This window comes from Enterobacter cloacae complex sp. 342H5 (assembly GCF_050030905.1).
Lineage (GTDB): Bacteria > Pseudomonadota > Gammaproteobacteria > Enterobacterales > Enterobacteriaceae > Enterobacter > Enterobacter intestinihominis.
In genome coordinates this window covers 2,919,338-3,034,680 of record NZ_JBLGVB010000001.1, presented here as the reverse complement: position 1 = coordinate 3,034,680, position 115,343 = coordinate 2,919,338, and the positions used below count along the sequence as shown (strand labels likewise).

The following is a 115,343-nucleotide window of genomic DNA, read 5'->3' as shown; positions in this document are numbered from 1 at the left end:
GTAGGAACGCATTTTGCGACCTGGATTATTGGTCTCTTCCTGCTGGATATAGCTGGTGGTATTGAAGTCGTCGTAATAACCACTGTGGGTTAACGAGTAGGTCGTGTGCTCATAGCGCGAGTCGCTTTTGGTATTTGGCGTACAGGTTGTTCCCCGGCAGGTTTCAGCTGCTTTCGACATCCCCGGGGTGCTGTTTCTGTCCTGAAGCTCGCGAGCAAAGTCGAGATCGAAATCGTTCTTCTCGTCCGGCGTGAAGTTCAGCGTAATGCCACCGTTACGCATTTTCTGCTCGTTATAGCCGTTCACGATTTTATCTTCTGCGCGGCGTGACAACAGCCCCGTCACTTTTGCACCCAGCAGCCCGTCAATCAGGGGACCAGAGGCGTAGGCGTTGGTCTGGAAGATATCGCCGGAGTCATGATTTTCCTGGAAGGTGGCGTCGCCATGCAACGAACCGGTCCAGGCTTTGGTGTTCGAGACTTTTTTGGTAATGACGTTAATGACGCCACCCATAGCATCGGAGCCGTAAAGCGAGGACATCGGGCCGCGGATGACCTCGATGCGCTCAATGGACTCCAGCGGCGGCAGCCAGCCTTGTTCAATACCCGAGTTGTCGCTGTTTGGGCGGGTGCTTCGCGTACTGACGCGTTTGCCGTTCACCAGGAACAGGGTGTACTGAGAGGCCATGCCGCGAATACTGATATCACTGCTACTTCCACCGCCGGTGACGACGACGCCCGGGACATCTCTCAGGGCATCGGTAACATCACGGTAGGCTTTATCTTCAATCTGCTGTTTTGAAATCACAGAGATGGAGGCGGGGGCATTCTGGATCTTTTGTTCAAAACCCGTCGCGGTAACGACAACGGTATCCTGATCGGCTGCGTGAACGAAGGGGGAACATGTGGCAGCGCCAATGGCGACGGCCAGGAGCTTAATGCGTGGTATTGTCATTTGTACATTCCGTATAAAAATGAAAAAAACTCCATCGGGATAACCCTGAGAACTGTATGTTTTTGTCTTGTAAGAACTCTTTGAGATGGAGAAGAGCCTGGAATTGTACAAAAGAATGTAGAATTGTAAACACAAATGATAATTGAAATCATTTGTGTTTGAGTGAGGGCGACGGAAAACAGGCTGGATTCAAGCGGATAGGATTATGTAAATGAGGGGAAAGGCCCGACAGGCGAGAGGCTATCGGGCAAACAGCTGTATTTACGCGAACAAATGTGTCGCATGGAAGCGAAGATGATCTTCAATAAAGGACGCCATAAAGTAATAGCTGTGATCGTATCCCGGCTGTATGCGCAGAGTCAGCGGCCAGTCCTTCTGGCGCGCGGCTTCCGCCAGCACCGCAGGCTGTAACTGCCCGGCGAGGAACTGATCGGCATCACCCTGATCCACCAGCATCGGGATAGCGTCTTCTGGCTGGCTTGCCAGCAACAGCGCACAGCTGTCCCATTCCTGCCATTTCTCTGCATCCTCACCCAGATAGTGCGTGAAGGCTTTTTGCCCCCACGGCACCTGCGTTGGGTTCACAATCGGCGCAAATGCGGACACGCTGGTGTATTTCCCCGGATTTTTCAGCGCCATTATCAGCGCCCCGTGGCCACCCATCGAATGTCCGCTTATCGCGCAGCGCTCGCTGACCGCGAACTGAGAGTGCACCAGGGCAGGGAGTTCATCGCGAATGTAGTCATACATGCGGTAATGGCTCGCCCAGGGTTGTTCCGTGGCGTTGAGATAGAACCCGGCGCCTTTACCCAAATCGTATCCGGCATCGTCGGCCACGTCATCGCCACGCGGGCTGGTATCTGGCATCACCAGCGCAATGCCCAGTTCGGCGGCAATACGCTGGGCGCCCGCTTTGGTGGTGAAATTTTCGTCGTTGCAGGTCAGGCCTGAAAGCCAGTACAGCACCGGTGGATTGTCCGCAGGGGGCAGGAAAATGCTGAACGTCATAGCACAGTTCAGCGTGGTGGAGTCGTGCCGCCAGCGCTGCTGTCGACCTTCAAAACAACGATGCTCTTCGAGCAGTTCCATGCAGGGCTCCTTATCCGAAAGACTATTCATAAAACGCATAATACAGAGTTTTCATTGACCTGTGAGCAACTTTCACTTTCGCAGGACGGCGAGATGTTGCATCATAAATTTACTTTTCTTTAACAATTGGAGCGATCATGGCGCTGCGTATCGCGCTCAGCGGATTTGTGGTTCTGGTCGTGGCGATGGGGATAGGGCGCTTCGCCTTCACGCCTCAGGTGCCGCTGATGATTGCCGCCGGGCAACTCACGCTCACCAGCGCGGGGCTGGTGGCGGCAATGAACTACCTGGGCTATCTGGTGGGGGCATGGGATGCTATGCGCGCTCATCGCTTCGTTGAAACGCGTCTCTGGCTTGGCATCACTGGCGCGGTGGCGCTGACGCTGCTCTCTGCGGCGGCAGATAATGCTGTCGTTCACGGTCTGCTGCGCTTTGTGATCGGCTGCATGAGCGGCTGGTCGATGGTGCTGATTGCCGCCTGGACCAACGAGCGGCTGGGGCAGCTGGGCAAGCCGGGGCTTAGTGCAGCCGTCTTTGCCGGACCCGGGGCCGGCATCGCCCTGAGTGGCCTGCTGGCGGTCTATATTCAGGCGAGATCCCTGTCTGCCGGCGCGGCATGGCAAATCTACGGCGTACTGGCGCTGGTGCTGATTGCGCTGGTGGCGCGCTATCTGCCGCGCGCGGGCCAGCTTCATCGCCCCGGTACCGCGCCTGAGCCGTTGCTGCTGACTACGGATCTCAGGCGTCTGGTCTGGAGCTACAGTCTGGCAGGGTTCGGCTATATCCTCCCCGCGACCTTTTTATCTCAAATGGCGGCGGTGCGTTTTCCCGGCAGCCTGTTTGCCCAGTTTGTCTGGCCAATATTTGGCGCCGCCTCGGTGGTGGGGATTGCGATCAGTATTGCCCTGCGGCATACATCAAGCGCTAACCGCAGGCTGGCGATTGTTCTCTGGTTACAGGGGATAGGCGTGCTGGCGGCCTGGCTGCTGCCGGGCATTGGCGGCTTGCTGACGGGTGGGCTGCTGGTGGGCGGCGGGTTCCTCTGCGCCGTGCAGCTCTCTCTTCTGTACGGTCGCGAGCTGGCGCCAGATCATACGCGTTATATGGCGGGACTGCTCACCACCGGGTATGCCATTGGTCAGCTGATTGGTCCGGTCACGTCGGCACTCTCGACCTGGCTCACGCACCGGCTGGAACCTGCGCTGGGGCTGGCGGGGATCGCGCTGTTCGCTGGCGGAGCGTTAGTCTGGAACCGTCAGGCTGAAAGGCAACAGCAATTGCAATAATTATCGACGTGAATACTGGATTATGTGCGTCGCCTCACGCACAATGAGCGCACACTTTTGCCACAACGAGGGCAAAAGACGCCACACCTGCAGGAGAAAAGAATGTCATCACTCAGTAAAGAAGCAGCCCTTGTCCATGAAGCGCTGGTTGCGCGCGGTCTTGAAACGCCACTGCGCCCGCCCGTGCAGGAGCTGGACAATGTTACCCGCAAGAGTCTGATCGCCGGCCATATGACGGAGATCATGCAACTGCTGAATCTCGATCTGAGCGACGACAGCCTGATGGAGACGCCGCACCGCATCGCGAAAATGTACGTCGACGAAATTTTCTCCGGCCTGGATTACGCGAACTTCCCGAAAATCACCGTCATTGAAAACAAGATGAAGGTCGATGAGATGGTGACGGTACGCGATATCACGCTGACCAGCACCTGCGAGCATCACTTTGTGACCATCGATGGTAAAGCGACGGTGGCCTATATTCCAAAAGATACGGTCATTGGCCTGTCCAAGATCAACCGCATCGTGCAGTTCTTTGCCCAGCGTCCTCAGGTGCAGGAGCGTCTGACGCAGCAGATCCTGACCGCACTGCAAACCCTGTTGGGGACTAACAACGTGGCGGTGTCTATCGACGCGGTTCACTACTGCGTGAAAGCGCGTGGCGTGCGTGATGCAACCAGCGCGACTACCACCACCTCGCTGGGCGGCCTGTTCAAATCGAGCCAGAACACCCGCCAGGAGTTTCTGCGCGCCGTGCGCCACCACAACTAATCAGACAGGGCAGGGACCATGGAGCGAAACGTCACGCTCGATTTTGTTCGCGGCGTCGCCATTCTCGGTATCCTGCTGCTGAATATCAGCGCCTTCGGTCTGCCGAAGGCCGCCTATCTGAACCCTGCATGGTATGGCGACATCACGCGCAGCGACGCCTGGACGTGGGCAATCCTTGATCTCTTCGCACAGGTTAAATTTCTGACCCTCTTTGCGCTTCTGTTTGGCGCGGGACTTCAGCTTCTCCTCAAACGCGGTACGCGCTGGATCCAGTCGCGTTTAACGCTGCTGGTTATCCTCGGTTTTATTCACGGGCTGCTTTTCTGGGACGGCGATATTCTGCTCGCGTATGGTCTGGTGGGCCTGATTTGCTGGCGGCTGATCCGCGACGCGCCCGGTGTAAAAAGCCTCTTTAACACTGGCGTGATGCTCTATGTCATGGGACTGACCGTGTTATTGCTGCTTGGCATGATCGCTGATGCTTCCACCAGTCGTTCGTGGATCCCGGATGCGGCCAATCTGCAATATGAGCAGTTCTGGAAGCTGAAAGGCGGCATGGAAGCGATCGGCAACCGGGCCGATATGCTCGGCGATAACCTGCTGGCGCTGGGGGCGCAATACGGCTGGCAGCTGGCGGGGATGATGCTGATGGGCGCAGCCCTGATGCGCACCGGCTGGCTGAAAGGAGAATTTAGCCTGCGACACTATCGTCTCACAGGCGCTGGCCTGGTACTGCTCGGCGTGATGATTAACCTTCCGGCGGTGATCGTACAGTGGCATCTTCAGTGGGATTATCGCTGGTGCGCCTTCCTGTTGCAGGTGCCGCGCGAACTGAGCGCGCCGTTCCAGACCATTGGCTATGCGGCGCTGATCTATGGCTTCTGGCCCCGGCTTTCTCGCCTGTGGATCGTCAGTGCGGTGGTCTGCGTTGGACGGATGGCGTTAAGCAATTACATCCTGCAAACGCTGATATGTACCACGCTTTTCTACCGATTCGGCCTGTTTATGAAATTCGACCGCCTGACGCTGCTGGCGTTTGTTATTCCGGTCTGGATTGTTAACGTGGTGTTTTCAGTTATCTGGCTGCGTTTTTTCCGCCAGGGCCCGCTGGAGTGGGTATGGCGACGGTTAACCGCCCTTGCGTCGGGCGTGTCATTGCGTAATACATCCAGATAACGATCTGGATCACAATCATTAACAAAACGGATGTAAGCGTTTTCATCTGTGTGAGCTTCTTCACGTAGTCTCTTCTCTCTCGCTGCCAGAATAGCCACCTTGCTAAACACAGGGGGTGTCTGTGAGTTGCTGCAATCCTTTTAAGGGTGGTGAATATGATCACCATTCGTGACGTCGCCCGCCAGGCGGGTGTTTCTGTTGCTACTGTCTCCCGCGTGCTGAACAACAGTGCGCTGGTCAGCCCTGAAACGCGTGAAACCGTAATGAAAGCCGTGACCCAGCTGGGGTACCGGCCAAACGCCAATGCTCAGGCGCTGGCGACGCAGGTCAGCGATACCATTGGCGTCGTGGTGATGGACGTGTCGGACGCCTTCTTCGGCGCGCTGGTCAAAGCGGTGGACGTCGTTGCTCAGCAGCACCAGAAATATGTGCTGATTGGCAACAGCTATCACGAGGCTGAAAAAGAGCGTTATGCCATTGAGGTACTGATCCGCCAGCGCTGTAACGCCCTGATTGTGCACTCAAAAGCCCTGAGCGATGAAGAGCTGGCCGGGTTTATGGAGCAGATCCCCGGTATGGTGCTGATCAACCGTATCGTCCCCGGTTATGCGCACCGCTGTGTCGGTCTGGATAACATCAGCGGCGCGATGATGGCGACGCGGATGCTCATCAGTAACGGCCATCAGCGCATTGGTTATCTGGCTTCCAGCCACGGTATTGAAGACGACATGATGCGCCGTGAGGGCTGGCAAAACGCCCTGAAAGAACAGGGCATTGCGCCGCTGGAGAGCTGGGTTGGTACCGGTTCGCCGGACATGCAGGGCGGTGAAGCGGCAATGGTGGAACTGCTGGGGCGTAATCTTCAGCTGACGGCCGTGTTTGCCTATAACGACAGCATGGCGGCAGGTGCGCTTACCGCGCTGAAAGATAATGGCATTGCGGTGCCGCAGCATTTATCGCTGATCGGTTTTGATGATATCCCGATTGCCCGTTACACCGATCCGCAGCTGACAACGGTGCGTTACCCTATTGCGTCGATGGCGAAACTGGCGACAGAGCTGGCGTTACAGGGGGCGGCAGGACTGTTAGATCCTGACGCAACGCATTGTTTTATGCCGACTTTAGTACGCCGCCATTCGGTCGCTATCCGACAAACTGTGGCTCCGATCACTAACTGATAACATCACGTGATGTAACCGTTTTCAATCTGTGAGTAAATTCACAGTATCTTAACAAGCCGCTGTCTATGATGTCAGCGTTTTAGGGGCTGAAACACAATGTAACGGTGATTATTCACTTTTACCGTTACCAGAATGCCTCAAACAACGAATAAAACGCATTTCTGGAGCGTTACCGAACACGGAAGCTGGACATTTTATAAGTGAACTTCGGCGATCAGTAACGTTTTATTAACATCTGCCCGCCGACCGTTTTTCACAAGAACTACCCTGCATAAAAAAAACCGGAGATACCATGAATAAGAAGGTGTTGACTCTGTCTGCTGTCATGGCAAGCATGCTTTTTGGCGCAGCAGCACACGCAGCGGATACCCGTATTGGCGTGACTATCTATAAATACGACGACAACTTCATGTCCGTTGTGCGTAAAGCAATTGAAAAAGATGCTAAATCAGCGCCAGACGTGCAGCTGCTGATGAATGACTCCCAGAATGACCAGTCCAAACAGAACGATCAGATTGACGTTCTTCTGGCAAAAGGCGTGAAAGCGCTGGCTATTAACCTGGTTGACCCGGCTGCGGCAGGTACGGTGATCGAGAAAGCACGCGGCCAGAACGTGCCGATTGTCTTCTTCAACAAAGAGCCTTCCCGTAAAGCGCTGGACAGCTACGATAAAGCGTATTACGTGGGTACTGACTCCAAAGAGTCCGGGATTATCCAGGGCGATCTGATTGCGAAACACTGGGCGGCGAACCCAAACTGGGATATGAACAAAGATGGTCAGATTCAGTTCGTTCTGCTGAAAGGCGAACCGGGCCATCCGGATGCTGAAGCACGTACCACCTACGTTATTAAAGAGCTGAACGACAAGGGCCTGAAAACCCAGCAGCTGGCGTTAGACACCGCAATGTGGGACACCGCTCAGGCGAAAGATAAGATGGATGCGTGGCTCTCTGGCCCGAACGCCAACAAAATTGAAGTGGTCATCGCCAACAACGATGCAATGGCAATGGGTGCAGTTGAAGCGCTGAAAGCACACAACAAATCCGCCATTCCTGTATTCGGTGTGGATGCCCTGCCAGAAGCGCTGGCGCTGGTGAAATCTGGCGCAATGGCCGGTACCGTGCTGAACGATGCTAACAACCAGGCGAAAGCCACCTTCGATCTGGCGAAAAACCTCGCTGATGGTAAAGGCGCTGCTGACGGCACCAGCTGGAAAATTGAAAACAAAATCGTTCGCGTTCCTTACGTGGGCGTAGACCAGTCCAACCTGGCTGAGTTTATCGGTAAATAAGTTATCTGAATTGTCTTCACTGGGCGCAATTCGTTGCGCCCTTTTATAACGCGATATGCGAGGCCAACAAGGTATAATTATGGTCAGCACAACTACTCAGTCGTCCGGTGAATACTTGTTGGAAATGACCGGTGTTAACAAGTCATTCCCCGGTGTTAAGGCGCTCGATAATGTTAATTTAAAAGTTCGTCCTCACTCTATTCATGCGTTAATGGGTGAAAACGGTGCGGGTAAATCAACATTATTAAAATGCCTTTTTGGGATCTATCAAAAAGATTCTGGCAGCATTCTTTTTCAGGGAAAAGAGATCGACTTCCATTCAGCGAAAGAAGCGCTGGAGAACGGTATCTCGATGGTACACCAGGAATTAAACCTGGTTCTGCAACGTTCAGTTATGGATAATATGTGGTTGGGCCGCTATCCAACCAAAGGTGTCTTTGTTGATCAGGATAAAATGTATCGCGACACCAAAGCCATTTTCGATGAGCTGGATATTGATATTGACCCGCGCGCACGCGTCGGGACATTATCCGTTTCCCAGATGCAGATGATCGAAATTGCCAAAGCGTTCTCCTATGATGCGAAAATCGTGATCATGGATGAACCGACATCGTCATTGACGGAAAAAGAGGTTAACCACCTTTTTACCATCATCCGTAAGCTGAAAGATCGCGGCTGCGGCATTGTCTATATCTCACATAAAATGGAAGAGATCTTCCAGCTGTGCGATGAAATTACCATCCTGCGCGATGGCCAGTGGATTGCCACCCAGCCGCTGGAAGGGCTGGACATGGACAAGATCATCGCCATGATGGTTGGCCGTTCATTGAACCAGCGCTTCCCGGATAAAGAAAACAAGCCGGGCGAAGTGATTCTGGAGGTGCGTAACCTGACCTCACTGCGTCAGCCGTCCATCCGCGATGTCTCTTTCGATTTGCACAAGGGCGAGATCCTTGGTATCGCAGGGCTGGTGGGCGCTAAGCGCACCGATATCGTGGAAACCCTGTTTGGTATCCGTGAGAAAGCCGAGGGCACCATTACCCTGCACGGTAAGAAAATCAACAACCACAACGCCAATGAAGCCATTAATAATGGTTTTGCGCTGGTGACGGAAGAGCGGCGTTCCACCGGTATTTACGCTTATCTTGATATTAACTTTAACTCGTTAATTTCTAATATTCGCAATTACAAAAACAAGGTCGGGTTGCTGGATAATTCCCGCATGAAGAGCGATACCCAATGGGTGATTGACTCCATGCGCGTGAAAACGCCGGGCCACCGCACGCAAATTGGCTCACTCTCGGGAGGGAACCAGCAGAAAGTCATTATTGGTCGCTGGCTGTTAACCCAGCCTGAAATACTGATGCTGGATGAACCTACGCGCGGTATCGACGTGGGTGCAAAATTCGAGATTTACCAGCTGATCGCAGAGCTGGCGAAAAAAGATAAAGGGATCATTATTATTTCTTCCGAAATGCCGGAATTGTTAGGGATCACAGACCGTATTCTGGTTATGAGCAATGGTCTCGTTGCCGGTATTGTTGAAACCAAAACGACAACGCAAAACGAAATTTTGCGTCTTGCGTCTTTGCACCTTTAAGATCAGGGGCTCCTCATGAGTGCGTTAAATAAAAAAAGTTTTCTCACTTATCTGAAAGAAGGCGGTATTTACGTTGTTCTTTTAGTCTTGCTGGCGATAATTATTTTCCAGGACCCAACGTTCTTAAGTCTGCTGAACTTAAGTAATATTCTGACCCAGTCTTCCGTACGTATTATCATCGCACTGGGCGTGGCAGGGCTCATCGTTACCCAGGGGACAGACCTTTCGGCAGGGCGCCAGGTGGGTCTGGCGGCGGTTATTGCGGCAACCCTGTTGCAGTCGATGGAAAACGCCAACAAGGTGTTCCCGGAGATGGCGACCATGCCGATTTTCGTGGTGATCCTGATCGTATGCGCCATCGGCGCGGTAATTGGCCTGATTAACGGCATCATAATTGCTTACCTGAACGTGACGCCATTCATCACCACGCTTGGCACGATGATCATCGTTTATGGTATCAACTCCCTGTACTACGATTTCGTCGGCGCGTCTCCAATCTCTGGCTTCGAAAGCGGCTTCTCGACCTTCACGCAGGGGTTTGTTGCGCTGGGTAGCTTCCGTCTCTCCTATATCACCTTCTATGCGCTGATTGCGGTGGCGTTCGTCTGGATCCTGTGGAACAAAACCCGCTTCGGTAAAAACATCTTTGCTATCGGCGGCAACCCGGAAGCGGCGAAAGTCTCCGGCGTCAACGTGGCTCTGAATCTGCTGATGATTTATGCCCTGTCCGGTGTGTTCTACGCCTTCGGCGGGATGCTGGAAGCAGGCCGTATCGGCTCTGCCACCAACAACCTCGGCTTTATGTACGAACTGGATGCGATTGCGGCCTGCGTTGTCGGCGGCGTCTCCTTCAGCGGCGGCGTGGGTACCGTGCTGGGCGTGGTGACCGGTGTGATCATCTTCACCGTGATCAACTACGGCCTGACCTACATCGGCGTGAACCCGTACTGGCAGTACATCATCAAGGGCGCGATCATTATCTTCGCGGTTGCCCTGGATTCACTGAAGTACGCGCGTAAGAAATAAGTTCTTCAGAATGGAAAGGCCCGCTCACGTAGCGGGCCTTTTTTTGCCCGGTGGCGCGACGCTTACCGGGCCTACAAAATCGCGATCGTAGGTCGGGTAAGGCGAAGCCGCCACCTGACATCAGTTATTACTTCTTCTGCATTTCCAGCAGCTGCTCCGGCGTCACCGCCGGATAACCTTGCGCATTTTCAGGCACTTCGTGCATCGTTGGGATCGGCACCAGCGGGCCTAAAAAGCGCGGTTCACGCTTGAACAGGTACAGGTCAGCCAGCGCGCCAAAACGGGCGCCAAACTCGCGTACGCGCACGCTCAACATATCCTTTGGCGACGGCACGGCGTAGCACTGGGCCTGGATCCCCATATGCAGGGCGATAAACAACGCCCGCTCGCAGTGGAAACGCTGGGTGATGATGATGAAATCATTGGTGTCGAACACCTTGCGGGTGCGCACGATGGAATCAAGGGTGCGGAATCCGGCGTAGTCGAGCACGATATCGGCCGGGTCGACGCCTGCGGCAATCAAATCTTTGCGCATCGTCACCGGCTCGTTATAGCTTTGCAGGGCGTTATCGCCGCTTAACAGCAGATAGTTCACCTTGCCGCTGTTATAGGCGTTCAGTGCGCCCTGAATACGATACCGGTAATACTGATTGATGACGCCGGTGCGGTAATACTTGGCGGTGCCAAGCACCACGCCAACCTGGCGGTAGGGGAGGTCCTGTAGGTCATCAAAAATGTAGGGAGCTGTTTTCCAGCTCATCCAGCGGTCGAGACCCAGCACGATCAACAGCAGTATGCCGACCAGGACAGACAGGCTGTAAAACACGCGCTTTAACATGCAGATGGCTCGTACCGATGATGAAATTTCCCTCAGGCTACTGTACCCGCCTGGTTAGCGCAAGAAACAGCGATTCAACTGAGGGGTTTTTCATCAGACTGGCGGGCAAATTTGCCCGCCGAACAGATTATGCCAGCAGCACGCGGTCGATGGTTGAACAGCCCAGCGCTTTCAGCGTGGCTGCGGTCGCGTCCCACTGGATCAGCGGTGCATCGGCCTTTTCAGCGAGGATCGCGCGCTGAATATCCGGGTAGTCATACCCGTTCAGGCTGAGCAGGTTCAGGGCGCCCTGGAGCGGAGGCAGCGTCGGGTTAAACGCGGCGTTCTCTGCATAGCTGCCGGTGAAGATGCGGCCGTCGCGGCACTGAAGGGCGACGCCGCTTGGTGATTTGCTGTATGGCGTGTGGCTTTTATTGGCGGCGGCAATGGCCGCTTCGCTGAGCGCATCCCCTGAGAGCGCGTAACCGTGGTCCTGCTCATCCATCAGCAGGGTTTTGATCTCAAGATCTTTAGGGCCAAAAGCATCCGGCAGGTAATCACCCAGCGTATGCGGCGCGCGTCCCGGCAGGTTGATACGCAGTTCAAGACCGCTGTTCAGCTCATTCATAAACTGGCGGCAGTGGCCGCAAGGGGTATAGTTGACGGTGATGGCGCGCAGGGCCTTTTCGCCGCGCAGCCAGGCGTGACTGATGGCACTCTGCTCCGCATGAACGGTTTGCTGCATGGTCGCACCGAGAAACTCCATGTTCCCGCCGAAGTACCAGGTCCCGCTCACGCCGCGCGCAATTGCGCCTACGTTAAAATGGGAAAGGTCAGCGCGAGCGCAAGCAGCCGCCAGCGGCAGCAGGGCGAAAGCCAGCGCGTCTTCGTCCAGCCCCGTTGCCTGTTTAAGCGTCGTGACCTGATCTGCCGTCAGCAGGGCGGGGAAATGCGCATCCGCCAGAACCGGAGCCAGGGCTGATTGCAAATTCTCTGCAAGCTGAGAGAAAGCAGCTTGAAAACGTGGATGCATGACGTTGCCTCATCAAGGTTAATGGATCGGTAGTGTACGGAGCCGTACGGCCTTTATATGTGATCCAAATCTCATTATGTATGCAACTTATGAAATGAAAATGAAATTTGCGCGACGCATCGCAAATTTTAGCCCATTACTGCCAGAATAATTGGGAAGATAAACGGCGCGACCAGGGAGGTTATAATCCCGCAGATCACCAGCGCCAGGGAGCTGAATGCCCCTTCCTGATAATCCAGCTCCGCGCAGCGTGCGGTGCCCAGCGCGTGCGAGGCGGTACCCATCGCCAGACCGCGCGCCGCTTTGGTACGAATTTTCATGATATTCAGCAGCGTATGACCAAACACCGCGCCCAGGATACCGACGAAAATCACGCACACGGCGCTGATGGCCGGAATGCCGCCGATACTGCCGCCCACGGCCATGGCAATCGGCGTAGTAACGGATTTAGGCAGGATAGAGGCGGCGATCTGCGGCGATGCGCCCATCAATAAGGCCACCGAGGTACCGGTGATCATCGCAACAAGGCTACCCACAAAGCAGATGGTAATGATGGATTTCCAGCGCGCGCGGATCTGATGCAGTTGCTCATATAAAGGAAACGCCAGCGCCACCACGGCAGGCTGCAACAAATCGTTGAGGATCTTGCTCCCGGCGAAGTAACGTTCATAAGAAATGCCGGTGAGCAGCAGAAAAGGAATAATCACCACCATGGCGACCAGCAGCGGGTTGAGCAACGGCATTTTGAAACGAACCGCAAGCTTACGCGCAGCAAAGAACACCACCAGGGTTAACGGCAGGGACCACCAGATATTCGCCATCATTTTTTTGTTTTCTCCCCGATGACCTTACGTTCGCCATGCACAATATGTGAGCTCCAGCTGACGACCAGGAAAACCACCAGCGTACTGATGGCGCAGGAGACCACTATCGGGCCGAACTGCGCCTTAAGCACATCGTAATACTGCATAACCCCAACGCCGATAGGCACAAAAAGCAGGGCCATATAGCGAATGAGAACGAAGCACCCCGGGTTGACCCATTTCGCGGGCAGCACCTGTAATGCCAGCAGCACAAACAGGATCAACATGCCGATAATGCTGCCGGGGATGGTAATAGGCAGCAGCGACGCGATAAAAATGCCGGCGTACAGGCAGGCATAAATCAGGACGAAGGCGCGAAGGTATTGCCAGATAGTATTCAGTGATTTGCTCATGGTGAAAGTCCTTGCTGAGACGTATTCATCATACAATTAAACCTGAAAATGTGCCACGGATCACATCATGAATTTTGGGCATACCAGACATTCCAGAATGGAACGCCGGGCTTTCAACATACATGGAGAGCAGCTACTATAGCGCGTCTTTTTTCACAGGTACTCAGAATGCGTGTTTTACTGGCCCCGATGGAAGGCGTGCTCGACTCTCTCGTGCGCGAGCTGCTTACCGAGGTGAACGATTACGATCTCTGCGTGACGGAGTTTTTGCGCGTGGTCGATATGTTGCTGCCAGAAAAATCATTTTATCGTCTCTGTCCGGAACTGCATCGTCAGAGCCGCACCCCCTCCGGTACGCTGGTGCGCGTCCAGCTGCTCGGCCAGTATCCTGAGTGGCTGGCGGAAAACGCCGCCCGCGCGGTAGCGCTTGGCTCGTACGGTGTCGATCTTAACTGCGGCTGTCCGTCAAAGCTGGTCAACGGCAGCGGCGGCGGGGCGACGTTACTCAAAGATCCGGAATTGATTTATCGCGGCGCAAAGGCCATGCGTGAGGCGGTGCCATCGCATCTGCCGGTGACGGTCAAAGTGCGTCTGGGATGGGACAGCGGCGACAAGCAGTTTGAAATTGCCGACGCGGTGCAGCAGGCGGGCGCCACCGAGCTGGTGGTGCACGGGCGAACCAAAGAGGATGGTTATAAAGCCGAGCGCATTAACTGGCAGGCGATTGGCGAGATCCGCAAACGGCTTACTATTCCGGTGATTGCTAACGGCGAAATCTGGGATTATGAGAGCGCGCAGGCCTGCCTCAAAGAGACCGGCTGTAATGCCGTGATGATTGGCCGCGGTGCGCTGAACGTGCCGAACCTCAGCCGGGTGGTGAAATACAATGAGCCGCGGATGCCGTGGGCGGACGTGGTGAAACTCCTGCAAAAATACACGCGGCTGGAAAAGCAGGGCGATACCGGGTTGTATCATGTCGCGCGCATTAAGCAGTGGCTGAGTTATTTACGGAAAGAGTACGACGACGCGCTGGGATTATTTCAGGAGATCCGTACGCTACAGACGTCGGCGGATATTGCCCGTGTGATCCAGTCGAAGCACTGAGTGAAGTGTGAATACGTTTGCCCGGCGCGGAGCCGGGCAAACGTATCAGAAAATCATTTTGAATACGCCGGTTACCACCAGCAGCCCTATCAGAAATATAATCAAAATAGCCCACAATAATATTTTCATTCGCCTCTCCTGCGTATGTCTGTCGTCAGTAAGTGTAGCAGTCAATTCATAATTGGTATGAATAGGTGAAATTAAATCATTCGCTTGAGGAATAAATTTCCGGATATGAAAATGTATAACAATATGCGGATTGCCACGCGTTACTAAAAAACGGAACGTCAGTAAGCGTAAGTTGCGCCTTTATTTTTTTGAGTTTATGGCGTAATGAAACGTTCTCTTACTTTATCTCTGAGTGCTCCCCTTATTTTTATGCTGTCCGCCTGCGCGCCGGAACATGCCACGGTGTCTCCAGTGAAAACGCAAGCCGCCGCCGCTGCTGTAAATACCCAACTAAGTCATGCCGACTGGCCAAAAAACGAATGGTGGAAAGATTTTAATGACCCTCAGCTTAACGCGCTGATTGCTAAAGCGCTGGCGGATGCACCGGATATGCAAATTGCCCGGCAGCGCATCACCCTGGCAGAAGCACAGGCGAAAGCCGCTGTCGCTGCTGATGGTCCACAAATGGATTTTTCCGCAGATGTGGAACGGCAAAAGATGTCGGCAGAGGGGCTGATGGGGCCATTCGCCCTGACTGACCCGGCGGCGGGGACAACCGGACCCTGGTACACCAACGGCACCTTTGGTCTGACGGCCGGATGGGATCTGGATTTATGGGGTAAAAACCGCGCCCAAATTGAGGCCCGCATCGGTAAGGTGAATGCGCAAAAAGCGGAGCTGGAGCAGACCCGACAGCTGCTCGCCAGCAGCGTCGCGCGGCTGTACTGGGACTGGCAGACCGAGGCCGCGGTGGGTGACGTGCTCGCGCAGATCAAACGGGAGCAGGAAAATATCATCGGTGCCGATCGTGAGCTTTATCAGCACGGCATTACCTCCTCGGTGGAAGGCGTTGAAACAGATATCAATGCCAGCAAAACCGATGAACAGCTCGCTGACGTGCACGGCAAAATGAAGGCCATTGAGGCGCGTCTGAATGCATTGACCAATACCCCTTCAGTCACGCTCGCCCGGCATGCCTTACCTGACGCAGAGGCGTCGCTGCCGTCAACGCTCGGTTATGAGCTGCTGGCTCGCCGCCCGGATTTGCAGGAGGCGCACTGGTATATCGAAGCGTCCATGAGCGAAGTGGATGCCGCCAGAGCCGCGTTCTACCCTGACATCAATTTGATGGCGTTCTTGCAGCAGGATGCATTGCACCTTAGCGACCTGTTCCGCTCATCTGCTCAGCAAATGGGCGTAACCGCGGGTCTGACGCTGCCAATTTTTGACAGTGGTCGGTTGAATGCGAACCTGGATATCGCCCAGGCGCAAAACAACCTCTCCGTGGCGAACTACAACAAGGCCGTAATGGACGCCGTAAACCAGGTTGCCCGGACGGCCAGCGAAGTGGAAACCCTGACCGCCAAAAATCAGCACCAGCAGCAGATCGAAAAAGATGCGGCGCGCGTCGTTGCGCTGGCACAGGCGCGCTTCAGCGCGGGGATCATTGCCGGCTCGCGGGTGAGTGAAGCAAAAATTCCGGCGCTCAAAGAGCGTATTGCCGGGTTGATGCTGAAAGGTCAGTACGTGGATGCTACGCTCCAGCTCACCTCCGCGCTGGGTGGCGGATATCATCACAGCTAAAATCGCGCATTATCTATACTTACCTCTTTGCAGATTTTCAGGAGGTGAGTATGACGCGAGTCGCAATTGTTACCGCATCGGATTCAGGAATTGGCAAAACGACGGCCCTGATGCTGGCCGAACGCGGGTTTGATATCGGGGTGACCTGGCATTCAGATGAGGAAGGGGCGCTGGCAACCTGCCGTGAAATTGAAGCGCGCGGGCAGCGTGCCGAGGCCATCCAGCTCGACTTAAGCAATTTGCCGGAAGGCGCAAAGGCCATTGAAACCCTGATTACGCGTTTCGGGCGGCTGGATGTGCTGGTTAACAATGCCGGGGCGATGAACAAAGCGCCATTTCTGGACCTGTCGTTTGACGACTGGCGGCACATATTCACCGTTGACGTGGACGGCGCGTTTCTCTGCTCGCAAATCGCGGCGCGTCAGATGGTGAAGCAGGGAGAAGGGGGGCGGATCGTGAACATCACCTCGGTGCATGAACATACACCATTGCCGGACGCCAGCGCCTATACGGCGGCCAAACATGCGCTGGGCGGGTTAACAAAATCGATGGCGCTGGAGCTGGTTAAACATAAGATTCTGGTGAACGCCGTTGCGCCTGGTGCGATCGCCACGCCGATGAATGATATGGACGACAGCGAAGTGAAAGAAGGCTCAATGCCGGAAATCCCGCTGGCACGGCCAGGGCATACCAAAGAAATAGCCAGCCTGGTGGCGTGGCTGTGTGACAGCGACGCCAGCTACACCACCGGGCAGTCGTTTATCGTCGACGGCGGTTTTATGCTGGCGAATCCGCAGTTTAAGCCAGCAGAATAAACATTCCCCTCACCCCAGCCCTCTCCCCAAAGGGGAGAGGGTGTATAGAGTTCCCTCTCCCCTTTGGGGAGAGAGGTAGGGTGAGGGGCAGCAGGCCGCACTCACTCTTCATCCCGCCGCTTTTCACGATGCTTGAGCCACAGCCGTACCCCAATCACCACCGCAACAACCAGGATCAACCAGGCCCAGTGTTTAAGATGCTGATCGAGATTATGCAGCCACGGGCCTATCACTTCGCCACCCACGTAGCCAAGCGTGGTAAAAATCAGCGCCCAGGCAATCGCCCCGATAATGTTCAGCGGCAGGAAAATTTTCGGCGGTAAGCGGCTCGCGCCAATCAGTATTGGCCCAATGATGCGAAAGCCATACATAAAGCGGGTGCCAATCACAAACATATAGGGATGCCGCTGGATAAGCCGCTGAGCACGACGAATTTTCTTTTGATGCTTAGCAAAACGTTGTAAAAGCGTCGGACCAAAGCGCAGACCCAGAAAGTAGAGCAGCTGGTCGCCAATCATACCGCCCAGTGCGACGGCGGCGACCACCAGCGGGAATTTCAGCAATCCCTGATGTGCGGCCACTCCGCCCAGCAGCGTGATGGTTTCACCCTCTGCCACGCTGCCGATGACCAGCGCGGCGTATCCATATTGTTCAATAAGACCGTTGATATCCATTAAGTAAATGTCGTCTCCCTTACTGTGCCTGCGTTAATCATATACCCCATCCATCAACCACGCGGCAATCAACGGAAATTTCCCACTGTACATAAAATAATCTAAAGCCTGCATTATACTTTAGCTATCGCTGACGGGCCGACAACAAGGGGGCGTTATGAACCATGTCTGGGGACTTTTCTCCCATCCCGATCGTGAAATGCAGGTCATCCGTAACGAGAACGAAACGGTCGCGCATCACTACACCCACCACGTCCTGCTGATGGCAGCGGTACCGGTGGTCTGCGCGTTTATTGGTACTACGCAAATAGGCTGGAACTTTGGTGACGGCACCGTGGTTCAGCTTTCCTGGTTTACCGGACTGTACCTGGCCATTCTGTTTTATGGCCTGATGCTGGCCGGGGTGGCGGTAATGGGGCGGGTCATCCACTGGATGGCGCGCAACTATCCGCAACGCCCGTCGCTGGCACACTGTATGGTCTTCGCCGGATACGTCGCGACCCCGCTGTTCTTAAGCGGTATTGTTGCGCTCTATCCACTGGTCTGGCTGTGCGCGCTGATCGGTACGGTTGCCCTCTTTTACACCGGTTATCTGCTGTATGTAGGAGTGCCAACCTTCCTCAACATCAATAAAGAAGAGGGCCTGAGCTTCTCCAGCTCTACGCTTGCCATCGGCGTGCTGGTCCTTGAGGCGCTACTGGCCCTGACAGTTATTCTTTGGGGTTATGGATACCGTCTCTTTTAAGTCCCCTGCATTGCTGGCGTAAATGCCAGCAATGCAGCATCTGGTTATGATTCTCCGCTGGCGACAACGCACGGTGACCGCTATGATGCCGAAGCCAGCCTGTGTTTATCCGTCGACACAGGCGGTGTACGTCATAACGTGCGTGAATCATTATCAGAAGTCTCATCATGCTGAAATTTCGAGTGTCACTCCTTAGTCTTGCGCTACTGTTGGGCGTCTCCTCTACCGCGCCAGCCATCGCCAAAACGCCCGCAGTTGCCACCGCTGCTGCGCAACCCCAGATTGCGTCCGGCAGCGCGATGATCGTTGACCTGAATACCAACAAGGTGATCTACGCCAGTCACCCGGATCTGGTGCGCCCGATCGCTTCCATAACCAAAGTCATGACCGCGATGGTGGTGCTTGATGCACGACTGCCGCTGGACGAAAAGCTAAAAGTGGATATCAGCCACACGCCAGAGATGAAAGGGATCTACTCTCGCGTGCGTCTGAACAGTGAAATCAGCCGTAAAAATATGCTGCTGTTGGCGCTGATGTCCTCAGAGAACCGCGCGGCGGCGAGCCTTGCCCACCATTATCCTGGCGGTTACGACGCGTTTATCCGCGCGATGAATGCCAAAGCCAAAGCGCTGGGGATGAAAAATACCCATTTCGTGGAGCCAACCGGTCTGTCGATCCATAACGTCTCGACGGCGCGTGATTTAACCAAGCTGCTGATCGCCAGTAAGCAATACCCGCTGATTGGTCAGCTCAGCACCACGCGTGAGGAGATGGCGACATTCTCGACCCCGGCGTATACGCTGCCGTTCCGCAACACTAACCATCTGGTGTATCGCGATAACTGGAATATTCAGTTAACCAAGACCGGATTCACCAATGCGGCAGGGCACTGCCTGGTGATGCGCACCGTGTTTAACGGTAAACCAGTGGCGCTAGTGGTGATGGATGCCTTCGGCAAATATACCCACTTTGCGGATGCCAGCCGCCTGCGCACCTGGATTGAAACCGGGAAAGTGCAGCCGGTGCCGGCTTCAGCGCTGGCGTATAAAAAGCAGAAAGCGGAACAGATGGCGACGGCGCAGAACGACTGAGTCGCCTGTCTGTGCCGGGGGGCGGCTTCGCCTTACCCGGCCTACGGCCCTAAAGCGGCCCCGATACGTAGGCCCGGTAAGCGGAGCGCCACCGGGCGAAAGCGCCTACTCCGGCAGCGTCCAGTCACCATCGTTGAGTGGACGCTGCATGATCAACGTATCCCGCCAGTCGCCCTTCTTATACCCTACGCTGCGCAGTTGACCGACAACCTCGAAGCCATGTTTTTTATGCAGCCGTAACGATCCCGCATTATTGTTTCCGTCACCGACCACAGCAATCATCTGCCGCCAGGGACCTTGCTCACACCGTGCAATCAGGGCATCCATCAGCGCCGTACCAAACCCGCGCCCGGTGGTGCTGGCATCCACATAGATGGATTCCTCAAGGGTGTACCGGTAGGCCTGGCGTGGACGATAAAACGTGGCGTAGCAATAGCCGACGACAATGCCGCGATACAGCGCAACCAGCCACGGTAAACCGCTGTCGGTCACACTCTTCATCCGCTGACGCATCTCATCGACGGTGGGGGGAACTTCCTCGAACGACGCACGGCCATGAAGCACATGCCAGGCGTATATCGCCGAGATGGCATGTGCATCGTCAGGAAGGGCGTCGCGCACCTCGATTTCAGTTTCGGGTAAAATCTCTACAGCCGACATGTTCTGCCCGCTCCTTGTTTGGAAAGCCAGAGAAACGTTTCTCTCGCAACAGGCAGATACTCTAGTACGATTGAGGAGAGCTTAACAATCTCTTAAATTTGGCTATAGGCGTTCATCAGAGGCTTGCGTATTTTGCTTCTCTGTTTCGGCACTCTCTTTCCAGTATTTCTTCCGCGTTGTCTTACCAATGCCGGGGTTCATACTGTTTGTAGGGTCATTTTTGCGATAAAACTGTTTAAGCGTCTCCGGCGCTTTGTACAGATGCCCCACGTTGTGCTCGGCAGGATATTGCGCGCCACGCTCGTGCAGCAACGCCAGCATCTGCTCTTTCAACGCATGCGCATCCACCCCTTTTTTGACGATGTAATCCTGGTGGAAGACATAGCACATGAAGTGGCCGTAATAGAGCTTGTGCACCAGCTTGCTGTCAATCTCCGGGGGCAGATGTTCAAACCACTCGGTATCGTTGCGACGCAGGGCAATATCCAGTGCCAGAATATCCTCTACCTCTTCGGAATGCACAGCCTGATAACGGATAGCCGCACCCGCCGCGGCGAAGCGGTGCAGGAAGGCTTTGCTGCCTTCTTCCGGCGTGCAGGCGAAGAAATCCCCGTCGGCAGTTTTGAAGAACTCGGTGAGCCAGCTCTGCGCTTCGGCAATTCCGTCCCCGGCCATTTTCAGCAGCAGGTGGTGCTCATACTTATCGCGCCAGGTCTTCATCCGCTCCGGTAAATGCGCCGGGAAGGCGTTGCCCAGTTTCTGCATAAAGCGGTCGGTGAAGTGCGGTTTGAACAGCGATACTTTCTCCAGCATCGCGTCGGTGCGACCCTTCATGGTGAAGAAGAACGGCATTTTGTCGGTGCCGAGCTTGTCGATCATCAGGAAGGTATCTTTGCCGTAGCGCTCAGCGATGTCATAAATGTCCCGGTGCATATACTCGCCCGCCACCGGCAGGTGAGTGAACTCGGCCAGAATATGACGGCGGATCTCCGTCAGCACCTCCGGCTGATTGGTGCCAATGTAAAACACCTGCTGCTTTTTCTCTGCCGGGAAGGTATCGAGGCGCACCGCAAAAACGGCCAGCTTGCCCGCGCAGCCGGAGGATTCAAACAGGCGATCCGGATCGGCGTTATAGCGCGCTGGCGTATCGGCATTGATATCGCGCACGCGGGTGATGTAATCGTGGTCATGCGCGTGACGGCCATCGTGCTGAACGTCTTCGTCCTTCACGCGGTCATCGTCAAGTTTGCTGAGGATCTGCTCTGGCGTTACACCCAGATCGATCCCCAGATGGTTAACCAGCGTCAGCTTGCCGTTTTCATCGATACGGGCAAACAGCGACATCTCCGTGTAGGCCGGGCCGCGCTGCACCAGCGAGCCGCCGGAGTTATTGCAGATCCCGCCGATCACCGAGGCACCAATGCACGAAGAGCCGATCACCGAGTGCGGTTCGCGACCCAGCGGCTTAAGCGCCTTTTCCAGCGAGTAGAGCGTGGTGCCGGGGAAGGCGAGTACCTGTTCGCCCTTGTCCAGCAGGTGCAGTTTGTCGAGGCGCAGGGTGCTGATAATCACGATGTCACGATCGTAATCGTTGCCGTTCGGCGTGGAGCCTTCAGTCAGGCCGGTGTTAGCAGCCTGCATTAAAATAATCTTGTCTGCCGCAACGCAGGCGCTGAGCACGCGCCACAGTTCGAGCAACGTACCGGGGAAGACCACCGCCAGCGCGTCGCCCTGGCCGGAGCGAAAGCCCTTACGGTAGCGGGCGGTTTTGGCCGGGTCGGTAAGCAGGTGAGAGTGACCAACCAGGCGCGACAGTTCGTTAATAAAAGTAGTGTTATCGTTAGTTCGAACAGAAGACATCTTCCACTCCTTGTGGTGGGGCAAATTTCTCGCTGTAAAGCATAGCGCGATTAGCCGTTGAGCGGTCGGGTATTCATGAGAAAAATCAGAGAATAACCCTGCAAGGTTTTCAGGCTTTGTGGCACACTGCGCTTTTCGCACGGTCTGGCCGGGTGCTTCCCGCGGTTATTGATGAGAGAGAATAACAACATGAAATGGCTATGTTATGTAGGTGTCGCCGTCAGCCTGGCGCTGCAACCTGCGCTGGCAGAGGATTTGTTTGGTAATCACCCGCTCACGCCTGAAGCCCGCGACGCCTTTGTCACGGATTTACTCAAAAAGATGACGGTCGATGAGAAAATCGGCCAGCTGCGCCTGATCAGCGTCGGCCCGGATAACCCGAAAGAAGCCATTCGCGAGATGATCAAAGACGGGCAGGTAGGAGCCATTTTTAACACCGTTACCCGCCAGGATATCCGCAAAATGCAGGATCAGGTGATGGAACTGAGCCGCCTGAAAATTCCGCTGTTCTTCGCCTACGACGTGGTGCACGGCCAGCGTACCGTCTTCCCGATTAGCCTCGGCTTAGCCTCCTCCTTTAACCTCGATGCGGTGAAAACCGTCGGGCGCGTATCGGCATATGAAGCCGCAGACGACGGCCTGAACATGACCTGGGCGCCGATGGTAGACGTCTCCCGCGATCCGCGCTGGGGCCGTGCTTCGGAGGGCTTTGGTGAAGATACCTGGTTAACCGCCACGATGGGCAAAACCATGGTGGAAGCGATGCAGGGCAAAAGTCCGGCAGATCGTTACTCGGTGATGACCAGCGTCAAGCACTTCGCCGCCTATGGCGCGGTGGAAGGCGGCAAAGAGTACAACACCGTGGACATGAGTCCGCAGCGCCTGTTTAACGACTATATGCCGCCGTACAAAGCGGGGCTGGACGCGGGCAGCGGCGCGGTGATGGTGGCATTGAACTCTCTCAACGGCACGCCTGCCACCTCCGATTCGTGGCTGCTGAAAGATGTGCTGCGCGACCAGTGGGGCTTCAAGGGCATCACCGTTTCGGATCACGGGGCGATTAAAGAGCTGATCAAGCACGGCACAGCGTCTGACCCGGAAGATGCGGTACGCGTGGCGCTCAAGTCCGGCATCAACATGAGCATGAGCGACGAATACTACAGCAAATACCTGCCGGGGCTGGTGAAGAGCGGCAAGGTGACGATGGCGGAGCTGGACGATGCCGCTCGCCACGTGCTGAACGTGAAATATGACATGGGGCTGTTTAACGATCCTTACAGCCATCTGGGGCCGAAGGAGTCTGACCCGGCAGACACCAATGCTGAAAGCCGCCTGCACCGCAAAGAAGCCCGCGAAGTGGCGCGCGAAAGCCTGGTGCTGCTGAAAAACCGTCTCGACACGCTGCCGCTGAAAAAATCCGGCACCATTGCCGTGGTCGGTCCGCTGGCCGACAGCAAGCGTGACGTCATGGGCAGCTGGTCCGCCGCAGGCGTGGCGGATCAGTCCGTTACCGTGCTGACAGGCATTAAGAGCGCTGTGGGTGATAATGCAAAAGTGGTTTACGCCAAAGGCGCAAACGTCACCGACGATAAAGACATCGTGACCTTCCTCAACCAGTATGAGGAAGCGGTGAAGGTGGATCCACGCACGCCGAAAGAGATGATCGACGAAGCGGTTAACGCCGCGAAGCAGTCCGACGTGGTGGTCGCCGTGGTGGGTGAAGCGCAGGGGATGGCGCACGAAGCCTCCAGCCGGACCGACATCACGATCCCGCAAAGCCAGCGTGACCTGATCGCGGCCCTGAAAGCCACCGGCAAGCCGCTGGTGCTGGTGCTGATGAACGGGCGTCCGCTGGCGCTGGTGAAAGAAGACCAGCAGGCTGACGCCATTCTGGAAACCTGGTTCGCCGGTACCGAAGGCGGTAACGCCATTGCCGACGTGCTGTTTGGCGATTACAACCCGTCCGGCAAGCTGCCGATGTCCTTCCCGCGCTCCGTCGGGCAGATCCCGGTTTACTACAGCCACCTGAACACCGGTCGTCCGTACAACGCCGACAAGCCGAACAAGTACACGTCCCGTTACTTCGACGAGGCTAACGGCCCGCTCTATCCGTTTGGCTATGGCCTGAGCTACACCACGTTTAAGGTCTCTGACGTGAAAATGTCGGCGCCGACCCTGAAGCGTGACGGCAAAGTGACCGCCAGCGTGGAAGTGACCAACAGCGGCAAACGCGAAGGCGCGACGGTGATCCAGATGTACGTTCAGGATGTCACGGCCTCCATGAGCCGTCCGGTGAAACAGCTGCGCGGCTTCGAAAAGGTCAACCTGAAACCGGGCGAAACCAAAACGGTCAGCTTCCCGATTGACGTAAATGCGCTGAAGTTCTGGAATCAGCAGATGAAATACGATGCCGAGCCTGGCAAATTCAACGTCTTCATCGGCGTGGATTCCGCCCGCGTGAACAAAGCCGAGTTCGAACTCCAATAATCTTACCTTCCTCCCCATCCCCCGCCTGGCGGGGGATGCCTCTCATCTGGTACGAAAAACGGTTAAATTCACTGTTTTAAGCTACGCTTTTCTCTCAAGCCTATGAAAAAGGCCACAAAATAATGAGGAAAGTAGAATGACGATTATTAAGGGGATAACAGGGTCGGCGGTGCTACTGGCGGCGCTGAGCCTGCCGTTACAGGCCGCAGAGCCGGTTAAGGTGGGTTCCAAAATTGATACCGAGGGCGCGTTGCTCGGCAATATCATTTTGCAGGTGCTCGAAAGCCACGGCGTGAAAACGGTCAATAAAGTGCAGCTTGGCACCACGCCTGTCGTGCGCGGTGCTATCACTTCCGGCGAGCTGGATATCTACCCGGAATACACCGGCAACGGGGCATTCTTCTTCAAGGATGAAAACGATTCGGCCTGGAAAAATGCCAAAGCCGGGTACGAAAAAGTCAAAAAGCTGGACGCGGAAAAAAATAAGCTGGTCTGGCTTACGCCGGCACCGGCCAACAACACCTGGACCATCGCGGTGCGCAAAGATATCGCCGAGAAAGGCAAGCTCACCTCGCTTGACGATCTCAGCCGCTACCTGAAAGAGAAGGGCGAGTTTAAGCTCGCGGCCTCGGCAGAGTTTATCGAGCGCGCTGATGCCCTGCCAGCGTTTGAAAAAGCTTATGATTTCAAGCTCGATCAGGCACAGCTACTTTCTCTGGCGGGCGGCGACACGGCGGTGACCATTAAGGCGGCGGCGCAGAAAACCTCCGGCGTCAACGCGGCGATGGCTTACGGCACTGACGGCCCGGTCGCGGCGCTTGGTCTGCAAACTCTGACCGACCCGAAAGGCGTTCAGCCAATTTACGCCCCAACCCCGGTCGTGCGCGAGGCGGTGCTGAAAGCCTACCCGGATATCGACGATTGGCTCAAACCGGTGTTTGAAAAACTGGATGCGAAAACGCTGCAACAGCTGAATGCCAGCATTGCCGTAGAGGGGCTGGATGCCAAAAAAGTGGCTGCCGACTTCCTGAAACAACAAGGGCTTGTGAAGTAACGGGATAAGGCTGTGCCAATAAAATGTCATAACCGCGTCCTGCTGCTGTTGGTCTGTATGGCCATCGTGGCGGTCGCGTTACCTTTTGTGAATGTCGCGCCAAACCGTCTGGTGTCGGGCGAACCGCGCGCGCTGTGGCAGATCTGGGCATTTACGCCGCTGCTGCTGGGCGCGGCGCTGGCGAGTACCGTAGTCTTAGCCTTCTGGCCGGGGCGAACCGCGCTGTGGCTGACGCTTCTGCTCAGCGAAGCGCTGTTTATCGTACTGTTCTGGAGCGCGGGACAGGCGGCGACGCAGATGGCCTCGGTTGAAAGCCCGCTGGCGCGCACGTCGATTGGCAGCGGCCTGTGGCTGTGGCTGGCACTCTGCCTGCTGGCCTGTAGCGATGCCATTCGCCGCCTGACGCCGATACCTGTGTGGCGCTGGCTGCTGAACGCGCAATTCTGGGTTATCCCCCTGCTGATCCTCTTCAGCGGCGATCTGAATCAACTCTCGCTGTTAAAAGAGTACGTCAACCGCCAGGAGGTGTTTGACAACGCGCTGGCGCAACATCTGACGATCCTGTTCGGGACGCTGGTCCCGGCGCTGCTGCTGGGCGTGCCGCTGGGCATGTGGTGCTACCGACATCCCAGCCGCCAGGGTGCCGTCTTTACCGTGCTCAACGTTATTCAGACCATCCCCTCCGTTGCCCTGTTTGGCCTGCTGATTGCCCCCCTCGCCGGTCTGGTTAAATCCTTCCCTGCGTTGGCCGCGGCAGGCATTGCCGGAACCGGGCTGACCCCGGCGTTGATTGCCCTTGTGCTGTATGCGCTGCTGCCACTGGTGCGCGGCGTGGTGGCGGGGTTAAGCCAGGTTCCGCCCGACGTGCTGGAAAGCGCCCATGCGATGGGGATGAGTGCGCGCCAGTGTTTCTGGAAAATACAGCTGCCGCTTGCGCTTCCGCTGCTGGTTCGCAGCCTGCGGGTGGTGACGGTGCAAACCGTTGGGATGGCGGTAATTGCCGCGCTGATCGGGGCGGGCGGCTTTGGGGCGCTGGTGTTCCAGGGGCTGCTCAGCAGCGCGCTGGATCTGGTGTTGCTGGGCGTTGTGCCCACGATTGCGCTGGCGGTCGTTCTGGATGCCCTGTTTGCCCTGTGGCTCGCGCTGCTCAGGAGAAGAGCCAATGATTGAATTTCATGATGTGAGTAAAACCTTTGCGGGCCGTCCGGCGGCAAGCCATCTCAATCTGCATTTTGCCGAGGGGGCGTTCTCGGTATTGATCGGGACGTCGGGGTCGGGAAAATCGACGACGCTGAAGATGATCAATCGGCTGGTGGAGCACGACAGCGGGACGATTCGCTTTGCCGGAGAGGAGATCCGCAGCCTGCCGGTGCTGGAGCTGCGGCGGCGTATGGGCTACGCCATTCAGTCCATCGGCCTGTTTCCCCACTGGACGGTGGCGCAGAACATTGCCACCGTGCCACAGCTGGAAAAATGGTCCCGGGGGAAGATCAATGAGCGTGTCGACGAGTTGATGGCGCTGCTGGGCCTGGACGCGTCGCTTCGCGACCGCTACCCGCACCAGCTTTCCGGCGGACAACAGCAGCGGGTCGGGGTGGCGCGCGCGCTGGCCGCTAACCCGCAGGTACTGCTGATGGATGAGCCCTTCGGCGCGCTGGATCCGGTCACCCGCGGCGCACTTCAGGCCGAGATGAGCCGCATCCACCGTATTCTCGGGCGCACCATCGTGCTGGTGACGCATGATATCGACGAAGCACTGCGGCTGGCCGATCGTCTGGTACTGATGGATCACGGCGAAGTCGTCCAGCAGGGTACGCCGCTTGAGCTGTTAACGTCGCCGGCAAACGATTTTGTGCGTGAGTTCTTTGGCCGCAGCGAGCTGGGTGTCAGGCTGCTCTCGCTGCGCACCGTCAGGGACTATCTGCGTCCGCAGGATGCGCAAATCGGTGGTGAACCGCTGCATGACGGGATGAGCCTGCGCGATGCCCTTTCGGCGTTTGTCGCCCGGCAGTGTGAGGTGTTACCCGTTGCGGACGGGCAGGGGACACCATGCGGGACGATCCATTTTCGCGATCTGCTGGCGGGGGAGGTGACGCGTGAAGTGGGTCCGTGATCCGTTACTCTGGCTGACAGGGCTGTTTATCGCCTTACTCTACCTGATGCCGCACAGCGCGGCGCTGTTTAATGCGCTTATTCCCGGGCTGCCGCGCCCGGTGTACCAGCAGGAGAGCTTTGTTAATCTCACCCTGGCGCACTTCTGGCTGGTAGCGGCGTCAAGCGTGATTGCCATCGTGCTGGGCACAGGTGCCGGTATTGCGGTGACGCGGCCTGCGGGCAGGGAGTTCCGTCCGCTGGTGGAGACCATCGCCGCAACGGGGCAGACCTTCCCGCCGGTGGCCGTGCTGGCGATTGCCGTGCCGGCGATCGGTTTTGGGCAGGAGCCTGCCATCATTGCGCTGATCTTGTACGGCGTGTTGCCCATTCTGCAAGGGACGCTGGCGGGCATTGCGGCGGTGCCTGCATCGGTGCTGAGCGTAGCGGAAGGGATGGGAATGAGCGCCTGGCAGCGGCTACTGAAGGTTGAACTGCCGCTGGCCGCACCGGTGATTATTGCCGGTGTGCGGACGTCCGTGATCATCAACATTGGTACGGCAACCATCGCATCGACGGTCGGGGTCAATACGCTGGGGACGCCGATCATTATCGGGTTAAGCGGGTTTAACACGGCCTATATTATTCAGGGGGCGGTTCTGGTTGCGCTGGCGGCGATTGTGGTGGATCGCCTGTTTGAACGCCTGGCCGGATACCTCAGCCAACACCGCCGCGAACAATAAACGAGTAACCTGCAAGCATAACGCCACCGATACCGCTGACGGCCATCAGTGCAAAAAGGGTAATTACGGCCAGTTTCGTTGCCTTCATCATGTGCTCCTGTTGTTAACGGAACAATTATACGGTGAAGCGCAGCTGTTAATGAACCATTAAATGCGTTACAACGCATTTGGCCCCAGCGAGTAAACGGGATAACCATGTTCGCGCCATTCCGTCAGGAGCTGCTGCTGGGAAGCGGAGGGGACTTCGCCACACCAGACCAGCAGCGTCTGCCCCTCAAACAGTTCCGGCCTGAGCTGTGCCAGGGAGTGTGCAAGCACGTCAACGCGCCAGCCCTGCTGGGTGGCAATCCAGGCTTCGAGCCACAGCCGGGTGGTATCGTGGACGTTCCAGCCGATCACCAGCGCATCTTTGCTGTTTTTATTCCGCGCTGAGGCAAGACAGACGGAAATATAGTTAATCAGCACGCCATCAAGCATGCTGAGCAGTGCCTGTAAGGTGGTTTGCTGACACTGAAGCCGACGCCGTAGGGGAATAAAAAGATGGGTGATCAGGGTTTGCGCGGGGTAGTCTCGACCCTGTTCTTTGATCCAGCCGCGCAGACGCTGCAAATTGCCGGTCTGCAACAGCCTCAGCAGCGTTTCCTGCTGCTCGCGCCAGAGATGCTGCGTATCAGGATCGTCCTGGCTCAGAAGCGACTTCACTTTGCCTACCTGTACGCCATTGTCGATCCAGCTTTTGATCTCGCGGATCCGGTCAATATCCGCATCGTTAAACAGGCGGTGCCCGCCGTCCGTTCTTTGCGGCTTAAGCAATCCATACCGTCGCTGCCACGCCCGTAGCGTAACGGGATTGATATCACACAGGAGTGCCACTTCACCTATCGTGTAAAGCGCCATTTTCGCCCCCAGGCTTGCGCGTCCCCAGCTTAACTGTAGACCCACTTTGCGGAACCAGGAAGATTTGATTCTTTTTTGTACAGATTATACGAAAGACAGGTTATCTCCGGCAAAAGGTGTGATGACGGACACGATTTATCGCTTTTTTGGCACGTTTCAAAGAAAGTTAACCGCCATCAGTGTATGTTACGCGTTTTTAGAATGTGCGGTTTGTGAGTATGTACGAGTTTAATCTGGTGCTGCTGTTGCTTCAGCAGATGTGCGTGTTTCTTGTCATCGCCTGGTTGATGAGCAAAACGCGCCTGTTCATTCCGCTGATGCAGGTCACCGTCCGTCTGCCGCACAAATTCCTCTGCTACGTCGTATTTTCCATATTCTGCATTATGGGGACCTGGTTTGGTCTCCATATTGAGGATTCCATCGCCAATACGCGCGCCATTGGCGCGGTAATGGGCGGGCTGCTCGGAGGCCCGGTCGTGGGCGGTCTGGTGGGGTTAACCGGCGGCCTGCACCGCTATTCGATGGGCGGTATGACGGCACTAAGCTGCATGATCTCCACCATTGTCGAAGGGCTGCTCGGTGGTCTCGTCCACAGCTATATGATTAAGCGCGGACGGCCGGATAAAGTGTTCAGTCCCCTTACCGCCGGGGCGATCACCTTCGTGGCGGAAATGGCGCAGATGGCGATCATCCTGCTGATCGCGCGCCCGTTTGACGATGCGTTACATCTGGTCAGCAGCATTGCCGCACCGATGATGGTCACCAATACCGTAGGTGCGGCGCTGTTTATGCGCATTCTGCTCGACAAACGCGCCATGTTCGAAAAATACACCTCGGCATTTTCTGCCACCGCATTAAAAGTTGCGGCGTCGACGGAAGGGATCCTGCGGCAGGGATTCAACGAGGAGAACAGCATGAAGGTGGCGCAGGTGCTGTATAAAGAGCTGGATATCGGGGCCGTGGCGATTACCGATCGCGAAAAGTTGCTGGCGTTTACCGGTACCGGGGACGACCACCATCTTCCAGGTAAGCCGATCTCCTCGGCCTACACTTTGCGCGCTATTGAAACGGGTGAAGTGGTGTATGCCGACGGGAATGAAGTGCCGTACCGCTGTTCCCTGCATCCGCAGTGCAAACTTGGCTCTACGCTGGTTATTCCCCTGCGGGGCGAAAACCAGCGCGTCATGGGCACCATTAAGCTTTACGAAGCCAAAAATCGCCTGTTCAGCTCCATCAACCGCACGCTGGGGGAGGGTATCGCCCAGCTGCTTTCGGCGCAAATCCTGGCGGGGCAGTATGAACGGCAAAAAGCGCTGCTGACGCAGTCAGAAATTAAGCTCCTGCACGCTCAGGTGAATCCGCATTTCCTGTTTAACGCGCTCAACACGCTGAAGGCGGTGATCCGCCGCGACAGCGATCAGGCCGCGCAGCTGGTGCAATTTCTGTCGACATTTTTCCGCAAAAACCTGAAGCGTCCCTCGGAGATCGTCACCCTCGCGGACGAGATTGAGCACGTAAACGCCTATCTGCAAATTGAAAAAGCGCGCTTCCAGTCACGTTTACAGGTGTCGTTATCCGTCCCGGATGAGCTGGCGTATCAGCATCTTCCGGCCTTTACCCTGCAACCGATTGTGGAGAACGCCATTAAGCATGGGACGTCGCAGCTGCTGGGAACCGGAGAAATCATGATTTCCGCTTCCCGTTTTAACCACCATCTGGTGCTGGATATTGAAGATAACGCGGGGCTGTATGAAGCCTCCGCGTCAGGCGGTCTGGGCATGAGCCTGGTGGATAAGCGCCTGCGCGCACATTTTGGTGATGACTGCGGTATCACCGTCGCCTGTGAGCCAGACCGCTATACCCGAATTACCTTACGATTGCCGCTGGAGGAGAACGCATGTTAAGAGTGCTGATTGTTGATGATGAGCCGTTAGCACGGGAAAACCTGCGTGTCCTGTTGCAGGAGCAGAGTGATATTGAGGTCGTGGGGGAATGCGCCAATGCCATTGAAGGCATCGGTGCTGTGCATAAACTGCGCCCGGACGTGCTGTTCCTCGATATTCAGATGCCGCGCATCAGCGGTCTGGAGATGGTCGGCATGCTCGACCCGGAGCACCGTCCCTATATCGTCTTTCTGACGGCTTTTGATGAGTACGCGGTAAAGGCGTTTGAAGAGCACGCGTTTGATTATCTGCTGAAACCGATTGAAGAGAAACGCCTTGAAAAGACCCTGACCCGTCTGCGCCAGGAGCGTACCGCGCAGGACGTGACGCTGCTGCCGGAGCATCAGCAGCCCCTGAAGTTTATCCCCTGTACCGGGCACAGCCGGATTTACCTCCTGCAAATGGACGACGTTGCCTTTGTCAGCAGTCGTCTGAGCGGGGTATACGTCACCAGCGCTGAAGGCAACGAAGGCTTTACCGAGCTTACGTTACGCACGCTGGAGAGCCGCACGCCGCTGATTCGCTGTCATCGACAGTATCTGGTGAACATGGCGCACCTGAAGGAGATCCGCCTGGAAGATAACGGCCAGGCCGAACTGGTGCTACGTGCAGGGCAAACCGTGCCCGTCAGTCGTCGCTATCTGAAAAGTTTGAAAGAGGCGATAGGGCTGTAAAACTGGTACACTGCGCGCCATTGCATCATCGACATTCGAAGGCTCTATGCTAAGTAACGATATTCTTCGTAGCCTGCGCTACACCCTGAAAGCGAACAATAATGACATGGTGCGCATTCTTGCGCTCTCCGACATGGAATCCACGTCCGCCGGGTTCGACACCTGGATGACTAAAGAAGATGAAGAGGGTTTTGTTCGCTGCCCGGACATCATTCTGTCGGGCTTCCTGAACGGCCTGATCTACGACAAGCGCGGCAAAGATGAATCTGCGCCTGAGCTGGCGCTTGAGCGTCGGGTGAATAACAACACGGTGCTGAAAAAGCTGCGTATTGCGTTCTCCCTGAAAACTGACGACATTCTGGCGATCATGACCGAGCAGAAATTTCGCGTGTCGATGCCGGAAATCACCGCCATGATGCGCGCGCCGGATCATAAAAATTACCGCGAGTGTGGGGATCAGTTTCTGCGTTATTTCCTGCGTGGGTTGACGCAGCGGGTGCATAACCAGAAGGGGTGATTTTTAGCCGGGTGGCGGCCTCGCCTTACCCGGCCTAAAAACTCGTTGACCCGTGCAAGCGTAGCGCCGCCGGGTAAAAAAAAGCCGGATTCTCATCCGGCTTTTTTATTACTTCACCTGCTGACCCGGCTTCGCGCCTTCGTCAGGGCTTAACAGGAAGATGTCTTTTCCGCCCGGGCCTGCGGCCATCACCATCCCTTCAGAGATGCCGAAGCGCATTTTACGCGGCGCCAGGTTTGCCACCATCACGGTCTGACGACCGATCAGCACCTGCGGATCAGTATACGCGGAACGAATGCCGGAGAAGACGTTACGTTTCTCGCCGCCCAGATCCAGCGTCAGACGCAGCAGTTTGTCAGAACCTTCCACGAACTCCGCGTTTTCGATCAGCGCCACGCGCAGGTCGACTTTGGCGAAATCATCAAAGGTGATGGTCTCCTGAATCGGATCGTCCGCCAGCGGGCCGGTCACCGGCGCGGCAGCCGCTTTCACCTCTTCTTTTGATGCTTCCACCAGCGCGTCAACCTGTTTCATCTCGATGCGGTTATACAGCGCCTTGAAGGTGTTCACCTTGTGGCCGAGCAGCGGCTGCTGGATGGCATCCCAGGTCAGTTCGGTGTTCAGGAATGCTTCCGCGCGGGCTGCCAGCTGCGGCAGAACCGGCTTCAGCCAGGTCATCAGCACGCGGAACATGTTCAGACCCATGGTGCAGATCGCCTGCAAGTCGGCGTCGCGGCCTTCCTGTTTCGCCACCACCCATGGTGCCTGCTCGTCGACATATCGGTTGGCCACGTCTGCCAGCGCCATGATTTCGCGAATGGCTTTACCAAATTCACGACTTTCCCAGGCTTCGCCAACCGCAGCGGCGGCGTCGGTGAAGGTTTTATACAGCTCAGGATCGGCCAGTTCGGCAGAGAGCACGCCGTCAAAGCGTTTAGCGATAAAACCTGCGTTACGGGACGCCAGGTTCACCACCTTGTTGACGATGTCCGCGTTCACGCGCTGCACGAAATCTTCCAGATTCAGGTCGATATCGTCGATGCGGGAAGAGAGCTTCGCGGTGTAGTAGTAGCGCAGGCTATCCGCATCGAAGTGGTTCAGCCAGGTGCTGGCCTTAATAAACGTCCCGCGAGATTTGGACATCTTCGCGCCGTTGACCGTTACGTAGCCGTGTACGAACAGGTTAGTCGGCTTGCGGAAATTGCTGCCTTCAAGCATCGCTGGCCAGAACAGGCTGTGGAAGTAAACGATGTCTTTGCCGATGAAGTGGTACAGCTCGGCGGTGGAATCTTTCTTCCAGTACTCGTCGAAGCTTAGGGTATCGCCGCGCTTGTCACACAGGTTCTTGAAGGAGCCCATGTAGCCGATTGGCGCATCCAGCCAGACGTAGAAATATTTGCCCGGCGCGTTCGGGATTTCGAAGCCGAAGTATGGCGCATCGCGGGAGATATCCCACTGCTGCAGACCGGATTCAAACCACTCCTGCATCTTGTTCGCCACCTGCTCCTGCAGCGCGCCGCTGCGGGTCCACGCCTGCAGCATTTCGCTGAACGACGGCAGGTCGAAGAAGAAGTGCTCGGAGTCACGCATCACCGGCGTGGCGCCGGAAACCACGGATTTCGGCTCGATAAGCTCGGTCGGGCTGTAGGTCGCGCCACACACTTCGCAGTTATCGCCGTACTGGTCCGGGGATTTACATTTCGGACAGGTGCCTTTGACGAAACGGTCCGGCAGGAACATGCCTTTTTCCGGATCGTACAGCTGAGAGATGGTGCGGTTTTTAATGAAACCGTTCTCTTTCAGACGGGTGTAGATCAGCTCTGACAGCTCGCGGTTCTCGTCGCTGTGCGTGGAGTGATAGTTGTCATAGCTGATGTCAAAGCCAGCAAAATCGGTCTGATGCTCCTGACTCATTTCGGCGATCATCTGTTCCGGGGAAATTCCCAGCTGCTGCGCTTTCAGCATGATTGGGGTGCCGTGGGCATCGTCCGCACAGATGAAGTTCACCTCGTGGCCGCGCATTCGCTGGTAACGGACCCAGACATCAGCCTGGATATGCTCCAGCATGTGGCCGAGGTGGATTGAGCCGTTGGCGTACGGCAGGGCGCACGTTACCAGAATTTTTTTCGCGACTTGAGTCATAGTAGGCATTACTTCTTTTAACTGTGAAAAGGGTTTTCGATATTACCAAAAGGGGCATTATTAAGTAAGCACAAACCACGGCCTTTCAGGTAAACTTGTTCATCTAAGGTCTTATTCACAAGAACAAAGGAGTCGGGATGAGTTCTCAATCCCAGGCCAAATCACCGGAAGCCTTACGAGCAATGGTCGCCGGGACGCTGGCTAATTTTCAGCATCCAACCCTGAAGCACAATCTCACGACGCTGAAAGCGCTTCATCATGTCGCATGGCTGGACGATACGCTGCACATTGAGCTGCAGATGCCGTTCGTCTGGACCAGCGCCTTTGATGCCCTGAAAGAGCAAACCAGTTCTGAGCTGCTGCGCATTACTGGCGCAAAAGCAATTGACTGGAAGCTAAGCCACAGCATCGCCACGCTCAAGCGCGTGAAAAATCAGCCGGGCGTTAACGGCGTGAAGAACATCATCGCCGTCAGTTCTGGCAAGGGTGGGGTGGGTAAATCGTCGACCGCCGTGAACCTGGCGCTTGCTCTGGCGGCAGAAGGGGCGAAAGTCGGCATTCTGGATGCTGATATTTATGGCCCGTCCATTCCGAACATGCTGGGTGCTGAAAACCAGCGTCCAACTTCGCCGGACGGTACCCACATGGCGCCGATCGTGGCGCACGGTCTGGCGACCAACTCCATTGGTTACCTGGTCACGGACGATAACGCAATGGTCTGGCGCGGCCCGATGGCCAGCAAAGCTTTGCTGCAAATGTTGCAGGAGACGATGTGGCCGGATCTGGATTATCTGGTACTGGATATGCCGCCGGGCACCGGTGATATCCAGCTGACGCTGGCGCAGAACATTCCGGTCACCGGCGCCGTCGTGGTCACCACGCCGCAGGATATCGCGCTGATCGACGCCAAAAAAGGCATCGTCATGTTCGAGAAGGTGGAGGTGCCGGTACTCGGCATTGTCGAAAACATGAGCATGCACATTTGCAGCAACTGTGGACACCATGAGCCGATCTTCGGTACCGGCGGTGCGGAGAAGCTGGCGGCGCAATATCACACCCAGCTGCTGGGGCAACTGCCGCTGCATATCACACTGCGTGAAGATCTGGATAGCGGTAAGCCGACGGTGGTCAGCCGTCCTGATAGCGAATTCACGGAAATCTATCGTCAGCTGGCGGGGCGCGTTGCGGCGCAACTGTACTGGCAGGGGGACGTGATCCCGAGTGAGATCGCCTTCCGCGCGGTATAACGCCTCTGCGCGTTAGTGCCGGGTGGCGGCTTCGCCTTACCCGGCCTACCTCGATTTTGTAGGTCAGGTAAGCGTAGCGCCACCTGACTTTACCCAAGCCGATAGTGCATCAAATAATACTCTCCTTCCGGAGAATCCCCCGTCGCCTCAATGTGCCAGCCGTGGCGCTGGTAAAACGCAACCGCCCGCTCATTCTTCACCAGACACTTCAGCGCGCCTGTACTGGTAAACGTCCTCTGTACTTGTTCCAGTAACAAACGGCCAACTCCCAGACGCTGATACTGCGGGTCGACAAACAGATTGTGCAAAAAGTTATCATTTTCCCAGACGGAGGCAAACCCTACCCGGTGACCGTCGTGAATCGCAACCCAGATCTGCTCGTCACGCGTTGCGGCGTCAAAATCCTCAAGCTGCCATTCAGAATTGTCCAGCCATGGCCAGGCCACGCGTCGTGCATGCAGGTACAGCGTGCGCAGAAATGGCCGGTCGTCCTCCTGCCAGGGCCGGATCATCGTATCAGCGGTGATAGAAAATATCTCCGTTATAGGCTTTGTAGATTTTGCCATCAGCATCGCCAATCAGAACGTAATTTTCACCCATGTAGGTCCAGTGCGTACCGGCATCGGGCGCGGGAAGGTTACGCAGCTGGTACTGTTTGATGGTGTACTCTGGCGTCTGATACTGCGCGGGCGCGGTATCGCCAATCTTAAATTTGGTGAAGTCGGCGATGAACTCCTGTTCTTCATAAGCCTTAATGCCGGAAGGCGCGGCGGCCGTTTGCGGGGCTGCGAATGCGGAGCCCGCCAGAGACAGTAATACACCCAGAAGCACCAATTTACGCTTAGCCATTTTTTCTCCAGTGATATCGTTACGGATACGCTTGTCTGCGGGGGACAGTGCGGCAGACAGCCCATTTTAAGTATCAAAACAGGGTGTGTTTGAAAAAAAATGTAACAAAAGTGAACGGTTTTGTGTAGTGCCAGCGGTTGTGAGTATTTTTGATATGAATGCGTGCTGACGGGAATAATTCATTGTAACTATCGTTTTGCTGAATTAATTCTGAAAATACATTGTTGCCGTAATTTTATAAACTGTAGATCGTGCTTTTTTTTGCCACAGGCTTTAAGATTTTCAGGAAGATTATATTTTAATTAATTGCCCGTCACAGATCGGGCAATTCGTGTCTTCACTTTTAGATTACGTTTTAGTATTCCCTTGAAAAGAAACTTATTTCAAGCGTGGGTTAGCGCAGGGCTGCGCCCCGTCGGGCGTTCGCTACGAGCAGGGATGATAAGTATATATAAATGAAAAACACAACAGCATTATCTGTAATATTCTTAGCAATAAGTCAGTTGGCGGGGTGCGTAATTTCTCCCGGCCAAACGTTAAGTTCCGCAGGCAAAAAAATAATTGCGCCGGCTGATCTCAATAATAGTTTAGATAAACAAATCGAAATTTATCCACTTACGCCCGGATTAATTGAGAAACTACGTCCCGCAGCAGCTAAATCTCAGGCAAATCCTAATCTTGATGAGCAGGTCAAAAACTGGGAATACCGTATTGGAATCGGTGACATCCTGACGGTCACCGTCTGGGATCACCCGGAGCTGACTACGCCCGCGGGACAGTATCGCAGCGCAAGCGATACGGGAAACTGGGTCAATGCCGATGGCACGCTCTTTTATCCTTACGTGGGTAAACTGCACGTGGCGGGAAAAACGGTTTCCAGAGTGCGCGAGGAGATCACCGCGCGGCTGGATAACGTCATTGAAAGCCCCCAGGTCGACGTCAGCGTTGCCGCTTTCCGTTCGCAAAAAGCCTACGTTACGGGAGAAGTGGCGAAATCTGGCCAGCAGGCCATCACCAACATTCCGCTGACGGTTATGGATGCCGTTAATGCCGCAGGTGGGCTTACTGCTGATGCGGACTGGCGGAACGTGGTGCTGACTCACAACGGTCAGGATTCCCGAATTTCCCTGTATGCCCTGATGCAGCATGGCGATTTAACCCAGAATAAGCTGCTCAACCCTGGCGACATCTTGTTTATTCCCCGCAACGATGCGCTGAAAGTATTCGTGATGGGCGAAGTTGTTAAACAGAGCACGCTGAAGATGGATCGCAGCGGCATGACGTTGGCCGAAGCGCTCGGCAATGCCGGTGGCCTGGACCAGAATATGGCTGATGCGACGGGTATTTTTGTTATCCGCTCGGTACGCGAGTCCGGGAAAATTGCGAATATCTATCAACTGAATGCAAAAGACGCTTCGGCCATGGTGCTGGGCACCGAGTTTCAGCTTGAGCCTTACGACATTGTCTATGTCACCACTGCTCCACTCTCCCGCTGGAATCGCGTAATAACACAGCTTGTTCCGACAATCAGCGGGGTGCATGACCTCACCGAAACGGTTCGTTATATCAGATCGTGGCCGCAATAATGTTCGAATCAATACTCGTGGTATGTACCGGAAATGTCTGCCGTTCTCCGATTGGAGAACGGCTTTTGCGCCAGCACTTGCCCGACAGACACATCACCTCGGCGGGAATACTCGGCCTTGAGGGGTATCCGGCGGATGAGTGCGCCCAGGACGTGGCCTGGCGGCATGGGATCTCCCTCGACGGTCATGTGGCGCGCAGGCTGACACGCAGGCTGATGCAGGGATCCGATCTCATCCTGGTTATGGAGCCGGAACATCTTCGCTTCATTGCAGCCATGGCGCCGGAAAACAGGGGGAAGTCGCTGCTTTTTGGGCAGTGGCTGGAGCCGCAGGATATCCCAGACCCCTATCGTAAAAGCCGTGAAGCGTTTGAATATGTGTTCGGGCTATTGGGTAAAGCCAGCCAGGAATGGGCACGTCGTTTAGGACAGAAAGGAATAAAGCATTAATGTCGTCTTACACAACAGACAATTATGGTGCAGGGGCACCCGAACAAAATGAAATCGATCTCGTTCGTTTGCTCGGCGAAATGATCGACCACCGCACGATGATATTGTGCGTGACTTTCCTTTTCACTTTATGCGCGGGCCTCTATGCCTGGGTTACGCCACCTGTTTATCAGGCGGATGCTATGGTGCAAATAGAAAGCAAACAGGATAACGGCCTGCTCAAAGGCTTGAGCCAGCTGGGCACCGATATTTCGCCGGATGTTGCCCCTGAAATTTTACTGTTGAAATCTCGCATGATCCTCGGCGAGACCGTCGACAAATTAGATCTGACGTATCAGGCAAAGCAGCGCGTTTTGCCTGTGGTGGGGCGTCTCTGGCAGCGTCTGCAAGGGCGTGGCCAGGGCAACATAACGTTAGGCGAACTCCAGATCCCGCAGGTGGAGGGCAAAGCGCAAGAACTCACGCTGACCGTACAGGAAGCGGGAAGGTATCACCTGACGGGCGAAAACATTGAGGCAGACGGCCAGGTTGGTAAAACGCTGGTTACGCAAGGGATCGTGCTGCGGGTGACCTCGATTGAGGCGACGCCAGGCACACAGTTTTCGCTTAAGTCGTTGACGCGCCTGGAGACGATCAATGCACTGAAGAAGCGTCTGACGGTCGTGGAATCGGAGAAACAGAGCGGTATTGTGACCTTAACCCTGACGGGTGAAGATCCTGACAAAATCGCCCGGGTGCTGAATGCGATAGCTGAAAATTATCTTCAGCAAAATATCGCGCGCCAGGAGGCTCAGGATTCGCGTAGTCTGGATTTTTTACAGGAGCAGTTACCGAAAATCAGAGCGGACCTGGATCAGGCTGAAGCGCGGCTGAATGCCTACCGGGCGCAGCGCGACTCTGTGGATCTGTCTTTAGAGGCAAAATCCGTCCTGGATCAGGTTGTGAACGTTGAGAATCAGCTAAATGAGCTGACGTTCCGGGAGGCAGAAATTTCCCAGCTCTTTAAAAAGAGTCACCCTACTTACCGTGCATTGCAAGAAAAAAGACAAACCCTTGTGCGGGAACGGGATCGTCTTAATAACCGTGTGTCCTCTATGCCCTCCACGCAGCAGGAGATTTTACGCCTGAGCCGCGATGTTGAGTCGGGCCGCACGATTTATTTACAGCTTTTGACGCGTCAGCAGGAGCTGAATATTTCCCGCTCCAGCGCTGTCGGGAACGTGAGGATCATTGATGAGGCGGTTACACTCCCGGATCCGATAAAACCGCGAAAAGCGCTAATCATTGCGCTTGGCGCGCTGTTCGGGCTCATCCTTTCAATGGGGACCGTACTGGTACGTCAGGCGTTCAAACGTGGGATCACGCTTTCCGAACAGCTGGAAGCGCAGGGGATGCCGGTTCTGGCGACGTTACCACGTTCACAGTGGCTGTGGAGTAAAACGCATTTGCGCAGAAAAAATCCGTTTTCTCGTCGCTGGACACACAAAACCTCGGATGTGCCTTTCCTGCCAGTCGATCGCCCTGCTGATATGTTTGTTGAAGCGGTACGCGGGCTGCGAACCAGTCTGCATTTCACCATGATGGAGGCTGAGAATCGCATTGTGATGATTTCTGGCCCCACGCAGGACTGCGGAAAAACGCTGGTGGCGACGAACCTGGCGGCCATTGCCGGGCAGAGCGGTCAGCGGGCGCTGTTTATTGATGCGGATATGCGCCAGGGTTATGTGCATAATATTTTTGGCCTGGAGAACCGCCACGGATTATCCTGCCTGCTGGAAGGGAAGCGCGACTTTGGGGAGGTCATTCAGCATGCTGAAAAAGGGGGAATTGACGTCATCACCTGCGGCCCGGAACCCCTGCGTCCGTTAGAAATGCTGTTAAGCGAACGGTTCATTGACATCATGTCCTGGGTTAACGAGCACTATGACATTGTCATCATCGATACACCCCCAGTTCTTGCCGTCAATGATGCCGCGCTGGTTGCCAGAGCAGCCGGAACAACGCTAATGGTTGCCCGTTACGATAAAACCAGCGTGAAAGAGATGGAGAATACCGTTAAACGTCTACAGCACGTTGGCGTGAAGGTCAGCGGCACAATCCTCAACGATATTGTTAAATCCGCAGCGCTGTTTTACAGCTCGGGGTACAGCCAGTATGACTACGGTTATGCTTCGAGGAAAAAAGGATAGGGGCGTCAGGACGGGATAATAAACCCTCTCCCGGATGGGAGAGGGAAAAGCATTACTTCGCCATCACTTCCTGCGCGGTACGCTCAACCAGAGACAGCAGGACTTTAACGTCCTCCAGCGTCACGGTTGGGTTCAGCAGGGTCAGCTTCAGGCAGGTGACGCCGTTATGCTCGGTCACCCCGACGTTTGCGCGGCCGGATTCCAGCAGCGCATCGCCAATTTTCTGGTTCAGCAGGGCGATACCGGCGTCATCCATCTGGGTCTGCGGACGGAAGCGGAACAGCACGCTTGCCAGCTGGGGTTGCATAACCAGTTCCAGAGCAGACTGCTCTTTTACGTAAGCCGCAACCTGCTGTGCCAGCGTCACGCCGTGATCGATAATTGCCGCGTATTGCTCCTGACCCAGCGCTTCCAGGCTCATCCACAGTTTCAGCGCGTCGAAACGACGGGTGGTTTGCAGAGATTTGGAAACCAGGTTAGGCACGCCCGCTTCTTCATCGAACTCAGAGTTCAGGTAAGCCGCCTGATAGCGCATCAGCTCATAATGACGTGCTTCTTTCAGCAAGAAGGCACCGCAGCTGATGGTCTGGAAGAACTGCTTGTGGAAGTCCAGCGTTACGGAGTCCACAAGTTCAATGCCGTCCAGATAGTGACGATACTGCTCAGACATCAGCAGCGCGCCGCCCCAGGCCGCATCAACGTGTACCCAGATATTCTGTTTCGCAGCCAGCTCAGCAATAGCACGCAGCGGATCGATAGCACCCGCATCCGTCGTGCCGGCCGTGGCCACAATCGCCAGAATCTGTTCGCCGTTCGCGTTGCACTGTTCGATTTTCGCCGCCAGATCGGTGAGATCCATGCGGGAGAATTCGTCCGTTTTCACCTGCACCACGGACTGGTAGCCCAGGCCCATCAGCGCCATGTTTTTCTGCACGGAGAAGTGGGCGTTTTCAGAGCACAGCACGCGAATTTTGCGCAGATCGCCCACCAGACCGTCCTGCTGTACCGAGTGGCCTTGACGCGCGAAGAACGCATCACGCGCCAGCATCAGGCCCATCAGGTTACTCTGGGTGCCGCCGCTGGTGAAGACGCCTGCGTCGCCAGCCTGATAACCCACGCGGGTACGCAGCCATTCGATCAGCTTGATCTCAATAATGGTTGCGGACGGGCTTTGATCCCAGGAGTCCATACTCTGGTTGGTGGCGTTAATCAGCACTTCCGCCGCCTGGCTTACAACCAGGCTTGGGCAGTGCAGGTGCGCCACGCACTGCGGGTGATGAACGGACAAACTGTCTTTCAGGAAGAACTCCACGGCGCGTTCAATCGCCGCTTCGTTGCCCAGCCCTTTCGGGTTGAAATCCAGCTTAATACGGTCGCGCAGCTCCGCGACCGTTTTGCCCTGGTACATCTCAGGCTGTTTCAGCCACTGCATCACAGCCTGAGTGCTTTGTTCAATCGCCTGCTGGTAAGCTTCAATGCTCTGGGCAGAGGAGAACAAAATTGGGTTTGAATCAGACATCGTAATCAACAACTCCGGTTACGCCGGGCGAACGCCCGCAGCAAGCAGTGCCTGCTCGAATTTATCCAGGAAGACTTTCAGCTCGTCATCGCTGATCAGCAGTGACGGCAGCAGACGCAGAACGATACCGTTACGGCCGCCACGCTCCAGAATTAGGCCTGCTTCGAAGCACTTCTTCTGGATCAGTGCAGACAGCTCGCCATCGCCCGGGAAGCAACCCATGTGGTCGGCGGCTTCATGTGGCTTAACGATTTCAATACCGATCATCATGCCCAGACCGCGAACGTGGCCGATAACCGGATAGCGTTTCGCCATCTCTTTCAGCTGGCCTTTCAGCCATTCGCCCTGTGCGGCAACTTTGCCCGCAATATTCTGGTCTTTCAGGATCTTCAGCGTCGTCAGACCGGTTGCCATCGCCAGCTGGTTGCCGCGGAAGGTACCGGTGTGGTGACCAGGCGCCCACGCATCGAACTGCTTCTTGATACCGAGCACAGCCAGTGGCAGACCGCCGCCAACTGCTTTGGACATCACGATGATGTCAGGCTCAATGCCTGCGTGTTCGAAGGCAAAGAATTTACCGGTACGGGCAAAGCCAGCCTGAACTTCGTCGAGGATCAGCAGAATGCCGTGTTCCTGAGTCACTTTACGGATGCGCTGCAACCACTCAGCCGGAGCCGGGTTCACGCCGCCTTCGCCCTGAACAGCTTCCAGGATCACCGCGGCAGGTTTACGCACGCCGCTTTCAACGTCGTTGATCAGGTTATCGAAGTAGTAGGTCAGCGCCTTCACGCCCGCTTCACCACCGATACCCAGTGGGCAGCGGTACTCGTGTGGGTAAGGCATGAACTGGACTTCTGGCATCATACCGTCAACCGCTTCTTTCGGAGACAGGTTACCGGTGACGGACAGTGCACCGTGGGTCATACCGTGGTAACCACCAGAGAAACTGATGATACCGCTGCGACCGGTTACTTTTTTCGCCAGCTTCAGCGCCGCTTCAACGGCGTCAGCCCCGGACGGGCCAGTGAATTGCAGGCAGTACTCTTTGCCCTGACCAGGCAACAGAGAGAGGAGGTATTCTGAAAACGCGTCTTTCAACGGCGTAGTCAGATCCAGGGTATGTAACGGCAAGCCGCTGGTAATGACATTTTGGATGCTTTTCAGCACATCAGGATGATTGTGGCCAAGCGCGAGGGTGCCTGCGCCTGCTAAACAGTCAAGGTATTCTTTATTATCTGCATCGGTGATCCACACGCCTTCTGCTTTCGTGATCGCTAAAGGCAGTTTGCGCGGATAACTCCTGACGTTAGATTCAAACTCGGCCTGACGGGCCAGATAGGTTTCGTTGCTTTTGTGGGCATCTACGGTGTCAATACGGACTTTATCCGTCATCATATCACTCCTACAACCGCCGCTTCGTTATGAGCAACGATTGAATAAAAAGTTAAAAAACAGATGGGGCCTGAAAAAAACGCCGCCAATATAGAGCCTTTTGTCACCGGGCTCAATGGTTAATTTGTTTACTGTTTTGTGACACAGGGCACAGGGGAGGGGATAACCTCATTTTTCGGCAAAAATATGCAGTTTATTCCCAATAAAAACAGTGATTTATATATGGATTGTCAGCATTGTAAAATCAGATGAAAGAGTGTGGCAAATTGTGCGCCTGGCAGGCTAAAAGGAGGCGGAGAGCCTCCTTAGACTGTTTATTTTTGGGTAACGCGTAAAACGCCGTGTTCACGTCCCTTTGTTTTATTCCATGACGCGTCCGTAATACCGTTTTCATCCAGGCTTATCGATATCACAAAACCGTTACCATGGATCTCATAGAAATTCGCATTCAGACGTTTAACGCTGGCTTTTTTGCCGTTCACGGTAGCGTTAAAAAAGCCGTTAGAAAGGGTAGCGTTAACCGTATCCGACGAGAACGAGGCTTCGCGAAGGGGATCGTGTACGGATGCCGTTGGTTCGTGTTGTGCCGCGTTTTCCGCTTTGGTTTGGCTGATATCGCAAGATCCATCGCCAGCGCTAATTTGCGTGCATCCCGAGCGCTCTAACTGAGCACGATAGTGTGCGCTAATGGCGTGTGCAGGCGAAATACACCCAGCAAGTACGGCAGCGCTTAACACTAGCATCATTGATTTTTTCATTTTATCACCTTAAAAACGACACAAATAATAAGAAACGTACATAATGCCGATCCAGACCCCGACCGAAATAAGCAATAGATACAGGGCAGCTGAAATAAAAATGTGTTTGAGCATGTTATTGGCCATCATCATACTTTCCATCAGCGAAGTACTGTCGCCCTGAAAAGCTTCCTCTATTATGAATGTAGTCGAGTTACGTGTTTTTCTTAAAAGCCAATCCCGATGCCTGCGCCCATAGCAAGATCATTATTTGTAGAATCGCTTACGCCAGCTTTAACGATGGTGTTGCTACCAACGTGGAAGGATGCACCCACACTAACAGCTTGCTCGTCTTTAAAGCTACCTACACCAGCAGAGAACATGACAGCCTGTTCTTTCTCTACTTGAGGCATAGAGGCGATAGCTACAGCGCTAGCAGCACCTGAACGGGCTTCTTTCTTATTGCTATCAACTTCATCTTTCAGGCTCTTGAATTGAGAGTTAGTGTTAGCTTGCGCTTGTGCGAACACTTGTTGAGCAGCTTTCAGATCTTTAGCTTGTGCTGTAGTTTGGGTATTGAGTGACTTAACCAGATTGATAGTTTTAGTATCAACTTCTTTCTTAGTGATGGTAGTTGTGATTCCGTTAGAGCCAGCTTTACCTGCATCCCCTTTGACCTGCTCCCCGTTGATTAGTACACCCCGATGTTAGTAATGTCTTCATAAGCCACATGAGGACATCCCCATGAAGAAGCGTTTTTCCGACGAACAGATCATCAGTATTCTCCGCGAAGCCGAAGCTGGGGTACCCGCCCGTGAACTCTGCCGCAAGCATGCCATTTCCGATGCCACGTTTTACACCTGGCGTAAGAAGTATGGCGGTATGGAGGTGCCTGAAGTTAAGCGCCTGAAGTCGCTTGAGGAAGAGAACACCAGACTCAAGAAGCTGCTTGCCGAAGCCATGCTGGATAAAGAGGCGCTTCAGGTGGCTCTTGGGCGAAAGTACTGACGACAGACCAGAAGCGGGAAGCCGTGATGTTGATGTGTGATGCGACCGGTCTGTCGCAACGTCGTGCCTGCAGGCTTACAGGTTTATCCCTGTCGACCTGCCGCTATGAGGCTCACCGTCCGGCTGCTGATGCGCATTTATCAGGGCGCATCACTGAGCTGGCACTGGAGCGCAGGCGTTTTGGCTACCGTCGTATTTGGCAGTTGCTGCGCCGTGAAGGGCTTCATGTTAATCATAAGCGCGTGTACCGGCTTTATCACCTCAGTGGCCTGGGCGTAAAACGCAGAAGACGTCGTAAAGGGCTGGCAACAGAACGTCTGCCGCTGCTCCGTCCGGCGGCGCCCAATCTGACCTGGTCGATGGATTTCGTCATGGACGCACTTTCCACCGGTCGCAGGATCAAGTGTCTTACCTGCGTCGATGATTTCACAAAGGAATGCCTGACGGTCACTGTTGCCTTTGGGATTTCAGGCGTTCAGGTCACGCGTATTCTGGACAGCATTGCACTGTTTCGAGGCTATCCGGCGACGATAAGAACTGACCAGGGGCCGGAGTTCACTTGCCGTGCACTGGATCAATGGGCCTTTGAGCATGGTGTTGAGTTGCGCTTAATCCAGCCGGGCAAGCCAACGCAGAACGGATTTATTGAGAGCTTTAACGGACGATTTCGCGATGAATGTTTGAATGAGCACTGGTTCAGCGATATCGTTCATGCCAGGAAAATTATTAATGACTGGCGGCAGGATTATAACGAATGCCGCCCGCACTCCACGCTGAATTATCAGACACCGTCTGAATTTGCAGCGGGCTGGAGAAAGGGTCATTCTGAGAATGAAGATTCCGACGTTACTAACTGAGTGTTGTATCTAATCGTGGGGGCAGGTCAGCTGAACTATAAATAGTTTACGTTTGGAAATGTTGATCTAAATCACAGTTAGCACATATAGCTTAAATGGTTGGATGTGATATTAAAGGCATTTAAGCATTACAAAACAAGGGGTTGTATAGACGCTGTGTTTTTAGATGTATAAGTTGATGTTTATAAATGAAATTATATTTCAAGTTCATTCAATGGATTTTTTAAATGTATACTTTGAATCATAATTCATAACTTTCATATGAAATTAACTTTAATTGAAGCTGAAAGTAAGCATTATGAATGAGGAAAAACGGGTTAATATAAGATTTTTAACAAAAAGTGCTATTTTTTAATAAAATGTAAAAAAAGTAACAAAATCTGGCACCAAGACCTTTTCAAGTGTTGCTATAATTAAATATTAAAAGAGAATATTCACACAGGAGAGCAATGAATGAAAGTAAGCAAATCTTACAAATTCATAAATACTTCAGGAGTTACTTATTACTCTTTGTAAATATGTTTTTGATTTTGACTTACTCGAATAAAACAAGTTTTATTCGTATAGGTAAGCAATTAAAGAAAGTTATTAATCTACTTTCTAATCCTTCTAATAACAACACAAATCATAGATTTGGTTGTAAGTAAAATCAAAACATTAAATTCAAAAACACCGATAGAGAAAAGCAAAAGACAATAAATTTATATAAGAGAGTTAGTTATTTCCCTTATCGTTCTCTTATGCCCTTTTACCTTATTGTGGCTTTCCCTCTTATCGGAATGTTAAGCTTGCGAAATTATTTAATCATCCATATATATTTATACAAAGTAATCGTAAGCGCTTACGAAGCTCCCTGTTATTTATGTATGGATGGATAAGTAATTTCAGGGACAAAAAACAATTATTGACAACCGGAATGTCTGATTGTTTTTAAGTTGGTGTTTATTATTAGAATATTTGCCAACTTTTTTATTCGAGAATTAAGCTTCTCAAAACATGTTTGTGATCACGTTAGTGATAAAATAACGAAACCTCCTAATATGAAAGGAAGATCTCCAGGCGGGGAATCATCTAATCATTTAGGAGGTTTTTGTTTATACCACCTGATAAACAAGGAAGTAAATATTATGCCAAAATCATCTATCACTATTGGTGATGTATTCATTACTAACAATTGTGGGTTTTGTACTGTCATTGATTATACAAACAAAGATAGCGTAACTATCAAATTTGATAATACAGGTTTTATTACAAAGGTTAGAGCAAGAAATTTAAAATCAGGACAAGTAAAAGATCCCTATGTAATCTCGGTTTGTGAGGTTGGTTTTATAGGGGTGGGTGTACCAACTACGATAAATGGAAAACTTACAAGAATCTATAGTTTATGGGTACATATGCTTACACGTTGTTATAGTGAAAAGTATCACTTAGATTTCCCTAGCTATAAAGGTTGTAGTGTTGCCCCTCGTTGGTGTTGTTTTGCTAATTTTGCTAACGACATCAAAACACTTGAAGGGTATGAAGATTGGTTAGATCCGCATAATAAAATTTGCCTCGATAAAGATACAAAAGTTCCAGGTAATAAACTCTATAGTATTGATACGTGTCGTTTCATTACCTCTTATGAAAACATTGCTGATGCTTCCTATCGTCGCTCTCATTGATTCCTTTCTGCCTTTCCTTATCGGTGCTCTTAGTCTTTTGTGTTCGCTCCTGCCTTACGTGAAGAAGCAATGGAGAAAGCTTTAGCTTTCGACGGTCGCAAATGCTTTAACTTTGCGGCCTACTTTCCTACGCTCAACATCATTAAGCGATATACAAGCGGGTTAACACATTTCAGGTGCTTCATTATGTGATTTAGCTATTCCAGGTGTGATAACTGCTGTGATAAATATTGTGATAATTCGAAAAATCTTGCACCCTGCCTACGGCCCCGGTTACACTAAACACTTACAAATTGTTTGTGTGTAAATGATTGTTTTCTAAGTAATTTGACTCGGGGTAGTGTTCGCTTGAACATTTGAGAAATACCCGTACCACCTGATCTGGATAATGCCAGCGTAGGGAAGTCAGATGCCTACCCGGTCATCGCTTCTTTCCGCACGGCAGGAGCGAAACCATGCAGCCTGACCTGCTCGACTCACACGTTTTACATCAATTCCGAACCCGTTCCCCGCTCACGCACTGTATGACCAACGATGTCGTGCAGACCTTCACCGCCAACGTTCTGCTCGCGCTCGGTGCTTCCCCGGCAATGGTGATCGAAGCCGAGGAAGCGGAACAGTTTGCCGCGCTTGCCGATGCCCTGCTCGTCAACGTTGGCACGCTCACCGCGCCGCGCGCCCAGTCGATGCGTCGGGCTATTGAGAGCGCGGTAGCCGCGGGCACACCCTGGGTTCTGGACCCCGTCGCGGTTGGCGCGCTGGCGTTCCGCACCCGTTTTTGCCAGCAAATATTATCCCTTAAACCTGCGGCCATTCGTGGCAACGCCTCCGAAATCCTCGCCCTTGCCGGAATGAGTGCGGGCGGACGTGGGGTCGATTCCACCGATACGGCAGCGAGCGCGTTGACCGCTGCGCAGGTGCTTGCCCGCCAGACCCACGCCGTTGTAGTCGTCACAGGGGAAGTGGATCACATCACCGACGGCCAGCGAACCCGTACGGTCGCGGGGGGCGACCCGCTGATGACCCGCGTGGTAGGAACTGGCTGTGCGCTCTCGGCGGTCGTCGCCGCCTGCTGCTCGCTGCCTGGCGACAGGCTTGATAACGCGGCGGCAGCCTGCGGCTTTATGAAGCGCGCAGGGTCAGTTGCCCTGACTCAAAGCCGGGGGCCCGGCAGCTTTGTCTCCGCGTTTCTGGACGCGCTTTACGCGCTGGAGGAACAGGTATGACGCGCATTAATGCCCTGACTATTGCGGGTACCGATCCCAGCGGCGGAGCGGGGATCCAGGCAGACCTGAAAACTTTCTCTGCGCTCGGCGCATATGGGTGCTCGGTTATCACCGCGCTGGTTGCGCAAAACACGCGCGGCGTACAGTCGGTGTATCGCATTGACCCGGATTTTGTCGCCGCGCAGCTGGATTCGGTATTCAGCGACGTACGTATCGACACCACCAAGATCGGCATGCTGGCAGAGGCGGACATTGTTGAAGCGGTCGCTGAACGTCTCAAACACTACCAGATAAAAAACGTGGTGCTTGATACCGTGATGCTGGCCAAAAGCGGCGATCCGCTGCTCTCCGCCTCGGCTGTCGACACCCTGCGTAAAAAGCTGCTGCCGCAGGTTGCGCTGATCACGCCAAACCTGCCTGAAGCCGCCGCGCTGCTGGATGCGCCACACGCGCAAAACGAACGTGAGATGAAAGAGCAGGGGAATGCGCTGCTGGCGATGGGGTGTCGCGCGGTGCTGATGAAAGGCGGCCATCTTGATGATGCAGAAAGCCCGGACTGGCTTTTCACCCACGATGGCACGCAACGTTTCACCGCGCCACGTGTCCAGACCAAAAACACCCACGGCACGGGCTGTACGCTCTCGGCGGCGCTGGCGGCGCTGCGTCCTCGTCACGCCACATGGGCGGATACGGTGCAGGAGGCGAAGGTCTGGCTCTCGGGCGCGCTGGCAAAAGCCGATTCTCTGGAAGTGGGTCACGGTATTGGTCCGGTTCACCATTTTCATGCATGGTGGTAAGCCGTATACTGGCATGAAACTCATGCCAGAGAAAAACAGAGATGGAACAAGCGCATACCCGGTTAATTGCTCAACTCAAGGAACGAATTGCCGCACCGGACAACACGCCGCTGTATCTGAAATTTGCCGAAACGGTTAAGAACGCGGTGCGCAGCGGTGTGCTCGCGCACGGTAATATTTTGCCCGGCGAGCGCGATCTGAGCCAACTGGCCGGAGTGTCGCGTATTACGGTGCGTAAAGCCATGCAGGCGCTGGAAGAGGCTGGCGTCGTCACCCGCGCGCGTGGATACGGGACGCAAATCAACAATATCTTTGAATATTCGCTGAAAGAGGCGCGCGGCTTTTCTCAGCAGGTGGTGCTGCGTGGCAAAACGCCCAACACCCTGTGGGTCAATAAACGCATCGTGAAGTGCCCGGAAGAGATCGCCCGCCATCTTTCCCTTGCGCCGGAAAGCGATGTGTTTTTGCTTAAGCGCATCCGTTACGTGGATGACGATGCGGTATCGATAGAGGAGTCCTGGGTACCGGTAGGATTAATTCCCAACCCGGACGACATTGGCGTCTCGCTTTATGATTACTTCCGCAGCCAGAATATCTTTCCGCAGCGCACCCGTTCCCGCGTCAGCGCCCGGATGCCGGACAGCGAGTTTCAGGCGCATATCAAGATGGACGATAAGATACCGGTGCTGGTGATCAAGCAAGTCGCGCTCGATCAACAGCAGCGGCCAATTGAGTACAGCATCAGCTACTGCCGCAGCGACCTATACGTCTTTGTATGCGAGGAGTAGGGCCTCGCGCGTGGGGGCGCAGTCTCCACCGCGATGGCTGACTACCCAGGCGGCCACGGCATTGCCAAGCTGCACCGACTCTGGCAGTGACCATCCCGCAGCCAGCCCGGCAAGGGTACCTCCCGCATGGCTGTCACCGGCGCCGATGGTATCGACCACGGTAGCAGGAAACGCCGGAACGTGTCCGGAAGCGTCACCGTCGTACCAGACCGCCCCGTCTTTATCATGGCGTACGATTAGCGCAGCGCCAAACCGTTGCTGCCACTGAGTGCCGAGCTGTTCCACGTTCACGCCAAGCCATTCGGCGGCAAGTTCCGCCTCCTGCCGATTGAGCGAGACAACCGGTTTACGGGCCATAATCCGCGCCATCAGCGGGTCGGGAATATCCGCGATGCGCGGACCGAAATCGATAAAGAGCGTCACATCCTGAAGACGTTCCACCCAGGCCGTCAGCAGCTCGCCGCTGGGCGACGCCAACTGGTAGCCGGACAAATAGATCAGGCTTTTCTCTGGCACGCTTAACCCGTCCAGCCAGCGTTGCTGCCACTGATTCTCCACACCGCTAAACGACATGAAGGTCCGTTCACCATCAGGCTCCACCAGCGCCAGGCACCAGCCGTTATCGCCCGTTTCCGCTTCCACGGCGCTGTGCAGATCCTGCTTCGCCATGGCATTACGGATAATATCGGCCCACACGCCGTGGCCAACGGGAAGCGCGTTTTGCGCTGCAATGCCGAGCCGCTTGAGGGCGATGGCGATATTCAGCGCGCAGCCGCCAATATTCACTCCCTGTTGCTTAAGCTCGATATCACACCCGCGCCAGGGCAGGGCGTAGGCGTCGGCAATCACGTCGATGACCGCCGCGCCGAGCACCGTTACGGGGCGCGTAGCGTGAAGGGTTTCGAGACGGCGGGCAAAAGCACTCATACGCCCTCCCTTTGCTCCCGGAAGTGCAGCAGTTTTTCGCAGTAGCGTCCGAAATCAAGCTGGTTTACGGCATCAAGTTCGCTTTTAAGCGCCGGATCAATGGCCTGTACACCGTGCAGCGCGCCACAGATGGCCGTTGCCATCGCGCCGATAGTGTCCGTATCACCGCCCAGGTTAGCGCATAACACCGCGCAGCGGTTCGGATCGGTGCCAGCAAGTTCGACCATCGCAATCGCCGCCGGAACGGACTCCAGGGTGCTCGTGCCCGCGCCAATAAGCTGATAGATCTGCTCGCTGGCGGACTCCGTACCGTTGGCTTCGCGCACGGTTTTCAGGGCCAGCTCAATACGAGCGGAAAGCGATGCGCTGAAAGTGGTCGTGTTCGCCTCCTGCGCCGCACGGGCAATACCCGGCAGGGCATCGGAGATGTTCTGCCAGCGCTCGCCGTCGATAGCGCGTGAAACCGCCCACGCGATCACCACCGCACCGGCGATGGCGAGATCCGATTTATGGGTCGGGCTGGAGGCTAACGCAACCTGTTCAACAAAATGTGCCAGACGCGTGGCCGGTAGCAGGCATCCCAGCGGGGAGGCGCGCATCGCCGCCCCGTTGGTGACGCCGTTATTTTCCAGGTCGCTCACCGGCTTGCCGTCACGGATGGCGTTCAGGGCAATTTTGGAGGTCGGGCCGAGCACATTCTTATTGAACGCGTCAAAATCCAGCGCCCAGTCCAGAATATGCTTACCGATAACGTCAGGATTAATTTCCCCGTCGCATTCGATAATCGCGTCGGCCAGGCACAGCGCCATCGACGTATCATCCGTAAATTCGGCCTGATTAAAGTAGCAGGCGGCATTATTCTCAGCCGGGCCGGGTAAGAAACGGTCGATCCAGCCGAAGTGCGCTTTCACCCGCTTGCGCGGCCACAGTTCAGACGGCATCCCCATCGCATCCCCTAACGCCTGCCCGTAAAGAGCACCGAGAATACGGTCTTGTTTCATTTAACTTCCCCTCGTGTCAGCGCGGTATCGCCATCAACCACCTCAATTGCGGTGATCTCTTTATCCGATTCGCGGAAAAACAGCATAAACAGCACGGCAATCACTACAATCATGATTGCACCAAACGTCCACATTCCGGCCCAGTTGAAGGTCAGCCCATTCACCGGCTCTTTATAGGCGAACATTTTTTCCATCATCACGCCGCCGAGACGGTAACCCAGCAGGCTACCAAAGCCCTGACAGCACAGCGTGATCAAGCCCTGCGCCGCGTTGCGCATATGCACGGGCGCTTTTTTATCCACGTAGATGTACGCGGTGACGTAATAGAAGTCATAGCTTACGCCGTGCAGCAGAATGCCGAGGAACAGCAGGGCGTAGGTGAAGTATTGTTCGGCACCGCCGTAAACAAAGAAGCCGTAGCGAATGGCGGCGGTGATCAGGCCCAGCAGCAAGACCTTCTTAATACCAAAGCGTTTGGTAAAGAACGGCAGAGCGAGCATGAAGAAGATTTCAGAGAACTGGCCGAGGGTCATCCAGCCGGTGGCGTTTTTCATCCCCACTTCGGTGAGATAGCCGTTGGCAAAGATGTAGTAGAAAGCCAGCGGCATGGCGAACAGGAATGAGCAGAAGAAGAACACCAGGAAGTTTTTATCGCGCAGCAGGATCAGCGCATCCAGCCCCAGCATCACTTTGATATCCAGCTTGCCGGTGCTCTTCGGCGGGGTATTCGGCAGGAAAAGTGCGAAGACGCCGAGCAGAAGGGAGCTGGCAGCGGTCATCAGCAGCGGGATATTGGTGTCAGAGATGTCGCTATAGCCCATCATCTGCGGCAGGAAGCCGCACGCCAGACCGGATGCAATCCAGCCGATGGTGCCCATCACGCGGATGCGCGGGAAATCAGCCTCCACGTCATCGACGTTCGCAAAAGCGATGCTGTTCGTCAGCGCGATGGTCGGCATATAGGTCAGGGAGTAGGCCAGCAGCAGCGGGAAGAAGGTGCTGAACTGGGTTTGCTGTGCTGCGAAATACATCAGAATCGCGCCAGCGAACATCAGCACGGCCAGCACTTTCTGGGCGGCGAAGAAACGGTCAGTCAGCGAGCCGACCAGGATAGGAGAGAGGATCGCGGCAATAGCGGTACAGGCATAGGACCAGCCAATTTCCCCGGCGGTAAACCCGCTCTTGCTCAGCCACAGCCACAGCGGCACAAACCACGCGCCCCAGATAAACCATTCAACAAACATCATGAATGACAGTTGGACTTTCGTTTTCATTTTTTAATCCTGCATGTCAGAGGTACGCATGTAACATACCATGTGATAATACCTTTTAAATACCTTTAAGGCGATTGTTTGATCAGTGTAACAAAAATGTTGTACATGAAACGAGCCAGCAGATTGTGCTTAAAAAAGTTGCAAATGGTGGAAAATAGGTTAAGTCGGTACCAGGCTTAGTCTGCCTGCAAAAACGTGGGCTTGGATCACACGCTCCGACATCATGTCGGACATACGGGAGCATCACTATGACTGATATTGCGCAGCTGCTTGGCAAAGACGCCGACAGCCTTTTACAGCATCGTTGTATGACCATTCCAGCCGACCAGCTTTATCTGCCTGGCCATGATTACGTAGACCGCGTCATGGTCGACAACAACCGTCCTCCTGCCGTACTGCGAAACATGCAGACGCTTTATAATACCGGCCGCCTGGGCGGAACCGGGTACCTCTCTATTCTGCCCGTTGACCAGGGCGTTGAACACTCTGCGGGGGCATCGTTTGCCGCGAACCCGCTCTATTTTGATCCGAAAAATATCGTCGAGCTGGCGATTGAGGCGGGCTGTAACTGCGTGGCCTCCACCTACGGCGTGCTGGCCTCCGTGTCGCGTCGCTATGCCCACCGCATTCCGTTCCTCGTTAAGCTGAACCACAACGAAACCCTGAGCTACCCAACCGAATACGACCAGACGCTCTACGCCAGCGTCGAGCAGGCGTTCAATATGGGTGCGGTGGCGGTCGGGGCAACCATCTATTTCGGTTCTGAACAGTCGCGTCGTCAGATAGAAGAGATCTCCGCGGCGTTCGAGCGCGCCCACGAGCTGGGCATGGTAACCGTGCTGTGGGCCTATCTGCGTAACGGCTCGTTCAAAAAAGACGGAGTGGATTACCACGTGTCTGCGGATCTGACCGGTCAGGCAAACCACCTTGCGGCGACCATCGGCGCGGACATCGTGAAGCAGAAAATGGCCGAGAATAACGGCGGCTATAAAGCGGTGAACTTTGGCTATACCGACGACCGCGTCTACAGCAAGCTGACCAGCGACAACCCGATCGATCTGGTGCGCTACCAGCTGGCGAACTGCTATATGGGCCGCGCCGGGCTGATTAACTCCGGCGGTGCGGCAGGCGGTGAAACCGACCTGACCGATGCGGTGCGCACGGCGGTGATTAACAAACGCGCGGGCGGCATGGGGCTGATCCTCGGCCGTAAGGCGTTCAAAAAATCTATGGCCGACGGCGTGAAGCTGATCAACGCGGTTCAGGACGTCTATCTGGACAGTAAGGTCACGATCGCTTAAGCCTCTTCCCTCACCCTAACCCTCTCCCCAACGGGGAGAGGGGACTGTTCAGTGCATACGGGAAGAGGGCCGCCACCCGGCAACACATCAGCGCAAAAGCTGACAGTCCGGCGGCAACCGGCACTGCAACGCCCCGGGCAACACCTCAATGCGGAATCGCTCGCCGCTGAGCGGCTCTCCGTCAAGGTTAAAGGTCATGCCGTGGGGGGCGATCACCTCAAACCACGCGGATGTGCCGTCGATGATATTGGGGCTCTCCTCTGGCTGCGTCAGCGTCGTAAACAGCGCAGGCAGCAGCCCGTCGCCGGTAAAAATACGCAGCTGTAATTGACCGTCGTTGATCAATGCTTCCGGGCAAAGCTGCTGACCGCCCCCCGCCTGCCGCCCGTTGCCGATACCAATCACCAGCGCGTCGCCCTGCCAGTGGAAGTTTTCACCTTGGATCTCACAGCTGTCGGGCTTGAGGGTGTCCATGCGCATCAGGCCGTGGATCAAATATGATACGCCGCCCAGCGCGGCCTTCAGTTTTTCCGGCGTTTCGCTGGTAATGCGCGTGCCGAAACCGCCCGTCGCCATATTGATAAAGCAGGTTTTTTCATTCACCTGAGCAATATCGACGGCGGTAGCCTTACCGAGAATGGCCAGCTGTAGCGCTTTTCCTACATCCTCCGGAATACCGGCGCTGGTGGCAAAATCGTTGGCGGTACCGAGCGGTAAAATGCCCATCGCCGGGCGAGCTGCGGCGTTGAGGTCAATGAGCGCACCGGCGATCTCGTTGATCGTTCCGTCGCCGCCGCCGGAAATGATGGTCTGAACACCTAACCTGATGCCCTCGTCGATGTAGCGCGCCGCATCGCCTTTTTCAAACGTTACTCGCACGTGTATGCATGCTCCGTCTTCACGCAATTCGGTAATCGCCTGGCGCAGCAGATCGTTGCCTGCACTCTTGCCGTTAAGAATTAATAAACTGTCTGGATAGGTTGCCATCCGGGTTGCTCCCTTTTTTAGCTATAGAAAGAGTGTATCCCAGAGAGGGAAAAAGCGGGTAAGAACAGGATGAAAGGCAAAAAATAAGCCCGCGTAAGGGCTTTGAAATCGACTAAAGAACCCCGTAGCGCTTACAGTGCATACTACTGCCGCTCAATTGACTATTGTGGTCAACGTTTGAGGTGTGACATTGGCCTTGCCTCGATTTTGAGCTGCTTACGCCAGACCCGATTATGTAGCGTTAGCGCAATGGAGCGGTAAAAAATCGATGAATTCATCCACATAATGTTCAAAAAGAAACATCCCAGCCCCAGCAAAGAGGTTATTTGCGGTGTGTAGTTCTCAACTGGGCCGAATAAAAGCGAAATCCCCGTCCAGATGAAATAAATGATGCTCATTATGCCTGTCAGCGTAATGACGAAAATATGCAGTTTATATCCAGGTAAAGAACCTCGTGTAGTCAGAAACATCGTGCTCATCACTACCAGACAATACACAATCGCTGCAATGAATACTCCCATCATAACCTTAAATTCGGGTAAGCCGAGCCAGCGAAACAGCAACAACCAGAGGGACACTTGCAGCATGGCGTAGCAAAAAATAGCCAGTAACGTGCTCACTGCCAAAGGAATTCCTGTCATATGGACGCCCACAGGAACGCCGAACCGATCTTTTAACTGTTCTTTTAATGTTTCAAGCTGGTTGAGATCATCGGTCGCCATTTTACTTTTAACCAAAGCACTTAATGCAAGGCTATCTTTAATGTATTTCATCATGGACGGGTCAATAACTTCCTGTAAATGAAAAAGACTGAATTAAACCAAAAATGTATTTACCCGTTTGTGCAACATTCTGTGGATTTCTGATATTTCCTGAGATGGCACTTCCAACGAAGGCAGAAGAATTTGAAATGGTATTCAGCAACTCACGCTGTAAGAGCAACTGCAACGCTTCTGACGGATAACGTTTGGGATACACGCCTGCCTTCATTGCTGCTTTTACACCTGAATTCGAGATGCCGGGATTGCGGATACGAATAATCTCCTCTGTTAATCGCGTACGGTCGGCCCGGCTCATTTTTTGTAATAAGGAGAGCAAACTCTCAGACGATGAATGGTTAAGAAGGCGATATGTTAATGCAGCGCTTTTTAAACCCGCAGCAGCCCCGGCAAGAGAAATCGCATCCAGGGCTGTGTTGGTTGCTGTATACCACTCCTGGGAGTCCATCCACGCAACGTAGTCATCGTGATTCATAGCAATCAACGATAGTCGGCCAAGCCCATTTGCACATTGAATTCCAGTTGCTACACCACCGGCTAAAATCACAGCGGCTATAGCACCGGAAGACCCTGCAGTGAGAGGTATAGCCATACCGGCCCCTGCCGCAAGTACAACAGTAAGAATTGCGGCTCCGCAGGAAATTGCCGTTGAACCAATTTCAGTCGCCAGGGAAGGGGACTGAATCGTAGCCGTTGTTGCGTGAACGGGGTTAACTTGTGAGGCATTTACTTTGGTTATGACTACATGACTAACCGAGCTTGCGTTTGGTGTCGCAATCCTTCTTGATGGCCGTACTAGCCACTGACGTGTACCGTCTGAGTAGATAATCCCGGCCTGGCTAAAATTTCTGCTGCAGTCCAGTTGACCTGCAAGTGCTGTGAAATTTATATCGCCGCCAGAGGCAAGACCAAGACTGCGTGCGAGTTCGTAATCTGGAAGATCCTTTGAAAGTTGTCCTGTGAATGTCACTTCATCTCTCCGTCCGTGTGAAACGTTGATTGTTAATAAATCAAGAGTAAAGGTCCTGTTAACACTTAAAATTAGGAATGTTCCGAATAGTGTTCATCCCTCTCAAATCCATTAAAAATGTGATTAGGATCCTTTGTTCGTTTGACTTGCTTAGATGATACGCCTAATGCTGACACAAACCTTTCCCGGGTCAATGCAACGCCATATTTATCAGGGGGAAAAATTTCAGGAGTTAACAAAAAAATAAGCCCGCGTAAGGGAGATTACGCAGGCTAAGGAGGTGGTTCCTGGTACAGCTAGCATTTATGGGTTATGTTTTTCAGCGGGGGGATAATACCCGTATTGAACGAAGCGGTATGTGATCCGATTCTAAGAATTATCCCAGCGTGAAAAAATCCCGTTGATTGACTATTTGCCGTGCGGATTTCGGGTATTTTCACCTTCAAAATTGCGCATCAGCAGCGCAAACTCCAGCTCTACTTCTTCAGGAACCGGCAGCCAGACCACATGGCCGTCGCCAGGTGCGACCTCAATCGCCTCACCTTTTTTGTTTTCCAGATGCTCCAGGCGGAAGTTCATGTTGCCCTGCGGTGTCATCAGCTCCAGGCTGTCGCCTTTAGTGAATTTGTTTTTTACGGCGACGGCGGCCAGCGGGCCTTTACGCTCGCCGGTGAAGTCGCCTACAAACTGCTGGCGTTCGGAAATCGAATAGCCATGCTCGTAGTTCTGGTAGTCGTCGTGGGTATGTCGACGCAGGAAACCTTCGGTATAGCCGCGATGCGCCAGACCTTCCAGCGTTTCCAGCAGGCTGGTGTCGAACGGTTTACCGGCGGCGGCATCGTCGATGGCTTTGCGATACACCTGCGCGGTACGAGCGCAGTAGTAGTAGGACTTGGTGCGGCCTTCGATTTTCAGGGAGTGTACGCCCATCTGGGTTAAACGCTCGACGTGTGCGATGGCGCGCAGATCTTTCGAGTTCATGATGTAGGTGCCGTGCTCGTCTTCAAAGGCGGTCATGTATTCACCCGGACGTTTGGCTTCTTCGATCATAAACACGCTGTCGGTAGGCGCGCCGATACCCAGCGTTGGATCAACGTTGGTGACCGGGATCGGCTCGTGTTTATGCACGATGTTACCGATGTCATCCTCTTTGCCTTCCTGAACGTTATATTCCCAGCGGCAGGCGTTGGTGCAGGTGCCCTGGTTCGGGTCACGCTTGTTGATGTAGCCAGAGAGCAGGCAGCGGCCGGAGTAGGCCATGCACAGCGCGCCGTGGACGAAGATTTCGATTTCCATATCCGGCACCTGGGTGCGGATCTCTTCGATCTCTTCGAGAGACAGCTCGCGAGACAGAATGACGCGGGTCAGCCCCATCTGCTTCCAGAATTTCACCGTTGCCCAGTTGACGGCGTTAGCCTGCACCGAGAGGTGAATGTCCATCTCCGGGAAGTTCTCCCGAACCAGCATGATTAAACCCGGGTCCGACATGATCAGCGCGTCCGGCCCCATCTCCACGACCGGCTTCAGGTCACGAATGAATGTTTTCAGCTTGGCGTTGTGCGGCGCGATGTTCACCACCACGTAGAATTTTTTGCCCAGGGCATGCGCTTCGTTGATGCCGAGCTGAAGATTCTCGTGGTTGAATTCGTTGTTACGCACGCGCAGCGAATAGCGCGGCTGGCCCGCGTAGACGGCGTCGGCACCATAGGCGAAAGCGTAACGCATATTTTGCAGCGTTCCCGCCGGGGAAAGGAGTTCCGGTTTAAACATGTTTGTTCTCGTTCTGATGACAGGTCAGATCCGCGTGCACCAGGTGCAGCGGTAAGGGGAGATCCCCCACTTTAAGGGCGGGCATTGTAGCGCTGCGGGGCGGGGAGGTAAAGCCCGGACCCCTCACCCTAACCCTCTCCCCCCTGGGGAGAGGGCAGGGTGAGGGGAGAATGTTGTCAGGCAATCCTGCACGCATCCGCTTCCCAGCGATACCCCACGCCGTACACCGCGCGAATAAACGACTGGTCGGCGTCCAGCGCCTCCAGCTTGCGGCGCAGGTTTTTGATGTGGCTGTCGATGGTGCGGTCGGTCACCACGCGGTAATCGTCATACAGATGGTTGAGCAGCTGCTCGCGGGAAAACACTTTTCCCGGCTCGTGGGAGAGGGTTTTCAGCAGGCGGAACTCCGCGGGGGTGAGATCCAATAGTTTGCTGCGCCAGCTCGCCTGGAAGCGGCTTTCGTCGACGATCAGCGGGCTTTGTGCATCCAGCACCTGCAATTCACGCTGCGGCTTGCAGCGGCGGAGGATGGTTTTCACGCGAGCGACCACCTCCCGCGGGCTGTAAGGCTTGCAGATGTAATCGTCAGCGCCGATTTCGAGCCCCAGCAGACGGTCGATCTCTTCGATTTTGGCCGTCACCATCACGATGGGCACATCGGAGAAACGACGAATTTCCCGGCACAGGGTCAGGCCGTCAGTACCCGGCAGCATCAGATCCAGCAGGATCAGATCCGGCGGCGTCTGGCGCACGTAGGGCAGCACCTGGTCGCCGTGGCTGATAAGCGTTGGCGCATAGCTCGCAGCGCGTAAATAGTCGATCAGCAGTTGCCCAAGTTTAGGCTCGTCTTCCACGATCAAAATACGCGGTGTGTTGTCGTCAATCGGTAACTCGGTCATGCTTCCCTCGATAAATCCCGTTCCAGAGGTAACTCTACTGTAATGCTAACCCCGCCAAAAGGCGAATGGGCGGCGCGGATGGTGCCACCATGCGCCTCCACAATGTTTACGCAAATCGCCAGCCCAAGGCCGGAGCCCCCGCTGGCGCGGTTGCGTGAACCTTCGGTGCGATAGAAGCGCTCGAACAGTTTTTCCAGCTGCGCATCCTTCACGCCAGGGGCGGAGTCCGCAAAGGTCAGGGCAAAGCGCCCGTTCTCCTGCTTGCCGGAGATATGCAACCCGCCGCCGCCGTCGGTGTAGCGGAGGCTGTTCTCCAGCAGATTATTGAACAGCTGCATCAGGCGATCTCTGTCGCCGAATACCACCGCGCTGTCAGGCAGCGAGAGGTTGATTTTCAGGTCACGGCTGGCGAAGCGTTCGCGGAACGCGCCGGTCACGACTTCAAGGATATTGATCACGTCGATTGGGGCTTTCTGGTAGGCCAGGGCGCCTTCATCGGACATGGAAAGCTGATGCAGATCGTCCACCAGCTTGGTCAGCGTACCGACTTCCGCCTGTAGCGAGGCCACGGATTCGGGGGTGAACTGCCGCAAGCCGTCCTGAATCGCCTCCAGCTCGCCGCGCAGCACCGCCAGTGGGGTGCGCAGCTCGTGCGAAATGTCGGCCATAAAGTCGCGGCGCATCTGCTGGTTTTTCTCCAGCGTGCTGGCGAGCTGGTTGAAGTCCTGCGCCAGCTTGCCCAGTTCATCCTGACTGCGGGTGTCCACGCGGGTCGAGAAATCACCCGCCGCCAGCTTATGCGTGCCTTCCACCAGGCGTTTAACCGGCGCCAGCAGGCCGCGCGCCAGCGGGAAGGTGGCGAGCGCCGCAAGCAGGGTAGAAAGCGCGACAATCAGCCAACTGGTCTGGCGCTGCTGGCGGTCAAAGTTGATGTCGGTGTTGCGCGTCAGCCGCTCGACCGGCGAGGCAATAACCCAGCCCACCGTGGCGCCGTTCGAGGTAATGGCGCGCTTTGTACCGTCCGGCGGTACCGGCGAGCGCGGGCCAACGAGCACGTGCATCTCCTGATCGATCACCCAGAACTGGGTGCGCCAGCCGTGCGGCGGCATGCCCGGCCCCGGGCGGTCGTCGTCATTATCGTGCTCCAGCGAGCGCAGAATTTGAAATATAAAACGATCGTTATTGCGCAGAAAACGCCAGTTACCGTGCAGGCTATACTGTTCCCCCAGCGCGTCGCTTAAGCCCTGTAAGCGCTGTTCGTTACCGTGCTTGATGTAGTCAATAAAGCCGCGCTCAAAGCTGACCCGCACCGCCCAGTGCATGGTAATCAGCAGGACGATACAGGTGGCGAAAATCGCCACAAAAAGCTTACCGGTGATCCCCGGACGCCAGAATTTCATGGTGCACTCCTTTTGCCGCGTCGGATCACAACGTTTTTGGTCGTGTCATTCGGTACTCTGGCAAAGATAAAAGCGGGCAGGGCGATAATTACCGCCATGCTGAGGTAAGTGTATAAAAAGACCTGATGCGCGACGGGGGTGTCGGCGCTGAGATGGTGCTGACCGTACATGCCGAGCAGCAATCCGGCGACCGTGACCCCCACGCTCATGGAGAGCTGCATGATCATCGACAGCAGGCTGTTACCACTGCTCGCCAGTTCGTCCGGCAGATCTTTCAGCGTCAGGGTGTTCATCGACGAGAAGCGCATGGAGTTGATGATCCCCTGGCAGAACAGCACCAGCGGCAGGATGTAGTACCAGCCCAGCAGCGCCACGGCCATAAACAGCAGACTAACCAGCGCCAGCCCGAGCGTGGCGGCCACCAGCACCCGGCGATAGCCAAAGCGGTTTACCACCTGCACCACAATACGCTTCATCCCCATGCTGCCGAGCACCATCGGGATCATCATCAGCCCGGCATGGAACGGCGAGAAGCCCATCCCAATCTGTAAAAATACCGGCGTCATAAACGGCAACATGCCGCTGCCGATGCGTCCGGCAAAGCTGCCGAACAGACCAAGACGGTAGGTGGGATTCTTGAACAGGTTCAGGCTAAACAGCGCGTTAGCGTTGCCTCTGGCATGCCACAGATACCAGAGAATGGCGGTGACACCCAGCGCTACCAGCAGGGCGAGCGACAGGGAGGAGATCCCCAGCCCTTTTTGCCCGTCGAGCGCCAGGGTGAGCGTCGCCATGCCAGCTGCCAGCAGGATGAAGCCAAAGAAATCAAAGCGCCGGGTCTGCATTTTATAGTTCGGCATCAGCGTCAGGGTGGCAATCGCGCCGATAATACCGACCGGCAGGTTGATCAGGAAGATCCAGTGCCAGGAGGCATACTCCACCAGAATACCGCCCAGCGCCGGGCCCAGCAGCGGGCCGACCTGACCGGGCAGGGTGACGAAGGTCATCGCCGCCATATACTGCGCGCGCGGAACAATTTTCATCACCGTTAACCGCCCGACGGGCACCATCATCGCGCCGCCGACGCCCTGTAGCACGCGCGCCATCACCAGCTGGTCGAGGGTATTGGCCTGGGCGCAAAACAGCGAGCCGGTGGTAAACAGCACAATGGCGGTGAAAAAGATGTTCCGCACGCCGACTTTATCCGCCAGCCAGCCGCTGGCGGGCAGCATCACGGCGACCGTCAGCACGTAGGCGACAATCACCATATGCATGTGCAGCGGGCTCTCCCCCAGGCTTTTCGCCATTGAGGGGAGGGCTGTGTTCACGATGGTCGTGTCCAGCGACTGCATAAAGAAGCCGAACGCGACGATCCACAATTGCCAGCGAACGTTACTGGGTAGGTCGGTCATTTACTCGGTCACCGTGGTTCTCTTTTTTCGCGAAAAACGCAGCCGCAGGCGGTCAAAGAACAGATAGACTACCGGCGTGGTGTAGAGCGTCAGCAGCTGGCTCATCACCAGGCCGCCAACGATCGTGATCCCCAGCGGCTGGCGCAGTTCAGAGCCGTCACCGCCGGATATGACCAGCGGCAGTGCGCCGAACAGCGCGGCCAGCGTAGTCATCATGATCGGGCGAAAACGCAGCAGACAGGCCTGGAATATCGCCTCGTCCGGCGTCAGGTTGCCGTTGCGCTGGGCGTCCAGGGCAAAGTCGACCATCATTATCGCGTTTTTCTTCACAATACCTATTAATAGCATGATCCCAATGAGCGCGATGAGGCTGAATGGAGCACCGAACAGCTCCAGCGCCAGCAGCGCCCCCACGCCCGCAGAGGGAAGCGTGGAGAGAATGGTCAACGGATGCACGTAGCTTTCGTACAGCACGCCCAGCACGATGTACACCGTGGCAATGGCCGCCAGGATCAAAATGACCTGCGAGTTCATGGTGTCCTGGAACACCTGCGCCGTACCGGCAAAGCTGCCGCGCACGGAGGAGGGCACCCCAAGCTGGGTCATGGCGCGGTTAATGGCATCGCTGGCCTCAGACAGCGACGAGCCGGTTGGCAGGTTAAACGACACGGTCGAGGCGGCGGAAAGCCCCTGGTGGTTCACCGACAGCGGCGCGTTCGACGGCTGCCAGCTGGCGAAGTACGACAGCGGGATCGCCTTGCCGTCATCATTGATCACAAACATCTTGTCCAGCGCGCTGATGTCCTGGGTGTAGCGCGGATCAACTTCCATTACCACCTTGTACTGGTTCATCGGCTGATAGATGGTGGAGACTTCACGCTGCCCGAAGGCGTTGTTAAGCAGGCTGTTGGCCGCCTCCACGTTAATGCCCAGGCGGGCCATGGTTTCACGATCGTAGGTGAGCGCCATCTCCGCGCCGTTGTTCTGGCTGTCGGAGTTCACGTCCGCCAGCTGCGGCAGCGCGGCCAGCGCTTTACGGATCTTCGGCTCCCACTCGCGCAGGGCGGCTAAGTCATCCGAGAGCAGGGTGTACTGATAGCTGGCGTTAGCCTGTCGTCCGCCGACGCGGATATCCTGAACGGCCATCAAAAACAGGTTCGCCCCCGGCTCTTTGGCGAGCTTCACCCGCAAGCGGTCAATGATCTGCTGCGCCGTTTCGTGACGTTCACCGCGCGGCTTAAGGGTAATAAACATCATCCCGCTGTTAACGCGCGAGCCGCCGGTAAAGCCGGTAACGTTGTCTACGGCCGGATCTTCCCGGATGATTTTCATAAAGTCCTGAAGCTTGCCGCGCATCGCCTGGAACGAAATGCTCTGGTCTGCCTGAATACCGCCCATCAGCACGCCGGTATCCTGCTCCGGGAAGAAGGTTTTCGGGATGGTGATATACATCCAGACGTTGAGCCCGATGGTGGCGATAAGCACCAGCCCGACAATACGCGTGTGGTTCAGCACCCATTTCAGCGATTTGCCGTAGCCGGACTGCATCGCCATCAGGACGCGGCCAAAGCCTTTCCGGCGCGGCTGTGAGTGTGGTTGGCTGCGCTTTAGCATCCAGCCGCACATCATCGGCGTTAGCGTCAGCGAAATCACCAGTGAGATACCAATGGCGACGGAGAGCGTGACGGCAAATTCGCGCAGCAGTCGCCCCGGCAGGCCGCCCATCAGCAGCAGCGGCAGGAACACCGCCACCAGCGACAGGCTCATGGACAGGACCGTGAAGCCCACTTCGCGCGTCCCCTGAAGCGCCGCCTGGAGCGGCTTCATGCCCGCTTCCAGATGACGCGAGATATTTTCCAGCACCACGATGGCATCATCCACCACAAACCCGGTGGCAATCGTCAGCGCCATCAGCGACAGGTTGTTAAGGCTAAACCCGCACAGGTACATGGCGGCAAAGGTGCCTATCAGCGATACCGGGACCGCTACCGCCGGGATCAGCGTGGCGCGCCCCGAGCGCAGGAACAGGAACACCACCAGAATTACCAGCGCGACGGAGATGATCAGCGTTTGCTCTACCTCTTCAAGCGAGGCGCGGATGGTGGGGGAACGGTCCTGCGCAATCTGGAGATCGATGGCCGCCGGAATGGTTTCCTGAAGCTCCGGCAGCCGCGCGCGGATGCTGTTCACCGTCTGAATGATGTTGGCTTCCGGCAGCTTGCGGATCATCAGCAAAATCGCCGGTTTGGCATTGGTCATCCCGGCGTTACGCACGTCCTGCACCGAATCGGTGACGCTGGCGACGTCGCTCAGGCGCACCGCCGCGCCGTTGTTGTAGTGAATAATCAACGGCTGATACTCGGCGGCGGTTTTCAGCTCGTCGTTGGTCTGGATCTGCCAGCGGTGGCTGCTGTCCTCAATCGCGCCCTGCGGCTTACGCACGTTGGCGTTGCTGATGGCGGATCGCACGTCGTCCAGCGACACGCCCTGATTAAACAGCGCCTGCGGATTCAGCCCCACGCGCACGGCGGGCAAGGAGCTGCCGCCGACGTCCACGTCGCCCACGCCGTCAATCTGGGCGATGGTTTGCGCCAGCTGGGTGGAGGCAAAATCGTACAGCTCGCCCTGGGAGTAGGTCTCTGACGTAAGCGTCAGGATCATGATCGGCGCATCGGACGGGTTGGCCTTGCGGTAGGTTGGACGGCTCGGCATGCCGCTCGGCAGCAGGCTTTGGGCGGCGTTAATCGCAGCCTGCACGTCGCGCGCCGCACCGTTGATATCCCGGTCGAAGTTAAATTCCAGAATGATGCGCGTGCTGCCCAGCGAACTGCTGGAGGTCATCTCGTTAACCCCGGCAATTCGCCCAAGCGATCGCTCAAGCGGCGTCGCCACCGATGAGGCCATGGTTTCCGGCGAGGCACCCGGCAGCGAGGCGCTGACCATGATCACCGGGAAATCGACCTGCGGTAGCGGGGCCACCGGCAGCAGCCGGAAGCCGAGCACGCCGCACAGAGTGATAGCGACGGAGAGTAAAATCGTCGCCACAGGACGGTAAATGAAGAGGGCGAAAAACTTCACTTACGCCTCCTCTTCACGTTTCGGGAAGCGGCTTTTTGTCCACAGGGCCAGACGGTCAAACAGCAGGTAGATAACCGGCGTGGTAAACAGCGTCAGCACCTGGCTCACGAGCAGACCGCCGACCATGCCGATGCCCAGCGGACGGCGCAGTTCGGCCCCCACGCCGGTGCTCAGCATCAGCGGCAGTGCGCCCAGCAGGGCGGCGAGAGTGGTCATCAGGATCGGGCGAAAACGCAGCAGGCAGGCCTGGTAAATGGCCTCGCGCGGCGCCATACCCTGCTCGCGCTCGGCGGCCAGCGCAAAGTCGATCATCATGATGGCGTTTTTCTTCACGATGCCGATAAGCAGGATGATGCCAATTATCGCAATCACGTCCAGTTCGCTCCCCGCCAGCATCAGCGCCAGCAGCGCCCCCACGCCCGCTGTCGGCAGGGTGGAGAGGATGGTGATCGGGTGGATGAAACTCTCATACAGCACGCCAAGCACGATATACATCGCCACCACCGCCGCGACAATCAGCCAGACGGTGCTGCCCAGCGCGGCCTGGAACGCCAGCGTACTGCCCTGAAACTGGGTCTGAATATCGGACGGGAAGCTGAGTTCTTTCTCCGCGCCCAGAATGGCCTCCACCGCTTCGCCCAGCGAATACCCATCCGGCACGTTGAACGAAATGGTGGTGGACGGGAACTGATCGAGATGGTTAATCGACAGCGGGGTGTGGCGCTCTTCCACGCTGGCAATGGCGCTGAGCGGCACAATCCCGCCGTCTTTGCTGGTCAGGCGTATCGAGTCCAGCGCGGCAAGCCCGGGCGTGTTCTCGGTGTTATGTTCCAGCACCACGCGATACTGGTTGGCCTGGGTGTAAATGGTGGAGATCAGTCGCTGACCAAAGGCGTTATACAGGGCGTTATCCACGTCGGACATGGTAATGCCCAGACGGCTGGCGGTGTCGCGGTTGACGTTCACGTACGCCGCCAGCCCTTTATCCTGCCAGTCGCTGCTGACGTCAGAAACCTGCGGCAGTGCTTTCAGCTTATCCACCAGCTGCGGCACCCAGGTGCTGAGTGCATCAAGCGATGTGGCCTGGAGCGTAAACTGGTACTGCGTGCGGCTCACCTGCGTATCAATGGTTAAATCCTGGATCGGTTGCAGATACAGCTCAATGCCCGGCACGCGCGCCACCGCGCTTTGCAGTCGCTCAATTACCGCGTTGACGCGATCGTCGCGGTCATCGAGCGGTTTAAGGTTAATTTGCAGGCGCGCGCTGTTGAGCGACGGGTTGGTGCCGTCCACGCCCACGTAGGCAGTCAGGCTTTCCACCGCCGGATCTTTCATGATGATCTCAGACACCTGCTGCTGGCGCTGCGCCATGTTGGCGAAGGAGACCGTCTGCGGCGCCTGAAGCGTGCCCTGAATAATGCCGTTGTCCTGAATCGGGAAGAAGCCTTTCGGAATGAAAATCCACAGCATCACGCTGAGCGCCAGGGTGCCGAGCGCCACGCCGAGCGTCGCCCAGGGATGGTTCAGGACTTTCGCCAGCACGCGGCCGTAGGCGGCGATAATGCGCTCGAACATCCGCTCGGAGGCGCGCGAGAAGCGGTTTTGCTTGCGCAAAGATTCGTGGCTCAGCATGCGGGCGCACATCATCGGCGTTAGCGTCAGCGACACCACGGCAGAGATCAGAATGGCGACCGCCAGCGTCACGGCAAACTCGCGGAACAGCCGCCCGACGATATCGCCCATAAACAGCAGCGGGATCAGCACCGCAATCAGCGAGAAGGTGAGCGAGATGATGGTAAAGCCAATTTCTCCTGCGCCCTTCAGCGCGGCGGCTAAGGGCTTTTCACCTTTTTCGATATAGCGCGAGATGTTCTCGATGACCACGATGGCATCGTCCACCACGAACCCGGTGGCGATGGTGAGCGCCATCAGCGTCAGGTTATTAATCGAAAAGTCGAGGAACACCATCACCGCAAACGTCCCGACCAGCGAGAGCGGCACGGCGACGGCGGGAATGATGGTTGCCGGAACGTTGCGCAGGAACAGGTAGATGATCATCACCACCAGCGCAATCGCCAGCATCAGCTCGAACTGGGTGTCTGACACCGAGGCGCGAATATTCGTGGTGCGGTCAGAAAGCACTTTCACGCTCACCGATTTTGGCAGGCTTTCCACCAGCTGCGGCAGCATGGTGCGAATGCTGTCGGCAGTATCAATAATGTTCGCGCCCGGCTGGCGCTGAACGTTCATGACAATCGCCTGCTGCTTATTGGCCCACGCCCCGAGCCAGCTGTTTTCCGCGCCTTGTTCGACGGTTGCCACGTCGCCCAGGCGGATCGGCGCGCCGTTTTGATAGGCCACAATCAGCTGGCGGTATTCATCGGCGGACTGCATCTGGTCGTTGGCAGAGAGCGTGACCGCACGGGTTGGGCCGTCCAGCGAGCCCTTCGCTGAGTTAACGTTGGCGCTGCTGATGGCGGTGCGAATGGTTTCGCTGGTTAACCCCAGCGCGGCAATGGCCTGGGCATTGAGCTTAACGCGCACAGCGGGGCGTTGACCGCCCGCCAGCGTCACCAGCCCGACGCCGGTCACCTGCGAAATCTTCTGCGCCACGCGGGTTTCGACCATGTCTTCCACCTGCGTCATCGGCATGGCGGAGGAGGTGACGGCAAGGGTCATGATCGGCGGGTCTGCCGGGTTGACCTTGCTGTAAACCGGTGGATTCGGCAGGTCAGACGGCAGCAGGTTAGTGGCGGCGTTAATCGCGGCCTGCACCTCCTGCTCGGCGACGTCCAGCGACAGCGTGAGCTGGAACTGAAGCGTGACGACCGAGGCACCGCCGGAGCTCTGGGAGGACATCTGCTTCAGGCCAGACATCTGGCCAAACTGACGCTCCAGCGGGGCGGTGATGGCGGACGTCACCACATCCGGGCTGGCGCCCGGATAGAGGGTGACAACCTGAATGGTCGGGTAGTCCACTTCCGGCAGCGCCGACACGGGCAGAAAACGGTAGCCAATGATCCCGGCCAGCAGGATCGCCACCATCAACAGGGTCGTCGCAACCGGACGTAAGATAAACAGGCGTGATGGCCCACCTGTAGAGCTCGGCGGCATCACCTGCATCAGGCTTTTGCTCCTGTATTCTGCGCTTCCACCACCTCGACCTGCGCCCCTTCGGTCAGACGGTCAATACCGTCGGTTACGACGCGGTCGCCAGCGGACAGCCCGGCACTGATCACCACCGTCTGACTGTCCTGGATCCCGGTTTTCACCAGATGTTTGCTAACCTTGTTTTCGCTGTTCAGCACCCAGACAAAGTTGCCTTCACTGCCCATTTGCAGGGCCGCCGTCGGGATCACCACGGCGTTTTCTTCTGTCGCGACCAGCATTCGCGCATTGACGAACTGATTCGGGAACAGGGCATCGTCCTGATTGTTGAAGCGTGCTTTAAGCTTGATGGTGCCGGTGGTGGTATCGATTTGGTTATCCAGGCTCAACAGCGAACCTTCGCTCAGCTTCTGCTTGTTGGTGCGATCCCAGGCTTCAACCACCAGCGCTTTTCCGGCCTTCTGCGCCTGTATCACCGTCGCAATGTCGCTTTCCGGCAGGGTAAAGACGAGATCGATAGGGTGCGTCTGGGTGATCACCACGATGCCCGTGGTATCGCCGCTGGAGATTTGGTTGCCGATATCAACCTGTTTCAGGCCCACGCGGCCGTCAATCGGCGCGGTGATCCGGCTCCAGTCGAGCTGGAGCTGGGCGCTGGCGACCGCGGCTTCGTCGGCCTTGATGGTGCCCTGAGATTCACTGACCAGAGACTGCTGGGTATCCAGCTCCTGGCGCGACACGAGGTTGGTTTTTACCAGCTGCTGATAGCGGGCTAAATCGCGGCGGGCATTGGCGAGGGTGGCTTTGTCTTTCGCGAGCTGCCCCTGCGCCTGCGCCAGGGCCACCTTAAACTGGCTTGGGTCGATTTCCGCCAGCAGATCGCCGGCTTTCACCTGCTGGCCTTCCTGGAAGTGGATGGCCATCAGCTGACCGTCCACGCGGCTACGTACCGTCACGGTGTTGGCGGCGGTAATGGTTCCCAGCCCGGAGAGATAACGAGGCACCGCTTTATTCACCGCCGTTGCCGCCTGCACCGGTGCCAGCGCCGCGCCGCGAATACCGTGGCGCCCGCCGCCCGTTGGACGTTGTGAGGGGCTATTGGCGCCAGCAGGTGCCGTGGAGTTCGCGGACTGGCTGTGCCAGTACCAGGCGGCGGCCAGGACCACCACAATCAGACCAACGGCGATTGCCCAGCGGGATTTGTTACTGCCTTTCATCGTTATACGTTCTCGTCCTGAAACACTTTCGGGGAATGATACTAGTTTAGTCAGGTAACACAGCGGAAAAATGGAGGAAATATGGAAGACTGTCAGGAATGGTCTGAGTGTGGTGCGTTGTTTCGCCGGGTGGCGGCTTCGCCTTACCCGGCCTACAAGATCCTCGAACCGTAGGCCGGGTAAGCGCAGCGCCACCCGGCACAACTCCATTAGCTAAACACCACCTGCGCCCAGCGCGCCAGCCCTGCCGTAACGGAGCCAAAGTCATCGCCGCCGGCAATCGGGATCCCCGGCAGCTGTTCCGCCAGCGCTTTCTTGATCAGCGGGGAACGGGCGCTACCGCCGGTCAGGTAAATCACGTCCGGTTTCTCTTTGCCATTCTCAAGCGCCAGCTGCACCTGCTCCAGAATACGCTGTAGCGGCTGAGCCAGCGCCATTTCCAGCCCTTCCTGGGTGATAGCCGTAGCCAGATCGTCCCTGATAAACGGCAGCGTAACCGCATGCTCAGGACGATCGGAAAGGGCGATTTTGCTCTCTTCGGCGGTGCGCACCACCCGGTAGCTCAGACGCTGACGCCACACCTTATACAGCAGCGCGACCTTCTCTGCATCCTGCGCATCACGCACCAGATCGTTAAGGAAACGCCCATTCGCGGTGCTGTAAAAATCACTCTGGGCAGGGACGTCGTTGATGGCAATCGCATTCCACCATGGCAGGATCGGCAGGGCGATGCCTTTCTCGGTTTGACCGCCCATGCCGAGCAGCGGCATCAGGCTCTTGAATGCCAGGGCGATATCCAGATCGTTACCGCCCACGCGGCAGCCGCTGTGCCCCAGCAGGCTGTTTTCACGATCGCGACGATGATGCCACTGCGGACCCATCAGCAGTAATGAACAGTCCGTCGTACCACCGCCGATGTCCACCACCAGCACCCGTTTCTCTTCCGTCAGCGTGGCTTCAAAATCCAGCCCCGCCGCAACCGGCTCATACTGGAACACCACGTCACGGAAGCCAGCCCGGTGCGCTGCACGCTCAAGGATCCCCTGCGCCTGCTGGTTGGCTTCGTCGCCGCCCAGCCCCTGGAAGTTAATCGGACGGCCAATCACCGCCTGGGTGATGGCATCCGGCACCTGGGATTGCGCCTGATTGCGGATGTGCAGCATCATCGCGCAGACCAGATCTTCAAACATCGCCACCTGCTGTGGCTTCAGGCCGCTGGCGCCGAGGAAGGATTTCGGCGATTTAACGAAGTAGACCTCTTCCGGGTCTTCAATGTACTGCCCGAGGGAAGAGAGGCCGAACTGCACGCTGGAAGGGGTAACGTCGATATCTTCCTCGCGGTTAAAGCTGACCGCACGGCGCAGCAGCGCCTGGGTTTCCGCCGCCGTGGCCGGAACCTGATGATGGCGGAACAGCCACTCGCTCACCGCTTCACGCGTGGGCGCACAGAGCATTGACGGCAACAGCGTACTGCCGTTTTCCATTTTCAGGAGCTGCGGTTGTCCGTTTTGCATTATCGCAACCGAGCAGTTTGCGGTGCCGTAGTCGAATCCAATAAACACAATAAATCCCCATGCCGGTGAGAAGGGGCGAGACTTTAGCGAAATGTCTGCCAGGCGACAACAGGAATATGAAAGCAAGGCGCAACGCGATCTTTCGGTTTATGCTGAGGTAAATACAAAAGGAGAGACGATGTACACCCTGAACTGGCAACCGCCCTACGACTGGCAGTGGATGTTTGGCTTTCTTGCCGCGCGTGCGGTCACAGGGGTTGAGACTGTTACGGAGGATTACTACGAACGCAGTTTTGGCTATGCGGGGCACCAGGGCGTTTTACGGGTTACGCCAGACAGCGCAACCCATACGCTGGCGGTGTCGCTCAGCCTTGGCCTGATCCCGGTGGCGGATATTTGCCTGGACCGCACTGCCCGCCTGTTCGATCTTGATTGCGACCCGCTAAGAATTGCGCAGACCCTGGGCGACCTCGGCGCGGCGCGGCCGGGGTTACGTTTGCCGGGCGCGATGGATGCCTATGAGCAGGGCGTGCGCGCCATTCTCGGGCAACTGGTGAGCGTGGCGATGGCGGCAAAACTGGCGTCAAGAGTGGTGGCGCTGTGCGGTGAACCCATCCAGGACGCGCCGGGCTACCTCTGTTTTCCTCCGCCAGAGGTACTGGCCGCGGTGGATCCGCTGGCGTTGAAAGCCCTTGGGATGCCGCTCAAGCGTGCGGAGTCGTTGATTCATCTGGCGCAGTCGGTGGTGGAGGGTGAATTCCCGCTGTTCCCGCCTGCGAACGTCGAGGCCGGGATGAAGGCGCTACAGCAGCGCCCCGGCATCGGGCGCTGGACCGCAAATTATCTGGCCTTGCGCGGCTGGCAGGCGAAGGATGTTTTCCTGCCGGATGATTATCTCATTAAACAGCGCTTTGCCGGTATGACGCCCGCGCAGATCCGTCGCTATGCCGAGCGCTGGCAGCCGTGGCGCTCGTATGCGCTGTTACATATCTGGTACACCGACGGCTGGTCGCCGTCAGTTGATGGCGAAATAGCTGGTATTCAGCAGTAGATCGAGCGGCTGCGCTTCCCCGATGGTGTCGCCGTAAATAAAGTCAATGCCGATGCCCGACAGCGTATTCATCATGATCGACTGATGGCATGGCCCGGCAATGGTTTTTATGCCCAGACGCTGGGCGTGGCCCTGAATGATGGTCACCATCATCTCATCCATCAGATTGCCGTGGACGTTGGTTACCACGTCTGCATCCAGCAGCAAATAATCAGCGGTGTTGGCGCTGAGCTGGCTGAAGACGTTCATATCGCGTCCAACCCGGGTTAGCACCACGCGACAGCCAGCCTGACGAAGCTTTTGCAGACCCTGCTGCACGTTTTCATCCGTATTGCTCAGCACATCAACGGCGATCGCCAGATGCAGCAGCCGCGCCGGCAGCGGACCTCTGGTGATCAGGTCGAGCAGCTCATCCACCAGCGTGACGCTGGCTAAACCCGCTTCTGAGAGCGGCAGCGCGACGCCCATCCCTTTGGCCGCCACCTGTGCGGCATAGGTACGGAAAAATTCGCTGAATATACGTCGGTCAAGGGCGTGCAGCAGCTCCGGCTCCGCCAGCCCGGCGCGGAAGGCATGCTCTTCCAGCACTTCCCCCTGGCTGGTCCACAACCGCAGGGAAATCAGCCAGAAGCTACTGCTCTCGGGAATGCGCGGTGAGGCGACGCTGCGGGCGATCATCAGCAGATGATTATCTTTGATCATGTGCCACTGCTCATCCAGCGACATCATGCTGCGCGTGCTGTGGATCCGCTCCTGCTGGGGTTCATAGACGGTGACCACACCGCGCCCGCTGTTTTTCGAGGCGTAACAGGCGATATCGGCCTGAGACATCACTTCCGCTGTTTGATAATTAGCGTCGTCAATCAATGTGATCCCCGCGCTGGCGCCGATGCGGTGCAGGCGTCCTTCCCAGGAAAAATGATAGTTGTTGATGGCGTCGATCAACCGGCCCGCAATATAGCGTGCGCTTTCGACGTTGCAGTCCGGCAGCAGCAGGCCAAACTCGTCGCCGCCCAGACGAGCCAGCACGTCGCTGGAGCGCAGCATGGTCAGCATCAGCGAAGAGAGTTCGCGCAGGAGCGCGTCGCCCGCCGCGTGGCCTGCGGTATCGTTCACCGCCTTAAAACGGTCAAGGTCGATAAAGACCAGCGCGTGACGCTGATGGGTCTCCTGTACCGTCTGCAACAAGCGCTTAAGATGGTTTTCAAAACTGACGCGGTTCGCCAGGTGGGTAAGGGCGTCATGGGAAGCGCTGTAGCTCAGCTGGCGCAGCATTTTGCGCGACTCGGTGACATCCTGAATCACCAGCACCGAGCCGATAGCGTGCCCCTCCAGGGTGCTGAGCGGGGTAATGCTGTAATGAATGTCGAAACTGCCGCCATTCCGGCAGTTAAGCACCACATCCTGTTCGATATCGGTACGGGACATATCGCCGCTGTGGATGTTTTCCATTAACGGGCCGTTCTCGCCGAAGGTAATGTGCAGCACCTTCAGAACGGGCTGACCCAGCGCTTCGCTTTGCGACCAGCCGCTCATCTTCTCGGCGACCGGGTTCATAAAGGTGATGTTCATGTCGATATCGGTGCACAGCACCGCTTCGCCGATGGAGTCGAGGGTGATATGCAGGCGCTCTTTTTCCTGGAACAGCGCCTCGTTCAACTGCTTCACCTCGGTCATATCCATGTTGATCCCTAACAGCCGCTCCACTTCGCCCTGTTTGTTCAGCACCCGGTTCGCCAGCGAACGAATGTGGCGAATGCCATCCTTGACGCGAATGCGAAATTCCAGCTTGAAAGGCACCCTGGCCTGGAGTGACTCACGCAGTACCTGTTCGGCGTGCGGACGATCTTCAGGCACCATGGCCGCATGCCAGAGCTGCCAGGTGGGTTTAATGTGCGGGGGGATCTCGTACAGCTCAAACATCCGTTTATCCCAGCTGATCACGTCCGGCTCGAGATCCCACTCCCAGATCCCGATGCCGCCGGCTTCGTTCGCGAGGGTGATACGCTCCATCAGACGCTTATTCACCCACTCGGTCTGTTTCAGGTCGTTGATGTCTTCAATCTGGGCAATAAAGTAGAGCGGCGTGCCGTCTGCATGGCGCACAACGGAAACGGCCAGCAGCGCCCACACCACCTCGCCGCTGCGGGTGTAGTAGCGTTTTTCGAGGCTGTAGCTGTTGATCTCCCCGTTAATCAGCTGTTGCAACTGCTCCAGGTCGGTATTTAAATCTTCCGGCCAGGTTAACTGCTGGAACGTGAGCGACTGAAGCTCAGACTGACTGTAACCGAGGAAATTGCACAGCGCCTTGTTGGCCTGAAGCCACTGGCCCTCAATGCCCACCAGCGCCATACCAATCGCGGAATATTCCATCGCATTACGAAAACGTTCTTCGCTTTCAGTAATATGTTTACGCTCGGCCCGGAAGGCATACATCACCATCGTCATAATGTTGGCGGGGAGCAGCATCATCAGAAAGGGAAGCCATGGCGCGTTGAAGGTCACCATCATGTTTGAAGGTGTCATGGAGGGCGGGTTTCGCGCCATCATCAAGGACACCATCATGATGGTGAATAAAAAAATCAGGAATGCTTCCATTCGCGGCAGGCGTACCGCGCTCCACATCAGCAAAACGATGATGCAGGTGAACGGCCACGGCAGCCAGGTGATTGCCGTCCAGCTAAGAACCAGCGTAACGACCAGGGTCACCAGCGTTTCCAGCAGCAGTCTCGGGTTGCGGTGGCGCAGCAGGTAATGCGGTTTAAACAGCAGACCTAACGGTACAAGCGCCAGCGCGCCAATGGCTTCTGAAAGTACCCAAAACAGAAAATTACGCAGCGGCTCCGCGCCTGGCACCAGAAAATGAACCAGAATGCCGCCCACCAGCGGCGGCACCAGGGCGCTGCCGAGGGCAAGGCGTATCCAGTCGTTGAGGTTTTGCAGCGGGTTATACCAGGGGAGCAGCTTACGCAGCAACACCGCACCAACACAGGCCTCAATAATATTGATTGCCGTGTAGGTTAAGTTGATTGATTCCCATGAAAAGAGCATCCACGAGGCAAAAATATTGCCAAAGGAGCAGGCGAGGGCGATGCCGGGCCACATTTTTCCCGCATGGCGGTAAAACGCCACCATCATAATGGAGGTCGGGAACCACAATGGCGCCAGCAGCGTACCGAAGCGAGTCAGCTCAAGGGAAAATAAGGTGAAGATGAACGTGACCAGACCCAGACAGACAAGCCGCAGTAAAGGATGTGGGGTAGTAACCAAAACCCGCTGGTATTGTTTATTCATTACCGCTCTATCCAGGGACGCCGTGTTGTCAGGAGCCAGCTCCGGACGCGTGAAATCATTAATTTGGTTTATGCTAGTACAAACATTTTACAATTCATATGCTGAGTGCTCAGATTTTGACTTCATAGACTTATAAAATAGTTACTCTGCGAAGAAGGGGGATGAAATGGTGAAAATCCGTGCGTAAAAATTTCGCTAAAGGCGTGAAACGGCGCTTTTCAGCCCGCCTCGCATAACCTGCGCATTCGACTGGTATCACGCCCCCGAAATCCCTATAATTGCCGCGTTTGACGCTCCGGCGTCGTCCTTCCTTACATCCAGGTTAATCAGGTCGCTAAATTTATGACTGATAAGTCTCATCAGTGCGTCATCATAGGCATCGCCGGCGCATCGGCTTCAGGTAAAAGTCTTATTGCCAGTACGCTTTATCGCGAACTGCGTGAACAAGTGGGTGATGAGCATATCGGTGTTATTCCCGAAGATAGCTATTACAAAGATCAATCCCATCTTTCGATGGAAGAGCGCGTAAAAACCAACTACGACCACCCCAGTGCGATGGATCACAGTCTGCTGTTCCAGCATCTGGAAGCGCTGAAGCGCGGCGAGGCGATTGAGCTGCCCGTCTACAGTTACGTGGAACATACCCGCACCCAGGAAACGATCCGCATTGAGCCCAAGAAGGTGATTATCCTTGAAGGGATTTTGCTGCTCACCGACGCCCGTCTGCGCGAATCAATGAACTTCTCGATTTTCGTCGATACCCCGCTGGATATCTGCCTGATGCGGCGTATTAAACGCGACGTTAACGAACGCGGTCGCTCCATGGACTCCGTGATGGCGCAGTATCAGAAAACCGTTCGCCCGATGTTCCTGCAATTTATTGAGCCTTCTAAACAATACGCCGATATTATTGTGCCTCGCGGCGGTAAAAACCGTATTGCCATTGATATCTTAAAAGCGAAAATCAGTCAGTTTTTTGAATAAGCCGTGTGAATTGTGTACCGTTCAGAGATAACCTGGTTTTGCCCTGACGCCGTAAGGATTCAGGGCGCGATGCACGAAAGGAGAAAGTGCCATGCGTCTTTGTGACCGCGATATAGAAGCCTGGCTGGATGAAGGCCGCCTGTCTATCACCCCGCGTCCGCCGGTTGAGCGTATTAACGGCGTGACCGTCGATGTACGTCTGGGGAATAAGTTCCGCACCTTCAGCGGCCACACGGCACCGTTTATCGACCTCAGCGGGCCGAAAGACGAAGTCAGTGCAGCGCTGGATCGCGTCATGAGTAACGAAATCGTCATCGAAGAAGGAGAGGCGTTTTATCTCCATCCTGGCGAACTGGCGCTGGCGGTGACCTTTGAATCGGTCACGCTGCCTGCGGATCTGGTCGGCTGGCTTGACGGACGCTCTTCTCTGGCGCGTCTGGGCCTGATGGTGCACGTCACCGCGCACCGTATCGATCCGGGCTGGTCTGGCCGTATCGTGCTGGAGTTCTTTAACGCCGGTAAACTGCCGCTGGCGCTTCGCCCGGGAATGATGATCGGTGCGTTGAGCTTCGAACCGCTGACCGGCCCGGCAGACCGTCCTTATAACCGCCGTCAGGACGCAAAATATCGCGACCAGCAGGGTGCGGTTGCCAGCCGTATCGATAAAGACTGATCTGTGAGTTCACTGAGGAAGCCATGAGAAGAGTTCTGACAACGCTGATGATTTTGCTGGTGGTGCTGGTGGCTGGCCTTTCAGCGTTGGTGCTGCTGGTTAACCCGAATGACTTCCGGGCCTACATGGTGCGGCAGGTTGAAACGCGCAGCGGGTATGAACTCAAGCTGGACGGGCCGCTGCGCTGGCACGTCTGGCCGCAGCTCAGCATTCTCTCCGGACGTATGTCGCTCACCGCGCCGGGCGCCGCGCAGCCGCTTGTTACGGCGGATAACATGCGTCTTGATGTCGCGCTCATCCCGCTCTTATCCCATCAGCTCCAGGTTGAACAGGTGATGCTGAAAGGGGCGGTGATTCAGCTTACGCCACAAACCGAAGCCGTTCGTCAGGCGAATGCTCCGGTCGCACCGCGTGAAAATACTTTGCCTGACGTTCCGTCTGACACCGGCTGGTCTTTCGATATTGGTAATCTGAAAGTCGCTGACAGCGTGCTGGTTTTCCAGCATGAGGATGACGAACAGATCACCGTCCGCAATATCAACCTCAGGATGGAGCAGGACGCCAACCATCACGCGACCATGGAGTTCTCCGGGCGGATCAACCGTAACCAGCGCGATCTCAACCTGTCGATGAATGCGAACGTGAACGCCTCTGACTACCCGCACCAGCTGACGGCGGACGTTCAGCAGGTCAACTGGCAGCTGACCGGCGCGGATTTACCCGCGAAGGGGATCGCCGGCCAGGGCACGATGCAGGCGGTGTGGCACGAAGAGCGCAAACAGCTCGAACTGAACGCGCTCAACCTCCAGGCCAACGACAGTGCCCTGAAGGGGCAGGCGAGCGTCACGCTTGATGAGAAACCCAAGTGGGTGTTGGATCTGCAATTCGACAAGCTGAACCTTGAGAACCTGCTCGCGGCCCAAACGGTGAATGCGACCGATGAGGGTGTCGCGCAGGTAGGGCAAAGCCAGGTCACGCAGTCGCGTCCGGTGATCTCCTCCAGTCTCGATCTGCCTGACTACAATGGTCTGCGCGGATTTACCGCCGACATTCTGCTGAAAGCGAACAGCGTGCGCTGGCGTGGGATTGATTTTACTGACGTCAACAGCCAGATGTTCAACCATAACGGCCTGCTGGTCATCTCTGAGCTCAGCGGAAAAATGGGGGCAGGAAATCTCTCCCTGCCGGGCACGCTGGACGTACGTAAAGACGTTGCCAGCGCCGCGTTCCAGCCGCGTCTGGAAAACGTTGAGATTGGCACCATCCTGAAAGCCTTTAATTACCCGATTTCCCTCACGGGGCAGCTGTCGCTGGCCGGGGATTTCTCCGGCACGAAGATTGATGCGGACGCCTTCCGTCGTAGCTGGAAGGGGCAGGCGCACGTTGAGCTAAAAGATTCGCGCATGGAAGGGCTGAACTTCCAGCAACTGGTGCAGCAGGCGGTAGAGCGCAGCAGCAGCGTGAAGGCGAATGAAAACTACGATAGCGCAACCCGTCTCGACAGCTTTACCAGCGAGCTTGCCCTCGACAACGGTCAGCTCTCGCTCGACGAGATGCAAGGAATCTCGTCCCTGCTGGCGCTGACCGGAAACGGCGCGCTGGATCTGGTGAAAGAGACGGTTGACACCCGCTTCAACGTCCGCGTGAAGGCCGGCTGGGAAGGGGAAGGTCAGCTTGTCGAGTTCCTGAAAGAGACGCCGATACCGCTGCGCGTGTACGGAAAATGGCAGGAACTGAATTACAGTTTGCAGGTCGATCAGATCCTGCGTAAGCACCTTCAGGATGAAGCGAAACGTCGGCTGAATGACTGGGCGGACCGCAATAAAGAGTCTCAGTCTGGTAAGGACGTGAAAAAGTTGCTCGATAAGCTCTGATGCCTGTTGTGCCGGGTGGCGGCTTCGCCTTACCCGGCCTACAAAAGCCAGACACCGTAGGCCGGGTAAGCGAAGCGCCACCCGGCTTTTTTACACCTCAAAATCCATCTCATCCTCACCGCGCAGCGGTATCAGCTGCACCTTCTGCACGCGATGGCTCTCTACCTGCAAGGTTTTGATCATGTAATCCCCCACCTGGACCTCTTCGCCCGGCTGCGGAATACGTTGCAGATATTCCATCAGCAAACCGGCGATGGTGTGGTATTCGCGCTTCTCGTCCAGCGGAAGCGGAACGAACTGCACCAGATCTTCAAGCGGCATGTGGCCGTTGGCGGTCCAGCTGCCGTCGGCGTTTTTCTGAATATCGTGACGCGCATCGATCTCATCCACCTCATTAGGCAGATTACCGGCGATGGTTTCCATCACGTCGCTGAGCGTCACCAGCCCTTCCACAGAACCAAACTCATCAACGACAAACGCGAAGTGGGTACGCGCGTTGCGGAACTGCTCCAGCGCGGAGAGCAGCGGCAGCGCTTCCGGGAAGACCAGCGGCTGGCGCACCAGCGCGCGCAGGTTGAGCGGCTCACCGTGAAGCTGCTGTTGCAGCAGGTCAATCACGTGTACCACGCCCAGCAGCTCTTCTTCCTCTTCTCCGCCGGTCACCACCACGCGGGTGTGCTGGTTTTTATCCAGTAGGGCACGGATCTGCTCTTCCGGTGCCGTCAGGTCAATATGCTCAATGTCGTGGCGGGAGGTCATGATACTGCTGACCGAGCGCTGGTTGAGGTTAAGCACGCGCTCTATCATCCGGCGCTCCTGCGGGTTGAAGATCTGCCCGTCGCTGTGGTCGGCTAGCATCGCAGCGGATTCAGCATCCAGCTCGGCATCCTCTTTTTTGCCGCTCAGCAGGCGCATCACCGTATCTGCGGTGCGCTGTCGTAATGTCTGGTTCGCGGAAAGAAAACGGCGGCGGTTGAAAATGGCCAGCTGGTTAAGAAACTCAATAAGCACCGAGAAACCAATGGCAGCGTACAGATATCCTTTCGGGATATGGAAGCCAAAACCATCCGCCACCAGGCTAAAGCCAATCATCAGCAGGAAGCTCAGACAGAGAATGACAATAGTCGGGTGACTGTTCACGAAGCGCGTCAGGGCTTTACTGGCGAGCACCATCAGGGTGATGGCAATGATCACGGCGGCCATCATCACCGCCAGATGGTCAACCATCCCGACGGCAGTAATCACGGAGTCGAGAGAAAAGACGGCATCCAGCACCACTATCTGCGCGACCACCGGCCAGAATTTAGCGCCGCGCCGCTGGGTGGGGTTTTCACTGTCTTTTCCTTCCAGCCGCTCATTAAGCTCAACCGTGGCTTTGAACAGCAGGAACAATCCGCCGAAAAGCATGATCAGGTCGCGGGCGCTAAAGCTCAGACCCTGCACGCTGAATAAGGGTTTGGTGAGCGTGACCAGCCATGATATTGAGGCCAGTAACAGCAGACGCATCACCATGGCGAGCAGAAGACCCGTCACGCGGGCGCGGTCGCGTTGTGAAGGGGGTAATTTATCGGCAAGGATGGCGATAAACACCAGGTTATCAATGCCGAGCACTAATTCGATGACGACCAGCGTCACCAGCCCGGCCCAGATTGATGGATCGGCAATCCATTCCATAGTAAATGCAATACCTTCTGTTATATGACTAATGTCACACTTCGATCATGGATAAAGCAGACGGAAATTGCAATGCCGGGGTGAGATTTCTCTTAATGCTACACTCAGGTAAAACTCATTTGCGGGGCTGTGTAAATAAGTTAAATGCGAAGATTTAATTACAAAAGACGATATTTAGGATATATCGCAATAAATGGTCTCGTGCTCTATTTTGTCAATATAAAGAAAATCCGAAAACCTCAAAACTTTGCTCTTAATATTAATCTTAAAAACGAATATTAGGACGGTTGTCTCCTTGCCTGCTATTAGGTTAGCTGCAACAATTCTTCCAGCATCAAATGTTAAATCTCTTTGTTGCTATTTTTGTTTCAGTCTTTGGTGAAGGTTATACATTATCAATCACCCGTTTAAGGTGGCGGATATATTTCTCAAAAGGCCTGATCCAAGAGGGTGTCTAACCATAACGCATTGTTTAGTCAGTGGATTGGTAACTGAAAGCCAAGGGCGGTAGCGTGCCTGAAAGCGTGTGAATCAGCCTCAATTATTCTGTCAATAGCCAATGGATGAATAAGCTTTTTTTAGGACTGATGCCAGTTATATTGCTAAATGATTAACTGCATTCTGATTGTCACCACGACCCGCGCTTATTTTAATTGCACAGGATAATTACTCTGCCAAAGTGATAAATAATCAATGATGAAATCCAAAATGAAATTGATGCCATTATTGGTGTCTGTGACCTTGATGAGTGGTTGCACGGTCTTTCCCGGCAGCAATATGTCAACAATGGGCAAGGATGTGATTAAACAGCAGGATGCTGATTTTGATCTCGACAAAATGGTGAATGTTTACCCATTAACCCCACGTCTGGTAGAACAATTACGCCCACGTCCGAATGTTGCTCAGCCAAATATGTCTCTGGACCAGGAAATTGCCTCTTACCAGTATCGCGTTGGTCCGGGTGACGTGATTAACGTGACCGTCTGGGATCACCCGGAACTGACCACACCTGCGGGCCAGTACCGCAGCTCAAGCGACACCGGTAACTGGGTACAGTCCGATGGCACCATGTTCTATCCCTACATTGGCAAAGTGCACGTCGCGGGCAAAACGCTTGCTGAGATCCGTAGTGATATTACCGGCCGCCTGGCGCAGTATATTGCTGACCCGCAGGTGGACGTTAATATCGCCGCGTTCCGATCCCAGAAAGCCTATATCTCAGGCCAGGTCAACAAATCCGGCCAGCAGGCTATCACCAACGTCCCGCTCACCGTTCTTGATGCGATCAATGCCGCAGGCGGCTTAACCGACGGTGCTGACTGGCGCAACGTGGTGCTGACCCACAACGGCAAAGAGCAGCGCATTTCGCTTCAGGCGCTGATGCAAAACGGTGACCTGACCCAGAACCGTCTCCTCTATCCGGGCGATATTCTTTACGTGCCGCGCAACGACGATCTGAAAGTGTTCGTGATGGGTGAAGTGAAGAAACAGAGCACCCTCAAGATGGACTTCAGCGGTATGACCCTGACCGAAGCCCTGGGCAACGCGGAAGGTATCGATCTGACCGCCTCCAACGCCAGCGGCATCTTTGTGATCCGTCCAATCAAAGGCGAAAACGCGAAAGGCAAGATTGCCAACATCTACCAGCTGGACATGTCCGACGCGACGTCGCTGGTCATGGCAACGTCGTTCCGTCTCCAGCCATACGATGTGGTCTATGTCACCACCGCGCCGGTTGCCCGCTGGAACCGTCTGATCAACCAGTTGCTGCCTACCATCAGTGGCGTTCGCTACATGACGGATACGGCGAGCGACATTCATACCTGGTAAGCCGCGATGTTTAACAAAATTCTGGTGGTGTGTGTGGGGAACATTTGCCGTTCCCCCACAGCTGAAAGGCTGTTGAAAAATTACCAGCCTGCGTTAACGGTCGACTCCGCAGGGCTGGGCGCGCTGGTCGGAAAAGGTGCCGACGAACGTGCCGCAAGCGTCGCCCTTGAGCATAACCTCTCACTCGACGGGCACGTTGCCCGTCAGGTCTCTGGCCGAATGTGCCGGGAATATGACCTGATCCTCGCGATGGAAAAACGCCACATTCACGCGCTGTGCGATATCGCACCGGAGATGCGCGGCAAGGTGATGCTGTTTGGTCACTGGGATGGTGAGCGCGAAATTCCCGATCCGTATCGCAAGAGCCGCGAGGCCTTTGAGGCGGTATACACCTTACTAGACCAGTCTGCCCGCCAGTGGGCGCAGGCACTGAAAGCTCAGCAGGGATAACAATGACAGAAAAAACAAGACCTTCTGCCGCCCCGACGTCGGGCAGTGATGAAATCGATATCGGTCGCCTGGTCGGGACCGTTATTGAAGCGAAATGGTGGGTGCTGGGTATAACCGCCATCTTTGCCGTGGCGGCGATCGTTTATACGCTGTTCGCGACGCCTATTTACAGCGCCGACGCGCTGGTGCAGATCGAACAAAATACCGGAAACTCGCTGGTTCAGGATATCGGCTCTGCGCTGGCCAACAAGCCGCCGGCATCGGAGGCTGAAATTCAGCTGATCCAGTCGCGCCTGGTATTGGGCAAAACGGTTCACGATCTGGGGCTGGATATCGCGGTCACCAAAAACACCTTCCCGGTGTTTGGCGCAGGCTGGGATCGCCTGATGGGGCGCAGTAACGATACGGTAAAAGTGACCGACTTCGTGATTCCAAAAGGGGCAGGGGACCAAACCTTTACCCTGACCGTGCTGGGACCAAAACAGTATCAGCTGACCAGCGACGCAGGCTTCAGCGCGCGCGGCGAAGTGGGGCAGATGCTGACCAAAGATGGCGTGAGCATCAGGGTTGGTGCCATCCAGGCGCACGAGGGCGGTGAGTTTACGGTCACCAAATTCTCGACGCTCGGAATGATCAACAATCTGCAAAACAACCTGACCGTCACCGAAAACGGCAAGGACACCGGCGTCCTGAGCATGACCTTCACAGGTGAAGACAAGGATCAAATCCGCGACATCCTGAACAGCATCACCCGTAACTACCTTGAGCAGAACGTTGAGCGCAAGTCAGCGGAAGCCGCTAAAAGCCTCGCGTTCCTCAGTAAACAGTTGCCGGAGGTGCGCGCCCGTCTGGATGACGCCGAGAACAAGCTGAACGCATACCGTCAGGATAAAGACTCCGTCGACCTGCCGCTGGAGGCGAAATCGGTTCTCGACTCCATGGTCAATATTGATGCGCAGCTAAACGAGCTGACCTTTAAAGAGGCGGAAATTTCCAAGCTCTATACCAAACGTCACCCGGCGTACCGCACGCTGCTCGAGAAACGTCGTACCCTGGAAGAAGAGAAGGCGAAGCTGAATGACCGCGTGACCGCGATGCCGAAGACGCAGCAGGAAATCGTACGCCTGACGCGTGATGTGGAATCCGGCCAGCAGGTTTACATGCAACTGCTGAACAAGCAGCAGGAGCTGAAAATCACCGAAGCCAGCACCGTGGGCGACGTGCGTATCGTTGACCCGGCGATTACCCAGCCGGGCGTGCTGAAGCCGAAGAAAGCGCTGATTATCCTCGGCAGCATTATTCTCGGCCTGATGCTCTCTATCGTCGGCGTGCTGCTGCGCTCGCTGTTCAACCGCGGTATCGAAAGCCCGCAGGTGCTGGAAGAGAACGGGATCAGCGTGTACGCCAGCATCCCGCTTTCGGAGTGGCAGAAGTCCCGTGACAGCGTCAAAACCGTTAAGGGCGTCAAGCGTTACAAACAGAGCCAGCTGCTGGCCGTGGGTAACCCGACCGACCTGGCGATTGAAGCGGTGCGTAGCCTGCGTACCAGCCTCCACTTCGCCATGATGCAGGCCAAAAACAACGTCCTGATGATGACCGGTGTCAGCCCGTCAATTGGTAAGACCTTCGTTTGTGCCAACCTGGCGGCGGTGGTGAGCCAGACCAACAAGCGCGTGCTGCTGATCGACTGCGACATGCGTAAGGGCTACACCCATGAGCTGCTGGGCACCAACAACGTTAACGGCCTGTCGGAAATCCTGCTGGGTAAAGGGGAGATCAGCGAGAGCGCCAAGCCGACCTCGATTCCGAAATTTGACCTGATCCCGCGTGGCCAGGTACCGCCGAACCCGTCTGAACTGCTGATGAGCGAGCGCTTCACGCAGCTGATCGAGTGGGCAAGCAAAAACTATGACCTGGTGCTGATCGATACCCCACCAATTCTGGCGGTCACCGACGCCGCCGTGGTAGGGCGTCATGCGGGCACCACGCTGATGGTTGCACGCTATGCGGTGAACACCCTGAAGGAAGTGGAAACCAGCCTGAGCCGCTTTGAGCAGAACGGTATTGAGGTGAAAGGGGTCATTCTGAACTCCATCTTCCGCCGTGCGACGGGTTATCAGGATTACGGCTACTACGAGTACGAATACAAGTCTGACTCTAAATAACAAAACACACCCCACACCCCTCACCCTAACCCTCTCCCCTGAGGGGAGAGGGGACTGCCTGGTGCGGTCTTTCACCCTCTCCCCTCCGGGGAGAGGGCCGGGGTGAGGGGCAGGAGGAATACATGAGCACACAACGCCCTTTGATTTCTATCTATATGCCGACATGGAATCGTCAGCAGCTGGCGATCCGCGCGATTAAATCGGTCCTGCGTCAGGATTACGATAACTGGGAACTGATTATCGTGGATGACTGTTCCTCCTCTTACGAACAGCTGCAAAAGTTTGTCGAAGACCTGAACGACCCGCGCGTGGTGTACACGCATAACGCCATCAACTCCGGGGCGTGCGCGGTGCGCAATCAGGCGATTATGCAGGCGAAAGGGCAGTATCTGACCGGTATCGACGATGATGACGAATGGACACCAAACCGTCTGTCGATCTTCCTGTCGCACAAAGCGCAGCTGGTGACCCACGCGTTTCTGTATGCCAACGACTATGTCTGTCAGGGCGAGGTCTATTCGCAGCCGGCCAGCCTGCCGCTGTATCCGAAATCACCGTATTCCCGCCGCCTGTTCTACAAGCGCAACATTATCGGCAACCAGGTGTTTACCTGGGCCTGGCGCTTTAAGGAGTGTCTGTTCGATACCGAGCTGAAGGCCGCACAGGATTACGACATTTTCCTGCGGATGGTGGTGGAGTACGGCGAGCCGTGGAAGGTGGAAGAGGCCACGCAGATCCTGCACATCAACCACGGGGAGATGCAGATCACCTCGTCACCGAAAAAATTCTCGGGCTACTTCCATTTTTACCGCAAGCACAAGGACAAGTTTGACCGTGCCAGTCGGAAGTATCAGCTCTTTACCCTCTATCAGATCCGCAATAAGCGCATGAACTGGCGCACGCTGCTGACGCTGCTGTCGGTGCGTAACGGCAAGCGTCTGGCTGACGGGCTTCGGGGGAAATAATGTTTCTGGAAGATTGCCGTGCTAACAGCTGGAGCCTGCGCCCGTGCTGCATGGTTCTGGCCTACCGTATTGCGCACTTTTGCTCGGTGTGGCGCAAAAAAAATGTGCTGAACAATATCTGGGCCGCGCCGGTGCTGGTGCTGTACCGCATCATCACCGAATGCTTTTTTGGCTATGAAATTCAGGCCGCTGCCACCATTGGCCGCCGCTTTACCATTCATCACGGCTATGCGGTCGTCATCAACAAGTTCGTCGTCGCGGGTGATGATTTCACCATTCGCCACGGGGTGACAATCGGCAACCGTGGGCCAGACAGCCTGGCCTGCCCGGTGATTGGCAATAACGTCGAGTTGGGCGCCAACGTGGTGATGATCGGGGAGATTACCGTGGGCAATAACGTGACGGTTGGCGCAGGCAGCGTGGTGCTGGACAGCATTCCGGACAATGCGCTGGTGGTGGGCGAGAAAGCCCGCGTGAAGGTGATTAAATGAACATTCTGCAATTTAACGTACGCCTCGCAGAGGGCGGGGCGGCAGGCGTAGCGCTGGATCTGCACCAGCGCGCGCTGCAAAAAGGATTACAGTCGCGCTTTGTTTACGGTTACGGCAAGGGCGGCAAGAAAAGCGTCAGCCATGATAACTATCCGCAGGTGTTGAAGCAGACGCCACGTCTGACCTCCATCGCCAATATTGCGCTGTTCCGCCTGTTTAACCGCGACCTGTTCGGCAACCTGAATAATCTCTACCGCACCGTCACCCGCACCCGCGGGCCGGTTGTGCTGCACTTCCACGTGCTACACAGCTACTGGCTGAATCTGGAAGAGGTGGTAGCGTTTTGTGGCAAAGTGAAGGCGCACAAGCCGGACACCCGTTTCGTCTGGACGCTACACGACCACTGGAGCGTGACCGGACGCTGCGCCTTTACCGACGGCTGCGAAGGCTGGAAAGATAACTGCCAGAAATGCCCTACGCTCAGCAACTATCCGCCGGTGAAGGTCGATCGCGCGCATCAGCTGGTTGAGGGCAAGCGTCAGCTGTTCCGCGACATGCTCTCGCTCGGCTGCACCTTTATCTCTCCAAGCCAGCACGTGGCAGATGCTTTTAATAGCCTGTACGGAGCAGGGCGCTGCCAGATTATCAACAACGGTATTGATGTGGCGACGGAAGAGATCCTGGCCGAACTGACGCCCGTAGCCATTACCACCGGCAAGCCGAAAATTGCGGTCGTCGCCCATGACCTGCGCTACGACGGCAAAACCAACCAACAGCTGGTGCGCGACATGATGGCGCTCGGCGACAAAATTGAGCTGCATACCTTCGGCAAATTCTCGCCGTTCGAAGGCGCTAACGTGGTGAATCACGGGTTTGAAACCAACAAGCGCAAACTGATGAGCGCGCTCAACGGTATGGACGCGCTGGTGTTCAGCTCCCGCGTGGACAACTACCCACTGATCCTGTGCGAAGCGCTCTCCATTGGCGTGCCGGTCATTGCCACCCACAGCGACGCGGCGCGCGAAGTGCTGGAGAAATCGGGCGGTAAAACCTTCAGTGAGAACGAGGTGCTGCCGCTGGTGCAGCTGTCGAAGGCCGATATCGCGCAGGCTGTTTTTGGCACGGACCTGGAATCGTTCCGCAACCGCAGCCGCAAAGCGTACAGTGGACAACAGATGCTGGAGGAGTATGTCTCGTTCTATCAGAATCTGTAGTTATCTGCTGCTGCCGCTGATCTACCTGCTGGTCAACGTCAAGATTGCCCAGCTCGGTGAAAGCTTCCCAATCACCATCGTCACCTTCCTGCCGGTTCTGCTGTTGCTATACGTTGACAAGCTTAACCTCAAAAAGCTGATGATTGCGCTGGGGATCGGGTTTGGTCTGACGGCCTTTAACTACATCTTTGGTCAGTCGCTGGACGCCAGCAAATATGTCACCTCCACCATGCTGTTTGTTTATATCGTTATCATTATTGGCATGGTGTGGAGTATTCGTTTTAAAACTATCTCTCCGCACAATTATAGGAAAATCCTCAGGTTCTTTTATATTGTCGTCGGGCTGATTGTTATGCTTGCGGCATTGGAGATGGCGCAAATTATTCTCACAGGCGGCAGTAGCCTGATGGAAATAATTTCGAAATATCTTATATACAGTAACAGCTATGTACTGAACTTCATTAAGTTTGGTGGCAAGCGTACCACTGCGCTCTATTTTGAACCGGCGTTTTTTGCTCTGGCATTAATCTCAATTTGGCTCAGCATCAAACAGTTCGGTATCAAAACCCCCAAGACCGATGCTATGATTCTTGCAGGAATCGTTCTGTCAGGGTCGTTCTCAGGGGTAATGACGTTTATTCTGTTTTACCTGCTGGAGTGGGCGTTCCAGTACCTGAACAAAGAGGCGATTAAGAAAAAACTGCCGCTGGCGATCATTTCTCTGACGGTATTTTTAGTGGGCGTAATATTCGCATTCCCGTACATTTCTGAACGTCTGGGTGATTTGGGAACGGAAGGTTCGTCGTCCTATTATCGCATCATTGGTCCACTGGTGATGGTGGGTTATTCCTTAACCCATATTGATGGCGTAGTAAGATTCGGCTCACTTTACGAATATGTTGCATCATTCGGAATCTTTAACGGTGCGGATGTCGGTAAAACCATAGACAATGGTCTGTATCTGTTAATTATCTATTTTTCCTGGTTCGCCGTACTGTTGACACTGTGGTATCTGTTTAAAGTTTTCAAAATGATGATTAACGCGTTTGGTGATAACCAGAACTTTCGCGTGCAACTTTATCTGTTCACACCGGTGTCGTTGTTTTTTACCGGGTCAATATTTAGCCCGGAATATGCATTCTTAATTGTATGTCCGTTTATTTTGCGCAAAGCGCTGAATATTACGAGCGTATGACGAAATGAGGTGATTTATGTTTCTTAGCGTCATTACTGTCGCCTTTCGTAACCACGAAGGGGTGGTAAAAACCTGGCGCTCGCTGCGCAACCTGGCGCGCGATCCGAGCCTCACCTTTGAGTGGATCGTGGTCGATGGCGGCTCGAACGACGGCACGGCGGAGTTCCTGGAAAAACTTAACGGTGAGTTCAACTTACGTTACATCAGCGAGAAAGATAAAGGCATTTACGATGCCATGAATAAAGGCATCAACATGGCGCAGGGGCGCTACGCCATCTTCCTCAATTCCGGCGACGTGTTCCATGAAGATGTGGCGCTGTTTGCACGCCAGCTGGCGCGCCAGAAAGAAGATGCCATGTTTATCGGTGATGCGCTGCTTGATTTCGGCGAGGGGAAAAAAGTCCTGCGCGGCGCGAAACCAGGCTGGTATATCTACCACAGCTTGCCGGCAAGCCATCAGGCTATTTTCTTTCCGATGAGCGGCCTGAAAAAGCAGCCTTACGATTTGCGTTATAAAGTGTCATCAGATTATGCCCTGGCCGCCAGCCTGTACAAATCTGGCTACCCGTTCCGTCGAATTAAAGGACTGGTATCCGAATTTTCAATGGGCGGCGTGTCAACCTCGAATAATCTGGAATTGTGCCAGGATGCCAAAAACGTGCAGCGTAAAATATTACGCGTGCCGGGGTTCTGGGCGGAATTATCTTATTTCTTACGTCTGAAAACGACGGGTAAAGCGAAAGCCTTATATAACAAAGCCTGAGATATAAGGAAACGTAATGCAGGAATTAAATGGATTCTCCGTGCCGAAAGGTTTTCGGGGCGGGAGCGGTATTAAAGTTCAACTGTGGTGGGCTGTACAGGCAACGTTATTTGCCTGGTCGCCGCAAATACTGTACCGCTGGCGCGCATTTTTACTGCGTCTGTTTGGCGCAAAAATAGGAAAAAACGTAGTCATTCGTCCTTCGGTGAAAATTACTTATCCCTGGAAATTAACGCTTGGGGATTACGCCTGGGTTGGGGATGACGCGGTGTTATATACCCTTGGCGAGATTACGATTGGCGCAAATTCGGTGGTTTCACAGAAGTGTTATTTGTGCACCGGCAGCCACGATTTTATGAGCCCGCATTTTGATATTACCGCTTCGCCTGTTGTGATCGGTGAAAAATGCTGGCTGGCAACAGACGTCTTTGTTGCACCCGGTGTTTCTGTTGGCGATGGCACGGTAGTCGGTGCCCGCAGCAGCGTTTTTAAATCGCTACCGGCAAATAAAATTTGCCGTGGCAACCCCGCAGTGGTGATACGCGAACGCGTTGAAACTGATTAAATTCATAAGTAGAGGAATATAAACATGTCTAAAGTCGCTCTCATCACCGGCGTTACCGGGCAGGATGGTTCTTACCTGGCAGAGTTACTGCTGGAAAAAGGGTATGAAGTACACGGTATTAAACGTCGTGCCTCTTCATTTAACACCGAACGTGTCGATCATATTTATCAGGATCCTCACGCGGCGAACCCGAAATTCCACCTGCACTACGGCGACCTGACCGATACCTCCAACCTGACCCGCATCCTGCAGGAAGTACAGCCGGATGAAGTCTACAACCTGGGCGCGATGAGCCACGTTGCGGTCTCCTTCGAATCCCCGGAATACACCGCTGACGTGGATGCGATGGGTACGCTGCGTCTGCTGGAAGCGATTCGCTTCCTGGGTCTTGAGAAGAAAACCCGTTTCTATCAGGCATCTACCTCTGAGCTGTACGGCCTGGTGCAGGAAATTCCACAGAAAGAGACCACGCCGTTCTACCCACGTTCTCCGTACGCGGTAGCGAAACTGTACGCTTACTGGATCACTGTGAACTACCGTGAATCCTACGGCATGTACGCCTGTAACGGCATTCTGTTCAACCACGAATCCCCACGTCGTGGCGAAACCTTCGTTACCCGTAAAATTACCCGCGCTATCGCCAACATCGCTCAGGGTCTGGAATCCTGCCTGCACCTCGGCAACATGGACTCCCTGCGTGACTGGGGCCATGCGAAAGACTACGTGAAAATGCAGTGGATGATGCTGCAGCAGGAACAGCCAGAAGACTTCGTGATCGCGACCGGCGTGCAGTACTCTGTACGTCAGTTCGTTGAGATGGCTGCGGCACAGCTGGGTATCAAGCTGCGCTTCGAAGGCACCGGCGTGGAAGAGAAGGGTATCGTTGTTTCCGTGACCGGCCACGACGCACCGGGCGTGAAGCCAGGCGACGTGATTGTTCAGGTGGATCCGCGTTACTTCCGTCCTGCTGAAGTGGAAACCCTGCTGGGCGACCCAACCAAAGCGCACGAGAAGCTGGGCTGGAAACCAGAAACCACCCTGCAAGAAATGGTATCCGAGATGGTGGCCAAAGATCTTGAAGCAGCGAAAAAACACTCCCTGCTCAAGTCCCATGGCTACGAGGTTGCCATCGCGCTGGAGTCCTGAGAATGACAAAACAACGTATTTTTGTCGCCGGTCATCGCGGAATGGTGGGTTCCGCGATTGTCCGCCAGCTTGAACAGCGCGGCGACGTTGAGGTGATTGTTCGCACCCGCGACGAGCTGAACTTGCTTGACAGCAAAGCGGTGCAGGACTTCTTCGCCAGCGAACGTATCGACCAGGTGTATCTGGCGGCGGCGAAGGTGGGCGGCATTGTCGCTAACAACACCTACCCGGCGGATTTCATCTACGAGAACATGATGATTGAGAGCAACATCATTCACGCGGCGCATCTGCACAACGTGAACAAGCTGCTGTTCCTCGGTTCATCCTGTATCTACCCAAAAATGGCGAAACAGCCGATCGCCGAGAGCGAACTGTTGCAGGGCACGCTGGAAGCCACCAACGAGCCGTACGCGATTGCCAAAATTGCCGGGATCAAGCTGTGTGAATCGTACAACCGTCAGTATAACCGCGACTATCGCTCGGTAATGCCGACCAACCTGTACGGACCGCACGACAACTTCCACCCGAGCAATTCGCACGTGATCCCGGCGCTGCTGCGTCGTTTCCACGAGGCGACTGCCGAAAACGCCCCGGACGTGGTGGTGTGGGGCAGCGGCACGCCAATGCGCGAGTTCCTGCACGTGGACGATATGGCGGCAGCCAGCATTCACGTCATGGAGCTGGATCGCGAGGTGTGGCAGGAAAACACCGAGCCGATGCTGTCGCACATTAACGTCGGGACCGGCGTGGACTGCACCATTCGCGAGCTGGCGCAGACCATCGCGCAGGTGGTGGGCTACAAAGGACGCGTGGTGTTTGATGCCACCAAACCGGACGGCACGCCGCGCAAGCTGCTGGACGTGACCCGTCTGCATCAGCTTGGCTGGTATCACGAGGTCTCACTGGAGCAGGGGCTGGCCAGCACCTACCAGTGGTTCCTGGAAAACCAGCACCGCTTCCGGGGGTAATGATGTTTTTAAGTCAGGAAGATTTTGCCACGGTGGTGCGTTCCACTCCGCTCATCTCAATTGATTTGATCGTGGAGAACGAACGCGGCGAGTTCTTGCTGGGGAAACGAACCAATCGTCCTGCACAGGGCTTCTGGTTCGTGCCCGGCGGGCGCGTGCAGAAGGATGAGACGCTAAGCGATGCGTTTGAGCGTCTCACTCTGGCGGAACTGGGCCTGCAACTGCCGATGGCAGCGGGCCAGTTTTACGGGGTCTGGCAGCACTTCTATGACGATAACTTTTCGGGCACCGGGTTCACCACGCACTATGTCGTGCTGGGGTTCCGCCTGAAGGTGAGTGAGGCAGACCTGCGTCTGCCTGATTCTCAGCATGACGATTACCGCTGGTTAACGCCAGAGGCGCTGCTGGCAAGCGACAACGTCCATGACAACAGTCGGGCGTACTTCCTTGCGGAACGTCAGGCCGAGGTGCCAGGCCTATGAAAATCCTCGTCTACGGAATTAACTACTCGCCGGAGCTTACCGGTATCGGGAAATACACCGGCGAGATGGTCGAGTGGATGGCGAGCCAGGGACATGACGTGCGGGTGATTACCGCCCCGCCGTATTACCCGGAGTGGAAGGTAGGCGAACGCTATTCCAGCTGGCGCTACCGCCGCGAAGAGGGGGCTGCGACCGTCTGGCGCTGCCCGCTCTACGTGCCGAAACAGCCCTCGACGCTGAAACGTTTAATTCATCTGGGCAGCTTTGCCCTGAGCAGTTTTTTCCCGCTGATGGCGCAGCGTCGCTGGAAGCCGGATCGCATCATCGGCGTGGTGCCGACGCTGTTCTGCACGCCAGGCATGCGCCTGCTGGGCAAACTCTCCGGCGCGCGCACCCTGCTGCACATTCAGGATTATGAAGTGGACGCCATGCTCGGGCTGGGGATGGCCGGGAAAGGCAAGGGCGGCAAGGTGGCGAAGCTCGCCAGCGCCTTTGAGCGCAGCGGCCTGCACAACGTGGATTACGTCTCGACCATCTCGCGCTCGATGATGAACAAGGCGCAGGAGAAGGGTGTCCCGGCGGAGAAGGTGATCTTCTTTCCGAACTGGTCCGAAGTGGCGCGTTTCCGCGATGTGACAGACCAGGATGCGCAGGCGTTACGCGCGCAGCTCGGTTTGCCTGAAGATCAAAAAATCATTCTTTACTCAGGCAACATCGGCGAAAAACAGGGGCTGGAGAGCGTGATTGACGCCGCGCTTCAGCTGAGCGAACACCCGTGGATGTTCGTGATAGTCGGGCAGGGCGGCGGTAAAGCGCGGCTGGAAAAAATGGCCAGCGAGCGCGGACTGACCAACATCCGCTTCTTCCCGCTTCAGTCTTATGACGCGCTGCCCGCGCTGCTGAAAATGGCGGATTGCCATCTGGTGGTGCAAAAACGCGGCGCGGCAGATGCGGTGCTGCCGTCCAAGCTGACCAACATTCTGGCAGTGGGCGGAAATGCGGTGATTACGGCAGAAGCCGCAACAGAATTAGGCCAGCTGTGCAACAGCTACCCGGGCATTGCCGTTTGCGTAGAGCCAGAATCGGTTCCTGCGCTGGTGACCGGAATTGAGCAGGCACTCGCCATGCCAAAAGAGAACACGGTGGCACGTGAATATGCCGAACGCACGCTCGAGAAAGAGAACGTGCTGAGCCAATTTATTGCAGATATACGGGGATAAATCATGAGTCAAACCACTTTGTATCCGGTCGTAATGGCGGGTGGATCCGGGAGCCGGTTGTGGCCACTTTCCCGCGTGCTTTATCCAAAACAATTTCTGTGCCTGAAGGGCGACCTCACCATGCTGCAAACGACGGTTAACCGTCTGCACGGCGTGGAGTGTGAAAGCCCGGTGGTGATCTGTAACGAGCAGCACCGCTTTATCGTTGCCGAGCAGCTGCGCCAGCTGAATAAACTGACCGAAAATATCATTCTGGAGCCTGCCGGACGCAACACCGCGCCTGCTATTGCTCTTGCGGCGCTGGCGGCAAAACGCAGCAGCCCGGACTGCGACCCGCTGATGCTGGTGCTGGCGGCTGACCACGTTATTCAGCAGGAAGACGCCTTCCGCGACGCGGTTCGCGCGGCGATTCCTTACGCTGAGAACGGCAAGCTGGTGACCTTCGGCATCGTGCCGGATCTCCCGGAAACCGGCTATGGCTACATTCGCCGCGGTAGCGTCACGCCTGGTGAAGGCGACAGCGTGGCCTTTGACGTGGCGCAGTTTGTCGAAAAACCGAATCTGGAAACCGCCCAGGCCTACGTGGCCAGCGGTGAATACTACTGGAACAGCGGTATGTTCCTGTTCCGCGCCGGTCGCTACCTGGAAGAGCTGGAAAAATATCGCCCGGATATCTTAAATGCCTGCGAAAAAGCGATGGCGGTGGTGGATCCGGATCTTGATTTTATCCGCGTGGACGAAGAAGCCTTCCTCGCCTGTCCGGAAGAGTCCATTGACTATGCGGTGATGGAACGTACGGCAGATGCGGTAGTGGTGCCGATGGATGCGGGCTGGAGCGACGTTGGCTCCTGGTCGTCACTGTGGGAGATTAGCGCCCATACCCCGGAGGGTAACGTCCATCACGGTGATGTGATCAGCCACAAAACGGAAAACAGCTACGTCTACGCCGAATCTGGCCTTGTCACCACGGTAGGGGTGAAAGATCTGGTGGTCGTGCAGACCAAAGACGCGGTGCTGATTGCCGACCGTAATGCCGTGCAGGACGTTAAAAAAGTGGTGGAGAAGATCAAGGCTGATGGCCGCCACGAACACCATATTCACCGTGAAGTCTACCGTCCGTGGGGCAAATATGACTCCATTGACGCCGGCGAGCGTTACCAGGTGAAACGTATCACCGTGAAGCCGGGTGAAGGGCTGTCGGTGCAGATGCACCATCACCGCGCCGAACACTGGGTAGTGGTGGCGGGGACAGCCAAAGTGACCATCAACGGTGAAGTGAAGCTGCTCGGTGAAAACGAATCCATTTATATTCCGCTGGGTGCCACGCACTGCCTGGAAAACCCGGGGAAAATTCCACTCGACTTAATTGAGGTGCGTTCCGGTTCGTATCTGGAAGAGGACGATATCGTGCGCTTCCAGGACCGCTACGGGCGGGTGTAGCGCCGTCTTAACGCCGGATGGCGCTTCGCTTATCCGGCCTACGAATGAATAAAAAACAATTAAGCCTGTTAACGGGCGGGCCAACTGTTGCCTGAAAAAGGGGTCATCATGGAAAAATTAACCTGTTTTAAAGCCTACGATATTCGCGGCAAGCTGGGCGAAGAGCTGAACGAAGACATTGCGTGGCGCATCGGCCGCGCGTACGGCGAATACCTGAAACCACAAACTATCGTGCTGGGTGGCGACGTGCGTCTCACCAGCGAATCCCTGAAGCTGGCGCTGGCGAAAGGGCTACAGGACGCGGGCGTCGACGTGCTGGACATTGGACTTTCCGGTACCGAAGAGATCTATTTTGCCACCTTCCACCTGGGCGTGGACGGCGGTATCGAAGTGACGGCCAGCCATAACCCGATGGACTACAACGGCATGAAGCTGGTGCGCAAGGGCGCGCGTCCTATCAGCGGCGACACCGGCCTGCGCGACGTGCAGCGTCTGGCCGAGGCCAACGACTTCCCGCCGGTGAACGAAGCGAAGCGCGGCAGCTATAAGCAGATCAACTTGCAAAAAGAGTACATCGACCACCTGCTGGGCTACATCAACGTGGCGAACCTCAAACCGCTGAAGCTGGTGATTAACTCCGGCAACGGCGCGGCAGGCCCGGTTGTCGATGCACTTGAAGCCCGCTTTAAGGCGCTGAACGTGCCGGTGACCTTCGTCAAAGTGCACAACACGCCAGACGGCAACTTCCCGAACGGTATTCCTAACCCGCTGCTGCCGGAGTGCCGCGACGATACCCGCAACGCGGTGATTGAGCACGGCGCCGATATGGGTATCGCCTTTGACGGCGATTTCGACCGCTGCTTCCTGTTCGACGAGAAAGGGCAGTTTATCGAAGGCTATTACATTGTCGGTCTGCTGGCGGAAGCGTTCCTTGAGAAAAACCCGGGGGCGAAGATCATTCATGATCCGCGCCTCTCCTGGAACACCGTCGACGTGGTGAAGGCCGCGGGCGGCGAGCCGGTGATGTCTAAAACCGGCCACGCGTTTATCAAAGAGCGTATGCGCGAGGAAGACGCCATCTACGGCGGCGAGATGAGCGCCCACCACTATTTCCGTGATTTTGCCTACTGCGACAGCGGGATGATCCCGTGGCTGCTGGTAACCGAGCTGCTGTGCCTGAAAGGACAGAGCCTGGGCGAACTGGTGCGCGACCGCATGGCGGCGTTCCCGGCGAGCGGGGAGATCAATAGCAAACTGGCACAGCCAGCCGAGGCCATCGCCCGCGTCGAACAGCACTTTGCCATTCATGCGCTGGAGATTGACCGTACCGACGGTATCAGCATGGCGTTCCCGCAGTGGCGCTTCAACCTGCGCTCTTCCAACACTGAGCCGGTGGTGCGCCTGAACGTTGAGTCCCGGGCCGATACCGCGCTGATGGAAGCCCGAACGAAGGACATTCTGGCGCTGTTGAATCAGTAAAAAGAAAACCTTACCCCTCACCCTAACCCTCTCCCCAAAGGGGAGAGGGAACTTGAACACCCTCTCCCCTTTGGGGGAGAGGGCCGGGGTGAGGGGCGAGGGGAAAGGTTTAGAACTAAAGGAACAACGATGACAAATCTAAAAAAGCGCGAGCGAGCGAGAACGAATGCATCGTTAATCTCTATGGTGCAGCGTTTTTCTGATATCACCATCATGGTCGGCGGACTGTGGGCGGTGTGTTGGGTCAGCGGGCAGTCGTTCTTATACATGCACTTGCTGATGGCGTTGATTGCGCTGGTGGTGTTTCAGATGATCGGCGGCATGACCGATTTCTATCGTTCATGGCGTGGCGTCAAAATGACCACCGAACTGATGCTGCTGCTCCAGAACTGGACCTTAAGCCTGATTTTCAGCGCAGGCCTGGTGGCGTTCAGCCATGATTTTGATAATCGGCTTGTGACCTATCTCTGCTGGTATCTGTTAACCAGCGTTGGCATGGTGGTCTGCCGCTCGCTGATCCGCTTTGGCGCGGGCTGGCTGCGCAACCGTGGGTATAACCGTCGCTTTGTTGCCGTGGCGGGCGACCTGCCGGTGGGACAGGTGTTGCTCGACAGCTTCCGCAAAGAGCCGTGGTTAGGTTTTGAAGTGGTGGGGGTTTATCACGACGCGAAGCCCGGCGGCGTACCATCTGACTGGGCGGGCAGCTACGAACAGCTGATAGAAGACGCGAAAGCCGGCAAAATTCACAACGTCTACATCGCCATGCAGATGAAAGATGAATCCCGCATCAAGACACTGATGCGCGAGCTTGCCGATACCACCTGCTCGGTGATCCTCATCCCTGACGTGTTTACCTTCAATATTCTCCACTCCCGTATTGAAGAGGTGAACGGGGTACCGGTTGTTCCGTTGTACGACACGCCGCTGTCGGGGATTAACCGCGTGCTGAAGCGCGTGGAGGATATCGTACTTTCGTCCCTGATCCTGCTGCTCATCTCCCCGGTGCTGTGCTGCATTGCGCTGGCGGTGAAGCTCAGCTCTCCGGGGCCCATCATCTTCCGTCAGACCCGCTACGGCATGGACGGTAAGCCGATCATGGTGTGGAAATTCCGCTCCATGAAGGTGATGGAGAACGACAAGGTGGTGACCCAGGCGACGCAGAACGATCCGCGCGTCACCCGCGTGGGTAACTTCCTGCGCCGTACCTCGCTCGATGAGCTGCCGCAGTTCATCAACGTGTTCACCGGCGGGATGTCCATCGTCGGGCCTCGTCCTCACGCCGTGGCCCATAACGAGCAGTACCGTACCCTGATTGAAGGCTACATGCTGCGCCATAAGGTGAAGCCGGGCATCACCGGCTGGGCGCAGATTAACGGCTGGCGCGGCGAGACCGACACGCTGGAAAAAATGGAAAAACGCATCGAGTTCGACCTGGAGTACATCCGCGAGTGGAGCCTCTGGTTCGATATCAAGATTGTTTTTCTGACCATTTTCAAAGGCTTCGTGAACAAAGCGGCGTACTAAGATGAGCTTACGAGAAAAAACCATCAGCGGCGCAAAATGGTCAGCCATGGCCACCATCGTCATCATTGGCCTCGGCCTGGTGCAGATGACGGTGCTGGCGCGCATTATCGATAACCACCAGTTTGGTCTGCTGACCGTCTCGCTGGTGATTATCGCCCTGGCCGATACGCTGTCGGACTTTGGTATCGCCAACTCCATTATCCAGCGCAAAGAGATCAGCCATCTTGAGCTGACCACCCTCTACTGGCTGAACGTCGGGCTGGGTATCTTCGTCTTTGTGCTGGTGTTCCTGCTGAGTGATGTGATTGCCGGCGTGCTGCATAACCCGGACCTGGCGCCGCTGATGCGCACCCTGTCGTTTGCTTTCGTGGTGATCCCGCACGGGCAGCAGTTCCGCGCGCTGATGCAGAAAGAGCTGGAGTTCAACAAAATCGGCATGATTGAAACCAGCGCCGTGCTGGCGGGCTTTACCTTCACCGTGGTCAGCGCCCATTTCTGGCCGCTGGCGATGACCGCCATTCTCGGCTACCTCGTTAACTCTGCCGTGCGCACGCTGCTGTTTGGCTTCTTCGGCCGTAAGATTTATCGCCCGGGACTGCATTTTTCGCTGGCGTCTGTTTCATCCAACCTGCGCTTCGGTGCGTGGCTGACGGCAGACAGCATTATCAACTATGTGAATACTAACCTCTCTACGCTGGTGCTGGCGCGCATTCTGGGCGCGAGCGTCGCGGGCGGCTACAACCTGGCGTATAACGTCGCGGTTGTCCCGCCGATGAAGCTCAACCCCATCATTACCCGCGTGCTGTTCCCGGCGTTCGCCAAAATTCAGGACGATACAGAGAAGCTGCGCGTGAACTTTTACAAGCTGCTCTCCGTGGTGGGGATCATCAACTTCCCGGTACTGCTGGGGCTGATGGTGGTCGCCAGCAATTTCGTACCGCTGGTGTTTGGCGAGAAGTGGAACAGCATCATCCCGATCCTGCAACTGCTGTGCGTTGTGGGGCTGCTGCGCTCGGTGGGGAATCCGATTGGTTCTCTGCTGATGGCGAAGGCGCGCGTGGATATCAGCTTCAAGTTCAACGTGTTTAAAACCTTCCTGTTTATTCCGGCAATTATTGTGGGCGGTCACATGGCGGGCGCCATTGGCGTGACGCTCGGCTTCCTGCTGGTGCAGATCGTCAATACCGTGCTGAGCTACTTCGTGATGATCAAACCGGTGCTGGGCTCCAGCTACCATCAGTACATTCTCAGCCTGTGGCTGCCGTTTTATCTCTCCTTACCGACTCTGGCGGTGAGCTACGGCCTGGGCGTGGTGCTCAACGGGCATCTGCCGCTGGCGGCGCTGCTTGCGGTGCAGGTCGCGGCAGGCGCGCTGGCATTCGGCGTGATGATTGTACTGTCACGCAATGCGCTGGTGGTTGAGATAAAGCGCCAGTTTTGCCGTAACGAAAAAATGAAAACGCTGCTTCGCGCAGGCTAATTTTACGAGGCCATTATGAAATTACTTATTCTTGGCAACCATACCTGCGGCAACCGTGGCGACAGCGCCATCCTGCGCGGTTTATTGGATGCAATTAACACCCTTAAGCCTGAGACAGAAGTGGATGTGATGAGCCGTTATCCGGTCAGCTCATCCTGGTTACTGAACCGCCCGGTGATGGGCGACCCGCTCTACAGCCAGATGAAACAGCACAACAACGCTGCGGGCGTGATGGGGCGCGTGAAGAAAGTGCTGCGTCGCCGCTACCAGCATCAGGTGCTGCTTTCTCGCGTAACCGACACCGGCAAGTTGCGCAACATCGCCATCGCGCAGGGCTTTACCGATTTCGTGCGTCTGCTGTCCGGCTATGACGCCATTATTCAGGTGGGCGGTTCGTTCTTCGTCGACCTGTACGGCGTGCCGCAGTTTGAGCATGCGCTCTGCACCTTTATGGCGAAAAAACCGCTGTTTATGATTGGCCACAGCGTCGGGCCGTTCCAGGATCCGCAGTTCAACCAGCTGGCGAACTATGTCTTCGGCCACTGTGACGCGCTGATCCTGCGCGAATCGGTCAGCCTCGACATGATGAAGCGCAGCGAAATCGACACCACCAAAGTGGAGCACGGCGTAGACACCGCCTGGCTGGTGGATCATCAGGATGACAGCTTCCAGGCCAGCTACGCGGTACAGCACTGGCTGGACGTGGCGGCAAAACAGAAAACCGTCGCCATTACCCTGCGTGAACTTGCGCCGTTCGATAAACGCCTCGGCACGACTCAGGCGGCGTATGAAAAAGCCTTTGCCGAGGTGGTGAACCGCGTGCTGGACAGCGGTTACCAGGTGCTGGCGCTTTCCACCTGTACCGGTATCGACAGCTACAACAAAGATGACCGCATGGTGGCGCTCAACCTGCGTAACCTGGTCAACGACCCGTCCCGCTACCACGTGGTGATGGACGAGCTGAACGACCTGGAGATGGGCAAGCTGCTCTCCGCCTGCGACCTGACCGTGGGCACGCGTCTGCACTCAGCCATTATCTCGATGAACTTCGGCACGCCAGCCATCGCCATCAATTACGAACACAAGTCCGCGGGCATTATGCAGCAGCTCGGTATGCCGGAAATGGCCGTCGATATTCGTCATCTGCTGGACGGTTCGCTGGGTGCGATGGTGGGCGACACGCTCGGCCAGCTGCCTGCGATCAACGAACGTCTGGCGGTGGCGGTGAAAGCCGAACGCGAAAAAGGTATTGGCATGGTGAAATCCGTCCTCGACCGCGTCCGGGAGGGGAAATGAAGGTTGGTTTCTTCTTACTGAAATTTCCGCTGTCGTCTGAAACTTTTGTGCTGAACCAAATCACCGCGTTTATCGATATGGGGTATGACGTGGAGATTATCGCCCTGCAAAAGGGCGATACGCAAAACACCCATGCGGCGTATACCCAGTATGGGCTGGAGGCGAAAACCCGCTGGTTGCAGGACGAACCCGCCGGACGGATGAACAAACTGCGCCATCGCGCCGGACAGACGCTGCGCGGCCTGCATCGCGCCTCGACGTGGCGGGCGCTGAATATGTCGCGCTATGGGGCGGAGGCCCGCAACCTGATCTTATCCGCCATTTGCGGGCAAACGGCCCAGCCGTACCGGGCCGATGTCTTTATCGCTCACTTTGGCCCGGCTGGCGTCACGGCGGCAAAACTGCGTGAGCTGGGGGTGATTGACGGCAAAATCGCCACGATTTTCCACGGTATCGATATCTCCAGCCGTGAAGTGCTGAACCACTACACGCCGGAATATCAGCAGCTGTTTCGCCGTGGTGACATGATGCTGCCGATAAGCGACTTGTGGGCCGGACGCCTGAAAACCATGGGGTGCCCGAGCGAGAAAATCACCGTTTCACGCATGGGCGTGGACATGGAACGCTTCACCCAGCGACCGGTCAAGGTGCCGGGCAAGCCGCTGCAAATTATCTCTGTGGCCCGCCTGACCGAAAAGAAAGGGCTGCACGTAGCCATCGAAGCTTGTCGGCAACTGAAGGCGCGCGGTGTGGACTTCCACTACCGCATCCTGGGTATCGGGCCGTGGGAGCGTCGCCTGCGCACGCTGATTGAACAGTATCAGCTGGAAGACGTGGTCGAGATGCCGGGCTTCAAGCCGAGCCACGAAGTGAAAGCCATGCTCGACGAGGCGGATGTGTTCCTGCTGCCTTCCGTAACCGGCGCCGACGGCGATATGGAAGGCATTCCCGTGGCGCTGATGGAGGCGATGGCGGTCGGCATTCCGGTGGTCTCGACGTTACACAGCGGCATCCCGGAGCTGATCACCTCTGAGCATTCCGGCTGGCTGGTTCCTGAAAACAATGCGCTGGCGCTGGCGGACCGTCTGGCCGCGTTCAGCGATATCGATCAGCAGACGCTGATCCCTGTGCTGCAAAATGCGCGGCAAAAAGTTGAAGCAGAATTCAATCAGCAGGTGATTAATCGCCAGTTAGCGAGCCTGCTGCAAACGCTGTAACGCTGAGGTTGTATGCTGAATAAGATTACCCGACGCCGATTTGTCTCTTCTTTATCCGTCCTGGCTGCTATGCCGCTGTTGTCGCCCCGCGCTGCGCGGGCGGCAACCGGGAAGACGGTTTCTGTCGATCGTTACAACAATAAGGACTGGATCGCCGCCTTTAAGCAGGCATTTGCCGAGGGCGATACCGTTGTTGTTCCCGCCGGGTTAACCTGTGAAAACATCAATACCGGCATTTTCATTCCTGATGGCAAAACCCTGCTGATCCGCGGTGCGCTGAAGGGCAACGGCCGCGGACGATTTGTACTCCAGGAAGGCTGCAAGGTCATTGGGGAAGGTGAGGGTCGTACGCATAACATCACGCTGGACGTGCGTGGCTCCGACTGTGTCATTAAAGGGCTGGCGATGAGCGGCTTCGGCCCCGTCACCCAGATCTACATCGGCGGTAAAAAGCGGCGAGTGATGCGCAACCTGCTCATCGATAACATCACCGTGACGCAGGCCAACTACGCGATCCTGCGTCAGGGGTTCCACAATCAGGTGGACGGTGCGCGCATTACCAATAGTAAATTCAGCCACTTGCAGGGTGACGCGATTGAGTGGAACGTGGCGATTAACGACCGCAACATCCTGATCTCTGACCACGTGATCGATAACATCAACTGCACCAACGGCAAGATCAACTGGGGCATAGGCATTGGGCTGGCCGGCAGTACGTACGACAATGATTATCCGGAACAGCAGACCGTTAAAAACTTCGTGGTGGCAAATATCACCGGCAGCAACTGTCGGCAGCTGGTGCATGTCGAAAACGGTAAACACTTTGTGATCCGTAATATCAAGGCCAGCAATATTACCCCTGACTTCAGTAAAAAGGCCGGAATTGATAACGCGACGGTAGCTATTTATGGCTGTGATAATTTCGTTATTGATAATGTCGATATGGTCAACAGCGCCGGAATGCTAATTGGCTATGGCGTGATCAAGGGCGATTATCTGTCGATACCGCAGACCTTCAAACTTAACGATATTCGCCTGGATAACCGACAGCTTGCCTATAAGCTGCGCGGGATACAGATTTCCTCCGGCAATGCCACGTCGTTTGTTGCCATCACCAACGTTGAGATGCAGCGGGCAACGCTTGAGCTGCATAACAAACCCCAACACCTTTTCTTACGTAATATCAACGTGATGCAGGAGTCAACGACGGGACCGGCCCTGAAGATGAACTTCGATTTGCGCAAAGACGTGCGCGGGAAGTTTATGGCTAAAAACGAGACGTTGCTGTCGCTTGCGAACATAAAAGCGGTTAATGAAAAGGGGCAGAGCTCGGTGGATATTGATCGCGTTGATCAACACGTGGTGAATACGGAACGGTTGAATTTTGCGCTGCCGCACAGGTAATCATCCAGACTATTTTGCGACAATTCCTGGAACGAAATCGCGATCTATTCAGATTACAACTACTGTAATTTGTGGTGGGGTGACCTAGGATTACTTCATATTTACGGCAAAACATGCTGGCGAAAACAGGTTTAAAAGCTATAATTCGTCAACCATTTTAAGGTGGAAGAAATAATGATTAATTTGAAAGCAGTCATACCGGTAGCGGGTCTGGGCATGCATATGTTGCCAGCCACGAAGGCAATTCCTAAAGAGATGCTGCCGATCGTTGACAAGCCGATGATTCAGTACATCGTCGACGAGATTGTTGCTGCAGGGATCAAAGAAATCGTTCTGGTGACGCACTCTTCGAAGAATGCGGTAGAGAACCACTTCGACACCTCTTATGAACTCGAAGCGTTGCTTGAGCAGCGCGTTAAGCGTCAGCTTCTGGCGGAAGTTCAGTCTATCTGTCCTCCTGGCGTGACCATCATGAACGTGCGTCAGGCGCAGCCGCTGGGTCTGGGCCACTCGATCCTGTGCGCGCGTCCGGTCGTAGGCGATAACCCGTTTATCGTGGTACTGCCCGATATCATCATTGATACCGCCTCTGCCGATCCGCTGCGTTACAACCTGGCGGCAATGGTTGCACGCTTCAACGAAACGGGTCGCAGCCAGGTGCTGGCGAAACGTATGAAGGGCGATCTCTCTGAGTACTCTGTTATTCAGACTAAAGAGCCGCTGGAGACGGAAGGGCAGGTGAGCCGTATCGTTGAGTTTATCGAAAAACCCGATCAGCCGCAGACCCTGGATTCCGACCTGATGGCGGTAGGCCGTTATGTGCTGAATGCGGATATCTGGGCTGAGCTGGAAAAAACCGAGCCGGGTGCCTGGGACCGTATCCAGCTGACCGATGCGATTGCTGAGCTGGCGAAGAAGCAGTCGGTTGATGCCATGCTGATGACCGGTGACAGCTATGACTGCGGTAAGAAAATGGGGTATATGCAGGCGTTTGTGAACTATGGCCTGCGTAACCTGAAGGAAGGGGCGAAGTTCAGAAGCCGGATTGAGAAGTTGCTGGCTAACGACTGATAGTCCTTCCGCAGCCTGAAAGACCTTATGCGCGGCAGCCATCATTTTGTTATGTTGTTACATAAACAAAATGATGGCTGCCGCTTTTTGTTATTAATTCCTGTGATAACAGAGAGTTACCTGCTTCAAATCTGGGCTGATTTGTAGCGATTTGTGCTTGTTTCTGACGCCATTTAGGACGACAATTAACGCCAGTTTTTGTCTGTAATCAGACCAGAAAATTCTTCTCTAAACTTCTCTCAGTGCACTGGTAGCTGTTAAGCCAGGGGCGGTAGCATACCTCGCATAAGTTAATGAATAAAGAACGAATGGCTCTGGATAGTAAAGTGATCGCGTTCCAGCACTCCTCGCGGGGTAAAAATAACAAATTAAGCAGATAGGGGATGGCAATGAAAGTATTGGTGACGGGCGGAACCGGATTTCTTGGTACTGCTTTAGTCCAGACGTTGAAATCATCGGGGCACGAGGTGATACTAACAACGCGCAGGCAAGAGAACATTGCAGAAGGTATTTTCAACTTGGGTGATATCTCAGCCGACACCAACTGGGCTCATCTTCTCCAGGGGTGCGACACCGTCATTCATACTGCGGGAAGGGCACATATTCTCAATGATGACGCACAGGATGCATTAGCGGAATTCCGACGGGTTAATCACGATGCGACGATAAAATTAGCTAAAGATGCCGCCAGTAGCGGTGTAAAGCACTTTATTTTCATAAGCTCTATCGGTGTCAACGGTAATTCCACTTCAGGAACTCCCTTTACAGAAACATCGGCACCTCGACCGACTTCTGATTATGCCATTTCCAAGCTCGAAGCTGAGCAGAGCCTGTTAAAAAATTTTGGAGGGACCGATATGGCTATCACTATTGTCCGTCCGGCTTTAATTTGTGGCGAAAATGCACCGGGTAATATTCAGCGTCTTTTGAAACTTGTATCGAAAAACCTGCCGTTACCGTTTAAAAATGTTAAGAATAAGCGTGCTCTTGTTTCGCTGGATAATGTCGTCAGTTTTATCAATGAATGTGTCGTAAACGAGAAAGCTAAGAATCAACTCTTTTTACTCGCTGATGCAGAACGACCTTCAACGGAAGAGATGATTGAAACTTTTGCTGCTGGTATGGATATCAAAGCGAAAATTATTTATTTCCCTAAAAGCATTATGAAGTTACTGCTTTCCGCTGCTGGAAAAGGTGGTATTTACGATCAGTTATTTGGCGATCTGGAAGTCGATGCCTCCAAATCGCGGGAACATTTGCACTGGACACCCCCGATAACACTTCATGAAACTATGAAAAAAACGGCGAAATATTATACTGAAGGTAATAAATAATGTTGAATTTTGGAATTGTGATATTCGCTTTTTTAGCCTCCTGCGCACTGACTTGGGGATTGCGGGGGTATGCAATAAAGCATAATGTTATTGACCGCCCAAACCAGCGAAGTTCTCATTCTGTGCCGACCCCGCGAGGTGGTGGAGTAGCGATCGTCCTGACGCTCCTGGTCGCTTTGGTAGGATTTTATTTTAACCATACGCTTACGTTCGACAGTTTCCTGGGTTTATTTATTCCAGGTGTAATTGTCGCTATCATTGGCTTCCTTGATGATCATGGTCATATTGCGGCACGCTGGCGTCTATTGATGCATTTCATGGCAGCAGCAATTGGCATCTATTTCCTGGGTTCCTTCCCTGTAATTACGCTGTTTGGTTACGATCTTTCCTTATCCTGGATTGGTATGATTCTCGGCTGTGTGTATCTGGTCTGGATGCTGAACTTATATAATTTTATGGATGGGATTAATGGTTTAGCCAGCGCTGAAGCAATAACATTTGCCGCATGTAGTGCTATATTAATTGTTGTAAACCAGTACACGGACGCGCCTGGAAGTATTTATCCGCTGACGCTTGCCCTTATCGGTGCCGCGGCCGGTTTTATTGTCTGGAATTTCCCGAGAGCAAAAATCTTCATGGGCGATGCCGGGAGTGGTTTCCTGGGGATAACTATCGGACTGATGATTCTCCATATTGCGAAAGCAGATACACATTTCTTTATTGCAGAATTATGTTTACTGGGCGTATTTATCGTCGATGCCACGACAACTTTATTGAGGAGGCTCGTAGCAGGTAAAAAGGTCTATGAAGCACATGCCAGCCATGGCTACCAAATTCTTGCAAGAAAATATGGCAGCCACGTTCCGGTGACATCATTGGCGATTGCCGTCAATCTTCTGTGGCTCTTCCCCATCGCCTTTTTTATTGCCTCAGGCAAAATTGATGGTGTTGTGGGGCTACTCATCGCCTGGTTCCCGCTTCTCGTTGTTGCACTGAAATGTGGTGCAGGTGTTAAAGACAAAGAGAGCAATGTCAATGCATGACTTATTGATTTTGGGAGCGGGTGGTCATGGCCGTACGCTGTACGAGACAGCGAGACTGCTGGGATATGACGATATCGTTTTTCTCGACGATAATACATCCGCCTGCCAGGAAATTAACAAACTGATTATTGGAAAAATTTCAGAACTACGGTTCCATATCGGTAAGGTAAGTCATGTTGCTATTGGCATCGGAAACAATAAAGTCAGAGAGCAACTCTATCAGCAACTGATCGGCTTAGGTATTCATCCTGTATCGCTCATACATCCCTTTGCATTTGTCAGTCCATCGGCGACCATTGCTGATGGTTCTGTTGTGTTAGCGGGCGCTGTAGTGGGCGCCAACGCAAAATTAGGTTTGGCGACGATTGTGAATAGCCACTCGACAATAGATCACGATTCCATTGTTGGTGATTTCGCTCACTTAGGTGTTGGTGTCCATCTTGCGGGCAGCGCTGTGATTGGGAAATCAGCGTTTCTCCAGGCGGGGACAGTGGGTGGTTATAATACTAAAGTAGACGATTACTCAGTGTGTCCTGCTGGTACTATTTTATAAACTGAATGCAAGCTTTAGTGAGGCGACCAGTTTTTAGTATGCTAAATTATTTAATATCTTTACCACGACCAATAAAACGTATTATCACACTCTCTATAGATGTTGTGCTTCTGCTGTGCGCATTTTGGTTTGCATTTTGGGTGCGCATTGATTCAATGACTCCAGTATATAGTACAGAGCATTGGCTTTTTATTCTTTCAATAATTTTAGTTACTTTGGCAATCTTTGTTAAATTAGGGCTGTATCGGGCCGTAATTCGTTATATTACTGCCAAAATATTACTGGTAGTAACGATGGGGATGGTCATATCGTCCATTTTGCTTATTATCGCAGCGTTCTATACCAACCTCTATTTGCCGAGAACGATTCCTTTTATCTATTTCTCATTCGGTCTACTGCTTATTGCCGGATCACGGCTTGGGATGAGAATGTTGGTGAATCGTGGGTTGAATCTGGGCACTCGGGTAGTTATTTATGGTGCAGGTGCATCCGGTCGTCAATTACTGCCTGCGCTGAGCCAGATGGACGAATATTACCCCGTTGCTTTTGTCGATGATAACCGTGCCCTGCAAGGTCAGGTGATTCACGGGGTAAGCGTTTTTGCGCCAGAAAAACTGCCCTGGCTGGTTGAGAAATACGAAGCGAAGAAAATTCTGCTGGCCATGCCAAGCGCAAGCCGGGCAAGAAAGAACGAAGTCATTAAAACACTGGAAGGTCTGCCGTGCGAAGTGCTCTCCATCCCGGGAATGGTCGATTTGGTGGAGGGGAAGGCAAGTATTGATTCCTTGCGGAAAGTCGTTATTACAGACCTGCTGGGCCGCGATCCTGTCTCACCCATTCCGGAACTGATATCCCGTAATATTAACGGGAAAACAGTGATGGTTACCGGGGCAGGGGGGTCAATAGGGTCTGAACTATGCCGACAGATAATTAAAAATAAGCCAAACCAGCTTATTCTTTTCGAACTGTCCGAATTCTCCCTCTATTCCATTGATTCCGAACTGCGTAACCTGAATCTGGGTCAGGATTTTAAGGTTAAAATCTATCCGATCCTCGGAAACGTTCAGGATAAAGAGCATCTCGAAAGGTTAATCAGAGCATTCAACGTCGACACAATTTATCATGCTGCGGCGTACAAGCATGTACCGCTTGTCGAGTTCAACGTACTTGATGGCGTGCGCAATAATATCTTTGGTACGTTGAGCTGCGCTCAGGCTGCGGCAAGTTGCGGTGTTGAAAACTTTGTTCTGATTTCGACTGATAAAGCCGTTCGCCCTACCAACACCATGGGGGCGACCAAGCGCATGGCGGAGCTGGTGCTGCAAGCGCTGGCGAAGGAATCCAGTAAAACCTGCTTCAGTATGGTTCGTTTCGGCAACGTGTTAGGCTCATCAGGCTCAGTTGTGCCGTTATTTGAAAAACAGATTGCTGCAGGTGGACCGGTGACGCTGACTCACGAAGATATCACGCGTTACTTTATGACCATTCCTGAAGCGGCTCAATTGGTGATCCAGGCGGGAGCCATGGGCACGGGCGGCGATGTTTTTGTTCTGGATATGGGGGAACCCGTCAGGATTATCGATCTTGCACACCGCATGATTACGCTGCAAGGGCTAACCGTTCGTGATGATAAAAACCCCTATGGTGATATTACGATAAAAACGACGGGTCTGCGTCCAGGTGAGAAACTGTATGAAGAGTTGCTTATCGGCGACAATGTCTCTTCAACACAGCACCCGCGTATCAGGACTGCTAACGAAGTGATGTTGCCTTGGAGTGAGATGAGTATGATTCTCAACGATCTCGACAAAGCCTGCTGCGAGTTCGACTATGAACGTGTGCGTGAGATACTCTTGCAGGCACCTGCTGCGTTCAATCCTACGGATGGTATCTGCGATTTACTTTGGAATGAAAAGGTAAGTTAAAATAGCAGATTGTCATTTTCTCCGCCCCGGATACTTTTCGATAGTTATCGGGGCGACGGAATATAATTCATTGTTCCTGAAAACATTAAGAGCGAAATAAACGTGAAAATTCTGGTCACTGGTGGAGCAGGCTTTATTGGGTCTGCGGTGGTACGACACATTATTAATGATACGCATGATTCTGTTATTAACGTCGATAAACTGACTTATGCAGGGAATCTTGAATCGCTGGCCGAAGTCTCGAACAGCGAACGCTATCATTTTGAACATGCCGATATCTGTGACAGCAATGCCATGGCGCGTATTTTTGCAGAGCACCAGCCGGATGCGGTGATGCACCTGGCGGCCGAAAGCCACGTTGATCGCTCGATCACCGGCCCGGCAGCCTTTATCGAGACTAACATTGTTGGCACCTATGTACTGCTGGAAGCAAGCCGCAAATACTGGTCAGCGTTAGATGCTGATAAAAAAGCGTCTTTCCGTTTCCACCATATCTCAACAGATGAAGTATATGGCGATCTTCCGCATCCGGATGAAGTGGCCAAGGGAGCTGAACTGCCGCTGTTTACTGAAAAAACGGCCTATGCCCCAAGCAGTCCCTATTCTGCTTCTAAAGCGTCCAGCGATCATTTGGTCCGTGCCTGGCTGCGTACCTATGGTTTCCCTACCATTGTGACTAACTGTTCTAACAATTACGGTCCATATCACTTCCCGGAAAAACTTATCCCGCTGGTCATTCTCAATGCGTTGGAGGGTAAAGCCCTACCTGTTTACGGTAAAGGAGACCAAATCCGCGACTGGCTGTACGTAGAAGATCACGCCCGTGCCTTATACACTGTAGTAACCCAGGGCAAGATTGGCGAAACCTATAACATCGGTGGTCACAATGAGAAGCAGAACCTTAATGTGGTAAATACCATCTGCTCATTGCTGGATGAAATCGTGCCGAAGGAAGGTTCCTATCGTGACCAGATAACGTATGTGGCTGATCGCCCGGGTCACGATCGCCGTTACGCAATTGATGCAGAGAAAATTGGTCAGGAGTTGGGCTGGAAGCCTCAGGAAACTTTCGAAAGTGGTATTCGTAAAACCGTTGAATGGTACCTGGCGAACACAAAATGGGTAGAGAACGTGAAAAGCGGCAGCTACAAATCCTGGATTGAAGAAAACTACGGGGATCGTGCGTAATGAACATCCTGTTGTTTGGCAAAACAGGGCAGGTGGGCTGGGAGCTACAGCGTGCTCTGGCACCGCTGGGTCATTTGATTGCGGTTGACGTCCATTCGCAGGAGTATTGCGGTGATTTCAGCAACCCTGAAGGCATTGCAGAAACGGTGCGCCGCATTAAGCCTGATGTCATCGTCAACGCGGCCGCGCATACCGCCGTCGATAAGGCCGAGTCAGAACCCGAATTTGCTCAGTTGCTGAATGCCACGAGTGTGGAGGCGTTTGCCAAAGAGGCCCAAAAATTGGGGGCCTGGGTTGTTCACTACTCTACTGATTACGTATTCCCGGGTAATGGCGATACGCCGTGGCTTGAAACGGACGCCACAGCGCCGCTTAATGTGTATGGTGAGACCAAACTTGCTGGTGAAAAAGCGTTAAGTGAAAATTGTTCACGCCATTTGATCTTCCGGACTAGCTGGGTTTATGCCGGTAAAGGGAATAATTTTGCGCGTACTATGCTGCGACTGGCAAAAGAGCGTTCTGAGCTGTCTGTTATTAACGACCAATTTGGGGCCCCTACGGGTGCTGAGTTATTAGCAGACTGTACGGCTCATGCTATTCGGGTTGCCCTGAATAAACCTGAAGTGGCAGGGACTTATCATCTGGTTGCCAGTGGTACAACAACCTGGTACGACTATGCCTCTCTGGTATTTGATGAAGCGCGCAAAGCAGGAATTGAACTGGCATTAAAGCAGCTTCATGGAGTGCCGACCAGCGCGTACCCTACGCCTGCAAAACGTCCGGCAAACTCCCGCCTCAATACGTTAAAGTTCCAACAGAATTTCAACCTCGTACTGCCTCAGTGGGACGCGGGAGTTAAGCGTATGCTGACTGAGTGGTTCACAGCAACAGCAATTTAATAATGATCGGGATGCCTGGGAATGGGCATCCTATGACTATAGAGATGATGAAATGAAAACGCGTAAAGGTATTATTCTGGCGGGTGGCTCTGGTACTCGTCTGTATCCAGTGACCATGGCTGTTAGTAAACAATTATTGCCTATTTATGATAAGCCGATGATTTACTATCCGCTTTCAACGCTGATGCTGGCAGGTATTCGAGATATTTTAATTATTAGTACTCCGCAGGATACACCGCGTTTTGAACAACTTCTGGGTGATGGAAGCCAGTGGGGGCTGAATCTCCAATACAAAGTCCAGCCAAGCCCGGATGGATTAGCCCAGGCCTTTATCATTGGCGAAGAATTCATTGGCAACGATCATTGTGCCCTGGTGTTGGGGGATAATATTTTCTATGGTCACGACCTTCCTAAATTGATGGATGCCGCGGTTAATAAAGAAAATGGTGCAACGGTCTTTGCCTATCATGTAAACGATCCTGAGCGCTACGGCGTTGTCGAGTTCGATAAAAATGGTACAGCCATCAGCCTCGAAGAAAAACCGCTGGAACCGAAGAGTAATTATGCGGTGACGGGACTCTATTTCTACGATAACAGTGTCGTTGAGATGGCGAAGAATTTAAAACCGTCAGCACGTGGTGAACTGGAAATCACGGATATTAACCGTATTTATATGGAGCAAGGAAAGCTTTCCGTGGCTATGATGGGCCGTGGCTTTGCCTGGCTTGACACAGGGACTCACCAGAGCCTGATTGAAGCGAGTAACTTCATTGCAACCATTGAAGAACGCCAGGGGCTGAAAGTGGCTTGTCCTGAAGAAATTGCCTATCGTAAAGGCTTTATTAATGCTGAGCAAATAGCTCTCTTAGCAAAGCCATTAGCAAAAAATAATTATGGCAAATATCTTCTAAAAATGATTGATAAAAAAATATAAGAACCAATTTTCTCAAATATTTTATAAAGTAGTATTGCTCTGTCACATTTCTCACATGAACATGTGAATGAATTTTTAAATTGGACAGAATTACTATATTTAAGCAGCAGTGAGGAAGTGTGGGGATTATATGCATTTTAGTGTGTTAATGTCGCTCTATGACAAGGAAAAACCTTCCTATTTGGAAGAATGTTTTGACAGCCTGGCAAATCAAACGGTTAAAGCGGATGAAATCGTTCTTGTTTATGATGGCCCTATCAACGAAGCATTATGCACAGTGGTCGATAGATGGTCAATGTCATTACCTATCAAGATCGTCGCATTAAAAAAGAACGTTGGGTTAGGACAAGCGCTGAATGAAGGAATGAAACATTGCACCTATGATTATGTCATGCGGATGGATACGGATGATATATGCCAACCAACTCGTTTTGAATTACAATCTGCATTTATGGAGTTAAACCCTGATATTGATATTTCAGGAAGTTGCATCCGCGAGTTTATAGGTGATAAAAACAATATAGTATCAGAAAGAAAAGTTCCACTTACTGATAAAGAAATTAAAAAATTCGCAAGACATAAAAATCCTTTTAACCATATGACTGTCATTTTCAAAAAATCCAGCGTCCAGTCTGTTGGGGGGTACCAGCACCATTATCTTATGGAAGATTATAATTTATGGTTGCGGTTACTAGGGGCAGGATTCAGAGCGGGCAACTTGGACGAACCATTGGTATTGGTCAGAGTCGGAGCTGATATGTTGGTTAGGCGACGCGGACTTAAGTATGTTTCAAGTGAGTATAAACTTGCTCGAATGAAAAGAATGACTGGTTTTCAGAATATATTGTCGTCTCACTACTATTTTATTTTGAGAAGCATTCCACGATTACTGCCATTATGGGCGCTTAAGCGAATATA

At 54.9% G+C, this 115,343-nt stretch carries 98 protein-coding genes and 1 riboswitch (2 of these 99 running past the window's edge); of the genes, 63 read left to right on the top strand and 35 right to left on the bottom strand.

The window, feature by feature from the left end:
* Both ACQG03_RS14490 and fghA read right to left on the bottom strand, forming a co-directional pair.
* On the bottom strand, positions 1-954 hold the beginning of the coding sequence (locus ACQG03_RS14490; RefSeq protein WP_032623906.1) for a ligand-gated channel protein. 1,032 nt of this gene lie to the left of the window's left edge; only the first 954 of its 1,986 coding nucleotides appear in the window; it begins with the start codon at positions 952-954; its stop codon lies beyond the left edge, outside the window.
* A 261-nt stretch (positions 955-1,215) separates the two neighbouring features.
* Positions 1,216-2,043, bottom strand: a complete 828-nt coding sequence (gene fghA / locus ACQG03_RS14485; protein ID WP_038416422.1) for an S-formylglutathione hydrolase — start codon at positions 2,041-2,043, stop codon at positions 1,216-1,218.
* Between the two features lie 137 nt (positions 2,044-2,180).
* On the opposite strand from fghA, the gene ACQG03_RS14480 reads away from it, so the two are divergent.
* From ACQG03_RS14480 to mglC, 7 genes are all read left to right on the top strand, one after another.
* On the top strand, positions 2,181-3,329 hold the full coding sequence (locus ACQG03_RS14480) for a YbfB/YjiJ family MFS transporter (RefSeq protein ID WP_063163785.1): 1,149 nt from the start codon (positions 2,181-2,183) through the stop codon (positions 3,327-3,329).
* A 102-nt stretch (positions 3,330-3,431) separates the two neighbouring features.
* The gene (gene folE / locus ACQG03_RS14475; RefSeq protein ID WP_017383384.1) at positions 3,432-4,100 is read left to right on the top strand and encodes a GTP cyclohydrolase I FolE; all 669 of its coding nucleotides are present in this window, start codon (positions 3,432-3,434) and stop codon (positions 4,098-4,100) included.
* 18 nt (positions 4,101-4,118) lie between these two features.
* Complete coding sequence (gene yeiB / locus ACQG03_RS14470; protein WP_063163786.1) at positions 4,119-5,276, top strand: DUF418 domain-containing protein YeiB; 1,158 nt, start codon at positions 4,119-4,121, stop codon at positions 5,274-5,276.
* Between the two features lie 155 nt (positions 5,277-5,431).
* The gene (galS, locus tag ACQG03_RS14465; protein ID WP_003859324.1) at positions 5,432-6,454 is read left to right on the top strand and encodes an HTH-type transcriptional regulator GalS; all 1,023 of its coding nucleotides are present in this window, start codon (positions 5,432-5,434) and stop codon (positions 6,452-6,454) included.
* Between the two features lie 295 nt (positions 6,455-6,749).
* A complete protein-coding gene (gene mglB, locus ACQG03_RS14460) occupies positions 6,750-7,748 on the top strand; it encodes a galactose/glucose ABC transporter substrate-binding protein MglB (protein ID WP_022648695.1) in 999 nt (332 codons plus the stop codon).
* 79 nt (positions 7,749-7,827) lie between these two features.
* Positions 7,828-9,348, top strand: coding sequence for a galactose/methyl galactoside ABC transporter ATP-binding protein MglA (mglA, locus tag ACQG03_RS14455; protein WP_003859320.1), 1,521 nt, complete (start codon positions 7,828-7,830; stop codon positions 9,346-9,348).
* Positions 9,349-9,363: 15 nt separating this feature from the next.
* Complete coding sequence (gene mglC, locus ACQG03_RS14450) at positions 9,364-10,374, top strand: galactose/methyl galactoside ABC transporter permease MglC (protein ID WP_022648694.1); 1,011 nt, start codon at positions 9,364-9,366, stop codon at positions 10,372-10,374.
* Between the two features lie 127 nt (positions 10,375-10,501).
* Here the strand turns inward: mglC and sanA are convergent, their stop codons facing one another.
* From sanA to ACQG03_RS14430, 4 genes are all read right to left on the bottom strand, one after another.
* Positions 10,502-11,212 (bottom strand): outer membrane permeability protein SanA, encoded by a 711-nt coding sequence (gene sanA / locus ACQG03_RS14445; protein ID WP_022648693.1) that lies wholly within the window; start codon positions 11,210-11,212, stop codon positions 10,502-10,504.
* Between the two features lie 127 nt (positions 11,213-11,339).
* Positions 11,340-12,224, bottom strand: a complete 885-nt coding sequence (cdd, locus tag ACQG03_RS14440; protein ID WP_022648692.1) for a cytidine deaminase — start codon at positions 12,222-12,224, stop codon at positions 11,340-11,342.
* A 128-nt stretch (positions 12,225-12,352) separates the two neighbouring features.
* Positions 12,353-13,048, bottom strand: coding sequence for a CidB/LrgB family autolysis modulator (locus tag ACQG03_RS14435; RefSeq protein ID WP_038416419.1), 696 nt, complete (start codon positions 13,046-13,048; stop codon positions 12,353-12,355).
* Positions 13,045-13,440 carry a CidA/LrgA family protein gene (locus tag ACQG03_RS14430; protein ID WP_022648690.1) on the bottom strand — a complete coding sequence of 132 codons (396 nt, stop codon included), beginning with the start codon at positions 13,438-13,440 and terminating at the stop codon, positions 13,045-13,047. Before ACQG03_RS14430 ends, ACQG03_RS14435 begins: the two co-directional genes overlap by 4 nt.
* A 168-nt stretch (positions 13,441-13,608) precedes the next feature.
* Here ACQG03_RS14430 and dusC point away from each other — a divergent pair, with 168 nt between their 5' ends.
* Positions 13,609-14,544, top strand: a complete 936-nt coding sequence (dusC, locus tag ACQG03_RS14425) for a tRNA dihydrouridine(16) synthase DusC (protein ID WP_022648689.1) — start codon at positions 13,609-13,611, stop codon at positions 14,542-14,544.
* 45 nt (positions 14,545-14,589) lie between these two features.
* Here dusC and yohP read toward each other — a convergent pair whose 3' ends face one another.
* A complete protein-coding gene (gene yohP, locus ACQG03_RS14420) occupies positions 14,590-14,673 on the bottom strand; it encodes a small membrane protein YohP (RefSeq protein WP_000698460.1) in 84 nt (27 codons plus the stop codon).
* 204 nt (positions 14,674-14,877) lie between these two features.
* Between yohP and mdtQ the strand changes: the two genes are divergently transcribed.
* A complete protein-coding gene (gene mdtQ / locus ACQG03_RS14415) occupies positions 14,878-16,296 on the top strand; it encodes a multidrug resistance outer membrane protein MdtQ (protein WP_063163787.1) in 1,419 nt (472 codons plus the stop codon).
* A gap of 50 nt (positions 16,297-16,346) precedes the next feature.
* Positions 16,347-17,111, top strand: a complete 765-nt coding sequence (locus ACQG03_RS14410) for an SDR family oxidoreductase (RefSeq protein ID WP_022648687.1) — start codon at positions 16,347-16,349, stop codon at positions 17,109-17,111.
* A 101-nt stretch (positions 17,112-17,212) separates the two neighbouring features.
* Here ACQG03_RS14410 and ACQG03_RS14405 read toward each other — a convergent pair whose 3' ends face one another.
* On the bottom strand, positions 17,213-17,785 hold the full coding sequence (locus ACQG03_RS14405) for a DedA family protein (protein ID WP_022648686.1): 573 nt from the start codon (positions 17,783-17,785) through the stop codon (positions 17,213-17,215).
* Between the two features lie 157 nt (positions 17,786-17,942).
* Here ACQG03_RS14405 and ACQG03_RS14400 point away from each other — a divergent pair, with 157 nt between their 5' ends.
* Together ACQG03_RS14400 and pbpG are read left to right on the top strand one after the other, a co-directional pair.
* The gene (locus ACQG03_RS14400) at positions 17,943-18,530 is read left to right on the top strand and encodes a Yip1 family protein (RefSeq protein WP_003859296.1); all 588 of its coding nucleotides are present in this window, start codon (positions 17,943-17,945) and stop codon (positions 18,528-18,530) included.
* A 167-nt stretch (positions 18,531-18,697) separates the two neighbouring features.
* Positions 18,698-19,621 carry a D-alanyl-D-alanine endopeptidase gene (gene pbpG, locus ACQG03_RS14395; protein WP_063163788.1) on the top strand — a complete coding sequence of 308 codons (924 nt, stop codon included), beginning with the start codon at positions 18,698-18,700 and terminating at the stop codon, positions 19,619-19,621.
* A 105-nt stretch (positions 19,622-19,726) separates the two neighbouring features.
* Here pbpG and ACQG03_RS14390 read toward each other — a convergent pair whose 3' ends face one another.
* Positions 19,727-20,281: a GNAT family N-acetyltransferase gene (locus ACQG03_RS14390; RefSeq protein WP_058646977.1), complete on the bottom strand. Its 555-nt coding sequence runs from the start codon at positions 20,279-20,281 to the stop codon at positions 19,727-19,729.
* Positions 20,282-20,383: 102 nt separating this feature from the next.
* The gene (gene dld, locus ACQG03_RS14385) at positions 20,384-22,141 is read right to left on the bottom strand and encodes a D-lactate dehydrogenase (protein WP_038416416.1); all 1,758 of its coding nucleotides are present in this window, start codon (positions 22,139-22,141) and stop codon (positions 20,384-20,386) included.
* A gap of 189 nt (positions 22,142-22,330) precedes the next feature.
* Here dld and bglX point away from each other — a divergent pair, with 189 nt between their 5' ends.
* From bglX to ACQG03_RS14360, 5 genes are all read left to right on the top strand, one after another.
* On the top strand, positions 22,331-24,628 hold the full coding sequence (gene bglX, locus ACQG03_RS14380) for a beta-glucosidase BglX (protein WP_063163789.1): 2,298 nt from the start codon (positions 22,331-22,333) through the stop codon (positions 24,626-24,628).
* 136 nt (positions 24,629-24,764) lie between these two features.
* Complete coding sequence (osmF, locus tag ACQG03_RS14375) at positions 24,765-25,682, top strand: glycine betaine ABC transporter substrate-binding protein OsmF (RefSeq protein WP_063163790.1); 918 nt, start codon at positions 24,765-24,767, stop codon at positions 25,680-25,682.
* Positions 25,683-25,694: 12 nt separating this feature from the next.
* Positions 25,695-26,852, top strand: coding sequence for an ABC transporter permease (locus tag ACQG03_RS14370; protein WP_063163791.1), 1,158 nt, complete (start codon positions 25,695-25,697; stop codon positions 26,850-26,852).
* Positions 26,845-27,795, top strand: a complete 951-nt coding sequence (locus tag ACQG03_RS14365; RefSeq protein ID WP_022648680.1) for an ABC transporter ATP-binding protein — start codon at positions 26,845-26,847, stop codon at positions 27,793-27,795. The genes ACQG03_RS14370 and ACQG03_RS14365 overlap by 8 nt, the downstream gene beginning before the upstream one ends.
* Positions 27,779-28,516, top strand: a complete 738-nt coding sequence (locus tag ACQG03_RS14360) for an ABC transporter permease (RefSeq protein ID WP_022648679.1) — start codon at positions 27,779-27,781, stop codon at positions 28,514-28,516. Before ACQG03_RS14365 ends, ACQG03_RS14360 begins: the two co-directional genes overlap by 17 nt.
* Here ACQG03_RS14360 and ACQG03_RS14355 read toward each other — a convergent pair.
* Positions 28,491-28,604, bottom strand: a complete 114-nt coding sequence (locus ACQG03_RS14355; protein ID WP_022648678.1) for a protein YohO — start codon at positions 28,602-28,604, stop codon at positions 28,491-28,493. The two genes, ACQG03_RS14360 and ACQG03_RS14355, sit on opposite strands and share 26 nt — an antisense overlap.
* A 68-nt stretch (positions 28,605-28,672) precedes the next feature.
* A complete protein-coding gene (mlrA, locus tag ACQG03_RS14350) occupies positions 28,673-29,413 on the bottom strand; it encodes an HTH-type transcriptional regulator MlrA (protein WP_022648677.1) in 741 nt (246 codons plus the stop codon).
* Between the two features lie 218 nt (positions 29,414-29,631).
* Between mlrA and ACQG03_RS14345 the strand changes: the two genes are divergently transcribed.
* From ACQG03_RS14345 to ACQG03_RS14335, 3 genes are read left to right on the top strand one after another with little or no spacing between them, the layout of a single operon-like run.
* Complete coding sequence (locus tag ACQG03_RS14345; RefSeq protein WP_003859271.1) at positions 29,632-31,317, top strand: sensor histidine kinase; 1,686 nt, start codon at positions 29,632-29,634, stop codon at positions 31,315-31,317.
* A complete protein-coding gene (gene btsR / locus ACQG03_RS14340; protein WP_022648676.1) occupies positions 31,311-32,030 on the top strand; it encodes a two-component system response regulator BtsR in 720 nt (239 codons plus the stop codon). Before ACQG03_RS14345 ends, btsR begins: the two co-directional genes overlap by 7 nt.
* A gap of 46 nt (positions 32,031-32,076) precedes the next feature.
* Positions 32,077-32,547, top strand: a complete 471-nt coding sequence (locus tag ACQG03_RS14335) for a DUF1456 family protein (protein ID WP_015572337.1) — start codon at positions 32,077-32,079, stop codon at positions 32,545-32,547.
* A 108-nt stretch (positions 32,548-32,655) separates the two neighbouring features.
* Here ACQG03_RS14335 and metG read toward each other — a convergent pair whose 3' ends face one another.
* On the bottom strand, positions 32,656-34,689 hold the full coding sequence (gene metG / locus ACQG03_RS14330) for a methionine--tRNA ligase (protein WP_063163792.1): 2,034 nt from the start codon (positions 34,687-34,689) through the stop codon (positions 32,656-32,658).
* 137 nt (positions 34,690-34,826) lie between these two features.
* Between metG and apbC the strand changes: the two genes are divergently transcribed.
* A complete protein-coding gene (gene apbC / locus ACQG03_RS14325) occupies positions 34,827-35,936 on the top strand; it encodes an iron-sulfur cluster carrier protein ApbC (protein WP_023300574.1) in 1,110 nt (369 codons plus the stop codon).
* A gap of 89 nt (positions 35,937-36,025) precedes the next feature.
* On the opposite strand, the gene ACQG03_RS14320 is transcribed toward apbC, so the two are convergent.
* Together ACQG03_RS14320 and ACQG03_RS14315 are read right to left on the bottom strand one after the other, a co-directional pair.
* The gene (locus ACQG03_RS14320; protein ID WP_032622520.1) at positions 36,026-36,502 is read right to left on the bottom strand and encodes a GNAT family N-acetyltransferase; all 477 of its coding nucleotides are present in this window, start codon (positions 36,500-36,502) and stop codon (positions 36,026-36,028) included.
* Entirely contained in the window at positions 36,453-36,785 is a 333-nt protein-coding gene (locus ACQG03_RS14315; RefSeq protein ID WP_022648672.1) for an RcnB family protein, read from the bottom strand. Before ACQG03_RS14315 ends, ACQG03_RS14320 begins: the two co-directional genes overlap by 50 nt.
* A 455-nt stretch (positions 36,786-37,240) precedes the next feature.
* Here ACQG03_RS14315 and ACQG03_RS14310 point away from each other — a divergent pair, with 455 nt between their 5' ends.
* Genes ACQG03_RS14310 through ACQG03_RS14300 form a run of 3 tightly spaced genes read left to right on the top strand, consistent with a single transcriptional unit; the run spans position 37,241 to position 41,009 of the window.
* Complete coding sequence (locus ACQG03_RS14310) at positions 37,241-38,371, top strand: polysaccharide export protein (RefSeq protein ID WP_022648671.1); 1,131 nt, start codon at positions 37,241-37,243, stop codon at positions 38,369-38,371.
* Positions 38,371-38,820 (top strand): phosphotyrosine protein phosphatase, encoded by a 450-nt coding sequence (locus ACQG03_RS14305; RefSeq protein WP_022648670.1) that lies wholly within the window; start codon positions 38,371-38,373, stop codon positions 38,818-38,820. The genes ACQG03_RS14310 and ACQG03_RS14305 overlap by 1 nt, the downstream gene beginning before the upstream one ends.
* Positions 38,820-41,009 carry a polysaccharide biosynthesis tyrosine autokinase gene (locus ACQG03_RS14300; RefSeq protein ID WP_063163793.1) on the top strand — a complete coding sequence of 730 codons (2,190 nt, stop codon included), beginning with the start codon at positions 38,820-38,822 and terminating at the stop codon, positions 41,007-41,009. The genes ACQG03_RS14305 and ACQG03_RS14300 overlap by 1 nt, the downstream gene beginning before the upstream one ends.
* A 52-nt stretch (positions 41,010-41,061) precedes the next feature.
* Here ACQG03_RS14300 and ACQG03_RS14295 read toward each other — a convergent pair whose 3' ends face one another.
* From ACQG03_RS14295 to ACQG03_RS14280, 4 genes are all read right to left on the bottom strand, one after another.
* Positions 41,062-42,528: a pyridoxal phosphate-dependent decarboxylase family protein gene (locus tag ACQG03_RS14295; protein ID WP_038416407.1), complete on the bottom strand. Its 1,467-nt coding sequence runs from the start codon at positions 42,526-42,528 to the stop codon at positions 41,062-41,064.
* Positions 42,529-42,546: 18 nt separating this feature from the next.
* Complete coding sequence (locus ACQG03_RS14290; RefSeq protein ID WP_032623920.1) at positions 42,547-43,923, bottom strand: diaminobutyrate--2-oxoglutarate transaminase; 1,377 nt, start codon at positions 43,921-43,923, stop codon at positions 42,547-42,549.
* Between the two features lie 311 nt (positions 43,924-44,234).
* Positions 44,235-44,678 carry a hypothetical protein gene (locus tag ACQG03_RS14285; protein WP_063163794.1) on the bottom strand — a complete coding sequence of 148 codons (444 nt, stop codon included), beginning with the start codon at positions 44,676-44,678 and terminating at the stop codon, positions 44,235-44,237.
* A 206-nt stretch (positions 44,679-44,884) separates the two neighbouring features.
* On the bottom strand, positions 44,885-45,187 hold the full coding sequence (locus ACQG03_RS14280) for a YadA C-terminal domain-containing protein (RefSeq protein WP_058677654.1): 303 nt from the start codon (positions 45,185-45,187) through the stop codon (positions 44,885-44,887).
* 214 nt (positions 45,188-45,401) lie between these two features.
* On the opposite strand from ACQG03_RS14280, the gene ACQG03_RS14275 reads away from it, so the two are divergent.
* From ACQG03_RS14275 to ACQG03_RS14255, 5 genes are all read left to right on the top strand, one after another.
* Positions 45,402-46,522, top strand: a protein-coding gene (locus ACQG03_RS14275) for an IS3-like element ISSen4 family transposase (RefSeq protein WP_085950818.1) whose coding sequence is annotated in 2 segments (ribosomal slippage) — positions 45,402-45,660 and positions 45,660-46,522 — 1,122 coding nt in all. Because the reading frame shifts where the segments join, the coding sequence is not laid out codon by codon here.
* A gap of 1,040 nt (positions 46,523-47,562) precedes the next feature.
* A complete protein-coding gene (locus ACQG03_RS14270; RefSeq protein ID WP_426726133.1) occupies positions 47,563-48,186 on the top strand; it encodes a hypothetical protein in 624 nt (207 codons plus the stop codon).
* 323 nt (positions 48,187-48,509) lie between these two features.
* Positions 48,510-48,606, top strand: a riboswitch (TPP riboswitch).
* 35 nt (positions 48,607-48,641) lie between these two features.
* A complete protein-coding gene (thiM, locus tag ACQG03_RS14265; RefSeq protein ID WP_022648660.1) occupies positions 48,642-49,412 on the top strand; it encodes a hydroxyethylthiazole kinase in 771 nt (256 codons plus the stop codon).
* Positions 49,409-50,209 (top strand): bifunctional hydroxymethylpyrimidine kinase/phosphomethylpyrimidine kinase, encoded by an 801-nt coding sequence (gene thiD, locus ACQG03_RS14260; RefSeq protein WP_023300565.1) that lies wholly within the window; start codon positions 49,409-49,411, stop codon positions 50,207-50,209. The genes thiM and thiD overlap by 4 nt, the downstream gene beginning before the upstream one ends.
* A 41-nt stretch (positions 50,210-50,250) precedes the next feature.
* Positions 50,251-50,997: a GntR family transcriptional regulator gene (locus tag ACQG03_RS14255; protein ID WP_022648658.1), complete on the top strand. Its 747-nt coding sequence runs from the start codon at positions 50,251-50,253 to the stop codon at positions 50,995-50,997.
* Here the strand turns inward: ACQG03_RS14255 and ACQG03_RS14250 are convergent.
* From ACQG03_RS14250 to ACQG03_RS14240, 3 genes are read right to left on the bottom strand one after another with little or no spacing between them, the layout of a single operon-like run.
* Positions 50,971-51,924: a PfkB family carbohydrate kinase gene (locus tag ACQG03_RS14250; protein ID WP_048966449.1), complete on the bottom strand. Its 954-nt coding sequence runs from the start codon at positions 51,922-51,924 to the stop codon at positions 50,971-50,973. The genes ACQG03_RS14255 and ACQG03_RS14250 overlap by 27 nt on opposite strands.
* Positions 51,921-52,925 carry an ADP-ribosylglycohydrolase family protein gene (locus tag ACQG03_RS14245; RefSeq protein ID WP_063162883.1) on the bottom strand — a complete coding sequence of 335 codons (1,005 nt, stop codon included), beginning with the start codon at positions 52,923-52,925 and terminating at the stop codon, positions 51,921-51,923. The genes ACQG03_RS14250 and ACQG03_RS14245 overlap by 4 nt, the downstream gene beginning before the upstream one ends.
* On the bottom strand, positions 52,922-54,199 hold the full coding sequence (locus tag ACQG03_RS14240; RefSeq protein ID WP_022648655.1) for a nucleoside permease: 1,278 nt from the start codon (positions 54,197-54,199) through the stop codon (positions 52,922-52,924). Before ACQG03_RS14240 ends, ACQG03_RS14245 begins: the two co-directional genes overlap by 4 nt.
* 248 nt (positions 54,200-54,447) lie before the next feature.
* On the opposite strand from ACQG03_RS14240, the gene fbaB reads away from it, so the two are divergent.
* Positions 54,448-55,500 carry a class I fructose-bisphosphate aldolase gene (fbaB, locus tag ACQG03_RS14235; protein WP_022648654.1) on the top strand — a complete coding sequence of 351 codons (1,053 nt, stop codon included), beginning with the start codon at positions 54,448-54,450 and terminating at the stop codon, positions 55,498-55,500.
* Between the two features lie 87 nt (positions 55,501-55,587).
* Here the strand turns inward: fbaB and yegS are convergent, their stop codons facing one another.
* The 11 genes from yegS to yegD form a co-directional block, all read right to left on the bottom strand.
* Complete coding sequence (gene yegS / locus ACQG03_RS14230) at positions 55,588-56,487, bottom strand: lipid kinase YegS (RefSeq protein WP_063162884.1); 900 nt, start codon at positions 56,485-56,487, stop codon at positions 55,588-55,590.
* 170 nt (positions 56,488-56,657) lie between these two features.
* The gene (locus ACQG03_RS14225; protein ID WP_022651497.1) at positions 56,658-57,263 is read right to left on the bottom strand and encodes a hypothetical protein; all 606 of its coding nucleotides are present in this window, start codon (positions 57,261-57,263) and stop codon (positions 56,658-56,660) included.
* A 7-nt stretch (positions 57,264-57,270) separates the two neighbouring features.
* Positions 57,271-58,236 carry a hypothetical protein gene (locus ACQG03_RS14220; RefSeq protein ID WP_063162885.1) on the bottom strand — a complete coding sequence of 322 codons (966 nt, stop codon included), beginning with the start codon at positions 58,234-58,236 and terminating at the stop codon, positions 57,271-57,273.
* Between the two features lie 408 nt (positions 58,237-58,644).
* Complete coding sequence (yegQ, locus tag ACQG03_RS14215; RefSeq protein ID WP_063162886.1) at positions 58,645-60,006, bottom strand: tRNA 5-hydroxyuridine modification protein YegQ; 1,362 nt, start codon at positions 60,004-60,006, stop codon at positions 58,645-58,647.
* A 176-nt stretch (positions 60,007-60,182) separates the two neighbouring features.
* The gene (gene baeR, locus ACQG03_RS14210; RefSeq protein ID WP_015572364.1) at positions 60,183-60,905 is read right to left on the bottom strand and encodes a two-component system response regulator BaeR; all 723 of its coding nucleotides are present in this window, start codon (positions 60,903-60,905) and stop codon (positions 60,183-60,185) included.
* Positions 60,902-62,305 (bottom strand): two-component system sensor histidine kinase BaeS, encoded by a 1,404-nt coding sequence (gene baeS, locus ACQG03_RS14205; protein ID WP_023306582.1) that lies wholly within the window; start codon positions 62,303-62,305, stop codon positions 60,902-60,904. Before baeS ends, baeR begins: the two co-directional genes overlap by 4 nt.
* Positions 62,302-63,717: an MFS transporter gene (locus tag ACQG03_RS14200; RefSeq protein WP_045621313.1), complete on the bottom strand. Its 1,416-nt coding sequence runs from the start codon at positions 63,715-63,717 to the stop codon at positions 62,302-62,304. The genes baeS and ACQG03_RS14200 overlap by 4 nt, the downstream gene beginning before the upstream one ends.
* On the bottom strand, positions 63,718-66,795 hold the full coding sequence (gene mdtC / locus ACQG03_RS14195; protein ID WP_063162887.1) for a multidrug efflux RND transporter permease subunit MdtC: 3,078 nt from the start codon (positions 66,793-66,795) through the stop codon (positions 63,718-63,720). It lies immediately after the preceding gene.
* A complete protein-coding gene (locus ACQG03_RS14190) occupies positions 66,796-69,918 on the bottom strand; it encodes an MdtB/MuxB family multidrug efflux RND transporter permease subunit (protein ID WP_023300557.1) in 3,123 nt (1,040 codons plus the stop codon). It lies immediately after the preceding gene.
* The gene (locus ACQG03_RS14185; protein WP_063147723.1) at positions 69,918-71,120 is read right to left on the bottom strand and encodes an MdtA/MuxA family multidrug efflux RND transporter periplasmic adaptor subunit; all 1,203 of its coding nucleotides are present in this window, start codon (positions 71,118-71,120) and stop codon (positions 69,918-69,920) included. The genes ACQG03_RS14190 and ACQG03_RS14185 overlap by 1 nt, the downstream gene beginning before the upstream one ends.
* Positions 71,121-71,329: 209 nt before the next feature.
* A complete protein-coding gene (gene yegD, locus ACQG03_RS14180) occupies positions 71,330-72,682 on the bottom strand; it encodes a molecular chaperone (RefSeq protein WP_023306578.1) in 1,353 nt (450 codons plus the stop codon).
* 130 nt (positions 72,683-72,812) lie between these two features.
* On the opposite strand from yegD, the gene alkA reads away from it, so the two are divergent.
* A complete protein-coding gene (gene alkA, locus ACQG03_RS14175; RefSeq protein WP_063162888.1) occupies positions 72,813-73,685 on the top strand; it encodes a DNA-3-methyladenine glycosylase 2 in 873 nt (290 codons plus the stop codon).
* Here alkA and ACQG03_RS14170 read toward each other — a convergent pair.
* A complete protein-coding gene (locus tag ACQG03_RS14170; RefSeq protein WP_032623944.1) occupies positions 73,650-76,979 on the bottom strand; it encodes a diguanylate cyclase in 3,330 nt (1,109 codons plus the stop codon). The genes alkA and ACQG03_RS14170 overlap by 36 nt on opposite strands.
* A 342-nt stretch (positions 76,980-77,321) precedes the next feature.
* On the opposite strand from ACQG03_RS14170, the gene udk reads away from it, so the two are divergent.
* The 3 genes from udk to asmA all read left to right on the top strand — a co-directional run bounded on the left by udk (position 77,322) and on the right by asmA (position 80,510).
* On the top strand, positions 77,322-77,963 hold the full coding sequence (gene udk, locus ACQG03_RS14165) for a uridine kinase (protein WP_000130320.1): 642 nt from the start codon (positions 77,322-77,324) through the stop codon (positions 77,961-77,963).
* Between the two features lie 91 nt (positions 77,964-78,054).
* On the top strand, positions 78,055-78,636 hold the full coding sequence (gene dcd, locus ACQG03_RS14160) for a dCTP deaminase (RefSeq protein ID WP_063162889.1): 582 nt from the start codon (positions 78,055-78,057) through the stop codon (positions 78,634-78,636).
* A 23-nt stretch (positions 78,637-78,659) separates the two neighbouring features.
* Positions 78,660-80,510 (top strand): outer membrane assembly protein AsmA, encoded by a 1,851-nt coding sequence (gene asmA, locus ACQG03_RS14155; RefSeq protein WP_063162890.1) that lies wholly within the window; start codon positions 78,660-78,662, stop codon positions 80,508-80,510.
* Positions 80,511-80,600: 90 nt separating this feature from the next.
* Here the strand turns inward: asmA and ACQG03_RS14150 are convergent, their stop codons facing one another.
* Complete coding sequence (locus tag ACQG03_RS14150; RefSeq protein WP_015572372.1) at positions 80,601-82,184, bottom strand: TerC family protein; 1,584 nt, start codon at positions 82,182-82,184, stop codon at positions 80,601-80,603.
* A gap of 693 nt (positions 82,185-82,877) precedes the next feature.
* Here ACQG03_RS14150 and ACQG03_RS14145 point away from each other — a divergent pair.
* The 29 genes from ACQG03_RS14145 to ACQG03_RS14005 form a co-directional block, all read left to right on the top strand.
* On the top strand, positions 82,878-84,014 hold the full coding sequence (locus ACQG03_RS14145; RefSeq protein WP_022648641.1) for a polysaccharide export protein: 1,137 nt from the start codon (positions 82,878-82,880) through the stop codon (positions 84,012-84,014).
* Positions 84,015-84,020: 6 nt separating this feature from the next.
* On the top strand, positions 84,021-84,464 hold the full coding sequence (wzb, locus tag ACQG03_RS14140) for a low molecular weight protein-tyrosine-phosphatase Wzb (RefSeq protein WP_003862078.1): 444 nt from the start codon (positions 84,021-84,023) through the stop codon (positions 84,462-84,464).
* Between the two features lie 2 nt (positions 84,465-84,466).
* Positions 84,467-86,629, top strand: coding sequence for a tyrosine-protein kinase Wzc (gene wzc / locus ACQG03_RS14135; RefSeq protein ID WP_022648640.1), 2,163 nt, complete (start codon positions 84,467-84,469; stop codon positions 86,627-86,629).
* Positions 86,630-86,751: 122 nt separating this feature from the next.
* Entirely contained in the window at positions 86,752-87,594 is an 843-nt protein-coding gene (gene wcaA, locus ACQG03_RS14130) for a colanic acid biosynthesis glycosyltransferase WcaA (RefSeq protein WP_006811246.1), read from the top strand.
* Positions 87,594-88,085, top strand: a complete 492-nt coding sequence (wcaB, locus tag ACQG03_RS14125) for a colanic acid biosynthesis acetyltransferase WcaB (protein ID WP_023300548.1) — start codon at positions 87,594-87,596, stop codon at positions 88,083-88,085. Before wcaA ends, wcaB begins: the two co-directional genes overlap by 1 nt.
* A complete protein-coding gene (gene wcaC, locus ACQG03_RS14120) occupies positions 88,082-89,299 on the top strand; it encodes a colanic acid biosynthesis glycosyltransferase WcaC (protein ID WP_063162891.1) in 1,218 nt (405 codons plus the stop codon). Before wcaB ends, wcaC begins: the two co-directional genes overlap by 4 nt.
* Complete coding sequence (gene wcaD / locus ACQG03_RS14115) at positions 89,274-90,494, top strand: colanic acid polymerase WcaD (protein WP_022648637.1); 1,221 nt, start codon at positions 89,274-89,276, stop codon at positions 90,492-90,494. Before wcaC ends, wcaD begins: the two co-directional genes overlap by 26 nt.
* A gap of 16 nt (positions 90,495-90,510) precedes the next feature.
* Positions 90,511-91,257, top strand: coding sequence for a colanic acid biosynthesis glycosyltransferase WcaE (gene wcaE / locus ACQG03_RS14110; RefSeq protein WP_022648636.1), 747 nt, complete (start codon positions 90,511-90,513; stop codon positions 91,255-91,257).
* A gap of 16 nt (positions 91,258-91,273) precedes the next feature.
* Positions 91,274-91,822 carry a colanic acid biosynthesis acetyltransferase WcaF gene (gene wcaF, locus ACQG03_RS14105; RefSeq protein ID WP_003863512.1) on the top strand — a complete coding sequence of 183 codons (549 nt, stop codon included), beginning with the start codon at positions 91,274-91,276 and terminating at the stop codon, positions 91,820-91,822.
* A gap of 24 nt (positions 91,823-91,846) precedes the next feature.
* Entirely contained in the window at positions 91,847-92,968 is a 1,122-nt protein-coding gene (gmd, locus tag ACQG03_RS14100; RefSeq protein WP_003863514.1) for a GDP-mannose 4,6-dehydratase, read from the top strand.
* A gap of 2 nt (positions 92,969-92,970) precedes the next feature.
* Positions 92,971-93,936, top strand: a complete 966-nt coding sequence (fcl, locus tag ACQG03_RS14095; RefSeq protein WP_015572377.1) for a GDP-L-fucose synthase — start codon at positions 92,971-92,973, stop codon at positions 93,934-93,936.
* 2 nt (positions 93,937-93,938) lie between these two features.
* On the top strand, positions 93,939-94,418 hold the full coding sequence (locus tag ACQG03_RS14090) for a GDP-mannose mannosyl hydrolase (protein WP_072201098.1): 480 nt from the start codon (positions 93,939-93,941) through the stop codon (positions 94,416-94,418).
* Positions 94,415-95,638 carry a colanic acid biosynthesis fucosyltransferase WcaI gene (gene wcaI, locus ACQG03_RS14085; RefSeq protein WP_022648633.1) on the top strand — a complete coding sequence of 408 codons (1,224 nt, stop codon included), beginning with the start codon at positions 94,415-94,417 and terminating at the stop codon, positions 95,636-95,638. The genes ACQG03_RS14090 and wcaI overlap by 4 nt, the downstream gene beginning before the upstream one ends.
* A 3-nt stretch (positions 95,639-95,641) precedes the next feature.
* A complete protein-coding gene (cpsB, locus tag ACQG03_RS14080; protein WP_023300545.1) occupies positions 95,642-97,078 on the top strand; it encodes a mannose-1-phosphate guanyltransferase in 1,437 nt (478 codons plus the stop codon).
* Between the two features lie 108 nt (positions 97,079-97,186).
* Positions 97,187-98,557 (top strand): colanic acid biosynthesis phosphomannomutase CpsG, encoded by a 1,371-nt coding sequence (gene cpsG / locus ACQG03_RS14075; RefSeq protein ID WP_022648631.1) that lies wholly within the window; start codon positions 97,187-97,189, stop codon positions 98,555-98,557.
* A gap of 129 nt (positions 98,558-98,686) precedes the next feature.
* The gene (gene wcaJ / locus ACQG03_RS14070; RefSeq protein ID WP_038416372.1) at positions 98,687-100,081 is read left to right on the top strand and encodes an undecaprenyl-phosphate glucose phosphotransferase; all 1,395 of its coding nucleotides are present in this window, start codon (positions 98,687-98,689) and stop codon (positions 100,079-100,081) included.
* A 1-nt stretch (position 100,082) separates the two neighbouring features.
* Positions 100,083-101,561: a colanic acid undecaprenyl disphosphate flippase WzxC gene (wzxC, locus tag ACQG03_RS14065; protein WP_063162892.1), complete on the top strand. Its 1,479-nt coding sequence runs from the start codon at positions 100,083-100,085 to the stop codon at positions 101,559-101,561.
* A gap of 15 nt (positions 101,562-101,576) precedes the next feature.
* Positions 101,577-102,857: a colanic acid biosynthesis pyruvyl transferase WcaK gene (wcaK, locus tag ACQG03_RS14060; RefSeq protein ID WP_022648628.1), complete on the top strand. Its 1,281-nt coding sequence runs from the start codon at positions 101,577-101,579 to the stop codon at positions 102,855-102,857.
* Positions 102,854-104,074: a colanic acid biosynthesis glycosyltransferase WcaL gene (gene wcaL / locus ACQG03_RS14055; RefSeq protein ID WP_032623954.1), complete on the top strand. Its 1,221-nt coding sequence runs from the start codon at positions 102,854-102,856 to the stop codon at positions 104,072-104,074. Before wcaK ends, wcaL begins: the two co-directional genes overlap by 4 nt.
* A 12-nt stretch (positions 104,075-104,086) precedes the next feature.
* Entirely contained in the window at positions 104,087-105,478 is a 1,392-nt protein-coding gene (gene wcaM, locus ACQG03_RS14050; protein WP_426726132.1) for a colanic acid biosynthesis protein WcaM, read from the top strand.
* Between the two features lie 174 nt (positions 105,479-105,652).
* The gene (gene galF, locus ACQG03_RS14045) at positions 105,653-106,549 is read left to right on the top strand and encodes a GalU regulator GalF (RefSeq protein WP_017383282.1); all 897 of its coding nucleotides are present in this window, start codon (positions 105,653-105,655) and stop codon (positions 106,547-106,549) included.
* Between the two features lie 383 nt (positions 106,550-106,932).
* Positions 106,933-107,883 (top strand): NAD-dependent epimerase/dehydratase family protein, encoded by a 951-nt coding sequence (locus tag ACQG03_RS14040; protein WP_080465258.1) that lies wholly within the window; start codon positions 106,933-106,935, stop codon positions 107,881-107,883.
* On the top strand, positions 107,883-108,926 hold the full coding sequence (locus ACQG03_RS14035; protein ID WP_032623957.1) for an MraY family glycosyltransferase: 1,044 nt from the start codon (positions 107,883-107,885) through the stop codon (positions 108,924-108,926). Before ACQG03_RS14040 ends, ACQG03_RS14035 begins: the two co-directional genes overlap by 1 nt.
* The gene (locus tag ACQG03_RS14030) at positions 108,919-109,479 is read left to right on the top strand and encodes a sugar O-acyltransferase (RefSeq protein WP_032623958.1); all 561 of its coding nucleotides are present in this window, start codon (positions 108,919-108,921) and stop codon (positions 109,477-109,479) included. The genes ACQG03_RS14035 and ACQG03_RS14030 overlap by 8 nt, the downstream gene beginning before the upstream one ends.
* Positions 109,480-109,634: 155 nt before the next feature.
* Positions 109,635-111,404: a polysaccharide biosynthesis protein gene (locus ACQG03_RS14025; RefSeq protein WP_400168842.1), complete on the top strand. Its 1,770-nt coding sequence runs from the start codon at positions 109,635-109,637 to the stop codon at positions 111,402-111,404.
* Between the two features lie 102 nt (positions 111,405-111,506).
* Positions 111,507-112,592 (top strand): dTDP-glucose 4,6-dehydratase, encoded by a 1,086-nt coding sequence (gene rfbB, locus ACQG03_RS14020; RefSeq protein WP_063162895.1) that lies wholly within the window; start codon positions 111,507-111,509, stop codon positions 112,590-112,592.
* Positions 112,592-113,491, top strand: a complete 900-nt coding sequence (gene rfbD, locus ACQG03_RS14015; protein WP_063162896.1) for a dTDP-4-dehydrorhamnose reductase — start codon at positions 112,592-112,594, stop codon at positions 113,489-113,491. The genes rfbB and rfbD overlap by 1 nt, the downstream gene beginning before the upstream one ends.
* Positions 113,492-113,543: 52 nt before the next feature.
* Entirely contained in the window at positions 113,544-114,425 is an 882-nt protein-coding gene (gene rfbA / locus ACQG03_RS14010) for a glucose-1-phosphate thymidylyltransferase RfbA (protein WP_032623962.1), read from the top strand.
* 148 nt (positions 114,426-114,573) lie between these two features.
* On the top strand, positions 114,574-115,343 hold the 5' portion of the coding sequence (locus ACQG03_RS14005; protein ID WP_426726131.1) for a glycosyltransferase family 2 protein. Its footprint extends 19 nt past the window's final position; the window shows 770 of its 789 coding nt (coding positions 1-770); its start codon is at positions 114,574-114,576; the stop codon falls past the right edge of the window.

What these genes read in the sequence shown, in the direction of transcription:
- baeS (WP_023306582.1), bottom strand. Translation starts at nt 62,305, where the DNA reads ATGAAATTCTGGCGTCCGGGGATCACCGGTAAGCTTTTTGTGGCGATT.
- ACQG03_RS14355 (WP_022648678.1), bottom strand. Translation starts at nt 28,604, where the DNA reads ATGAAGGCAACGAAACTGGCCGTAATTACCCTTTTTGCACTGATGGCC.
- wcaI (WP_022648633.1), top strand. Translation starts at nt 94,415, where the DNA reads ATGAAAATCCTCGTCTACGGAATTAACTACTCGCCGGAGCTTACCGGT.
- rfbA (WP_032623962.1), top strand. Translation starts at nt 113,544, where the DNA reads ATGAAAACGCGTAAAGGTATTATTCTGGCGGGTGGCTCTGGTACTCGT.
- cdd (WP_022648692.1), bottom strand. Translation starts at nt 12,224, where the DNA reads ATGCATCCACGTTTTCAAGCTGCTTTCTCTCAGCTTGCAGAGAATTTG.
- galS (WP_003859324.1), top strand. Translation starts at nt 5,432, where the DNA reads ATGATCACCATTCGTGACGTCGCCCGCCAGGCGGGTGTTTCTGTTGCT.
- wzc (WP_022648640.1), top strand. Translation starts at nt 84,467, where the DNA reads ATGACAGAAAAAACAAGACCTTCTGCCGCCCCGACGTCGGGCAGTGAT.
- ACQG03_RS14225 (WP_022651497.1), bottom strand. Translation starts at nt 57,263, where the DNA reads ATGATGAAATACATTAAAGATAGCCTTGCATTAAGTGCTTTGGTTAAA.
- ACQG03_RS14190 (WP_023300557.1), bottom strand. Translation starts at nt 69,918, where the DNA reads ATGCAGGTGATGCCGCCGAGCTCTACAGGTGGGCCATCACGCCTGTTT.
- wcaD (WP_022648637.1), top strand. Translation starts at nt 89,274, where the DNA reads ATGTCTCGTTCTATCAGAATCTGTAGTTATCTGCTGCTGCCGCTGATC.
- wcaE (WP_022648636.1), top strand. Translation starts at nt 90,511, where the DNA reads ATGTTTCTTAGCGTCATTACTGTCGCCTTTCGTAACCACGAAGGGGTG.
- wcaB (WP_023300548.1), top strand. Translation starts at nt 87,594, where the DNA reads ATGTTTCTGGAAGATTGCCGTGCTAACAGCTGGAGCCTGCGCCCGTGC.
- ACQG03_RS14365 (WP_022648680.1), top strand. Translation starts at nt 26,845, where the DNA reads ATGATTGAATTTCATGATGTGAGTAAAACCTTTGCGGGCCGTCCGGCG.
- yohP (WP_000698460.1), bottom strand. Translation starts at nt 14,673, where the DNA reads ATGAAAATATTATTGTGGGCTATTTTGATTATATTTCTGATAGGGCTG.
- ACQG03_RS14345 (WP_003859271.1), top strand. Translation starts at nt 29,632, where the DNA reads ATGTACGAGTTTAATCTGGTGCTGCTGTTGCTTCAGCAGATGTGCGTG.
- sanA (WP_022648693.1), bottom strand. Translation starts at nt 11,212, where the DNA reads ATGTTAAAGCGCGTGTTTTACAGCCTGTCTGTCCTGGTCGGCATACTG.
- cpsB (WP_023300545.1), top strand. Translation starts at nt 95,642, where the DNA reads ATGAGTCAAACCACTTTGTATCCGGTCGTAATGGCGGGTGGATCCGGG.
- osmF (WP_063163790.1), top strand. Translation starts at nt 24,765, where the DNA reads ATGACGATTATTAAGGGGATAACAGGGTCGGCGGTGCTACTGGCGGCG.
- udk (WP_000130320.1), top strand. Translation starts at nt 77,322, where the DNA reads ATGACTGATAAGTCTCATCAGTGCGTCATCATAGGCATCGCCGGCGCA.
- rfbD (WP_063162896.1), top strand. Translation starts at nt 112,592, where the DNA reads ATGAACATCCTGTTGTTTGGCAAAACAGGGCAGGTGGGCTGGGAGCTA.
- ACQG03_RS14150 (WP_015572372.1), bottom strand. Translation starts at nt 82,184, where the DNA reads ATGGAATGGATTGCCGATCCATCAATCTGGGCCGGGCTGGTGACGCTG.
- asmA (WP_063162890.1), top strand. Translation starts at nt 78,660, where the DNA reads ATGAGAAGAGTTCTGACAACGCTGATGATTTTGCTGGTGGTGCTGGTG.
- pbpG (WP_063163788.1), top strand. Translation starts at nt 18,698, where the DNA reads ATGCTGAAATTTCGAGTGTCACTCCTTAGTCTTGCGCTACTGTTGGGC.
- dusC (WP_022648689.1), top strand. Translation starts at nt 13,609, where the DNA reads ATGCGTGTTTTACTGGCCCCGATGGAAGGCGTGCTCGACTCTCTCGTG.
- ACQG03_RS14335 (WP_015572337.1), top strand. Translation starts at nt 32,077, where the DNA reads ATGCTAAGTAACGATATTCTTCGTAGCCTGCGCTACACCCTGAAAGCG.
- ACQG03_RS14295 (WP_038416407.1), bottom strand. Translation starts at nt 42,528, where the DNA reads ATGTCTGATTCAAACCCAATTTTGTTCTCCTCTGCCCAGAGCATTGAA.
- ACQG03_RS14025 (WP_400168842.1), top strand. Translation starts at nt 109,635, where the DNA reads ATGACTCCAGTATATAGTACAGAGCATTGGCTTTTTATTCTTTCAATA.
- ACQG03_RS14300 (WP_063163793.1), top strand. Translation starts at nt 38,820, where the DNA reads ATGTCGTCTTACACAACAGACAATTATGGTGCAGGGGCACCCGAACAA.
- gmd (WP_003863514.1), top strand. Translation starts at nt 91,847, where the DNA reads ATGTCTAAAGTCGCTCTCATCACCGGCGTTACCGGGCAGGATGGTTCT.
- ACQG03_RS14305 (WP_022648670.1), top strand. Translation starts at nt 38,371, where the DNA reads ATGTTCGAATCAATACTCGTGGTATGTACCGGAAATGTCTGCCGTTCT.
- fghA (WP_038416422.1), bottom strand. Translation starts at nt 2,043, where the DNA reads ATGGAACTGCTCGAAGAGCATCGTTGTTTTGAAGGTCGACAGCAGCGC.
- ACQG03_RS14185 (WP_063147723.1), bottom strand. Translation starts at nt 71,120, where the DNA reads ATGAAAGGCAGTAACAAATCCCGCTGGGCAATCGCCGTTGGTCTGATT.
- ACQG03_RS14410 (WP_022648687.1), top strand. Translation starts at nt 16,347, where the DNA reads ATGACGCGAGTCGCAATTGTTACCGCATCGGATTCAGGAATTGGCAAA.
- fcl (WP_015572377.1), top strand. Translation starts at nt 92,971, where the DNA reads ATGACAAAACAACGTATTTTTGTCGCCGGTCATCGCGGAATGGTGGGT.
- mglA (WP_003859320.1), top strand. Translation starts at nt 7,828, where the DNA reads ATGGTCAGCACAACTACTCAGTCGTCCGGTGAATACTTGTTGGAAATG.
- ACQG03_RS14315 (WP_022648672.1), bottom strand. Translation starts at nt 36,785, where the DNA reads ATGGCTAAGCGTAAATTGGTGCTTCTGGGTGTATTACTGTCTCTGGCG.
- ACQG03_RS14255 (WP_022648658.1), top strand. Translation starts at nt 50,251, where the DNA reads ATGGAACAAGCGCATACCCGGTTAATTGCTCAACTCAAGGAACGAATT.
- ACQG03_RS14030 (WP_032623958.1), top strand. Translation starts at nt 108,919, where the DNA reads ATGCATGACTTATTGATTTTGGGAGCGGGTGGTCATGGCCGTACGCTG.
- ACQG03_RS14405 (WP_022648686.1), bottom strand. Translation starts at nt 17,785, where the DNA reads ATGGATATCAACGGTCTTATTGAACAATATGGATACGCCGCGCTGGTC.
- ACQG03_RS14285 (WP_063163794.1), bottom strand. Translation starts at nt 44,678, where the DNA reads ATGAAAAAATCAATGATGCTAGTGTTAAGCGCTGCCGTACTTGCTGGG.
- metG (WP_063163792.1), bottom strand. Translation starts at nt 34,689, where the DNA reads ATGACTCAAGTCGCGAAAAAAATTCTGGTAACGTGCGCCCTGCCGTAC.
- dld (WP_038416416.1), bottom strand. Translation starts at nt 22,141, where the DNA reads ATGTCTTCTGTTCGAACTAACGATAACACTACTTTTATTAACGAACTG.
- galF (WP_017383282.1), top strand. Translation starts at nt 105,653, where the DNA reads ATGATTAATTTGAAAGCAGTCATACCGGTAGCGGGTCTGGGCATGCAT.
- ACQG03_RS14270 (WP_426726133.1), top strand. Translation starts at nt 47,563, where the DNA reads ATGAAAGGAAGATCTCCAGGCGGGGAATCATCTAATCATTTAGGAGGT.
- ACQG03_RS14040 (WP_080465258.1), top strand. Translation starts at nt 106,933, where the DNA reads ATGGCAATGAAAGTATTGGTGACGGGCGGAACCGGATTTCTTGGTACT.
- wzb (WP_003862078.1), top strand. Translation starts at nt 84,021, where the DNA reads ATGTTTAACAAAATTCTGGTGGTGTGTGTGGGGAACATTTGCCGTTCC.
- ACQG03_RS14320 (WP_032622520.1), bottom strand. Translation starts at nt 36,502, where the DNA reads ATGGCAAAATCTACAAAGCCTATAACGGAGATATTTTCTATCACCGCT.
- cpsG (WP_022648631.1), top strand. Translation starts at nt 97,187, where the DNA reads ATGGAAAAATTAACCTGTTTTAAAGCCTACGATATTCGCGGCAAGCTG.
- ACQG03_RS14145 (WP_022648641.1), top strand. Translation starts at nt 82,878, where the DNA reads ATGATGAAATCCAAAATGAAATTGATGCCATTATTGGTGTCTGTGACC.
- ACQG03_RS14035 (WP_032623957.1), top strand. Translation starts at nt 107,883, where the DNA reads ATGTTGAATTTTGGAATTGTGATATTCGCTTTTTTAGCCTCCTGCGCA.
- ACQG03_RS14400 (WP_003859296.1), top strand. Translation starts at nt 17,943, where the DNA reads ATGAACCATGTCTGGGGACTTTTCTCCCATCCCGATCGTGAAATGCAG.
- wcaA (WP_006811246.1), top strand. Translation starts at nt 86,752, where the DNA reads ATGAGCACACAACGCCCTTTGATTTCTATCTATATGCCGACATGGAAT.
- wzxC (WP_063162892.1), top strand. Translation starts at nt 100,083, where the DNA reads ATGAGCTTACGAGAAAAAACCATCAGCGGCGCAAAATGGTCAGCCATG.
- wcaC (WP_063162891.1), top strand. Translation starts at nt 88,082, where the DNA reads ATGAACATTCTGCAATTTAACGTACGCCTCGCAGAGGGCGGGGCGGCA.
- wcaL (WP_032623954.1), top strand. Translation starts at nt 102,854, where the DNA reads ATGAAGGTTGGTTTCTTCTTACTGAAATTTCCGCTGTCGTCTGAAACT.
- thiM (WP_022648660.1), top strand. Translation starts at nt 48,642, where the DNA reads ATGCAGCCTGACCTGCTCGACTCACACGTTTTACATCAATTCCGAACC.
- mglC (WP_022648694.1), top strand. Translation starts at nt 9,364, where the DNA reads ATGAGTGCGTTAAATAAAAAAAGTTTTCTCACTTATCTGAAAGAAGGC.
- wcaK (WP_022648628.1), top strand. Translation starts at nt 101,577, where the DNA reads ATGAAATTACTTATTCTTGGCAACCATACCTGCGGCAACCGTGGCGAC.
- ACQG03_RS14240 (WP_022648655.1), bottom strand. Translation starts at nt 54,199, where the DNA reads ATGAAAACGAAAGTCCAACTGTCATTCATGATGTTTGTTGAATGGTTT.
- ACQG03_RS14090 (WP_072201098.1), top strand. Translation starts at nt 93,939, where the DNA reads ATGTTTTTAAGTCAGGAAGATTTTGCCACGGTGGTGCGTTCCACTCCG.
- ACQG03_RS14310 (WP_022648671.1), top strand. Translation starts at nt 37,241, where the DNA reads ATGAAAAACACAACAGCATTATCTGTAATATTCTTAGCAATAAGTCAG.
- wcaM (WP_426726132.1), top strand. Translation starts at nt 104,087, where the DNA reads ATGCTGAATAAGATTACCCGACGCCGATTTGTCTCTTCTTTATCCGTC.
- ACQG03_RS14430 (WP_022648690.1), bottom strand. Translation starts at nt 13,440, where the DNA reads ATGAGCAAATCACTGAATACTATCTGGCAATACCTTCGCGCCTTCGTC.
- mlrA (WP_022648677.1), bottom strand. Translation starts at nt 29,413, where the DNA reads ATGGCGCTTTACACGATAGGTGAAGTGGCACTCCTGTGTGATATCAAT.
- alkA (WP_063162888.1), top strand. Translation starts at nt 72,813, where the DNA reads ATGTACACCCTGAACTGGCAACCGCCCTACGACTGGCAGTGGATGTTT.
- ACQG03_RS14290 (WP_032623920.1), bottom strand. Translation starts at nt 43,923, where the DNA reads ATGATGACGGATAAAGTCCGTATTGACACCGTAGATGCCCACAAAAGC.
- yegQ (WP_063162886.1), bottom strand. Translation starts at nt 60,006, where the DNA reads ATGTTTAAACCGGAACTCCTTTCCCCGGCGGGAACGCTGCAAAATATG.
- mglB (WP_022648695.1), top strand. Translation starts at nt 6,750, where the DNA reads ATGAATAAGAAGGTGTTGACTCTGTCTGCTGTCATGGCAAGCATGCTT.
- ACQG03_RS14245 (WP_063162883.1), bottom strand. Translation starts at nt 52,925, where the DNA reads ATGAAACAAGACCGTATTCTCGGTGCTCTTTACGGGCAGGCGTTAGGG.
- wcaF (WP_003863512.1), top strand. Translation starts at nt 91,274, where the DNA reads ATGCAGGAATTAAATGGATTCTCCGTGCCGAAAGGTTTTCGGGGCGGG.
- apbC (WP_023300574.1), top strand. Translation starts at nt 34,827, where the DNA reads ATGAGTTCTCAATCCCAGGCCAAATCACCGGAAGCCTTACGAGCAATG.
- ACQG03_RS14250 (WP_048966449.1), bottom strand. Translation starts at nt 51,924, where the DNA reads ATGAGTGCTTTTGCCCGCCGTCTCGAAACCCTTCACGCTACGCGCCCC.
- ACQG03_RS14480 (WP_063163785.1), top strand. Translation starts at nt 2,181, where the DNA reads ATGGCGCTGCGTATCGCGCTCAGCGGATTTGTGGTTCTGGTCGTGGCG.
- yegS (WP_063162884.1), bottom strand. Translation starts at nt 56,487, where the DNA reads ATGGCAACCTATCCAGACAGTTTATTAATTCTTAACGGCAAGAGTGCA.
- ACQG03_RS14390 (WP_058646977.1), bottom strand. Translation starts at nt 20,281, where the DNA reads ATGTCGGCTGTAGAGATTTTACCCGAAACTGAAATCGAGGTGCGCGAC.
- ACQG03_RS14170 (WP_032623944.1), bottom strand. Translation starts at nt 76,979, where the DNA reads ATGAATAAACAATACCAGCGGGTTTTGGTTACTACCCCACATCCTTTA.
- ACQG03_RS14200 (WP_045621313.1), bottom strand. Translation starts at nt 63,717, where the DNA reads ATGACCGACCTACCCAGTAACGTTCGCTGGCAATTGTGGATCGTCGCG.
- baeR (WP_015572364.1), bottom strand. Translation starts at nt 60,905, where the DNA reads ATGACCGAGTTACCGATTGACGACAACACACCGCGTATTTTGATCGTG.
- btsR (WP_022648676.1), top strand. Translation starts at nt 31,311, where the DNA reads ATGTTAAGAGTGCTGATTGTTGATGATGAGCCGTTAGCACGGGAAAAC.
- yeiB (WP_063163786.1), top strand. Translation starts at nt 4,119, where the DNA reads ATGGAGCGAAACGTCACGCTCGATTTTGTTCGCGGCGTCGCCATTCTC.
- dcd (WP_063162889.1), top strand. Translation starts at nt 78,055, where the DNA reads ATGCGTCTTTGTGACCGCGATATAGAAGCCTGGCTGGATGAAGGCCGC.
- bglX (WP_063163789.1), top strand. Translation starts at nt 22,331, where the DNA reads ATGAAATGGCTATGTTATGTAGGTGTCGCCGTCAGCCTGGCGCTGCAA.
- thiD (WP_023300565.1), top strand. Translation starts at nt 49,409, where the DNA reads ATGACGCGCATTAATGCCCTGACTATTGCGGGTACCGATCCCAGCGGC.
- wcaJ (WP_038416372.1), top strand. Translation starts at nt 98,687, where the DNA reads ATGACAAATCTAAAAAAGCGCGAGCGAGCGAGAACGAATGCATCGTTA.
- fbaB (WP_022648654.1), top strand. Translation starts at nt 54,448, where the DNA reads ATGACTGATATTGCGCAGCTGCTTGGCAAAGACGCCGACAGCCTTTTA.
- folE (WP_017383384.1), top strand. Translation starts at nt 3,432, where the DNA reads ATGTCATCACTCAGTAAAGAAGCAGCCCTTGTCCATGAAGCGCTGGTT.
- mdtQ (WP_063163787.1), top strand. Translation starts at nt 14,878, where the DNA reads ATGAAACGTTCTCTTACTTTATCTCTGAGTGCTCCCCTTATTTTTATG.
- ACQG03_RS14435 (WP_038416419.1), bottom strand. Translation starts at nt 13,048, where the DNA reads ATGATGGCGAATATCTGGTGGTCCCTGCCGTTAACCCTGGTGGTGTTC.